Source organism: Amycolatopsis orientalis (assembly GCF_000943515.2).
Taxonomy (GTDB): domain Bacteria; phylum Actinomycetota; class Actinomycetes; order Mycobacteriales; family Pseudonocardiaceae; genus Amycolatopsis; species Amycolatopsis orientalis.
In genome coordinates this window covers 6834101-6949443 of the sequence record NZ_CP016174.1, presented here as the reverse complement: position 1 = coordinate 6949443, position 115343 = coordinate 6834101, and the positions used below count along the sequence as shown (strand labels likewise).

The 115343-nt window shown below is 69.1% G+C and carries 108 protein-coding genes, 1 pseudogene and 1 riboswitch (2 of these 110 running past the window's edge); of the genes and pseudogenes, 64 read left to right on the top strand and 45 right to left on the bottom strand.

What is annotated here, in order from left to right; genetic code table 11:
- A protein-coding gene (locus tag SD37_RS30120; protein WP_236725145.1) for an AfsR/SARP family transcriptional regulator crosses the window boundary here: on the top strand, positions 1-2269 show its 3' portion. 449 nt of this gene lie to the left of the window's left edge; only the last 2269 of its 2718 coding nucleotides appear in the window; its start codon lies off the left edge, out of view; its stop codon occupies positions 2267-2269.
- Between the two features lie 102 nt (positions 2270-2371).
- On the opposite strand, the gene SD37_RS30115 is transcribed toward SD37_RS30120, so the two are convergent.
- From SD37_RS30115 to cofC, 3 genes are read right to left on the bottom strand one after another with little or no spacing between them, the layout of a single operon-like run.
- Positions 2372-3307: an NUDIX hydrolase gene (locus SD37_RS30115; RefSeq protein WP_044855492.1), complete on the bottom strand. Its 936-nt coding sequence runs from the start codon at positions 3305-3307 to the stop codon at positions 2372-2374.
- Positions 3304-5622, bottom strand: coding sequence for an RNA degradosome polyphosphate kinase (locus SD37_RS30110; RefSeq protein WP_173426397.1), 2319 nt, complete (start codon positions 5620-5622; stop codon positions 3304-3306). Before SD37_RS30110 ends, SD37_RS30115 begins: the two co-directional genes overlap by 4 nt.
- A gap of 58 nt (positions 5623-5680) precedes the next feature.
- The gene (cofC, locus tag SD37_RS30105; RefSeq protein ID WP_044855491.1) at positions 5681-6310 is read right to left on the bottom strand and encodes a 2-phospho-L-lactate guanylyltransferase; all 630 of its coding nucleotides are present in this window, start codon (positions 6308-6310) and stop codon (positions 5681-5683) included.
- A gap of 96 nt (positions 6311-6406) precedes the next feature.
- Between cofC and SD37_RS30100 the strand changes: the two genes are divergently transcribed.
- The 3 genes from SD37_RS30100 (at position 6407) to SD37_RS30090 (ending at position 8878) form a co-directional block, all read left to right on the top strand.
- Complete coding sequence (locus tag SD37_RS30100; protein WP_044855490.1) at positions 6407-7111, top strand: lysophospholipid acyltransferase family protein; 705 nt, start codon at positions 6407-6409, stop codon at positions 7109-7111.
- Complete coding sequence (locus SD37_RS30095; protein ID WP_083255119.1) at positions 7111-8124, top strand: NAD(P)H-dependent glycerol-3-phosphate dehydrogenase; 1014 nt, start codon at positions 7111-7113, stop codon at positions 8122-8124. Before SD37_RS30100 ends, SD37_RS30095 begins: the two co-directional genes overlap by 1 nt.
- A gap of 274 nt (positions 8125-8398) precedes the next feature.
- On the top strand, positions 8399-8878 hold the full coding sequence (locus tag SD37_RS30090) for a cysteine dioxygenase (RefSeq protein ID WP_044855488.1): 480 nt from the start codon (positions 8399-8401) through the stop codon (positions 8876-8878).
- 19 nt (positions 8879-8897) lie between these two features.
- Here the strand turns inward: SD37_RS30090 and SD37_RS30085 are convergent, their stop codons facing one another.
- The 6 genes from SD37_RS30085 to SD37_RS30060 all read right to left on the bottom strand — a co-directional run bounded on the left by SD37_RS30085 (position 8898) and on the right by SD37_RS30060 (position 13791).
- Positions 8898-9911, bottom strand: a complete 1014-nt coding sequence (locus SD37_RS30085; RefSeq protein WP_044855487.1) for an asparaginase — start codon at positions 9909-9911, stop codon at positions 8898-8900.
- 101 nt (positions 9912-10012) lie between these two features.
- Positions 10013-10837 (bottom strand): class I SAM-dependent methyltransferase, encoded by an 825-nt coding sequence (locus tag SD37_RS30080; protein WP_044855486.1) that lies wholly within the window; start codon positions 10835-10837, stop codon positions 10013-10015.
- Positions 10834-11214 carry a VOC family protein gene (locus tag SD37_RS30075; RefSeq protein ID WP_044855485.1) on the bottom strand — a complete coding sequence of 127 codons (381 nt, stop codon included), beginning with the start codon at positions 11212-11214 and terminating at the stop codon, positions 10834-10836. Before SD37_RS30075 ends, SD37_RS30080 begins: the two co-directional genes overlap by 4 nt.
- 43 nt (positions 11215-11257) lie before the next feature.
- Positions 11258-11995 carry an FAD:protein FMN transferase gene (locus SD37_RS30070; RefSeq protein ID WP_044855484.1) on the bottom strand — a complete coding sequence of 246 codons (738 nt, stop codon included), beginning with the start codon at positions 11993-11995 and terminating at the stop codon, positions 11258-11260.
- Positions 11992-12426 (bottom strand): FMN-binding protein, encoded by a 435-nt coding sequence (locus tag SD37_RS30065; protein WP_044855483.1) that lies wholly within the window; start codon positions 12424-12426, stop codon positions 11992-11994. Before SD37_RS30065 ends, SD37_RS30070 begins: the two co-directional genes overlap by 4 nt.
- Positions 12427-12444: 18 nt before the next feature.
- On the bottom strand, positions 12445-13791 hold the full coding sequence (locus SD37_RS30060; RefSeq protein ID WP_044855601.1) for a ferredoxin reductase family protein: 1347 nt from the start codon (positions 13789-13791) through the stop codon (positions 12445-12447).
- A gap of 146 nt (positions 13792-13937) precedes the next feature.
- Here SD37_RS30060 and SD37_RS30055 point away from each other — a divergent pair, with 146 nt between their 5' ends.
- Both SD37_RS30055 and SD37_RS30050 read left to right on the top strand, forming a co-directional pair.
- On the top strand, positions 13938-14636 hold the full coding sequence (locus SD37_RS30055) for a response regulator transcription factor (protein WP_044855600.1): 699 nt from the start codon (positions 13938-13940) through the stop codon (positions 14634-14636).
- Positions 14633-16069: a sensor histidine kinase gene (locus tag SD37_RS30050; RefSeq protein ID WP_044855482.1), complete on the top strand. Its 1437-nt coding sequence runs from the start codon at positions 14633-14635 to the stop codon at positions 16067-16069. Before SD37_RS30055 ends, SD37_RS30050 begins: the two co-directional genes overlap by 4 nt.
- A 392-nt stretch (positions 16070-16461) precedes the next feature.
- On the opposite strand, the gene SD37_RS30045 is transcribed toward SD37_RS30050, so the two are convergent.
- On the bottom strand, positions 16462-17115 hold the full coding sequence (locus SD37_RS30045; RefSeq protein ID WP_044855481.1) for a pyridoxamine 5'-phosphate oxidase family protein: 654 nt from the start codon (positions 17113-17115) through the stop codon (positions 16462-16464).
- A 91-nt stretch (positions 17116-17206) separates the two neighbouring features.
- On the opposite strand from SD37_RS30045, the gene pdxR reads away from it, so the two are divergent.
- Together pdxR and SD37_RS30035 are read left to right on the top strand one after the other, a co-directional pair.
- Positions 17207-18568 carry a MocR-like pyridoxine biosynthesis transcription factor PdxR gene (gene pdxR, locus SD37_RS30040; RefSeq protein ID WP_044855480.1) on the top strand — a complete coding sequence of 454 codons (1362 nt, stop codon included), beginning with the start codon at positions 17207-17209 and terminating at the stop codon, positions 18566-18568.
- 40 nt (positions 18569-18608) lie between these two features.
- Positions 18609-19577: a zinc-binding dehydrogenase gene (locus SD37_RS30035; RefSeq protein WP_065913014.1), complete on the top strand. Its 969-nt coding sequence runs from the start codon at positions 18609-18611 to the stop codon at positions 19575-19577.
- Here SD37_RS30035 and SD37_RS30030 read toward each other — a convergent pair whose 3' ends face one another.
- Positions 19578-20120, bottom strand: a complete 543-nt coding sequence (locus tag SD37_RS30030) for a DUF3515 domain-containing protein (protein WP_044855478.1) — start codon at positions 20118-20120, stop codon at positions 19578-19580. It abuts the gene before it with no gap.
- A 19-nt stretch (positions 20121-20139) separates the two neighbouring features.
- The gene (locus SD37_RS30025; RefSeq protein WP_005160289.1) at positions 20140-20373 is read right to left on the bottom strand and encodes an Lrp/AsnC ligand binding domain-containing protein; all 234 of its coding nucleotides are present in this window, start codon (positions 20371-20373) and stop codon (positions 20140-20142) included.
- A 133-nt stretch (positions 20374-20506) separates the two neighbouring features.
- On the opposite strand from SD37_RS30025, the gene SD37_RS30020 reads away from it, so the two are divergent.
- The gene (locus SD37_RS30020) at positions 20507-21463 is read left to right on the top strand and encodes a thiamine-phosphate kinase (RefSeq protein WP_044855477.1); all 957 of its coding nucleotides are present in this window, start codon (positions 20507-20509) and stop codon (positions 21461-21463) included.
- A gap of 10 nt (positions 21464-21473) precedes the next feature.
- Here the strand turns inward: SD37_RS30020 and SD37_RS30015 are convergent, their stop codons facing one another.
- Positions 21474-22226: a GNAT family N-acetyltransferase gene (locus SD37_RS30015; RefSeq protein ID WP_044855476.1), complete on the bottom strand. Its 753-nt coding sequence runs from the start codon at positions 22224-22226 to the stop codon at positions 21474-21476.
- A gap of 58 nt (positions 22227-22284) precedes the next feature.
- Here SD37_RS30015 and SD37_RS30010 point away from each other — a divergent pair, with 58 nt between their 5' ends.
- Genes SD37_RS30010 through SD37_RS30000 form a run of 3 tightly spaced genes read left to right on the top strand, consistent with a single transcriptional unit; the run spans position 22285 to position 23983 of the window.
- A complete protein-coding gene (locus tag SD37_RS30010; protein WP_044855475.1) occupies positions 22285-22755 on the top strand; it encodes a GNAT family N-acetyltransferase in 471 nt (156 codons plus the stop codon).
- 8 nt (positions 22756-22763) lie between these two features.
- Positions 22764-23285 carry a gamma carbonic anhydrase family protein gene (locus SD37_RS30005; protein WP_044855474.1) on the top strand — a complete coding sequence of 174 codons (522 nt, stop codon included), beginning with the start codon at positions 22764-22766 and terminating at the stop codon, positions 23283-23285.
- 20 nt (positions 23286-23305) lie between these two features.
- A complete protein-coding gene (locus SD37_RS30000) occupies positions 23306-23983 on the top strand; it encodes a uracil-DNA glycosylase (protein ID WP_037313025.1) in 678 nt (225 codons plus the stop codon).
- A 127-nt stretch (positions 23984-24110) separates the two neighbouring features.
- Here SD37_RS30000 and rpmB read toward each other — a convergent pair whose 3' ends face one another.
- A complete protein-coding gene (gene rpmB / locus SD37_RS29995; RefSeq protein ID WP_007031450.1) occupies positions 24111-24302 on the bottom strand; it encodes a 50S ribosomal protein L28 in 192 nt (63 codons plus the stop codon).
- A gap of 132 nt (positions 24303-24434) precedes the next feature.
- On the opposite strand from rpmB, the gene SD37_RS29990 reads away from it, so the two are divergent.
- The 4 genes from SD37_RS29990 (at position 24435) to SD37_RS29975 (ending at position 30733) form a co-directional block, all read left to right on the top strand.
- Positions 24435-26018, top strand: a complete 1584-nt coding sequence (locus SD37_RS29990; protein ID WP_065913013.1) for a DAK2 domain-containing protein — start codon at positions 24435-24437, stop codon at positions 26016-26018.
- Between the two features lie 4 nt (positions 26019-26022).
- On the top strand, positions 26023-28176 hold the full coding sequence (recG, locus tag SD37_RS29985) for an ATP-dependent DNA helicase RecG (RefSeq protein ID WP_044855472.1): 2154 nt from the start codon (positions 26023-26025) through the stop codon (positions 28174-28176).
- Between the two features lie 83 nt (positions 28177-28259).
- Positions 28260-28640: a hypothetical protein gene (locus SD37_RS29980; RefSeq protein ID WP_044855471.1), complete on the top strand. Its 381-nt coding sequence runs from the start codon at positions 28260-28262 to the stop codon at positions 28638-28640.
- Positions 28637-30733, top strand: a complete 2097-nt coding sequence (locus tag SD37_RS29975; protein WP_052675127.1) for a caspase family protein — start codon at positions 28637-28639, stop codon at positions 30731-30733. The genes SD37_RS29980 and SD37_RS29975 overlap by 4 nt, the downstream gene beginning before the upstream one ends.
- Before the next feature lie 62 nt (positions 30734-30795).
- On the opposite strand, the gene SD37_RS29970 is transcribed toward SD37_RS29975, so the two are convergent.
- The 4 genes and pseudogenes from SD37_RS29970 to SD37_RS29955 form a co-directional block, all read right to left on the bottom strand.
- Positions 30796-31203, bottom strand: coding sequence for a hypothetical protein (locus tag SD37_RS29970; RefSeq protein WP_044855470.1), 408 nt, complete (start codon positions 31201-31203; stop codon positions 30796-30798).
- A 92-nt stretch (positions 31204-31295) separates the two neighbouring features.
- The gene (locus tag SD37_RS29965; protein ID WP_236725144.1) at positions 31296-31862 is read right to left on the bottom strand and encodes a YdcF family protein; all 567 of its coding nucleotides are present in this window, start codon (positions 31860-31862) and stop codon (positions 31296-31298) included.
- Positions 31863-32026: 164 nt separating this feature from the next.
- Positions 32027-33285: pseudogene (locus SD37_RS29960) on the bottom strand (HNH endonuclease signature motif containing protein).
- A 380-nt stretch (positions 33286-33665) separates the two neighbouring features.
- Positions 33666-34271 carry a TetR/AcrR family transcriptional regulator gene (locus tag SD37_RS29955; RefSeq protein WP_044855468.1) on the bottom strand — a complete coding sequence of 202 codons (606 nt, stop codon included), beginning with the start codon at positions 34269-34271 and terminating at the stop codon, positions 33666-33668.
- Between the two features lie 31 nt (positions 34272-34302).
- Between SD37_RS29955 and SD37_RS29950 the strand changes: the two genes are divergently transcribed.
- The 6 genes from SD37_RS29950 to SD37_RS29925 all read left to right on the top strand — a co-directional run bounded on the left by SD37_RS29950 (position 34303) and on the right by SD37_RS29925 (position 42913).
- Entirely contained in the window at positions 34303-35460 is a 1158-nt protein-coding gene (locus tag SD37_RS29950; RefSeq protein WP_044855598.1) for an erythromycin esterase family protein, read from the top strand.
- A gap of 69 nt (positions 35461-35529) precedes the next feature.
- Complete coding sequence (locus SD37_RS29945) at positions 35530-36429, top strand: S8 family peptidase (RefSeq protein ID WP_044855597.1); 900 nt, start codon at positions 35530-35532, stop codon at positions 36427-36429.
- A gap of 88 nt (positions 36430-36517) precedes the next feature.
- Positions 36518-39895, top strand: coding sequence for a pyruvate carboxylase (locus SD37_RS29940; RefSeq protein ID WP_044855467.1), 3378 nt, complete (start codon positions 36518-36520; stop codon positions 39893-39895).
- A 100-nt stretch (positions 39896-39995) separates the two neighbouring features.
- On the top strand, positions 39996-40790 hold the full coding sequence (locus SD37_RS29935; protein ID WP_044855466.1) for an arginase family protein: 795 nt from the start codon (positions 39996-39998) through the stop codon (positions 40788-40790).
- Positions 40791-41021: 231 nt separating this feature from the next.
- On the top strand, positions 41022-42305 hold the full coding sequence (locus SD37_RS29930; RefSeq protein ID WP_044855465.1) for a PucR family transcriptional regulator: 1284 nt from the start codon (positions 41022-41024) through the stop codon (positions 42303-42305).
- Between the two features lie 44 nt (positions 42306-42349).
- Entirely contained in the window at positions 42350-42913 is a 564-nt protein-coding gene (locus tag SD37_RS29925) for a P-loop nucleotide/nucleoside kinase family protein (RefSeq protein WP_052675126.1), read from the top strand.
- A gap of 38 nt (positions 42914-42951) precedes the next feature.
- On the opposite strand, the gene SD37_RS29920 is transcribed toward SD37_RS29925, so the two are convergent.
- Positions 42952-44328: a DUF6801 domain-containing protein gene (locus SD37_RS29920; protein ID WP_044855464.1), complete on the bottom strand. Its 1377-nt coding sequence runs from the start codon at positions 44326-44328 to the stop codon at positions 42952-42954.
- Positions 44329-44398: 70 nt separating this feature from the next.
- On the bottom strand, positions 44399-45025 hold the full coding sequence (locus tag SD37_RS29915; protein WP_044855463.1) for a DUF6801 domain-containing protein: 627 nt from the start codon (positions 45023-45025) through the stop codon (positions 44399-44401).
- Positions 45026-45371: 346 nt separating this feature from the next.
- On the opposite strand from SD37_RS29915, the gene SD37_RS29910 reads away from it, so the two are divergent.
- The gene (locus SD37_RS29910; protein ID WP_044855462.1) at positions 45372-46292 is read left to right on the top strand and encodes an RCC1 domain-containing protein; all 921 of its coding nucleotides are present in this window, start codon (positions 45372-45374) and stop codon (positions 46290-46292) included.
- A 72-nt stretch (positions 46293-46364) separates the two neighbouring features.
- Here the strand turns inward: SD37_RS29910 and SD37_RS29905 are convergent, their stop codons facing one another.
- From SD37_RS29905 to SD37_RS29850, 12 genes are all read right to left on the bottom strand, one after another.
- A complete protein-coding gene (locus SD37_RS29905; RefSeq protein WP_044855461.1) occupies positions 46365-47021 on the bottom strand; it encodes a hypothetical protein in 657 nt (218 codons plus the stop codon).
- 62 nt (positions 47022-47083) lie between these two features.
- Complete coding sequence (locus SD37_RS29900) at positions 47084-47704, bottom strand: hypothetical protein (RefSeq protein ID WP_044855460.1); 621 nt, start codon at positions 47702-47704, stop codon at positions 47084-47086.
- On the bottom strand, positions 47701-48204 hold the full coding sequence (locus SD37_RS29895; RefSeq protein ID WP_044855459.1) for a hypothetical protein: 504 nt from the start codon (positions 48202-48204) through the stop codon (positions 47701-47703). Before SD37_RS29895 ends, SD37_RS29900 begins: the two co-directional genes overlap by 4 nt.
- Positions 48189-49382, bottom strand: coding sequence for an MCE family protein (locus SD37_RS29890; RefSeq protein WP_044855458.1), 1194 nt, complete (start codon positions 49380-49382; stop codon positions 48189-48191). The genes SD37_RS29895 and SD37_RS29890 overlap by 16 nt, the downstream gene beginning before the upstream one ends.
- Positions 49382-50437, bottom strand: a complete 1056-nt coding sequence (locus tag SD37_RS29885) for an MCE family protein (protein ID WP_044855457.1) — start codon at positions 50435-50437, stop codon at positions 49382-49384. The genes SD37_RS29890 and SD37_RS29885 overlap by 1 nt, the downstream gene beginning before the upstream one ends.
- Positions 50437-51429 carry an MCE family protein gene (locus SD37_RS29880; protein WP_044855456.1) on the bottom strand — a complete coding sequence of 331 codons (993 nt, stop codon included), beginning with the start codon at positions 51427-51429 and terminating at the stop codon, positions 50437-50439. The genes SD37_RS29885 and SD37_RS29880 overlap by 1 nt, the downstream gene beginning before the upstream one ends.
- A complete protein-coding gene (locus SD37_RS29875; RefSeq protein WP_044855595.1) occupies positions 51426-52415 on the bottom strand; it encodes an MCE family protein in 990 nt (329 codons plus the stop codon). Before SD37_RS29875 ends, SD37_RS29880 begins: the two co-directional genes overlap by 4 nt.
- A complete protein-coding gene (locus tag SD37_RS29870) occupies positions 52412-53419 on the bottom strand; it encodes an MCE family protein (protein ID WP_044855455.1) in 1008 nt (335 codons plus the stop codon). Before SD37_RS29870 ends, SD37_RS29875 begins: the two co-directional genes overlap by 4 nt.
- Positions 53416-54675: an MCE family protein gene (locus tag SD37_RS29865; RefSeq protein ID WP_044855454.1), complete on the bottom strand. Its 1260-nt coding sequence runs from the start codon at positions 54673-54675 to the stop codon at positions 53416-53418. The genes SD37_RS29870 and SD37_RS29865 overlap by 4 nt, the downstream gene beginning before the upstream one ends.
- Positions 54672-55526 (bottom strand): MlaE family ABC transporter permease, encoded by an 855-nt coding sequence (locus tag SD37_RS29860; RefSeq protein ID WP_037311434.1) that lies wholly within the window; start codon positions 55524-55526, stop codon positions 54672-54674. The genes SD37_RS29865 and SD37_RS29860 overlap by 4 nt, the downstream gene beginning before the upstream one ends.
- Positions 55526-56320, bottom strand: a complete 795-nt coding sequence (locus SD37_RS29855; RefSeq protein ID WP_037311541.1) for an MlaE family ABC transporter permease — start codon at positions 56318-56320, stop codon at positions 55526-55528. The genes SD37_RS29860 and SD37_RS29855 overlap by 1 nt, the downstream gene beginning before the upstream one ends.
- 422 nt (positions 56321-56742) lie before the next feature.
- Positions 56743-57738 carry an LLM class flavin-dependent oxidoreductase gene (locus SD37_RS29850; protein WP_174567921.1) on the bottom strand — a complete coding sequence of 332 codons (996 nt, stop codon included), beginning with the start codon at positions 57736-57738 and terminating at the stop codon, positions 56743-56745.
- A gap of 189 nt (positions 57739-57927) precedes the next feature.
- Here SD37_RS29850 and SD37_RS29845 point away from each other — a divergent pair, with 189 nt between their 5' ends.
- Positions 57928-61743 (top strand): nSTAND1 domain-containing NTPase, encoded by a 3816-nt coding sequence (locus SD37_RS29845; protein ID WP_472239391.1) that lies wholly within the window; start codon positions 57928-57930, stop codon positions 61741-61743.
- A gap of 281 nt (positions 61744-62024) precedes the next feature.
- On the opposite strand, the gene SD37_RS29840 is transcribed toward SD37_RS29845, so the two are convergent.
- On the bottom strand, positions 62025-64139 hold the full coding sequence (locus SD37_RS29840) for a HelD family protein (RefSeq protein ID WP_044855452.1): 2115 nt from the start codon (positions 64137-64139) through the stop codon (positions 62025-62027).
- A 122-nt stretch (positions 64140-64261) separates the two neighbouring features.
- On the opposite strand from SD37_RS29840, the gene rsmD reads away from it, so the two are divergent.
- The 13 genes from rsmD (at position 64262) to SD37_RS29775 (ending at position 73384) form a co-directional block, all read left to right on the top strand.
- A complete protein-coding gene (rsmD, locus tag SD37_RS29835) occupies positions 64262-64816 on the top strand; it encodes a 16S rRNA (guanine(966)-N(2))-methyltransferase RsmD (protein ID WP_037311444.1) in 555 nt (184 codons plus the stop codon).
- 53 nt (positions 64817-64869) lie between these two features.
- Positions 64870-65352, top strand: coding sequence for a pantetheine-phosphate adenylyltransferase (gene coaD / locus SD37_RS29830; RefSeq protein WP_037311447.1), 483 nt, complete (start codon positions 64870-64872; stop codon positions 65350-65352).
- A 99-nt stretch (positions 65353-65451) separates the two neighbouring features.
- Positions 65452-66156, top strand: a complete 705-nt coding sequence (locus SD37_RS29825; RefSeq protein ID WP_044855451.1) for a ribonuclease domain-containing protein — start codon at positions 65452-65454, stop codon at positions 66154-66156.
- A 67-nt stretch (positions 66157-66223) separates the two neighbouring features.
- On the top strand, positions 66224-66748 hold the full coding sequence (locus SD37_RS29820) for a SigE family RNA polymerase sigma factor (protein ID WP_044855450.1): 525 nt from the start codon (positions 66224-66226) through the stop codon (positions 66746-66748).
- On the top strand, positions 66748-67542 hold the full coding sequence (locus SD37_RS29815) for a hypothetical protein (protein ID WP_044855449.1): 795 nt from the start codon (positions 66748-66750) through the stop codon (positions 67540-67542). Before SD37_RS29820 ends, SD37_RS29815 begins: the two co-directional genes overlap by 1 nt.
- Positions 67543-67662: 120 nt before the next feature.
- On the top strand, positions 67663-68388 hold the full coding sequence (locus SD37_RS29810) for a DivIVA domain-containing protein (RefSeq protein WP_044855448.1): 726 nt from the start codon (positions 67663-67665) through the stop codon (positions 68386-68388).
- Between the two features lie 161 nt (positions 68389-68549).
- Positions 68550-69167, top strand: a complete 618-nt coding sequence (locus SD37_RS29805) for a YceD family protein (protein WP_044855447.1) — start codon at positions 68550-68552, stop codon at positions 69165-69167.
- 72 nt (positions 69168-69239) lie between these two features.
- The gene (gene rpmF / locus SD37_RS29800; RefSeq protein ID WP_005160412.1) at positions 69240-69422 is read left to right on the top strand and encodes a 50S ribosomal protein L32; all 183 of its coding nucleotides are present in this window, start codon (positions 69240-69242) and stop codon (positions 69420-69422) included.
- A gap of 15 nt (positions 69423-69437) precedes the next feature.
- Entirely contained in the window at positions 69438-70184 is a 747-nt protein-coding gene (gene rnc, locus SD37_RS29795; protein WP_161780873.1) for a ribonuclease III, read from the top strand.
- Positions 70185-70270: 86 nt separating this feature from the next.
- Entirely contained in the window at positions 70271-71131 is an 861-nt protein-coding gene (gene mutM / locus SD37_RS29790) for a bifunctional DNA-formamidopyrimidine glycosylase/DNA-(apurinic or apyrimidinic site) lyase (RefSeq protein ID WP_044855446.1), read from the top strand.
- Between the two features lie 67 nt (positions 71132-71198).
- On the top strand, positions 71199-71639 hold the full coding sequence (locus SD37_RS29785; RefSeq protein WP_037311474.1) for a helix-turn-helix domain-containing protein: 441 nt from the start codon (positions 71199-71201) through the stop codon (positions 71637-71639).
- Positions 71640-72203, top strand: coding sequence for a hypothetical protein (locus SD37_RS29780; protein ID WP_044855445.1), 564 nt, complete (start codon positions 71640-71642; stop codon positions 72201-72203). It abuts the gene before it with no gap.
- The gene (locus SD37_RS29775) at positions 72200-73384 is read left to right on the top strand and encodes an MAB_1171c family putative transporter (protein WP_044855444.1); all 1185 of its coding nucleotides are present in this window, start codon (positions 72200-72202) and stop codon (positions 73382-73384) included. The genes SD37_RS29780 and SD37_RS29775 overlap by 4 nt, the downstream gene beginning before the upstream one ends.
- Here SD37_RS29775 and SD37_RS29770 read toward each other — a convergent pair.
- The 4 genes from SD37_RS29770 to SD37_RS29755 are packed head-to-tail and all read right to left on the bottom strand — an operon-like array spanning position 73381 to position 75720.
- Positions 73381-73734: a DoxX family protein gene (locus SD37_RS29770; protein ID WP_044855443.1), complete on the bottom strand. Its 354-nt coding sequence runs from the start codon at positions 73732-73734 to the stop codon at positions 73381-73383. The genes SD37_RS29775 and SD37_RS29770 overlap by 4 nt on opposite strands.
- A 38-nt stretch (positions 73735-73772) precedes the next feature.
- Positions 73773-74462, bottom strand: coding sequence for a hypothetical protein (locus SD37_RS29765; RefSeq protein WP_044855442.1), 690 nt, complete (start codon positions 74460-74462; stop codon positions 73773-73775).
- Positions 74459-75346, bottom strand: a complete 888-nt coding sequence (locus tag SD37_RS29760) for an ABC transporter ATP-binding protein (RefSeq protein WP_044855441.1) — start codon at positions 75344-75346, stop codon at positions 74459-74461. The genes SD37_RS29765 and SD37_RS29760 overlap by 4 nt, the downstream gene beginning before the upstream one ends.
- Complete coding sequence (locus tag SD37_RS29755; protein WP_037311493.1) at positions 75343-75720, bottom strand: GntR family transcriptional regulator; 378 nt, start codon at positions 75718-75720, stop codon at positions 75343-75345. Before SD37_RS29755 ends, SD37_RS29760 begins: the two co-directional genes overlap by 4 nt.
- Positions 75721-75883: 163 nt before the next feature.
- Between SD37_RS29755 and SD37_RS29750 the strand changes: the two genes are divergently transcribed.
- The 3 genes from SD37_RS29750 (at position 75884) to SD37_RS29740 (ending at position 78566) form a co-directional block, all read left to right on the top strand.
- Complete coding sequence (locus tag SD37_RS29750) at positions 75884-76207, top strand: PadR family transcriptional regulator (RefSeq protein WP_037311497.1); 324 nt, start codon at positions 75884-75886, stop codon at positions 76205-76207.
- Positions 76204-77460, top strand: coding sequence for a DUF1700 domain-containing protein (locus SD37_RS29745; protein WP_044855440.1), 1257 nt, complete (start codon positions 76204-76206; stop codon positions 77458-77460). Before SD37_RS29750 ends, SD37_RS29745 begins: the two co-directional genes overlap by 4 nt.
- 137 nt (positions 77461-77597) lie before the next feature.
- Entirely contained in the window at positions 77598-78566 is a 969-nt protein-coding gene (locus SD37_RS29740; protein WP_044855593.1) for an alpha/beta fold hydrolase, read from the top strand.
- A gap of 415 nt (positions 78567-78981) precedes the next feature.
- Here the strand turns inward: SD37_RS29740 and SD37_RS29735 are convergent, their stop codons facing one another.
- Positions 78982-79506, bottom strand: coding sequence for a YflT domain-containing protein (locus SD37_RS29735; protein ID WP_044855439.1), 525 nt, complete (start codon positions 79504-79506; stop codon positions 78982-78984).
- A 228-nt stretch (positions 79507-79734) separates the two neighbouring features.
- On the opposite strand from SD37_RS29735, the gene SD37_RS29730 reads away from it, so the two are divergent.
- The 13 genes from SD37_RS29730 to SD37_RS29670 all read left to right on the top strand — a co-directional run bounded on the left by SD37_RS29730 (position 79735) and on the right by SD37_RS29670 (position 95916).
- Positions 79735-81099, top strand: a complete 1365-nt coding sequence (locus tag SD37_RS29730; protein WP_083255118.1) for a glutamine synthetase family protein — start codon at positions 79735-79737, stop codon at positions 81097-81099.
- Positions 81080-81793: a gamma-glutamyl-gamma-aminobutyrate hydrolase family protein gene (locus SD37_RS29725; protein WP_044855438.1), complete on the top strand. Its 714-nt coding sequence runs from the start codon at positions 81080-81082 to the stop codon at positions 81791-81793. Before SD37_RS29730 ends, SD37_RS29725 begins: the two co-directional genes overlap by 20 nt.
- Positions 81790-83154, top strand: a complete 1365-nt coding sequence (locus SD37_RS29720; protein ID WP_044855437.1) for an aldehyde dehydrogenase family protein — start codon at positions 81790-81792, stop codon at positions 83152-83154. The genes SD37_RS29725 and SD37_RS29720 overlap by 4 nt, the downstream gene beginning before the upstream one ends.
- Positions 83154-83921 carry a 3-oxoacyl-ACP reductase gene (locus SD37_RS29715; RefSeq protein ID WP_044855436.1) on the top strand — a complete coding sequence of 256 codons (768 nt, stop codon included), beginning with the start codon at positions 83154-83156 and terminating at the stop codon, positions 83919-83921. Before SD37_RS29720 ends, SD37_RS29715 begins: the two co-directional genes overlap by 1 nt.
- A gap of 468 nt (positions 83922-84389) precedes the next feature.
- Positions 84390-84752 carry a four-helix bundle copper-binding protein gene (locus SD37_RS29710; RefSeq protein ID WP_236725143.1) on the top strand — a complete coding sequence of 121 codons (363 nt, stop codon included), beginning with the start codon at positions 84390-84392 and terminating at the stop codon, positions 84750-84752.
- Positions 84753-84876: 124 nt separating this feature from the next.
- Positions 84877-84970: riboswitch (glycine riboswitch) on the top strand.
- 141 nt (positions 84971-85111) lie between these two features.
- On the top strand, positions 85112-87946 hold the full coding sequence (gcvP, locus tag SD37_RS29705) for an aminomethyl-transferring glycine dehydrogenase (protein WP_083255117.1): 2835 nt from the start codon (positions 85112-85114) through the stop codon (positions 87944-87946).
- A gap of 8 nt (positions 87947-87954) precedes the next feature.
- On the top strand, positions 87955-89046 hold the full coding sequence (gcvT, locus tag SD37_RS29700) for a glycine cleavage system aminomethyltransferase GcvT (RefSeq protein ID WP_044855434.1): 1092 nt from the start codon (positions 87955-87957) through the stop codon (positions 89044-89046).
- A gap of 17 nt (positions 89047-89063) precedes the next feature.
- Entirely contained in the window at positions 89064-89441 is a 378-nt protein-coding gene (gene gcvH, locus SD37_RS29695; protein WP_044855433.1) for a glycine cleavage system protein GcvH, read from the top strand.
- A 1-nt stretch (position 89442) separates the two neighbouring features.
- Positions 89443-90726 (top strand): serine hydroxymethyltransferase, encoded by a 1284-nt coding sequence (gene glyA / locus SD37_RS29690; protein ID WP_044855432.1) that lies wholly within the window; start codon positions 89443-89445, stop codon positions 90724-90726.
- Positions 90723-91724 (top strand): lipoyl synthase, encoded by a 1002-nt coding sequence (gene lipA, locus SD37_RS29685; protein ID WP_044855431.1) that lies wholly within the window; start codon positions 90723-90725, stop codon positions 91722-91724. The genes glyA and lipA overlap by 4 nt, the downstream gene beginning before the upstream one ends.
- 16 nt (positions 91725-91740) lie before the next feature.
- Positions 91741-93123 carry an L-serine ammonia-lyase gene (locus tag SD37_RS29680; protein WP_044855430.1) on the top strand — a complete coding sequence of 461 codons (1383 nt, stop codon included), beginning with the start codon at positions 91741-91743 and terminating at the stop codon, positions 93121-93123.
- Between the two features lie 88 nt (positions 93124-93211).
- Positions 93212-93934, top strand: coding sequence for a FadR/GntR family transcriptional regulator (locus SD37_RS29675; protein WP_037303662.1), 723 nt, complete (start codon positions 93212-93214; stop codon positions 93932-93934).
- 86 nt (positions 93935-94020) lie between these two features.
- Positions 94021-95916 (top strand): transglycosylase domain-containing protein, encoded by a 1896-nt coding sequence (locus SD37_RS29670; RefSeq protein WP_044855429.1) that lies wholly within the window; start codon positions 94021-94023, stop codon positions 95914-95916.
- A 368-nt stretch (positions 95917-96284) separates the two neighbouring features.
- Here the strand turns inward: SD37_RS29670 and SD37_RS29665 are convergent, their stop codons facing one another.
- On the bottom strand, positions 96285-96941 hold the full coding sequence (locus tag SD37_RS29665) for an O-methyltransferase (RefSeq protein ID WP_044855428.1): 657 nt from the start codon (positions 96939-96941) through the stop codon (positions 96285-96287).
- 32 nt (positions 96942-96973) lie between these two features.
- Complete coding sequence (locus SD37_RS29660) at positions 96974-97801, bottom strand: ABC transporter ATP-binding protein (protein ID WP_037303657.1); 828 nt, start codon at positions 97799-97801, stop codon at positions 96974-96976.
- Positions 97802-97888: 87 nt separating this feature from the next.
- Between SD37_RS29660 and SD37_RS29655 the strand changes: the two genes are divergently transcribed.
- On the top strand, positions 97889-99217 hold the full coding sequence (locus SD37_RS29655) for an aminotransferase-like domain-containing protein (protein WP_044855427.1): 1329 nt from the start codon (positions 97889-97891) through the stop codon (positions 99215-99217).
- Positions 99218-99248: 31 nt separating this feature from the next.
- Here the strand turns inward: SD37_RS29655 and SD37_RS29650 are convergent, their stop codons facing one another.
- The 3 genes from SD37_RS29650 to SD37_RS29640 all read right to left on the bottom strand — a co-directional run bounded on the left by SD37_RS29650 (position 99249) and on the right by SD37_RS29640 (position 103428).
- Positions 99249-101066, bottom strand: a complete 1818-nt coding sequence (locus SD37_RS29650) for a hypothetical protein (protein WP_044855426.1) — start codon at positions 101064-101066, stop codon at positions 99249-99251.
- Positions 101067-101177: 111 nt separating this feature from the next.
- Positions 101178-103151, bottom strand: a complete 1974-nt coding sequence (locus SD37_RS29645; RefSeq protein WP_044855425.1) for an SDR family oxidoreductase — start codon at positions 103149-103151, stop codon at positions 101178-101180.
- A 58-nt stretch (positions 103152-103209) separates the two neighbouring features.
- Complete coding sequence (locus SD37_RS29640) at positions 103210-103428, bottom strand: hypothetical protein (RefSeq protein ID WP_037303652.1); 219 nt, start codon at positions 103426-103428, stop codon at positions 103210-103212.
- A gap of 217 nt (positions 103429-103645) precedes the next feature.
- Here SD37_RS29640 and SD37_RS29635 point away from each other — a divergent pair, with 217 nt between their 5' ends.
- The gene (locus SD37_RS29635; protein WP_044855423.1) at positions 103646-104869 is read left to right on the top strand and encodes an NAD(P)/FAD-dependent oxidoreductase; all 1224 of its coding nucleotides are present in this window, start codon (positions 103646-103648) and stop codon (positions 104867-104869) included.
- Between the two features lie 86 nt (positions 104870-104955).
- Here the strand turns inward: SD37_RS29635 and SD37_RS29630 are convergent, their stop codons facing one another.
- Positions 104956-106197, bottom strand: coding sequence for a Bcr/CflA family multidrug efflux MFS transporter (locus tag SD37_RS29630; RefSeq protein WP_044855422.1), 1242 nt, complete (start codon positions 106195-106197; stop codon positions 104956-104958).
- 229 nt (positions 106198-106426) lie between these two features.
- Between SD37_RS29630 and SD37_RS29625 the strand changes: the two genes are divergently transcribed.
- From SD37_RS29625 to SD37_RS29600, 6 genes are read left to right on the top strand one after another with little or no spacing between them, the layout of a single operon-like run.
- On the top strand, positions 106427-107287 hold the full coding sequence (locus SD37_RS29625; RefSeq protein WP_044855421.1) for a fumarylacetoacetate hydrolase family protein: 861 nt from the start codon (positions 106427-106429) through the stop codon (positions 107285-107287).
- Positions 107287-108591, top strand: coding sequence for an enolase C-terminal domain-like protein (locus SD37_RS29620; RefSeq protein ID WP_044855420.1), 1305 nt, complete (start codon positions 107287-107289; stop codon positions 108589-108591). Before SD37_RS29625 ends, SD37_RS29620 begins: the two co-directional genes overlap by 1 nt.
- The gene (locus SD37_RS29615; RefSeq protein WP_044855419.1) at positions 108584-109342 is read left to right on the top strand and encodes an SDR family NAD(P)-dependent oxidoreductase; all 759 of its coding nucleotides are present in this window, start codon (positions 108584-108586) and stop codon (positions 109340-109342) included. Before SD37_RS29620 ends, SD37_RS29615 begins: the two co-directional genes overlap by 8 nt.
- 50 nt (positions 109343-109392) lie before the next feature.
- Positions 109393-110424, top strand: a complete 1032-nt coding sequence (locus SD37_RS29610) for a sugar ABC transporter substrate-binding protein (RefSeq protein WP_145926984.1) — start codon at positions 109393-109395, stop codon at positions 110422-110424.
- On the top strand, positions 110421-111947 hold the full coding sequence (locus SD37_RS29605; protein ID WP_044855417.1) for a sugar ABC transporter ATP-binding protein: 1527 nt from the start codon (positions 110421-110423) through the stop codon (positions 111945-111947). Before SD37_RS29610 ends, SD37_RS29605 begins: the two co-directional genes overlap by 4 nt.
- On the top strand, positions 111940-112959 hold the full coding sequence (locus tag SD37_RS29600) for an ABC transporter permease (protein ID WP_044855416.1): 1020 nt from the start codon (positions 111940-111942) through the stop codon (positions 112957-112959). The genes SD37_RS29605 and SD37_RS29600 overlap by 8 nt, the downstream gene beginning before the upstream one ends.
- A 109-nt stretch (positions 112960-113068) precedes the next feature.
- Here SD37_RS29600 and SD37_RS29595 read toward each other — a convergent pair whose 3' ends face one another.
- Positions 113069-113779, bottom strand: a complete 711-nt coding sequence (locus tag SD37_RS29595; protein WP_044855415.1) for a FadR/GntR family transcriptional regulator — start codon at positions 113777-113779, stop codon at positions 113069-113071.
- 106 nt (positions 113780-113885) lie between these two features.
- On the opposite strand from SD37_RS29595, the gene SD37_RS29590 reads away from it, so the two are divergent.
- The 3 genes in view from SD37_RS29590 to SD37_RS29580 are tightly spaced (each overlapping or abutting the next) and all read left to right on the top strand, a layout consistent with a single transcriptional unit that may run on beyond the window.
- Positions 113886-114188: an L-rhamnose mutarotase gene (locus SD37_RS29590; RefSeq protein ID WP_044855414.1), complete on the top strand. Its 303-nt coding sequence runs from the start codon at positions 113886-113888 to the stop codon at positions 114186-114188.
- Positions 114185-115156 (top strand): aldo/keto reductase, encoded by a 972-nt coding sequence (locus SD37_RS29585; protein WP_044855413.1) that lies wholly within the window; start codon positions 114185-114187, stop codon positions 115154-115156. Before SD37_RS29590 ends, SD37_RS29585 begins: the two co-directional genes overlap by 4 nt.
- Positions 115153-115343, top strand: partial view of an amidohydrolase family protein gene (locus SD37_RS29580; RefSeq protein WP_044855412.1) — the start only. The gene runs 646 nt beyond the window's last position; only the first 191 of its 837 coding nucleotides appear in the window; its start codon is at positions 115153-115155; its stop codon lies off the right edge, out of view. Before SD37_RS29585 ends, SD37_RS29580 begins: the two co-directional genes overlap by 4 nt.

The following is a 115343-nucleotide window of genomic DNA, read 5'->3' as shown; positions in this document are numbered from 1 at the left end:
CGGCGTGGCCGCCGACGCGGAACTCGTCGCCGAATTGACCGAGCTGGTCGCGCGGCACCCGCTCCGGGAATCGTTGTGGGAAAGACTCGTGCGGATTCTCGCGCGCTCCGGCCGAAGGGCCGAAGCGCTGGCCGGATACGCCCGGCTGCGGTCGCTGCTCGCCGAGGAACTGGGTGTCGAACCGGGCGCGGAACTGCGGCGGCTGCACGCCGAACTGCTCGCCGCCGACGTGCGCGCGGAGCCGATCGCCCCGGTACCGGTGGTACCGCCGGTACCGCGTCAGCTTCCCTTCGACGTCACGGGTTTCACCGGACGCGAGACCGAACTGGCCCAGCTGGACGGGTTCCTCGACCGGGGCGGGCCGACACGGATCGTGGTCATCGAAGGGACGGCGGGGGTCGGGAAGACCGCGCTGGCCGTCCATTGGTCGCATCGGCTCCGGGAAAGATTCCCCGACGGACAACTCTTCGTAGAACTGCGCGGGCATTCCGCGGGTACGCCGGTCACCCCGATGGACGCACTGTCCGGGTTCCTCCAGGCGGTGGGCGTGCCAGCCGACGCGCTGCCCTCCACAGTGGAGCAACGGTCGGCCGCGCTGCGCGGCAGGCTGGCCGGGACCAGGATGCTGGTACTGCTGGACAACGCCCGCGACGCGGACCAGATCCGGCCGCTGCTGCCCGGATCGGGCAATCTGGTGGTGGTCACCAGCCGGAACCAGTTGCGGGGCCTGGTCGCCAGGGAAGGGGCGCGGCGGATGCCGTTGCGCTCCTTGGACGAGCACGCGGCCAAGGCGCTGCTCGCCGGAAGCGTCGGCCACGCCCGGCTCGACGCCGAACCCGGCGCGGTGGCGGATCTCACCCTGCTGTGCGGCGGATTGCCGCTGGCACTGGCGCTGGCCGGGGAACGGGCGTCCCGGTTCCCGGGCACCTCACTGGCGTGGATCGTCGACGAGCTACGGGATCAGCGGATCCGGCTCGACACCCTGCGGGATCCGCAGGACGCGGGTACCGATCTGCGTGCGGCGTTTTCGTGGTCCTACAACGCGTTGCGCCCGGAGGCGGCCCGGCTGTTCCGGTTGCTGGGGCTGTTCCCCGGCGTGCCGATCCGGGTCACGACCGCGGCCGTCGCGGCGGGGACCGGGATTCTCGAGGCCAGGGAACTGATCGATCAGCTGGCCTCGGCGCATCTGCTGAACCAGCCGAGCACCGACCGGTACCGGTTCCACGACCTGTTGCGGGTCTACGCCGCGGAACTCGCGGCGGACGACGACCCGGCCGAACGCGACGCGGCGCTGCTGCGCCTGATCGACTGGTACCTCGCCGCCGTCGCCGCGGCGGACGAACTCGTCCGGCCGGACCTGCTCACTTCGGACGTCGTGCTCGAACCGGCCGAGGGTCCGCCGCCCGGTTTCGCCGACCGCGAGGAGGCGACGGCTTGGTACGTCGAGGAACGCCCCGCGCTCGCCGCGCTGGTCCGGATCGCCGCCGACCGCGGCTGGCCGGACCGCGCCTGGAAACTCGCGTGGCTGCTCCGCTCCTTCTACTCCGAACGGCACGATCAGGAGGACTGGTTCAGCACCGGCGAGGCCGCCGTCGAGGCCACGAGGGCCGCGTCCGATCCGCTGGGCCTGCAGTACGCGGCCAACAACCTCGGATCGGCCTACCTGCGGGCGACTCGCCCCGACGAGGCACTGGAGATGCTGGAAGAGGCGAGGAAGGCGTCCGTGGAGACCGGCGGCTCCGAGGTCACGGTCGCGATCTTGTCGAATCTGTCGGGGGCTTACCATCTCCGCTCCGAATTCGAGAAGAGCGAACAGGTCGCCGCCGAGGCCGCGCGCCTCGCCGCCGACAACGGTCAGCGCACCTTCGTCCCGCACGCGCTCCTCAACATCAGCGCGAGCCGGATCGGCCGGGGCGCCTACGACGAGGCCGCCGAAGCCGCGCTCGAAGCGAGACGGTCCTTCGCCGAACTCGGTGACCGGTACCACGCGGCACTCGCCCTCTCCAACACCGGCGAGGCGCTCGCGGGCGCGCGACGGTACGAGGAGGCGGAGGAGAAGTGTTCCGGCGCGCTCGCCGAACTCCACGAGCTCGGCGCGGAATACGGCACCATCGACGTGCTCATCACGCTCGTGAAGATCATGCGCGGCCTGGGACGGGAAGACCAGGCCGTCGCTTACGGAGCCGAGGCGCTGGCCGTATGCCAGCGCCTCGGTGATCCCCGTGCCGACGAAGTACGGACGATGCTGTCCGTTCCACCCCCAGGCTGAACGGCGAGTACCGCGGGATGTCCATCACGACCCCCCACAAGGACACGGGGGCAGTAAACCAAGCGGCGCTGTCAGTTCGCTGTCACGAGGCGGCGCGTGCGGTCAGGGGCGGGCGGGCGCGGGGGTGGGCAGGGGCGACGCGAAGTAGTCCGCGGCCACCAGCACCGGCCCGTCCTCCTCGGTCGGCGCCCGGAACGACAGCACCCAGAACGAGCCCTTCTTCGACGGCACCACACCGCCGCGCGCGGCGGGCAGGTCGACACCGTCGCGGTCGGCCAGCGCGCTGACGACGTCCGGGATCACGCCGCCCTGGCTGGAGACCACCGGCGTCCCGCCGTCGCCCGCGATGGCCAGCAGCCGGGCGACGCCGAGCACCGGATCGGGCCAGTAGCCCTCTTCCGACAGCAGCGGCTCGTGCCGGATCTCGACGTCGAGATCCTCGGCGAGCCCGTTCACCGTCTGGACGCACCGGAGCCGCGGCGCCGAGAGCACCCTGCTCGGCGCGTAGTGCCGCAGCAGCGAACGCAGTGCTTCGGCCTGACGCTGTCCCGCGTCCGAAAGCGGCCGCAGGTCGTCGTCGCCGTTCCACTCGTCGCGTTTACCCGCTTTGGCGTGCCGCACCAGGATCACCGTGGTGAGGTCGGGCGGCAGCGCGGAGAACTCGCGCAGTACCCGCACGTCCCCTGGCCGCGTCAGCAGTTTCTCCGCCGTCTCGGCGTCGAGCCAGCGCAGTTCGTCGACCTCCTCGTTCGGCGCGAACGCGCCGGAAGCCGCGCGCGCGGAGAAGTAGTCGACGGTCTTCGGCTCCCCGGCCACGGTGTACTCGGTCCGGAACAGGTACCGGCCGAGCACCGCCTCGAACCCGGTCTCCTCCCCGATCTCGCGGACCGCGGCCTCCGCGATGGTCTCGCCCGGATCCAGCTTCCCCTTCGGCAGCGACCAGTCGTCGTAGCGCGGCCGGTGGACCAGCGCGACCTCGACGCGGTCCCCGGCACGTCGCCAGAGGACCGCACCGGCCGCCCGCACGACCCCGCTCATCCGGCGGCTCCGTGCCGCTTCGCGAGTTCGACCTGGTGATCGCGGACGTCGTCGCCGGACGCCGGGAACGGGGCCCACTCGCCGGTCGAGTTCAGTACCCAGCACCGCGTCGACGGATGCAGCGCGGACTCGAAGATGTAGTCCAGCTGAGCCGTCAGCTTCGGATCCTTGACCCGCACCAGTGCCTCGATGCGGCGGTCGAGGTTGCGGTGCATCATGTCCGCGCTGCCGATCCACTGCGTCCCGCCCGCGCGGAAGTTGAAGATGCGCGAGTGCTCCAGGAACCGGCCGAGGATCGACCGCACGTGGATGTTCTCGCTGAGCCCTTCGACACCCGGCTTCAGCGCGCAGATCCCGCGCACCACGATGTCGACCGGCACTCCGGCCTGCGACGCGTGGTACAGCGCGTCGATCACCTGCTCGTCGACGAGCGAGTTGCACTTGATCCGGATCCCGGCGGTCTGGCCGGCCCGCGCGAGTTCGATCTCCTCACCGATCGCGCGCACGATGCCGCGGCGGATCCCGTGCGGCGAGGTGAGGATGTTGCGGTAGGTGTCCTGCCGGGAGTAGCCGGTGAGCACGTTGAACAGATCCGTCAGGTCCGCGCCGATCGTGGGGTCGGCGGTCAGGAGGCCGAGATCCTCGTAGAGACGCGCTGTCTTCGGGTTGTAGTTGCCGGTGCCGATATGGCAGTACCGGCGGATGGTCGAACCCTCCTGGCGCACCACCATCGACACCTTGCAGTGCGTCTTCAGCCCGACCAGCCCGTAGACCACGTGCACGCCGGCGCGTTCCAGCGTGCGCGCCCAGGTGATGTTGGCCTGCTCGTCGAACCGCGCCTTGATCTCGACCAGCGCGACGACCTGCTTGCCAGCCTCGGCGGCGTCGATCAGCGCGTCGACGATCGGGGAGTCACCGGAGGTGCGGTACAGCGTCTGCTTGATCGCCAGCACCTTGTCGTCCGCGGCGGCCTGTTCGATGAACCGCTGGACGCTGGTGGAGAAGGAGTCGTACGGGTGATGCACGAGGACGTCGCCCTCGCGCAGCGTCGCGAACACCGACTTCGGCGTCTCGCGCTCGCCGAACGCCGGATGGGTGGCCGGCACGAAAGGGCGGTCCTTGAGTTCCTTCCGGTCCACTCCGGACAGCTGGTGCAGGCAGGTCAGGTCCAGCAGGCCGGGGACCTCGACGACGTCGCGCGGGTCGACCTCCAGCTCCCGCAGCAGCAGTTCGAGCATGTGCTCGCTCATGTCCTGCGCGACTTCGAGCCGCACCGGCGGGCCGAACCGGCGCTGGGCCAGCTCGCGCTCCAGCGCCTGGAGGAGGTCCTCGTCCCGGTCTTCTTCGACCTCGAAGTCCGCGTTGCGGGTGACGCGGAACGCGTGGTGCTCGGTGACCTCCATCCCGGTGAACAGCTCGCCGAGATGGGCGGCGATCAGTTCCTCCAGCGGCAGGAACGTCGCGGTGCGGACCTCACGGGGCTGCTGCTCGATGCGCATCAGGCGCGGCACGTTGCTCGGCACCTTGACGCGGGCGAACCGCTCCGTGCCCGCCTCGGGGTCGCGGACGGTGATGGCCAGGTTGAGCGAAAGGCCCGAAATATAGGGGAACGGATGCGCGGGATCCACGGCCAGCGGTGTGAGCACCGGGAAGATCTGCTCGCTGAAGTAGTTGGACAGCCGGAGCTGGTCGGCGCCGGTCAGGTCGTTCCAGCCGACGATGTGGATGTCTTCCTCGGCCAGCCGGGGCCGCAGGTGCAGTTCGAAGGCGTTGGTGTGCCGCTCGACCAGGTCCTGGTTGCGTTTGGCGATGTAGGCCAGCTGCTCGCGCGGGGTGAGCCCGTCCGCGCTGCGGACCGGGAGGCCCGTCTCGTCGCGGCGCTTCAGCCCGGCGACCCGCACCATGTAGAACTCGTCCAAATTGGACGCGAAGATCGCCAGGAACTTGGCGCGTTCGAGCAGCGGCTGCGATTCGTCCTCGGCCAGCGCGAGCACGCGGGCGTTGAAGTCCTGCCACGACAGCTCGCGGTTGAAGTACCGGTCGTCGGGCAGCGTCTCGACCGCGGTGGGGGCCGACGTCACCGCCGGGGGCGCGGCGGGCAGCGCGCGGAACTCCTGGGCGGGACGGCTCGCCGAACCGCCCCGGGTCGCGCGGATGGCCGCTCTCGGGGTGCTGTTCGTCTTCACCGCGGGACTGGTCTTGCGCGCCCTGGCGGGTTTGGCCGCGCCGTTGTCCGGTTCCGGTTTCGCGGCGGAGGTCTTCCGCTTCCTTGCCGAGTTCGGGGTGCCGCCGTCGTTTGTGCTCACGGGCTTCATTGTTCACCACTCGGCGCGATTATGTGCGCCGCGCGCGGGTCGCCGGGGTGAACTCTCGTCACATCACCACGCAGGGTGTTCCCAGCAGCGTTGAAGTGCGCTTTCCGACACCCAGGGTGCGGACGTGAGCGAGATCATCCGCGGTGTCCACGTCACCGCGCAGCGATTCGGCGGCGATCGTGAGCGGCGTCGCACCGGAGGCGGCGTGCGCCCGCGCGGAACCCTCGCCGAACCGGGGTTCGAGGGCCCGGCCCGCTCCGGCGAGCAACAGGGTCGTGCCCGTTCCCTGCCGGTCCGCGACGAAGGCCCGCTCGCCCGCGGCCTCGGCGAGCGCGGCGGTGAGGTCTTCGGTCCGCAACGCGGGCAGGTCGGCCTGCAGGGCGCCGACGAGACCGGACGGGGTGTCCCGGCGCAGCAGTTCCGCGCCGTGACGCAGGGCGGCGTTCAATCCGCCTCGCGAAGGTTCGGCGACGATTTCCACGCCCAGCTCGGCGAGATCCGCCACCGAAGCCGGGTCCGCGGCGACCACCAGTACCCGGCGGACGCCGTCCGCCGAGGTCGCCGCGGCCAGCGTGTCGTACGCCAGCGCCAGCACCAGTTCGGCGTGCCGCTCGGGCACGACCGCGCCGCGAAGGCGCGACTTGCCCTGCGCCGGGCGTTTCATCGGCACGATCAGGTCCACGTCCACATCTGCATTCTTACCCGACCCTCCCTGGACCCCGCTCGTACGCGGGCGGCAGGATCAGGGGTCTGGGACGGCACGTGCGACTTCGAGGAGGACGAATTGGCCCGGCGTGAGAAGGGCGGCTTCTGGGTTGGCGTCGCCGCCGCACTGTTCTATCCGGCGACGGCCATCGCCAGGCGCGTCTACCGCGGTGAGGAGAAGATCCCCCGCGAAGGCGGCGCGCTGCTGCTGCTCAACCACGTGTCCCACATGGACCCGGCGGTGGACGCGGTGTTCGTGCACCGGCAGAAGCGGGTGCCGCGGTTCCTCGGCAAGGAGAGCCTGACCAGGACGCCGGTCTTCGGCAAGATCTTCGTCGGCGCGGGCCAGATCCCGGTCTCGCGCGGTTCGGCCGCCGCCGGCGACAGCCTCAAGGCCGCCCACCAGGCGTTGCGTGACGGCAAGGTCGTCGTCATCTATCCGGAGGGGACGATCAGCAAGGATCCGGACGGCTGGCCGAAGAAGCCGTTCACCGGCGCGGCGCGGCTCGCGCTGGAGACCGACGTGCCGGTGATCCCGATCGCCCGCTGGGGCACGAACCACATCTTCAACGGGTACACGAAGAAGTTCACGCCGTTCCCGCGCAAGACGATCACGCATCTGGTCGGGGAGCCGATGGACCTGTCCGCCTACAAGGACGGGTCCACGCGCAGCGCGTCCAAGCTGCGCGAGGTCACCGAGCTGATGATGACCGAGATCACCACCCTGCTCGCGGAGATCCGCCAGGAGGAACCGCCCGCGAAGAAGCCGGAGGACGACGCCTGATGGCCGAGGTCCAGCGGGTGACCGTACTCGGCGCCGGATCGTGGGGCACGGCGTTCGCCAAGGTGCTCGGCGACGCCGGCCGCGACGTGACCATCTGGGCCCGGCGGCCCGAGGTCGCGGCGGAGATCCGGGACCAGCACCGGAATTCGTCCTATTTGCCCGATATCGAGTTGCCCGCGCGGATCACCGCGACCGCGGATCCGGCCGAGGCGCTCGACGGTGCGCAGGCCGTGGTCCTCGCGGTACCGAGCCAGACGCTGCGGACCAATCTGTCGGAGTGGTCCGGTCTGCTGCCCTCCGACGCGATCCTGGTGAGTCTTGCGAAGGGTGTCGAACTCGGCACGCTCAAGCGGATGAGCGAGGTCATCGCCGAGATCGCTCGCGTCGAGGACGGCCGGATCGTGGTCGTTTCCGGGCCGAACCTGGCGAAGGAGATCGCGCTCGGGCAGCCGTCGGCCGCGGTCGTCGCGTGCACGGACCACGACAACGCCAAGGCGATCCAGCAGGCTAGCTTCAACCAGTACTTCCGGCCGTACACCAACACCGACGTCGTCGGCTGCGAACTGGGCGGCGCGTGCAAGAACGTCATCGCGCTGAGCTGCGGGATGGCGGCCGGGCTGGGGCTCGGCACCAACACGATGGCGACGCTGATCACCCGCGGGCTGGCCGAGATGGCGCGGCTCGGCGCGAAACTCGGCGCCGACCCGCTCACCTTCGCCGGGCTCGCCGGCGTCGGCGACCTGGTGGCGACGTGTTCCTCGCCGCTGTCGCGCAACCGGACCTTCGGTGAGCGGCTGGGCAGGGGAGAGACCCTGCAGCAGGCGCTGGACGCCGCGGGCGGGCAGGTGGCCGAGGGCGTCAAGTCGTGCACGTCGATCCGGGAACTCGCGCTCAGCCACGGCGTCGACATGCCCATCACCGACGCGATGCACCGCGTGTGCCACGAAGGGGTCGACCCGCGGCGGGCGGGAGCCGAACTGCTGGGGCGGTCACAGAAGCACGAGTGGTCCTGAGGCGCGAGGCAAGCAAGACCGCACGATCGCGACAGACCGGGCCGGATTCGTGCTGCCAGCATGGTCGGTACGTGCGGAACTCATGGTCCACGGTGTGAGATCTGTTGACCGCCGGGCTCCGTACTGGTTCGCTGAGGGCATGTTCGCACGTGGGATGACTGTGTCGCGGGGCCTCTCGGGTCTTGGCGCCGTCGCGTGCGTGTCGTGTCGCTGTTGTCGGTGAACCCCGCCCCGGCCCAGTTCGACACCCTCTTCCTTCTGCGAGGACACCTTCATGTTCGCCGTACCGGACAACACGCTCGTCATTCCCGAAAACCCAGCCCTGCGCCACCCGGTGCGCGTCGCGCTCGAGTTCGCCGCGGACCGTGACCGCTGGCGGCATCTGCTGCGCTACGACCCGGAGGAGCGGTTCTCCGCGCTCGTCGACAGCGACGAACTCCAGGAGATCTGGCTGATGAGCTGGCTTCCCGGCCAGCACACCGACCTGCACGACCACGAGTTCGCCGCGGGCGCGTTCACCGTGGTCAGCGGGCAGCTGAACGAGACAGTCGCGCGACGCGCCGTCGACGGCCGGGCCGTGACGGAGCTGCATTCGCTGTCGGCGGGCCAGTCACGCGTCTTCGGTCCCGGTTACATCCACGAGGTGCGCAACGAGGGGCCGGACCCCGCCGTCAGCGTGCACGTCTACCGGCACGGGCCGCGCGCCATGCGTCCCTACCACCTGGACCCCATCTCCGGCCCGATCCGGGACTAGCGAAACGCTGGACGAAACGCTAGGTGTCGAGGTCGCCGCGCAGCCGGAATTCGGCCTCGATACGGTCCCTGGACGCGCCGGTCGCGAGCAGGGTGTGCAGCAGGAGCCGGGATTTGCGCGGGTCGAGCCAGCCTGCCATGGTCGCGCCCATCGCGATCAGGTCCGACTCCGAACCGCGGAAGCCATAGGTACTCCGGAACGTCGGCCCGGCTCCGGTGCGGCCGGCGATCACGATCGGCACCTCCGGCAGCGCACGCTCGATCACGTCCGCGGCCCCCGCCGAGACGTGCCCGGCGCCGTTCGCCGCGATCACCACCCCCTTGACCCCGGCCTTGACCAGCGTCTCCAGGAGTTCCCCGGTGTCCTCGACGCCGCTCTCGACGATCGGTACCAGCCCGGAGAAGTCCGCGTTCCCCACCGGCAACGCCGCCGGACGGGCGGCGACCGGGTGGAAGTAGTGCACCGCGCCTTCCGCGAGCAGCCCGAGCGGCCCGGCGGGATTCGACGAAAACGCCTCGACGTGGCTCGAATGCGCCTTGCGGACCCAGCGCGCGAGGTGGACGTCGTCGTTGAACGCGACCAGCGAACCGCGGCCGCGGCTGCGAGGATCGGCTGCGACGGTCAGCGCGGCGACCAGGTTCGCCGCGCCGTCGGCGCTGGGCAGACTGGGATTGCGCATGGCGCCGGTGATGATGATCGGCGCCTCGGAAGCCCAAGTCAGCTCGAAGAAGTACGCGGTCTCTTCGAGCGTGTCCGTGCCCTGGACCACGACGACGCCTTGGGCGCCTTCGTCGACGGCCTGCGCGGCCCAGTCCCGGGTCTTGATCAGCGTGGCGAAGTCCATCGACGCGCTGGAGATACCCGCGAGTGTCTCCGCGCGGATGTCCATCGCCAGGTCGTCGACGAGGCCGCCGAGCAGATCCTTGGCGCTGAGCCGGGGGACCGCGTGGTCCTCGCCGTCGCCGGGGACCATGGAGATGGTGCCGCCCAAGGCGGCGACGGCGACCAGCGGCCGTCGGGATTCGCTCGACATACCGTCCATTCTTCAAACCCGGCCGGTCGGTGGGCAAGCGTTCGTGACGGAGCGTTCGCCGCGCGTTTGGTCCTCTGGACGCGCAGCCCGCGTTTAGTCCTCTAGACGCGTTTCACGGCCTCGATCGTGTAACTCGCCGCCAGCCGCTGAGGGTCCTTCGTCAGCCGCCATTCCTCCGTCGCGGGGTCCACGGTCATGAAGCCGGGCAGCGCGTTCCACGGCACGCTGTCGTGCTCCACCAGCCGCGTCAGCGTCAGCCCCGCGTCGAGCAGCGACATGACGATCTCGCCCAGCCCGTGGTTCCACTCGTGCGTCCGGTTGTGCTGGAACGACACGTCGGTGTCCACATAGGTCCCCGGCACCTCGAAGACCAGCGGTTCGGTCTGCTCGAAGTACGGGTACCGCGGCGTGATCACCGGCTGCGTCTCGTCGAGGGTGCCCAGCATCGGGTGCATGTCCCGGATGAACAGCCGCCCGCCCGGCCGCAGCAGCGCGCCGGCCGTCCGTCCCCAGCGGGCGATGTCGGGAAGCCAGCAGAGCGCGCCGATTCCCGTGTAGACCAGGTCGAATTCCCCGGCGCCCAGCACGTCGGCGGCACTGTACACATCGGACTCGTGGTAGTCGATCTCCGCGCCGGTCTCGGCGGCCAGCCGTCGCGCGATCTCCAGCGACGGCGGGGAAAAGTCGAGTCCGGTCATCCGCGCACCGAGGCGGGACAGGGAAAGCGTGTCCGTGCCGATATGGCACTGCAGGTGCACGCCACGCGCACCGGAGATGTCACCGAGCAGCGGCCGGTCGAACCGGACGACGCCGCTGAGATGCGCGGGGTCCTTGACGAACCGGTCGTAGCCGTAGTCCGCCGACGCCGCGTGCGCCGGGGCGCGTTCGTCCCAGTTCGCGCGGTTGAGGGTGAGGTAGTCGTTCACGAAGCCACGGCCTTTTCGGCGGCGCTGCGCAGCACGCAGAACTCGTTGCCCTCGGGGTCGCCGAGGACGGCCCAGCCGGTGCCGTCCGGGTTGCGCCGGTCGTGCAGGAGGGTCGCGCCGAGCTTCAGCAGGCGTTCCACCTCCTCGTCGCGCGGGATGTCGGGTTCGAGGCAGAGATGGATGCGGTTCTTCACCGTCTTCGGCTCCGGGACCTGCCCGAAGTACAGCGTGACCCCGTTGTCCATCATGATGATCGCCTCGGGATCGCCGGGCCGGTCGTCGTCGGCCATCGGCTTGCCGACGACGCCGCTCCAGAAACGCCCTAGCTCGTAAGCGTCGGCACAGTCGAAAAAGAAGTTCTGTACGACAGAGGTCATGACGCCGCAGTCTGCCCGAGCCCGGGAGACCCGGCCAACGGATTTAACCGAGCCGCAGCCCCGGCGACCGGTGCACCTGGCGCTCCGCGTCGATGATCAGGACCTGGCAACCGGGTTGCGAAGCGACCCAGGCGATTCCCTCGGTCCCCAGCGCGAAAGCGGCCGTGGCCAGCGAATCCGCCGTGACGAGGTCGTCGGCGGCGACGGTGACGCTCAGCAGCCCGGTGGCCGGGCGCCCCGTCCGCCCGTCGAGGATATGGGCTCCGCGTTCGTATTCCCCCGACGTCGCGACGGCGCCGCCGGAGGACTCCACCACGGCGCAGAGCGAGTCCGGCCGTTCGGGATGCCGGATGCCGACCCGCCAGGGGCGGCCGGGTTCCGGTTCGCCGGAGGTGACGACGTCGCCGCCGGCGTTGATACAGAAGACGTCCAGGCCCTCGGCCAGCAGCAGTCCCGCCGCCCGCTGCACGGCCCAGCCCTTGACGACCGCGTTCGGGTCGAGCCGCCGTCCGGGGAGCCGGGCGGTGAACGCCCCGCCGGACAGCCGTTCGTAGTGGTCGCACAACGAAAGCACTTCGAGCAGGTCGTCGCTCAGTTCCGACGGGGCGAGTTCGCCGCGGTCGTAGCGGCAGACCTCGCTTCCGGCCTTGAACGGGCTGAACCGGTCGTCGACCTCGCGCAGCCAGCCGAAGACACCGTCGACGGCGTGCTCGACGAGTTCGCCGCCCGCCCGGACGTCGACCGAGACCGGCAGCCCCATCACCTGCTCGACGCGGTTCATCTGGCGTCCAGCGCCGCCTGCAGCGACTTGACGTACGACTCGCTCGTCGACGTCGCCCCGGAGACGGTGTCGATGTCGGCGCTCTGCGCGGTCAGCGTCTCCGCCTGCAGGACCGGGATCGCGTCGACCCCGCGGCCGCTGGTCGGCCGTCGCAGCAGCTGGACCTCGGAGATCCTGTCCTCGGCGGAGATCACCAGTCGCACTTGGACGGTGCCGTACCGGTTGCTCTCCACCGAGCCGTCGATGGTGCGCTCCGCACCTTCGGAGGCGCCACCGTCCGAAGAGGACTCAGTGGACTCAGTGGACGAGGACGGGGCGGGCGCGGCGACGGCCACGGTCTCCGAACCGAGCGGACCCGGTTCGTACAGCCAGACACCGAGGAACCCGGCGGCCGAAAGGGCGACCGTGGCGGCGACGATGGTCTTCTTCATGATCGGGGACTCCCTGGCTCAGGCGGCGAGACTGAAACGTTCGGCGTGGACCTGCTGGTTCGGCACGCCCAGTTCACGCAGGCTGCGCAACGTCGCCGAGGTCATCCCGGGCGGCCCGCAGACGAAGACGTCCCGCTCCGTCACGTCCGGCACCAGCCGCAGAAGGTTGTGCGCGCCGAGTACCGGACCGTGCGGACCGGCCTGATCGGACGGTCCACTGAGGACTCGCACGACCGCGCCGCGTGCCCGCGCCAGCCCCGTCAGTTCCGGCAGCAGGACGGCGTCGCGTTCGTCGCGGACGCGGTAGAGCACCACGACGTGCCCGGAGATCTCCTCCAGCAGCGCGCGGATCGGCGTGATCCCGACACCGCCCGCCACCAGCAGCGCGTCCGGTTTCCGTTGGTGCATCGTGGTGAACGCGCCGTACGGTCCTTCGGCGAACACCCGTGTGCCGACCTTCAGCGAACGCAACGACGCGCTGCCGTCACCGGCGGCCTTCGCGGTCAGCCGCAGGGTGCGGCCGTCGGGCGCGGCCGACAGCGAGAACGGATTCGCCTGCCACCAGCGATCCCGGGTCATGAAGCGCCACAGGAAGAATTGCCCGGCCTTCGCGGGCATCTTGTCGAGGTCCTTGCCGGAGATGTACACGGAGACGACGTCGTGGGATTCGGGGACCACGGCGACCACCCGCAAGCGGTGCCGCAGGTTCCGCGCGAGCGGCAGCCCGACCCGGCCGGCGACCACCGAGCCGAGAGCGACACCCCACACCGCCCACCAGTAGGCCTGTGCGCCCGGCGAGGAAGCGAACGACCCGCCCAGCGCGATCTGATGGGTGAACGCCAGCACGACCGCGGCGTAGGTGTACAGATGGATGAAGTGCCAGGTCTCGTAGGCCAGCCGCCGTCGTGCGAAACGCGCGGAAACGGCGCCGACCAGCAGGATGAGCGCGAACGCGACGACCGCGCGCAGGATCCCCTCCAGTTTGGTCACCATCGTGACGAACTCGTCCACCACGCCGTTGTCCTCGACCTGCGCGTAGCCGAAGACGATGAAGACGAAGTGGGCGAGCAGCGTCCACAGGAGGCTGAACCCGGTCCAGCGGTGCCAGACGGTGAGCCGGTCCATGCCGAGACGGCGGTCCAGCCACGGCAACCGGGCGACCAGCAGCAGCTGGAACGCCATCGCCAGCGCCCCGTACAGCCCGGCCAGCCTGCCGATGCTGATGAGGACGTTGTCCGACGGCCCGGCGGCGAAGAAGAGCATGGTCACGGCGGCCACGTTGGCCCCGAGGAAGGTGAAGAGCCCGGCGCGTGCGGCGATCCTGGGACGGATCGCCGGGCGCGGTTTCACGGCGGTCTGCGTCATGGTGGTCACACGTGGTCCCTTCCGGTCCGGTTCAAGTACCGAGCCTGCGGTGCCAACCTGTGACCTTTCTGGGCGGAAGCTGTCGGCTTCCTGTCGTGTGCGCTCCCGCCTCGCCCTCGCGCGCGCGGTCACGGAGGATGGGGTTCGTGCACACCGAGAACCCCGTTCGCCTGCTCGTGGTGGACGACGAGCCGCATATCGCGGATCTGGTCGCCACCGTCGCCCGCTACGAGGGCTGGCAGGCGGTCACCGCCGGATCGGGCGAGGCCGCCCTCGAACGGGCGGCCGAATTCGTACCCGACATCGTCGTGCTCGACCTGATGCTGCCCGGGATCGACGGGTTCACCGTGCTGGACAAGCTCCGCGAGTCCGGGACGGCCGTGCCCGTCGTCTTCCTCACCGCGAAGGACGCGACGGCGGATCGCGTCGCCGGGCTCACCCGCGGCGGGGACGACTACCTCGTCAAGCCGTTCTCCGTCGAGGAGCTGATGGCGCGGCTGCGCGCGGTCCTGCGCCGCAGCAGCAAGCAGGCCAGGACGGCGGCCGTGCTGAGGGTCGGCGATCTGACCCTGAACGAGGACACCCGCGAGGTCGCGCGCGACGGCGAACCCGCCGAGCTGACGCCGACCGAGTACGAACTGCTGCGGTATCTCATGCGGCGTTCGCCCTCGGTGCTGACGAAGGCGCAGATCCTCGACCACGTCTGGGAGTACGACTTCGGCGGGCGGTCCAATGTGGTCGAACTCGTCATCTCGCATCTGCGCCGCAAACTCGACGCCGGCCGCGAACCGCTGATCCACACCGTGCGCGGAGTGGGCTACGTGGTCCGGCAGGCGGCGAGATGACCATGCTGCGCCGGTGGCTCGACGCCTGGCGCCGATCAAGGCTCGGCACCCGGCTGGCGCTCGGGCTCGGTGCGCTGGCGCTGGTCGTGTTCGCCGTCGTCGGCACCGTGATGGTCGGCATCATGAAGGGCTACCTGAACGACCGGCTCGACGAACAGCTCGCCAAGACCCAGATCAGCCAGGTCCCGTCGCTGCGCACCACGCACGGCGGGAAACCCCAGCAGTCCTACGGCTGGTTCTCCGCGGTCTTCGCGGTGCGGGACGGCGACGCGCTGCCGCAGTCGGGCGGTTCGCTGCCGCCGGACACGAAGGCGCTCGAAAAGGTCGCCGAGGACGCGACGCAAACCGAGGTCCTGCGCACCGTCTACATCGAGGACAAGGGCACCTACCGTGTCCGGGCCTGCCCGATCGAGCCCAGCCAGAACATCGTGCTGGTGAGCGCCGCGCCGCAGGCGGATCTGGACCGGACGGTGAGCCAGCTGATCATGGTCGAGGTCGTCGCGTTCCTGCTGGCGCTGGCGGTGCTGGTGATCGCCGGACGGCTGGTGCTGCGGCGCGGGCTGCGGCCGCTGAGCGACATGGCCGGGACCGCGCACGACATCGCGTCGCACGACCTCACCACGAACGCCGATCTCCCGGTGCGGGCACCGGCGAACGGCGGCGGCGCCGAGGTCGAGGAGCTGCGGACGGCGTTCAACGTGATGCTGGCGCACCTCGATTCCTCACTGGTCGCGCGCCGCGAGGCGAACGAACGGCTGCGGCGCTTCATCGCCGACGCCTCGCACGAACTCCGCACGCCGCTGACGTCGATCCGGGGCTACGCCGAGCTTTTCCGCTACGCGGCGGCGAACGAACCCGCCGAACGCGAGGCGCATCTGTCGAAGATCCGTGAAGAGACCGAGCGGATGAGCGTGCTCGTCGACGACCTCCTGCTCCTCGCGCGCCTCGACGCGCCGGAGACCGAAGCGCCGCTGCGCCTGGTCGACGTCGACCTCGCCGAGCTGGTCACCGACGCGGGGGAGGCCTTCGCCGCCGGGCGCCCCGAGCATCCGCTGAGCGTCGGACCGCTGCCGGAAGGTGTTGTCCTGCAAGCGGATCCGGTGCGCCTGCGGCAGGTTCTGGACAACCTGCTCGCCAACGCCGCGGTGCACACGCCGCCCGGGACGGCGGTCACGCTGTCGGCTTCGGCGTCGGACGCGGAATGCGTCCTGCGGGTGAGCGACACCGGCCCCGGCATCCCGCCGGACGCGCGGGACCGGATCTTCGACCGGTTCTACCGGGTCGACACCGCCCGCACCCGCGGCAACGGCGGGACCGGGCTGGGCCTCTCGGTGGTGCTCTCGCTGGTGTCGGCGCACGGCGGGACGATCGAGGTGGAGAGCGAGCCTGGGTCGACGACCTTCACTGTGCGGCTGCCACGCCACCGCCCGTAACCCCCCCAGTGTTCGCTATGAAAGGACCTTTCCTTGCAAAATTTGCAAGGAAAGGTCCTTTCATAGCGACTTTTCCATCCGGGGGTTCCGGGGTGGGGGATGTGACCCTGCTCCCTCGCGACCTGATCAAGGCCCGTCCGCCTTGCCGAAGGGGCGACACCACCACCCGGAACCTGGCGTCGGGCGGGAGCGGGCTGAAGGGCCCCTTCCCCTCATCTCACGCGGCGAAGGGCGCTTTCCCCGCATGCGATGCGGGGAAAGCGCCCTTCAGCCCCGAGCCACAACCAGGTTGGAAAAGGCTCCTCCGGACCCGAGGACGAAAAAGATGTTATGAACGGGACTTTCATAACAAAATTTGTTATGAAAGTCCCGTTCATAACATCCGCGACGGCCTACCCGACCCGTCGCTTCACATGGTCCGGCACCGTCCACTCACTCACCAGGTCGGCCGACGGCTCCGGCTCCCCGAACACGGTCCGCACCGGTAGCACCCCCGCCCACGCGAGATCGGCCGCGACCTCGTCCTCGGGATCGTCGGGACCCTCGCCGCGCATCTTCACCGACGCCTCGGTGAGGTCCAGTTCCAGCACCGAAACCGACGCGAACTCCTTCGCGTTGATGTCCCGCGCGTGTTCCCAGGAACCGGGCGCGAGGTGATCGGTCAGCACGCGAAGGCCGTGCATCTTCCGCTCGGCGTCGGTGACCGCGGTGGCCTTGCCCAGGATCACCGCGCTGCGGTAGTTCATCGAATGGTTGTTGACCGAACGCGCGTAGACGATGCCGTCGAGCAGGGTCACCGTGACGCAGACCTCGACGCCGTCGGAATCGCGCATACTCCGCGCGCCGGTGGATCCGTGCAGGTAGAGCGTGTTCCCGTCGCGGCCGTAGCCGGTCGGGATGACCAGCGGGACGCCGTCGCGCACGACACCGAGGTGGCAGACGAGGGCTTCGTCGAGCACGGCGTACAGCGCCGATCGGTCAGTGAGCGCGCGGTTCTTCTTGCGGCCGAGGGTGGTCCGGCCGGTGGGGGAGAGCGGGGTGGACATGCGAGTAGTCTCACCCACGAGAGTGGCCTGTAATAACGTCCAATTCTCCTATACTTGAGAAGGCCACTTCCTCAGGAGCGCGGAGTACAGCATGTCCGACACCGCCCTGCCGGTCAGTCTCGACCGCGATTCGCTCGTCCCCCTCGCGGTCCAGCTGGCCGACGCCCTGCGCACGGCCGCGGGCGACGGGCATCTGCGCGGTGGCGACAGGCTGCCCTCGACCAGGGCGCTCGCGCACCGGCTCGGCGTCAGCCGCACCGTGACGTCGGCGGCGTACGAGCAGCTTCACGCGGAGGGCTGGATCGCCGGACGTCACGGCTCCGGCACGTACGTCACCACGACACCGCCCGCGGACAGGCCGTCGAAAGGTCCCGTGCCCGGCACCCCCGCCACGCCGCCCACACTGGTCGACCTCACCCCCGGCGTGCCATGGGCCGACGGACTCGAGAAGGCGGCCTGGCGCCGCGCGTGGCGGGCGGCCGCCGACCCGCGCCCGACCTATCGCGAGGACAGGGTCGGTTTGCCCGCGTACCGCGACGCGGTGTCCGAGCATCTGCTGCGGCACCGCGGCCTCGCCGCCGGGACCGTGCTGGCCACCGGCGGCACCACGGCGGCGGTGATCGAACTCGCGGGCGCGGTGCTCTCGCGCGGCGACCGGGTCGCGATCGAGGAGCCGGGTTATCAGCGCGCGGTGCAGGCGTTCCGGCGCGCGGGGCTGGAGGTCGTCGCGGCCGAAGTCGACGAAGAGGGCCTGCGCCCGGACGCCATCCCGGCAGGCGTGCGCGCCGTGTACTGCTCGCCCGCGCATCAGTATCCGCTCGGCAGCCGGATGAGCGCCTCCCGCCGTGTCGAGCTGGTCGAACTCGCCCGCGCCGAGGGCATGCTGGTGATCGAGGACGACTACGACGGCGAGCTGCGGTTCGACGTCGCGCCGCTGCCGTTGCTGGCGGCGCTCGCTCCGGACGTCGTCGCGCATCTCGGGACCACGAGCAAGATCCTGACCCCGGCGCTGGGCGCGGGCTGGATGGTCGCGCCGCCGCAGGTCGCGGCCGCGGTGCTGGAATACCGGGAGGCGACCGGCACCCGTCCGTCGCCGGCCGGGCAGCGGGTGCTCGTCGAACTGGCACGGCACGGAGATCTGGGGCGGCATCTGCGGAAGCTCCGGCGGGAACTGTCGGAGCGCCGGTCGCTGGTTTCGGCCGCGCTGACGTCGGCGGGGATCCCGGTGCTCGGCGACGACGCGGGGGCGCATCTGGTCGTCCCTTGTGGATCGGCGCAAGAGGAGGCGGCGCGGATGGCGGCGGCGGAACGCGCCGGGATCCGGCTCGACGGGCTCGCCCGGCACTTCGCCGGGACACCGACGGTGTTCGGGAACCTCATCGGGTACGCGGGTTGTTCGCGAGAAGCCCTCCAAGCCGCCCTCAAGCCCCTGCTTTCCGTGCTCGGCGGCTGAATCTTGACCTCCAGCAAGGTGGAGGTCATAGCTTCTGGTCATGCATGTGATCAGAGTGTCCCGCTTCGGCGATCCCGGCGTTCTCGAACCGATCGAGCTGCCCACTCCGGACCCCGACGCGGGTGAGCTCCGCGTCGCGGTGACGGCGGCCGGGGTCGGCTGGCTCGACGCCCTCATCCGCCGTGGCGAAGGCCCCGACGTGTTCGCGGTCGAGCCGCCGTACGTGCCGGGCGGCGCGGTGGCGGGCATCGTCGAGGCGGTGGGCGCCGGAGTCGACGAGACCTGGCTGGGCAAGCCCGTCATCACCCACGCGGCCGGCGGATACGGCGGTGGCTACGCGGACACGGTCATCGCGCGGCCCGACGACACCTTCCCGATCCCCGAAGGCCTCGACCCCCAGCACGCGGTGGCGCTGTTCGACGACGGCAGCACTGCGCTGGCCCTGCTGGAGAAGACCCCGGTCGTGGCCGGGGAGCGGATCCTGGTGGCACCGGGCGTCGGCGGTCTCGGCAGCCTGCTGGTGCAGCTCGCCCGTGCGGCGGGTGCCACCGTCATCGCGGCGGTCCGCGGCGCGGAAAAGGCCGCCATCGCCCGAAAACTGGGGGCCGAGCCGGTCGACTACGCGACGCCCGACTGGACCGGCGAGGTCCTCGCCCGCACCGGAGGGCGACGGCTGGACGTGGTGTTCGACGGCGTCGGCGGCGAACTGGGCGCGGCCTCGCTCGCGCTGCTGGAGAACGGCGGCCGGGTCTCCGGCTACGGCATGTCCAGCGGCGCGGAGACCGTGATCGGCGACGCGGACCGGGCCCGGCTGACCATTGTGGACATGGCGCAGCTGGTCGGTTTCTGGCCGGAGACGCCGCGGCGGGTGCGGGAAGTGCTGCGGCTGGCCGCCGACGGCGCGCTGACGCCGGTCATCGGCCGGACGTACCCGCTGGCGGAGGCGTCCGCCGCGCATTCGGACATCGAGGCGCGGCGGTACACCGGCAAGAGCCTGCTCCTGCCCTGATCAGAAGCGCAGCGGTACCGCGGGGAGATTGGCGCCGATGACGTCCGAAACGGTCTGGAGCGGCCCGGTCCCCGCGGTGCCCGGCACGGTGAGCGCCGTGTAGACGGGACGGTCCACCACGAACCACGTGGCGGAGCCCTCGCCCTCGACCTGCAGCCACTGGACGCCGTTGATCGTCCGCAGCTGCGAGGTCGGGGTCAGCTCCGGCGGTTTGCCGAGCCCGCACCGCAGGACCACCGGGTCGCCGGTGCCCCAGCCGACCGTCGCCTCGGGGGCGGGGTCGGCCAGTTTCCGCCGGACCAGGGTGTTCCCGGACGAGGTGAGCTCGTGCGGCAGCGCGCCGATCAGCTTCGCGCAGTCCGGCGAACCCGACTGCGGCGCCGGGACCGGCACGAGCGGGAGAGGACCGTCGGCGGCCGGGGCGTCGGAATCCGCACCGCGGGTCAGCCCGAAGACAGCCACCCCCGCGAGGAGCAGGATCGCCAGGCAGGCGGCCGCGATCAGCAGTGGTTTCGGGGGAGCGCCGGTGTCCGTGTCAGCCACCGGACCACTACACCACCTCTTACAGATGCACGACCGGGCAGGTCAGTGTCCGAGTGATGCCTTCCACGTTCTGCACCTTGGCGACGACGAGCTGGCCGAGCTGGTCGACGGTGTCGGCGGCGGCCTTGACGATGACGTCGTAGGGGCCGGTGACATCCTCCGAACTGGTGACACCGGAGATGGTGGAGATCTCCGCGGCGACCGCGGCGGCTTTGCCGACCTCGGTCTGGATGAGGATGTATGCGTGGACCACGGCGCGCCCCTTCGTAAAAGTCGGCTCAAGGTAGGAACGTTGTAGCAACGTATCGCCAGCCCCGGGAAAAACCTAGGGCATCCGACTATCGGTGATCGACATTTGTCCGGACAAGGGAAAGTGGAGGTGACGGGTGTCACCGAATGACGGCACGGTCGCCGGGACCGGTGAATTCCGGCTGATCGAAGCGGTGACGGCCGGCCGGAAACAGCCGGAGACGACGCTGCTCGGACCGGGGGACGACGCGGCCGTCGTGGCCACTCCGGACGGCCGGACGGTGGCCTCCACCGACGTCCTCGTGCAGGGCGTGCACTTCCGCCTCGACTGGTCCAGCGCCGATCAGGTGGGGCGCAAGGCGGTCGCGGTGAACCTCACCGACATCGCCGCCATGGGCGCCCGCCCGACGGCCGTCCTCGTGGGATTCGCCTGCCCGCCGGACACCGAGACGGCGCTCGTCACCGAACTCACCCAGGGCATGTGGACCGAAGCCGAACGCGCCGGCGTCGGGATCGTCGGCGGCGACATGGTGGGCGCCGACCAGATCGTGATCAGTGTCACCGCGCTGGGTGACCTCGGTGGCCGGGAACCGGTGACCCGGTCCGGCGCCCGGCCCGGCGACGTCGTCGCGGTGTGCGGACGGCTCGGCTGGGCGGCCGCCGGGCTCGCCGTGCTCGGGCGGGGCTTCCGCTCACCGGTCAGCGTGGTCAACGCGCAGCGCTGCCCCGAACCGGATTACGAGGCGGGTATCCGCGCGGCCGACGGCGGCGCGACGTCGATGATCGATGTATCCGACGGACTGCTGTCCGACCTCGGCCACATCGCCGTCGCCTCCGGCGTGGGGATCGACGTGCGGACGGCCGACCTCGACATCCCGAGCAGGCTGACCGAGGTCGGCACCGCGCTCGGCGCCGACCCGCTGAAATGGGTGCTCACCGGCGGCGAGGACCACGCGTTCGCGGCCACCTTCCCCGCCTTCGCCGATCTGCCGGAGGGCTGGACGGAGATCGGCGTGGTGACCATGCCGGATTCGGGGGTCACGGTGGACGGGAAGCCCTACGGACACGACAGCGGCTGGGCGCACTGGCGCTGATCTCACCGGCTCAGCGGGTGGCCCACCAGGTCGATTCGCCGGCGACGGTGAACCCGAGGGATTCGTACAGCGGCCTGCCCAGCCGGGAAGAGGTGAGCGTGACCGGCATCCCGGCCAGCGGAGCGAGGGAGCCGAGCATGACGGCGCGGCCGACGCCACGAGAGCGGAAGGCGTCCGGGGTGCCGACCCAGTAGTGGCTGCCGAAGCCGTCCTCGACGGCGGTGACGCACGCTCCGGCGACCTCGCCGTCGAGCCGCGCCACGAACACCTCGACCCCGGCCTCCCGGAGCAAGGCCATGGGGAACAGCTCGCCCGCGCGGTAGGGCTCGAAGCGGGCGAGTTCGAAGCCCGCGATCACGGCTCGTTCGGCCGCGCGCAGGTCGTCCTCCCCGGTTACCCGCGACACCTCCATCGAAGGTTCGGCGACGGGGGCGGGCGGCCACAGCATGACGGGCATCTGCCAGCTGCGCATGTCCCCGAGGTGGTTGAGATCGGTGGCGCTGAAGGGATCCTCGGCGTCCACCGGGCCGGTCGCCCGCCCGGTGAGGTCGGTGATCTCGGCCACCTCGTCGGCAGTGAGATCGGGTTCCTGGATCAGGACACGCAGGCCCGCGCGCTCGTCACCGGCGACGGCGAGGAAGCCGCGGCGGCGGATCACCTCATGACCGCGGGCGCGGCCGGTCGCGGCCCAGAACGCGGCGGAGTTACGGGCCTGGCGCGAGGGTGCCTCGGCGAGACCGGTGAGGGGGGCTTCGATCGACATGAGCAGAACCTAGCGCTCGGCACCCCCCGCGATCCGGCTTCTCGCTAATCTCGCGTCCATGGACCTTCGCGTGCTGCCCTACGACCACCCCGACGCGGTGAAACTGCTGGCCGAAGCCCAGCTCGAGCTGGCCGCCCGGTACGGCAGCGAAGACGAGACGCCGATGGACGCGGCGCAGTTCGCCCCGCCGAGGGGCTTGTTCCTGGCCGCCTACCTCGACGACGTCCCGGTCGCGTGTGGAGCGTGGCGGTCGCACGAAGGACCGGACCCGCTGGTGCCCGGTGACGCCGAGATCAAGCGCATGTACGTGACGGCTTCGGCGCGGGGCCGGGGGCTCGCGCGGGCGATCCTCGCCGACCTGGAGCGGACGGCCACCGAGGCCGGGCGGCTGCGCATGGTGCTGGAAACCGGGCACAAGCAGCCGGAAGCCATCGCGCTGTACCGGTCGGCGGGTTATCGGGAGATGCCGGGCTTCGGGTACTACAAGGACGAGCCGGAAAGCATCTGTTTCGGCAAGCCACTGGTCTAGGAGAACGCATGCCGATCTACGCACTGGGCGACCTCGAACCCTCGATCCACCCGGACGCCTACGTCCATCCCGACGCGACGGTGATCGGCGACGTCCGGATCGGGGCGTTCGCGTCGGTCTGGCCGCAGACGGTGCTGCGCGGCGACCACGGCCGCATCGAGATCGGCGAGCGGTCCAACGTCCAGGACGGCTGCGTCCTGCACTGCACCCGGCAGGACCCGACGGTGATCGGGAAGTCGTCCGCCGTCGGGCATTCCGTGCACATCGAGGGCGCGCGGATCGGCGAGGGCTGCCTGATCGCGTCGGGATCGGTGGTGCTGAACGGAACCGTCGTCGAGGACGGCGGGATGGTCGGCGCGGGCGCGGTTCTCTCCTATGGGTCCCATGTGGACAGTGGGCAGATCGCGCTCGGCGTCCCGGCGAAGACGCGGCCGAACACGTCGTTCGGGCCGGACATGATCAAGCTCGTGGTCGACGGCTATGTCGAGCGTGCGGCCCGGTTCAGGGTCGAACTCCGCCGTATCGGGTGACGTGAGTAAGCTCGCACGCCGTGACCGCACGACCGCTGCAGGACATCGTCGAAGCAGGCTGGGCGCAGGCCCTCGAACCGGTGGCGCCGCAGGTCGCCGCGATGGGGGAATTCCTCCGCGCGGAGATCGCCGCGGGCCGGACCTATCTCCCGGCGGGTGAGCATGTGCTGCGGGCCTTCCAGCAGCCGTTCCACGACGTACGGGTGCTGATCGTCGGCCAGGACCCGTATCCCACGCCGGGGCACGCCGTCGGCCTGAGCTTCTCGGTGGCGCCGGACGTCCGGCCGATCCCGAAGAGCCTGATCAACATCTACAAGGAATATTGCGAGGATCTCGGGCACCCGTTGCCGTCGAACGGCGATCTGACGCCGTGGGCGGACCAGGGTGTGCTGCTGCTCAACAGGTCGCTGACGGTGCAGCCCGGGAAGTCGAACTCGCACCAGGGCAAAGGCTGGGAAGCGGTCACCGAGCAGGCCATCAAGGCCCTCGCCGCGCGGGACGAGCCGATGGTGGCGATCCTGTGGGGCCGCAACGCGCGGAACCTGAAGCCGATGCTGGGGAAGGTGCCGTGCATCGAGTCGGCCCACCCGAGCCCGCTCTCGGCGCACGCCGGTTTCTTCGGCTCGCGTCCCTTCAGCCGGGCGAACCAGCTGCTGGAGCAGCAAGGCTCCGCCCCCGTTGACTGGAAGCTCCCCTAGCCTTTTCTCGCGTTTAGTCCTCTGGATGCGGTCCTTTGCATGCACAAGTACCGCATCCAGAGGACTGAACGCGCATAAAAAATGGCGGGTGCTCCGAAGAGCACCCGCCATTCCCCAAAAACCCGGCTCAGCCGCGAACGACCTTGCCCGCCTTGATGCACGAGGTGCAGGCGTTCAGGCGCTTGCGCTGGGACAGACCGATCTTGGCGTGAACAGTCTGGATGTTCGGGTTCCACCGGCGGTTGGTACGCCGGTGGGAGTGCGAGACCGACTTGCCAAAGCCCGGTCCCTTGCCACAGACGTCGCACACGGCAGCCACGTCGAACTCCTCTGGATCTGGGACAAAGAATGACGCGCCCAGCATGCTGGGCAACTCGACCATAGTAACCAGTGGCTCAGAGACCTCCGGCACCGGGTCGATACCCTCGCTGGAACAGCTAGGAGGTTACAGGTGCGGGTGCTGGACGTGGCGGCGGTGTCGGCCTGGTCGGCGGCCTGTGTGCACAGCCTGTCGGTGCTGCGGCCGGCGATCGACGGCATCAACGTCTACCCGGTCGCCGACTCCGACACCGGCTCCAACCTGCTGTTCACCATGACCGCCGCTCGCGACGCGCTGGCCGGGGCCGAGCCGGAGGACACCGCCGAGGCGCTGTCGGCCTTCGCCAAGGGCGCGGTCGCGGCGGCCAAGGGCAACTCCGGCGTGATCATGTCGCAGGTCATCCGCGGGATCGCCGAATCGGCGGCGACCAGGGACCTCGACGGGCCAGGGCTCGCGGAGGCGCTCGGGCTCGCCGACCAGGCCGCCACGGGTGCGGTGAGCCGTCCGGTCGCCGGGACCATTTTGACCGTCCTCCACACCGTCGCCGCGGCCGTCCGCGGCGCGACCGGGTCACTCGAAGAGGTGGCCGCGACAGCGGCGAGCGTCGCCGCCGAGGCCCTGGAAGAGACCCCGAAACAGCTTCCCGTCCTGGCCGTGGCCGGGGTGGTCGACGCGGGCGCCCGCGGCCTCGTCGCGGTCCTCGACGCCCTTTCCGGCGTGATCTCCGGCGGCGCCACCGAACCGGAACATCCGCTCGAGGTGCACCACAACCACGCGACCGAGACACCGACGGCCTGGGAGGTCATGTACCTCCTCGACGGCGTCGACGAGGAACGCCTCCCCGGCCTCCGCAAGACCCTCAGCGGGCTCGGCGACAGCGTCACCGTGGCCGGTGACGGCGCGGGCGGCTTCGCCGTCCACGTGCATTGCGCGGACATCGGCGCGGCGCTGGAGGCCGGGATCGAGCTGGGCCGTCCCCGGAAAGTCCGGGTCGAGCCGCTGATCACCCCCACCCCGGTCGAGGTCGGCGGCGGCATCGACCGTTCGGTGGTCGCCGTGGTCCACGGCGGGCCGCTGGCCGAACTGCTGCGGGCCGAGGGGGGCGCGGTGCTCTCCGTGCCGCCGGGGGTTTCGCCGACGGTCGAGGAGATGCTGGGCCTGATCAACGAGGCCGCCGGTCACCACGTCACCGTCCTTCCCGGTGGCAAACGGCTGACCGAGGCGGCCGACGCGGCGGCGGGCCACGCGATGGCCGCGGACCGGGACGTCGTCGTCATCCCGTGCGTCTCGCCGGTCCAGGTGCTGGCCGCGCTGGCCGTGCACGACCCGGACCGCCGCACCAACGACGACGTGGTCGCGATGGCCGAAGCGGCGGCCGCGACCAGGCGTGGCGAACTGCGGATCGCGCAGGAGGAGTCGCTAACCTGGGTGGGCCGGGCGCAGGCCGGTGACGTCGTCGGCCTCGTCGACGGCGAGGTCGTGCTGATCGAGCCCGCGCCCGCCTCGGAGACGAACCTGGTCGCGGCGGCGGTCAGCGTGCTGAACCGGATGCTGGCCCTCGGCGGCGAGCTGGTCACCGTGCTGACCGGCGTCGACGCGCCGGTCCGGCTGCCCGGCGAACTCGCCGATCAGCTCCGCCTGGAACATCCCGAGATCGAGCTGACGAGTTACGCCGGCGGCCAGTCCGACGCCGTGCTGCTGATGGGGGTGGAGTGACCGCATGACGAACCTGCGCGCGGACCTCAAACTGGTCGTGGGCGCGTCGACGGCGAAGGCACTCGCCAACGGCCTCAAGATCGAGACGGTCAGCGACCTGCTGCGCCACTATCCCCGACGCTACGCCGAACGCGGCCAGCTCACCGACATCGCCGGACTCGAACTCGGTGAGCACGCGACCGTGATGGCGCGGATCGAACGCGTCAACAAGCGCCGGATGAAGTCCCGCAGCGGCACCTTGCTCGAAATGGTGATCACCGACGGCAAACGCCGTCTGCAATGCACGTTCTTCAACCAGGCCTGGCGCGAAAAGGAACTCGTCCCCGGCAAGAACGGGCTCTTCGCGGGCAAGGTCACCGCCTTCCGCGACGTCCTCCAGCTGGCGAACCCCGAATACGAACTGTTCGACGCCGAACGGCAAGCGGAGGCGATGGACGACTTCCTCGCCGAGATCATCCCGGTCTATCCGGCGGCGCAGGGCATCCCGACGTGGGTGATCGCCAAGGCCGTCCGGCAGGTGCTGGACGTGCTGGAGGTCGACGAGGACCCGATGCCGACGGAACTGCTCGCCCGGTACGGCCTGCCCGGCCTGGAAAGCGCGCTGCGCGGCATCCACCGCCCGTCGAGCTGGGAGGCGCTGAACTCCGCGCGCCGCAGGCTCAAATGGGACGAGGCCATGGCGGTGCAGCTGATCTTCGCGCAGCGCAGGCATTCCCTGGTCTCCCGGCCCGCGAAAGCCTGCCCGCACACCGACGGCGGCATCCTCGACGCCTTCGACAAACGGCTCCCGTTCGAGCTGACGTCGGGCCAGCGTGAGATCGGTGACGAGATCTCCCGCGACCTCTCGACCGAGCATCCGATGAACCGGCTGCTGCAGGGCGAGGTCGGCAGTGGCAAGACCGTGGTCGCGCTGCGCGCGATGCTGCAGGTCGTCGATTCCGGGCGGCAGGCGGCGCTGCTGGCGCCGACGGAGGTGCTCGCCGCGCAGCACGCCCGCTCCCTGCGCGAGATGCTCGGCGAGCTGGGGCAGGCGGGCGAACTCGGCGCCGCGGAGAACGCGACGAAGGTGACCCTGCTCACCGGCTCGATGGGCGCCAAGGAACGCAAGAAGGCGTTGCTGGAGACGGTCAGCGGCGAGGCCGGAATCGTCGTCGGCACGCACGCGCTGATCCAGGACACGGTGTCCTTCGCGGACCTCGGCCTGGCCGTGGTCGACGAACAGCATCGCTTCGGGGTGGAGCAGCGGGACGCGCTGCGCTCCCGCGGCGCCGACGACACCAGCCCGCATGTCCTCGTCATGACGGCGACGCCCATCCCGCGCACGGTCGCGATGACCGTCTACGGCGATCTGGAGATCTCCGCGCTGCGGGTGATGCCGGTGGGCCGGTCGCCGATCAAGACGTCGGTGGTGCCGGTCGCGGAACGGCCCGCGTGGCTCGACCGCGCGTGGCAGCGGGTCCGCGAGGAATGCGGCAAGGGACACCAGGCCTACATCGTCTGCCCGCGAATCGGCGACGAACCGGCGTCGGACAAGGGCGACAAGCGACCGGCGCTCGCTGTCCTCGACGTCGCGCCCGAGCTGGCCGAAGGACCGTTGAAGGGGCTGAAGATCGGGGTCCTGCACGGCCGGATGCCCGCCGACGACAAGGACGCCGTGATGCGGGCGTTCTCCCGGGGTGACCTGGACGTGCTCGTCGCGACCACCGTGATCGAGGTCGGCGTCAACGTGCCCAACGCGACCGCGATGGTGATCATGGACGCGGACCGGTTCGGCATCAGCCAGCTGCACCAGCTGCGCGGCCGGGTCGGCCGGGGCAGCGTGCCGGGGCTGTGCCTGCTGGTCACCGAAACCCTGGACGGGACGACGACCCGGGAGCGGCTGGCCGCCGTCGAGTCCACGACGGACGGTTTCGAACTGTCCAGAATGGACCTCGAACTCCGCCGCGAGGGCGACATCCTCGGCGCCGCGCAGTCGGGGAAGAAGTCGACGCTGAAACTGCTTTCGCTGCTGCAGGACGAGGACGTCATCGCCGAGGCGAGGGCCCGCGCGTTGGAAATCGTCGAACAGGACCCGGCTTTGGGGAATTACCTGGGACTCGCGCATATGATCGCCGACGTCGTCGACGAAGATCGCGTGGAGTACTTGGAAAAAAGCTGACGTGAAGATCTCTGCCCGATCGGACCTTGCCGCCGGACGGGCCGGGAGGTTTCCTCGATCCGTACGGGTGAGGGAGGCCGGTTATGACGTCAGCGGTGCGGGTCCAGCTGGGTGAGGACGGGGCCGACGCCGAGCGGGTCGACCAGCTCGCCGGGTACCTCCGAGGGGAACTGATCGAACGCGGGCTCCCCGACGTCAAGGCGCTGCCCGCCGGCGCGGCGCCACCCGGCTCGCGCGGATTCGACGTGGCGACCGCGGGCGGTCTCCTGGTCACGCTGGGGAAGTCCGCCGACGGCCTGCGTTCGGTGGTGACGGCCGTGCGGGAGTGGCTTTCGCGCGGCGGACGGGTGAAGCGGACGGTACGGCTGGAGATCGACGGCGACGTGCTGGAGCTGTCCGAAGCGAGTCTCAGCGACCAGGACAAGCTCATCGATCTCTTCGTGAGCAGGCATTCGGCGTCATGACCGGCGAGCGGCGTGCCCTGATCATCGCCAACGGGGAATACGACAACCCCGGGCTGAGCGCGCTGCGGTCCCCGGCGGCCGACGCCGAGGCGCTCGCCGAGGTCCTCGCCGACCGCACGATCAGCGATTTCGACGTCCAGGTCGTCCGCGACGAGACGGCGCACGTGATCGCGGGCCGGGTCGAGGATCTCTTCGCCGACAGCGCGCCGGACGACGTCCTGCTGGTGCATTTCTCTTGCCACGGCTTGAAAAGCGAGTCGGGTGAGCTGTTCTTCGCCGCCCGCAACACCCGGCCGGAACGGCTGGCGTCGAGTGCGGTGCCCGCCGATTTCGTCCAGCGCTGCATGCGGATGAGCCGCTCGCGCAGCATCGTGCTGCTGCTGGACTGCTGCTACGGCGGCGCTTTCAGCCAAGGGGTCGCGGTGCGCGCCTCCGGTGAGGTCAACGTCCTCGACGCCTTCCCCGGCGGCGGTTTCGGCGGCCGCGGCCGTGCGGTGATCACCGCGTCGAACTCCATCGAGTACGCCTTCGAGGGCGACAACCTCGCCGACGACCACGCGCGGCCGTCGGTGTTCACCTCGGCGCTGGTCGACGGGCTCCGGACGGGGGACGCGGATCGCGACGAAGACGGCTGGATCGCGCTCAGCGAGCTTTACGACTACCTGTTCGACAGCGTCCGCGAGCGGAACCCGAACCAGACGCCCAGCCGCGACATCGAAATGCAGGGCGAGCTGTACCTGGCCAGGAGCAGGCGCCGCCGGATCAAACCGTCGCCCGTGCCCGCCGATCTGCGCGCGGCGAGCGAGGATCCGAACATGTTCACCCGCCTCGGCGCGGTGACGGAACTCCAGCGACGGCTGGCGAGCGACAACCTCTCCGTCGCGATCGGAGCCCACGAAGTCCTCACCACGATGGCGCAGACCGACATCCAGCACATCGCCGACGCGGCGGACCTGGCCCGGCAGGAAGCGAGGGTGCGCACCGAGCCCGACGTGGTGCGGTTCGGCGAGGTCGTCCGTGGTGCGCGGCCGGTGGCGCGGATCCGGCCGGCCGGGCCGCCGATCGCGCGGGCCTGCCGGTTCGCGTCGTCGGATCCCTGGCTGCGGGTGACCGAAGTCGCCGACGGGGCCGAGATCTTCCTGGAGCAGGCGGAGATCGGGGCGTTCGAAGGGCGGGTCACGGTGACCGGGCCGACGGGCGAGGTCGTGGTGCGGGTCGAGGGCCGGATCATCCAGGAACCGGAGACGCGCCCGGAGCCAGAACCTGAACCTGTGCCTGTCGCGGAGCCAGAACCTGCGCCGGTGCGTGTCGCGGCACCGGAACCTGTGCCGGAACCGACGTTCGCACCGCCATACCGAGCCATGGCGCCGCGGCCGAAGCTCGGCATGATGGCCGGTGTCGCCGGTGTGCTGGCACTCGTGGCCGCGCTGTACCTGCTGGTCGTGATCTTCACGCTCAGCGACAGTGTCGAGGAGTTCTTCGAGGACGGCGGCTGGATCGCCCTGCCGCTCATCGCTTTCGTGACCGGTGCCGGAGTCGCGATGCTGAGGGTGAAGACGAGCCGCGCGGTGGGCCCGGGGATGCTGTGCGGGCTGGCGCTGCTCTCGTCGATCCCGTTCGGCCCCGTGCCCTTCGTCCTCGCCGACGGATGCGTGCTCCTCGCGGCCGTTTGCGCGGTGGTGGCGATGTGGCGTGACCCGGGTTTCCGGCTCGGGATGGGCAAACCCCGCGACCGTTTCGCCGTGGCGGCCATCCTGCTCGGCGTCGTCGGCACGACCGGGCTGATCGTGGAGGCCGCCGAGCTTTTCGACTACTCGTCGAGCCGGGCCGACGAGGGCGCGCTCTACCTCGTCGTCGCGGCGCTCTTCCTGATCGGGACGGTCCTCGGCGCCCTGCTGCGCCCGGATGCCTTCGGAGTCGCCCTGCTCGCCGGTGTGGCCGGTGGCGGCATCGTCATGGTCTGCGCGCTGTACTTCGCGCTCCCGAGCAGTTCGTCGGTGACCGGGGCGGGCTGGGGCATCGGGCTGGGCGCCACCCTCGCCCTCGCCGTCCTCGCTGTCCTGGCCGCCCGCAAGGTGACGGCGGAGCACTGACGATGGCCACGATCCGGGCCGCCTGTGGGCAGCGGACGAGCGCGCCCAGCGGTTCGCCCTGGTCAGCGGGTGAACCAGGCGCGTTCCTCGGGTTTGTTGAGCGTGACGATGATGCCGATCGCGATGCCCATCCCGATGAGCTGGGTGATCGGCCCGCCGGTGAACAGCCCGATCGCCGCGATGACGACGGTCAGCCCCTCCACGACGATGACCGCCGTCCGTACCCAGGGCGCCCCACGGGAAATCCGCACCGCGCTCGCGATCAGCACCGCGGCGACCACGAACCCGAGCAGCGCAAGCACCAGTGGCAGACCGGCTTCTTCGTTGCCGTGGTCGAGTTCGTTGATCGCGAGGGAGGTCACGAGCGCGCTGACGAGGATGTTGAGGACGGCTTGAAGCCAGAGGAAGCCACGGACGAATTTGAGCTGACGCGGCATTTCCTGCGGCCGGTTGCGGACTTGTTCGGTCATGACGGCTCCCTCTCTGGACGCGAAGGGAACAGTGTGGGGCCTGAAGTCGTTGCCGTTGACGGCAAAACTGCCGGTGATGCCGTGGCGGCCGGCTAGAGCGAGACCTTCCGTTCGTCGTCTTTGAGGCGGCGGAGCGTCCACAGTCCGTACAGCGCCAGCAGCGGTTTGACGATCAGCCACTCGCCGGGATGGTAGTCATCCGCGAGCACGAGCCTTTCGGCGAGATCAGGGCGCTGCCGCCGCAAGTACGCGCGGGCTTTGAGCGCGTGAGCCGGCTGGGAGGCGATCTTGATGCGGTCGACGTCCTCAAGCAGCGGGATCACGTTCGTGACGTTCTCCCATGTCGTTCTACTTTTGTCTTCGAGGAACACTGTGCCGTCGAACCTGAGCACGGACTTCGCGTAGTCAGCCATCAACTGGGCCTCCGCGGCGCCGGTGCCGGTCGCGCCGCCGCTGAAAATCACGCGCGTTTCCCGCCCGTTGGCGGCGATAGAGCGAAGGCCGGCACGCACTCGCCAGCGGTTGATGAAGTTCGCCGTCGGTTGGGGGTTGCGGTACCCCAGCACGACCACCGCCTCGGAGACGCCCCCGCTGTGCCCCACAAGAGTTCGAGACCAACGCCAGCTCAACCATTCGCCCCAGCCCAGGGCTACTGCCACGGCTACCGTCAATCCTGTCCGCCGTCTCATGCGGCGACTCTAGGGCCCCGGTATTGAGCGGCTAAGACAACGCACGCGTCGGCTGGCTGCGGTTTGAGGGTGTAGGCAGGCCGAGGGGCCCGTCGCCGGTGTGGCTGGCGCGGGCTCCTCGGGTGATGCAGGGGTCAGGCGGCGGCGCGGTGGAGGGTGTTGCGCCGGGTTTGTCGTAGCGGGTCCAGATATTGGGGTGGAATGAACTCGGGTAGCCCGTCGGCGGCCATGCGGACTTGCCAGTCGCCGTGGTGGATCAGCCGGTGGTGGAACCCGCACAGCAACGTGAGATTCCGCAGGTCAGTAGGTCCGCCGTCTGCCCAGTGGTGAATGTGGTGGGCGTGGCAGTTCTTCGGCGGCCGATGACAGCCCGGGAACGCGCAGCCCCCGTCGCGGATGTTCAACGCCCGTCGCTGGCCGGGAGTGACGAACCGTCTCAGACGCCCCACATCCAGCGGCTCACCGGCGGCGTTCAGCACCACCGGCAGCATCAGGCAGTCGCAGGCCGCCATCCGGGCCTCGCGGGCGGTCATCGTCCGACGTAGTCCACACAGGCGGTGCCGAGACCCGACTTCAACTCATCCAGGCCGATGGTGACGTGCACCAGCGTCCGGTAGCCGGAAGTGCCCGGCTGGTCCGGGCAGGCGATCGCCAGGTCGACCAGGTCCACCCACGCATCACCCAGGCGTTCGGGTTTGGTCCGCAGATCGGCTTGGCCGAATTCGTCGACCGGGCGCGGTGACGCATACGCCTCCAAGGCAGCGGCGGTGCGGGCACCGGCTTCGTCGTCGAGGAGGCCGTTCAGTTTCCAGAAGCCGTCTTTGCGGCGTTCCAACGTCAACTCGCGGCGGGGCTGTTTCGGTTCGGGCTCTTTCGGCTCGGCGCCGTCGGGGTCGAGCCAGCCGAGTAGGTTCTGTTCGGCTTCGGCCAGTTGCCGGGGACCGGCGTGCCGGGCCAGCTCGGCTAGGGTCTTATCAGCGTGCTCCCGGTCCTCCACCGATGTATCGAGAGGGAGGTTCGCCAGGAAGGTCAGGATCTGATCGATCCGCTCGTCCCCGACCGCCCCCTCAGCGGCCGCAGCCGCGGTAGCAGGTGCCAAGGGCGGAAGCTCGGTCCCATCCAAACCACGCGTAGGATTCAACGCGATCGCCCGATTCACCACCGGCCGCGCCTCACCAAAGGAAAGCCCCGCCACATCAGCGAACCATGTGGCCGTCGAACCATACCCATACAAGTCTTTCGCGCCCCGAGACTCGATCTCCGCCAAATACCGCCCCAGCCCGGCGGTAGCGACCCTGATCAGCCGCAGAAACTGTTGCACGCCATGGGCAAGCTCCAGCTTGCCAGCGCGCCATAACTCCTGCGGCAACTCGGGAAGGATCGTCTCGGACACGACTCCATAATACCGCAAATAGTCGAACACGTGTTCGTAATTTTGCGTAACCATGAAACGGCATCCATAACACCGATGGATGGCGCATCGACTAGGTTCAATACGGTGCGAAACAATGCATTTAGGGGTCCTAACGGAATGATCGTGGGTATGGTTTGATGTCGTGTCTCGATCGTTGTGTGAGGGGTGGGCTGGTGGGGCAGCGGCGGAGCGTCGGCATCGCGCCGGTGCGGGGGCGGCCCCGGTCACCGCGAAGACATCCACAAAGGCTTCCTCACCCTCGGCTGCGCCATCATCTGCTGGCGCCGACTCAAAGCCACTCATTGCATTTAGTCGACTAAATGCGGAAGTCATCCCCGCGAGAGATCGCGTTTAGCCGGCTAAACGCGACCCACGAAAGCGCCCTCCCGGACAGCGACAGCCACCGCCCGTGCCGTGACCCGCGCGTCCGCGACCGTCACGCCTTCCCGCGACAAGAAAAGCCGGTAGAACACCGGCCCGCACACCGCCCGCACCACCTCGGCCCCATCGGTCCCGGCGGGGGCCTCGCCCCGCGCGACGGCCCGCTCCATGATCGGCGTCATCCGTTCGTGCCGGTCCTGATAGAACCCGTGCAGTGCCTCGGCCGCCTGCGGGGACTGGAACGCCGCCAGTACCGACGCCGTCGGCAGTTCCTTCAGTGTCGGTTCGGTGAAGTAGCGCACGACCTCCGCCGCGATCTCGTACAGGTCGTCTTCGAGCGATCCGGTGTCGGGCGCCTTCCAGTCGTCCTCCGCGCCCATCTGCAGTGCGGCGGCGACGAGGCCGTCCGGTGACGACCAGCGCCGGTACACCGTCGTCTTGTGCACGCCGGATCGTTCGGCGACCGCGTCCACGGTCAGTGCGCTGAACCCGCGTTCGGCCAGCAGGTCGAGGGTGGCGTGCAGGACGGCTTGGCGGGTCCGCTCGGTGCGGCCGCCGGGCCGCTGGGTGCCGGAGGTTGCCAATTGCGACTCCTGTTGCGTTAGGGTGCTCAGTATGTCAGACGTCGCACAGCTCGCCGAACTCGTCGGGGACGCGAAGATCGTCGCCATCGGCGAGAACAACCACCACATCCACGAGTTCGGGGACCTGCGCAATCGTTTGCTCCGCCACCTCGTCGAGGAGCGCGGCTTCCGCGTGGTCGCCTTCGAATCCGGCTTCGCCGAGGGGAAGCTCGTCGACGACTGGCTGCGGGGCGCTCCCGGAGACGTCGCCGACATCGGCCGCGACGGCTTCACCTTCTCGCTCGGCGAGTCGCCCGAAGCGCACGAAATGCTGACGTGGCTTCGCGAACGCGGTGACGTTCGCTACTTCGGCCTCGACTTGCCGAGTTCCGCGGGCTCGCCCGTGCCGTCGCTCGACGCGGTCCGCGCCTACCTGTCCACTGTGGACCAGAACGCCGTGCACCTCGTCGACGCCGCCATCGAGGCGACGAAGGGTTACGCGTCGGTCAGCAGCGCGGACGCGCCGGGCAAGTACGCCGCCCTCGACGCCGCCGCCAGGGACAAGGCGACCGCGGCGCTCACGCGGCTCAAGACGCACCTCGCCTCGCTGCGTCCTGTCTACGGGAACACGGCCGTCGCGGAGCACCATGCCGAAGGAGCGCTGCGCCTCGACGCCTACCTCGCCGAGGTGGCCGCGATGATGGCAGGTGACGCTCCCGCCCTGCAGAGCGGTTCGCGCGACGCGTACATGGCCGAAACCGTCCGCCTGATCCGGCGGCTCCACGGCGACACGAAGATCGTCGTGATGCTCCACAACGGACACCTCCAGCGCGTGCCGTTCTCGCCGTTCCCCGGGCTCACTGCGCCCTCGGCGGGAACGCATCTGGCAGCCGAGTACGGCGACGACTACTTCGCGCTGGCGCTCACCGCGGTCAAGGGCAAGACCACCGGGCTCAAGCCGGATCCGGCCGCACGCCTCGGTTTCACCGTGTACGAACAGGACTTGGACGATCCGGCGGAGGGAAGCGTCGAAGCCGAAGGCACCGGCCTCGTGGATCTCCGCGCGCGACGCGGAACCACGGGGCCCCAGAGCATCCGCCACGCGCATATGTTCAACCCCGTCGACGTCGTCGATGCCTTCGACGCGCTGGTCTGCTTCCCGGAATCGACGGTCAGTGGCCATATCCGGCAAGACCAGTCGAACGGGTGACACTCCGGGGTTGCCACGTCCGGGGGACAGGCGTAGAGCCAAGGCATGATCATTCGACTGGTACGGGTCATGGCCGCGCTGGCCCTCACGGTGTTCCTGGCGCAGCCCGCCTCCGCGACGGAAGTCCAGCAGAACCCGCCGAACTGGGGACTGGACCGGATCGACCAGCGAACCGGTCTCGACCAGCTCTACCACTACGAGACCGACGCCAAGGACGTCACGGTCTACGTGATCGACAGCGGCGTCGACGCGGCGCATCCGGACTTCGGCGGCCGGGTGAAGCCCGGTAAGGACTTCCTCAACGGCGGCACCGACACCTCCGACACCAACGGCCACGGCACCTACCTGGCCGGGGTCGCCGCGTCGAAGACCTTCGGCGTCGCGAAGGGCGCCCAGATCGTCCCGGTGCGGGTGATCGACGCCCAGGGCGGCGGCGCGACGGACAAGATCATCGCGGGGATCGACTGGGTGACGCAGAACGCGCAGCAGCCCGCCGTCGCCGTCCTCGGCATCGGCGGCGCGGCCAACGACCAGCTCGACGCCGCCGTCCGCGCGCTCGCGGCGGTCGTCCCGGTCGCCCTCCCGGCGGGCGGCGAGGCCACCGACGCGGGACAGTTCTCACCCGGCCGGGTGACCGAAGCGCTCACTGTCGGATCGACCGACGCGAGCGACCAGGTCGGGCCGACGTCGAACTACGGCGAGGTCGTCGACCTCTTCGCCCCCGGCGTGGACGTGCCGGGACCCAACGCCGGAGGCAGCGGCGGCAGGGTGCTGAGCGGGACGTCGTCGGCCGCCGCGCACGTCGCCGGGGTGGCCGCGCTGTACCGGTCCCTGCACCCCGCGGCCCCGGCGGCGGACGTCGCGAAGGCGCTCGTGGACCTCGCCGCGGCCGACGTGCTGACCGGGGTCCACGAGGGCACCGCGAACCGATTGCTGCAGAGTCCGGGTACGCAACTCAGGCGGGGATGACGTCCATCACCTGGACAACGGCTCCCGCCCTCCGGGAGCGAACAGGTAACGTGCCTCACCTACCGATCCGATGATGGGAAGGACCGGCATGTTCCGCAAGGTACTGGTCGCCAACCGGGGTGAGATCGCCATCCGCGCGTTCCGCGCCGGATTCGAGCTCGGCGCGGGCACGGTGGCTGTGTTCCCGCACGAAGACCGCAATTCGCTCCACCGGCTGAAGGCCGACGAGGCCTACGAGATCGGCGAACCCGGTCATCCGGTGCGGGCCTATCTGTCGGTCGAGGAGATCGTGGCGGCCGCCAAGAAGGCGGGAGCGGACGCCGTTTACCCCGGCTACGGCTTCCTCTCCGAGAACCCCGACCTCGCGCGCGCGTGCGAGGAAGAAGGCATCACCTTCGTCGGGCCGAGCGCCGACATCCTCGAGCTGACCGGCAACAAGGCCCGCGCGGTCAAGGCCGCCCGCGAGGCCGGGGTGCCGGTGCTGGGCTCCTCCGAACCGTCCTCCGACGTCGACGCGCTGGTGGCCGCGGCCGAGGAGATCGGCTTCCCGGTCTTCGTGAAGGCCGTCGCCGGCGGTGGCGGGCGAGGGATGCGCCGCGTCGGCGATCCCGCGCAGCTGCGCGAGTCCATCGAGGCCGCCGCACGCGAGGCCGAGTCGGCCTTCGGCGACCCGACGGTGTTCATCGAGAAGGCCGTCGTCGAGCCGCGCCACATCGAGGTCCAGATCCTCGCCGACGGCCAGGGCAACGTGATCCACCTCTACGAGCGCGACTGCTCGGTCCAGCGGCGCCACCAGAAGGTCATCGAGCTGGCCCCGGCGCCGAACCTGCCGTCGGAGCTGCGCGACCGGATCTGCGCCGACGCGGTGAAGTTCGCCCGCCAGATCGGCTACCGCAACGCCGGCACCGTCGAGTTCCTGCTCGACAAGGACGGCAACCACGTCTTCATCGAGATGAACCCGCGGATCCAGGTCGAGCACACGGTGACCGAGGAGGTCACCGACGTCGACCTCGTCCAGTCGCAGCTGCGCATCGCCTCCGGCGAGACACTCGACGACCTCGGGCTGTCGCAGGACAAGGTGTACCTGCGCGGCGCCGCCCTGCAGTGCCGCATCACCACCGAGGATCCCGCCAACGGGTTCCGCCCGGACACCGGCATGATCAGCGCGTACCGCTCGCCCGGCGGTTCCGGGATCCGTCTCGACGGCGGGACGGCGTTCGCCGGCACCGAGATCAGCGCGCACTTCGACTCGCTGCTGGTGAAGCTCAGCTGCCGCGGCCGCGACTTCAAGACCGCCGTCGGTCGCGCCCGCCGCGCCGTCGCCGAGTTCCGGATCCGCGGGGTGGCCACGAACATCCCGTTCCTGCAGGCCGTCCTCGACGACCCGGACTTCCGCGAAGGCCGCGTCACGACGTCGTTCATCGAGGAGCGCCCGCATCTGCTCACCGCGCGCCATTCGGCCGACCGCGGGACCAGGCTGCTGACCTACCTCGCCGACAAGACGGTCAACAAGCCGCACGGCGAGCGTCCGCGCACCCTCGACCCTCAGGTCAAACTGCCGAAGCTGCCCAAGGACCTCGAACCGGCGCCCGGCTCGAAGCAGAAGCTCACCGAACTCGGTCCGGAGGGCTTCGCCCGCTGGCTGCGGGAGTCGCCGACCATCGGGGTCACCGACACCACGTTCCGCGACGCGCACCAGTCGCTGCTCGCCACCCGCGTGCGGACCAAGGACCTGCTCGCCGTCGCGCCGGTCGTCGCCCGGACCACGCCGCAACTGCTTTCGCTGGAGTGCTGGGGCGGCGCGACCTACGACGTCGCACTGCGGTTCCTCGCCGAGGACCCGTGGGAGCGGCTGGCGAAACTGCGGGAAGCGGTGCCGAACATCTGCCTGCAGATGCTGCTGCGCGGCCGCAACACCGTCGGCTACACGCCGTATCCCACCGAGGTGACCCACGCCTTCGTCGAGGAGGCGACGGCGACCGGCATCGACATCTTCCGGATCTTCGACGCCCTCAACGACGTCGAGCAGATGCGCCCGGCGATCGAGGCCGTCCGCGAGACCGGATCCGCCGTCGCCGAGGTCGCGCTCTGCTACACCTCGGATCTGTCGGATCCGGCCGAGAAGCTGTACACCCTGGACTACTACCTCAAGCTGGCGGAGCAGATCGTCGGCGCGGGGGCACACGTCCTGGCCATCAAGGATATGGCGGGCCTGCTGCGGGCACCGGCGGCGGCGCGGCTGGTTTCCGCGCTGCGCAAGGAATTCGACCTTCCGGTGCATATCCACACCCATGACACGGCCGGTGGCCAGCTGGCCACCTACCTCGCCGCGATCCAGGCGGGCGCGGACGCCGTGGACGGTGCCGTGGCGTCCATGGCGGGGACGACGTCGCAGCCGTCGCTGTCGGCGCTCGTCGCCGCCACCGACCACTCGGAGCGGCCGACCGGACTGGATCTGCAGGCCATCGGCGACCTGGAGCCGTACTGGGAGAGCGTGCGCAAGATCTACGCGCCGTTCGAGGCGGGACTCGCCTCGCCGACCGGGCGCGTGTACCACCACGAGATCCCGGGCGGCCAGCTGTCGAACCTGCGCACGCAGGCGATCGCGCTCGGCCTCGGCGAGCGGTTCGAGGACATCGAGGCGATGTACGCGGCCGCGGACCGGATCCTCGGTCACCTGGTGAAGGTCACGCCTTCGTCCAAAGTGGTCGGTGACCTCGCGCTGCACCTTGTCGGCGCGGGTGTTTCGCCGGAGGACTTCGAGGCGGAGCCGAACAAGTTCGACATCCCGGATTCGGTGATCGGCTTCCTGCGGGGCGAGCTGGGCGACCCGCCCGGCGGCTGGCCGGAGCCGTTCCGCACCAAGGCCCTCGAAGGCCGCGCGGAGCCGAAGCCGGTGCAGGAACTGTCCGAAGAGGACCGCAAGGGGCTGGCCGAGAACCGGCGCGCCACGCTGAACCGGCTGCTGTTCCCCGGGCCCACGAAGGACTTCGAGGCGCACCGCGAGCAGTACGGCGACACCTCGGTGCTGCCGTCGAAGGACTTCTTCTACGGGCTGCGCCCGGGCGAGGAGTACTCGGTCGACCTGGAACAGGGTGTCCGGCTGCTGATCGAGCTGGAGGCCATCGGCGAGGCCGACGAGCGCGGCGTGCGCACGGTGATGTCCACGCTCAACGGCCAGCTGCGCCCGATCCAGGTCCGCGACACCTCCATCGCGTCCGACATCCCGGCGACGGAGAAGGCCGACAAGTCCGACGCCCGGCAGATCGCCGCGCCGTTCGCCGGCGTGGTCACGCTGCAGGTGTCCGAGGGCGACGAGGTCGAGGCCGGGGCGACGGTCGCGACCATCGAGGCGATGAAGATGGAGGCGTCGATCACCGCGTCCGTGGGCGGCAAGGTGTCCCGGCGCGCGATCAACGCCGTCCAGCAGGTGGAAGGCGGGGACCTGCTGCTGGTCCTGGAGTGACGTGAGCTGAAAGGGCCCTTCACCGCATGCCACGCGGTGAAGGGCCCTTTCGTCGCGTCTTATGCGGGGAAAGGGCCCTTCAGCCGCTAGCCTGGACCGGGTGCTGATCAACGCCGTACCCCAGTTTCAGGGCGCGCTGACCGAGCGCGCGCCGGAGTTGCCCGAAGGCTGCGTCGCGCTCGCCGAACTGGCCGGTCACGTGCTGGGCGTGCCGGTGCACTACATCCTGCAAACCCGCGAGACCTCGCCCGTGGCCGACGGGATCGCCAACCGCGAGGTGCTCACCGGCCCGAACCGCGCCGCCCAGCTCGCCGCGCTGGAGGCGCCGGGCGGGCCGGTGCTCACCATCGGCGGGGACTGCGGTGTCGAACTCGTGCCGATCGGGGTCGCGCGCTACCGGTTCGGCCCCGGGCTCGGCGTCGCCTGGTTCGACGCGCACCCGGATCTCAACACCGCGGAGACGTCGCCCTCCGGGGCCTTCCACGGCATGGTGCTGCGGTCACTGCTCGGCGAGGGCGACCCGGAGTTCGCCGCGGACCCGCCGGTCGAACCCGGCCGTGTGGTCCTCGCCGGGGCCAGGGCCTTCGACGAGGCCGAGCGCGCGGCGGTCGATCGCGGGCTGGTCGTCGAAACCGCAGACGTCGCGGCCGGACTGTCCGGATCGGACAAGATCTACGTCCACCTCGACCTCGACGTCCTCGATCCCGGCGAGTTCGACGGGCTGAACTGTCCGGAGCCCGGCGGCTTGACGATCGAGCGTCTGGTGGCGACGCTTCGCGGGCTGAGCGGCTTCGAGGTCGTCGGCGCGGGAATCACCGAATGCGTGGGCACGCGGGTCCGCGTGCTGGAGCCCGTGCTCGAAGTACTCGGGGAATTGCTCACCGGAAAGCAGTGACGCTCCGTCACCGTCGCATCCCCTTCGGCCGTTCGTACGTACCGCGCGAGGCGATTGCCGGGCATTTGTCATCAAAATTCAGGGGTGACCCGTGATTTTGTCACGATGATGACAAGAAAACGGTTTCTTCTGCGGAAGGTGACACATTCACGAGCGGCTCCGCGATGTGTTCGTTGTCACCTCACGACGATCGTGGGATGTCAGGACGCTGGGCGGAGCAAAGGAGCTGCGATGTCGGTGGAGCGCGGAATCGAACACGCTGCGCAGCCTCCCGCAGCACTGCCGCGCAAGCTGGCCGACATTTTGCGACCGGAACTGGGCAGTCTCGCCAACGAGATCGTCGACGAGATCCGGGCGACCATTCCCGCGTACGCGCGCCCGCTCGACGGGCCCTACGGCAAGTCGATCCGCGCGGGCGTCGAATACGCGATCACGCTGTTCGTCGCCCAGATCGCGGACCCCAGCGTCTCGAAGGAACAGTCCCACGAGGTCCATCACCGGCTCGGGCAGAACGAGATGCGGGAAGGCCGCAGTCTCGACACCCTCCAGTCGGCCTACCGGGTCGGTGCCCGCGTCTCGTGGCGGCGCATCATGCGCGTCGGCCGCCGCAGCGGGCTCTCGTCCGCGGTGATGTCGCAACTGGCCGACGCGATGCTCGCGTTCATGGACGAACTCGCGTCCGTCGCGCTGGACGGCTACCTCGAAGCGAAGGCGCGCACCGCGGGAGCCTTGGACACCTGGCGCCGGAAACTGCTGCACCTGGTGCTGGAAACCCCGCCCGCGCCGTCGAAGGCGATCGCGGAACTCGCGCAGCTGACCGGCTGGACGGTGCCCGAACGCGCGACGCCGGTCATGCTGCACCCGCTCAACGCCACGGTCAGACCCCGGCGGCACAACGCGGTGGATTCGGACGTCCTGGCCGAACTCGACTGCGCGGAGCCGCGTCTGCTCGTTCCCGGCGAGATCTCCGGTGCCCGCCTGGCCACCCTGCAGGCCGCGCTCCCGGACTACCGGCTGTCGATCGGCCCGTGCCGTCAGCTGGACTCCGTCGCCGATTCCCTCCGCTGGGCGCGCGACGCCCTGCGTCTCTCCGAACGCGGGATCATCGAGGCCCGCCGCGTGATCCGCGCGGAAGAACACCTCGCCACCCTGCTCGTGAACGGCGACACCGCGCTGACCTGCCAGCTGCGCGACCGCCTGTTCGCCCCGCTCGCCGGGATGACCGGGAAACAGCAAGAGCGGCTCCTCGAGACCCTGCGGGCCTGGCTCGACAGTCAGGGCAACGTCGTCGACATCGCCGAGCGGCTCCAGGTCCATCCGCAGACTGTGCGCTACCGCATGCGGCAGCTGCAGGCCACGTTCGGCGAGTATCTGCGTGATCCGGGAGCCCGGTTCGAGATGGAACTCGCGCTGCGGGCGGGCGCCCCGCCCGCCGGGTCACCAGAGGGATACACGCTGCCGGAGGTGCTGCCGTCACCGCGTAAGAGTCCACAGTGGACGCCGAGCGGGTCTTAGTCGCACAGGTGAACCTTGTGTGGCCGGCGATGTAGGGTCACGTCATGGCCCGTCTGATCCACCTCAATGGTCCCTCAGGCGTGGGAAAGTCGACTCTTGCCCGCCGCTACGCCGACGAGAACCCGGGAACGCTCGCGCTCGATCTGGATGCACTGGCGGGGTTCATCGGCGGGTGGAGGCAGGACTTCTTCGCGGCCTTGGAGATGGCCCGGGGCCACGGCCGGGAGTTGGTCGTGCGGCACCTGCGCCAGGGACACGACGTGATACTTCCGCAACTGGTGACCGTCGACGACCGCGATCCGGATCCGGCCTTCGAGAATGCGGCCCTCGGGGCCGGGGCCACGTACCTCGAAGTGGCCCTCCTCATCGACGCCCGCGAGCATCGTCGACGGCTACGTGGCAAGCGGCCGGCCAATGATGTCGAGGCACAGCTCCAGGCGATGCTGGAAGATTCCGAATCCGACCTGGTCGCCAGGATCCGCGGTCACCTTGACGAGTATCTGGCCAGGCGTCCGCACGCGATCCGGCTCGACACGACCGGTGTCGGGGAGGACGAGTCGTACGTGCTCCTCCTGAAAGCACTCGACGCGGCGCAGACTCGCGAGTAGTCGACTACTCGCGAGGTCACGGCCCTCCGCCGAGACGTTCAGCGGCGTGCCACCGGCGGATCCACGTTGGGGCACTTGCGTTCGGCGTCCCAGGGCAGGCCGACCTGGTTGATCCCGACACAGGCCTGGTTCCCCGGCCCGGACGCCATTCCGCTCAGCAGCGAGTCGAGGTCTTCCTTCACGCCACAGCCGGAGAGCGGGGGCAGGGTGAACTCCCGGTAGGCGGGGTCCGGCCACTTCGGATCGGTGCGCACGACGCCGCCGGTGAACATCCCGTACTTCTCCCCGCGAAGGTTGATCTTGATCGGCTCGGCGGTGAAGCAGTGGTCGCCGACATCGAGGCTGACGCCGTTGACGGTGACCTCGCTCAACTTCCCGTAGACCTTGAGCGGGGTGAGGACGGTCGAGCTGCCCTCCGGCTCCGGGATCGACACACCGTCGACGTCGATGATGTGGTTGCCGGTCGCGTAGTCCTCCGGCAACAGCTCCATGGTCGCGCTGACCGGGACGAAGCCGAACCCGAGGAAGGTCATCCGGCTCGGCGGCATGATGACGGTGCCGGTGATCTTGCCCGGCCCCTCGGTGTTCTCCAGGTCCACATGCCACACCGCGTTGACCATGAACGCCGGCTTCAGCCGGGCGAACGCGCCGAGCTTGCTGACCGTCGAGGTGCCCTGCAGTTCGAACGGCTGCAGCGCGATCGGGAACAGATCCCCGTCTTCAGGGCTCTCCGCGGCCCGGGCCTCGGCGCCGGGCTTCTTCTGCTCACCCGGTTTGCCGGACTGCGGTTTTGGTTTCCCGAGCGGCAGCAAGGCGACGCTGCCGAGCAGTGTGTCCTGATCCGGGTCCTGGGTGCAGGTGATCGGCGCGAGCGGGGTTTCGGCGGCGGTCAGCGCGAGCGAGGGCACGCCGGTGCTCAGCCGAAGTTCACCCGGCACCTTGAGCTGGATCTCGGGGACCTTGCCCGTCGCGACCAATTTCAGTTCGCCGGTGGCGGGCACCTTGGTCGCCGGGATCGTCATCGTCACGGGGATCGGGGTCTTCTTGTCCCCGTTCGCGGCCGTGAGCTCGACGGTCGCGCCACCCGCGACCTCGGTGACGGCGCCGAGTGTTCCTTCGCCGATGGTAAAGGTGAGCGAAAAGTCCTTGACCTGTACCGGTTTTCCGGTTTGGACGACCTTCGGCAAGGTGGCCTTGGTGTCCACTGTGACCGGTCGACGGCCTGCCGGATCGGGGAAGACGCAGGTGTTCGCGAGACTCAGGTGCGCGGCCGAGGCGCCCTGCGACGGCGCCGGTGGCGGGGTGGCCGGATCGGTCGCCGCCGAAGAGGACAGTGTGCCGCTGACCCCGGCCAGCAGGATCACCCCCGCCAGAACGGGAAGTCTCCCGAGTGCCCGGCGAACCTGCTGCGTCATACGGTGTCCTCTCGAGTCCTGCGGTGGAGACCGTGCGGGGCGGGCGTCCCCGCCCCGCACGGGTGGTTCATCAGGTGATCGGGATCGCCGGGCTGAACGCGCGGTTCTGCGCCGGGTTGGTGTTCTTCACGGTGCAGTTGAAGTTCCACGTGGTCCAGCTGCCGTCCTTCTTGTGGAAGTCCAGCGGCGCGTTGATCGTGGTGCCGAGCGAGGCGGTCGCCGAGCCGGGTGCGCCGGCGGTGAACGTCGGAACGCCGGTGCCCGCGTCCTGGACGATGTTGAACGTCCTCGGCCCCGGCACGTACGGGTTGATCTGGGTCGGAACGTTGAGGTTGGTCACCGTCGCCGAAGCAGGAGTGGCGTTGGTGACCGTGACCGGCATGTTCGCCTTGCCGCGGACGCCGTCGTAGTTGGCGGCGTTGAGCAGGGCGTTGATGGTGGCGTTGATGGTGGCGGTGCCGGCGACGGACGCCGGGGTGAAGGTGCCGCCGGAAGTGACCGAGTCCGGTCCGGTGAAGTTCGCCTTCACGTCCAGCTGCTGCTGGCCGATGCCAGGGAAGTTGCACATGTAAGCGACGGAGCCGGTGGCGTAGTTGGTCGCGGCCGCGGCCGTGCCGGCGGTGAGCACGGCGACCGCGCCCATCACGATTCCGGTGGTGGCGACGCCTGCTGACAACTTGCCGAGTCTGCGGGACATACCTGTCATCTCCTTTGATCCAGTTTACGTCTCGGACGGCTTTCCCCATGCGCCTTTCGGCGGATTTTTCTGATCAAATATGCTCGACTTGAGCGGGTTATCTCGGTGGTGGGGTAAACCGATGTTACCCGCGAGTTATGTACGTAACAAGTATTCATGTCGACATGTTTCGGGGTGGGTGAGGAACCCGTTCTTTCTTGTCAATGGGCGCTGAATTCGATTATGAAGTTTGTCGGTGGATGACAAAGAAGCCGCCGATCGGCGGAACCGGGTTAACATTTCCCGCATGGCTTCTGTCAATCGACGATCCACGACGCGGAGCGTGACCGCCACCGCGATTGCCGTAATGATCGCCACGGTTTCCCTTTCCGGTACCGCCCACGCCGCGTCAACCGGCGAACCGCGGCCGTGGGGAAGCAACGACTACGGGCAGGGGCAGGGCGGGGTGCCCGTTACGGCACTCGGCGCCAGCGCGGTCTCCGCGGGCGCGCTCACCCATCTGGCCCTCAAGGACGGAGGCGTGATCGCCTGGGGCAACAACAGTTACCAGCAGGCCGACGTCCCGGCCGCGGCCACTTCCGGGGTTTCGGCCATCGCCGCGGGCTGGGCGCATGAACTGGCGCTCAAGAACGGCGGCGTGATCGCCTGGGGCAACGGTTTCTACGGCCAGAACGTCGTCCCGGCCGCCGCGACCTCGGGTGTCACCGCGATCTCCACCAGCGCTTACTTCAACCTGGCGCTCAAAACGAACGGCAGCGTGCTGAGCTGGGGTTCGCGCACCGCCGTCCCCTCGACGGTTTCGTCCGGCGTCTCCGCGATCTCGGCGGGCGGCGACCACGGGCTCGCGCTCAAGAACGGCGGCGTGATCGCCTGGGGCAGCAACGGAAAGGGCCAGATCACGGTGCCCGCGGCGGCCACTTCCGGGGTCTCGGCGATCTCCGCCGGGTTCCGGCACAGCATCGCGCTGAAGAACGGCGGCGTCATCGCGTGGGGTGACAACTTCTACGGCCAGGCGACGGTTCCGCCGGAAGCGCAGTCCGGCGTCGTCGCCATCGACGCCGGCTTCAACCACAACGTCGCGCTGAAGTCCGACGGAAGCGTCTTCGCCTGGGGCTCCAACGTGAAGCAGGAAAGCCGGGACACCAGCACGGAACCGCCGACGGACTTCTGGAAGTTCTCCGGCGTCTGCACCCCGGTCTACGCGGTTTCCGCAGGTGACAGCACCGGGGTCGCTCTGGTGGACCCGAACGCGCCGTACTTCTGCTGAGGCGTCGAGGTCGGTCTCGTGAGTGGTAATGACGGTTCTAACCGTCATTACCACTCACGAGACTGGGCAGCGTCAGAGGTTGGACTTCAGGCTCAGGTTGATCGTGTTGTCCGGACCGGAGATCAGCGACCCGAGCGCGAGGTCGTTGATGAAGCAGTCCTTGAACGCCGGGATGGTGAAGGTCCCCGACGACGGGATGGTCGGCGCGAACAGGTCGACGTTCTTCGACACCAGGGTCAGGTCCAGCGGGGTGACCGTCTTGCAGGCGTTCGGCACCGTCGGCAGCGGGATGACCGGCCAGAACAGGCCGACCACGATGTTGTCGATCAGCATGTTCGCCTGCGAACGGGTGGTCAGGTCGCCGTTGGCCAGCGTGCCGGTGACCGGGCCGGTCGGCTCGATCCGGACCCTGGCCTTGATCTTGAAGACACCCGAGACCAGCGAGATGTTCGCGGTCGAGGGCGGCAGGGACAGATTGCCCCGGATGCCGACGTTGTCACCGTCGATGACGAGGGCGCCGTCGAGCTGGCCGGGGCCGAGGTCGAGGGTGCCGCCGGTCTTCTTCACCGTGGTCTTCCCGGTGACGGTGTAGGACACCGGGATCTCCACCGGGTCGTCCGCGAGGGCGGGGGTGGCGGCGAGGCTGCCGGCCATGGCGAGCGCCGACGTGAGTGCGACAACGGTACCGAGACGGCGTCGGGCGGTTTTCGGGCGCGTTCGACCGAACATGGGTTTCTCCTCGTTTTCTCTCCTGTTTTGTACCGCGGACTAAATGAGGAACGACCGGTTTGTCACCGGGGAATGAGGTCGGTGATGACCCAGCTGTCGCCTTCGCGTTCGGCGGTGACCGAAAGCTGCGCGGCGGCCGTCGTCGAAGAATTGTTGTCGGCCCGCGTCGCCGCTTGATCGAGGAATACCAGCAGCCGGGCTTTACCGTCGCCGAGTTCCTGGACGGCGGATGAGGAGACGCGGGTGGTGAGGACCAGTTTCTGCGCTGGAGCCTTTTCCCTGACTTGGGCGAACAGCTGGTTGTACGACTCCAGCGCCTTACCTCTCAGCGCCGAAGCGGCCGCCTTTTCGGTGTTGTCGGTCCGGTCATAGGAATAGGAGAAGATCTTGTTGAGCGCCACCGTCACCGCGGAGTTCACCTCGGCTGTCGCGCCGACGTCGGTGAGCGCGGTGTTGGCCGCCGACGGCGCCGCCGAGATCGACCTCGCCTCCAGGGTGAACCACACTCCCGCCGCCACCAGCACCGCCGCCGCGACCAGCAGGATCAGCGGCGGCTTCGGCCGCCGGGACGGCTTCCCGGTGGTCTCTTCGGCGGTCTCGTCGGGGGTGGGTTCGGATTCGGCCGTGACCTCCGGCTCGGTCGCGGGTTCGGCATGGGCGTCGGTGTCGGCCGTGGCGGTCATCGCGCACCCACCGGGAGCTGGTCGAGCGCGCTGAGCCGCCAGCCTTCGGCGGTCCTGGTCAGCCCGGCGGCGAACCGGTTGCGCTTGGTCGTCGGCGCGGCGCCTTCCCGGGCCAGGGTGATCTCGACCGAGGCCAGCATCTTGGCCGTTCCCGCGTGGTCGTCCAGTTCACTGATCGCCGCGTCGAGCACCTTGCCGGTCGACACCGTCGCGTCCTTGGTCAGCGCCTGCTTCGTCGCATCGTCGGTCTTGCCCAGCTGATCACGCAGCGGGCCGGTCGACGCGGCGAGCCAGTCGGCGATGCCCTGGTCGATCCGGTGGTGGTCGAGGCTGGTCAGCCGGGCGACGAGTTCACGCCCGGACTTCAGTGCCTCGTCGCGTGAGTTCCCATAGGTCACGGCCTCGGAGTTCGTCGCGGTGAACCAGGTGTACCCGGCCCAGCCGGCGAACGCGCAGGCCGCGGCGAACACGGCGATCGCGATCTTCAGTTGCGCAGCCACAACATCTCCTCGAGGCTGGTGGACGTCGGCTGGCCGTCGGCGCCGAACCCGCCGGGAACGGCGGCGGGCGGGACGCCGCCCTTCGGCGCGTTCTGCGAGCCGCGGACCGAACTCGGGTTGCCCTTTTCGAGCGTGCACGCGGCGCCGGTGTTGAACGACAGTGGTGCGAGTTCCCTGCTGCTGCGGATGTCCGTGCCTTCGTAGCCCTTGGTGCACGGCATCGGATCGAAGAAGGTCAGTGCCAGGCCGATCTTCCCGGATTCGCCGTCGATCGCCGCGTCGACCGCGGACACCGCCTTCGGGGTGTTGATCAGCAACTGCTGGAGGCCGTCGGTGCGCGCGGAGAACACGTGTGATGTGGTGAGCAGGTTCGCCAGCAGGATCGGCAGTCCCGGCTCGTTGTCCCGCAGCAGCCCGGAAAGCTGGGTCGCCGCGCCGGGCGCGGTCGCGATCAGCTTGCGGAGGTCACCGTCCGAACGCGACAGTTGTTCGGCGAACTGCTTGGCGTTGTCGCTGAACTGCCGCCACGCCTGCGACGAGTCCACCTGTGTCTTCAGCACGGTCGAACCGTCCGTGAGCAGTTTCTCCGTCTGCGGCAGGTGGTTCGCCGCCTGTTTGGTGAAGTCGGTGGTGGTGTCGAGCAGCACCTGGAGGTTCGCGCCGGAACCACGCAGGGCGTTGTCGAGTTCGTCGACCACGGTCCGCAGATCCTCGGTCGGCACGGACGCGGTCAGCGAGTCCAGATCGGTCAGCAGATGCTGCACCGGAAGCGGAACGGTCGTCGCCTCCCGCGGGATGACCGAACCGTCGGCGAGGAACGGCCCGTCGCCGGTACGCGGCTGCAGGTCGACGAACTGCTCGCCGACCGCCGACCGGTTCGCCACGACCGCGCGGGAGTTGGCCGGGATCGGTGGCGCGTCGTCGTCGATCAGCAGATCCGCCTCCATCCCGCGGTCGGTGAGCCGCAGTTCCCCGACCCGGCCGACGGCGACGCCGCGATAGGTCACCTCGCCGTTGGTGAACAGGCCCCCGCCGTCGGTCAGCGCGAGTTTCACGGTGTACCCGGTGGCCCCGAAGAGCCGGTCGAGTCCCGCGTAGTTGGCGCCGACGAACGCCGTCGTGGCCAGCGCGATGATGACGAACGCGAGCACCTGGATCCGGACACGGGTGGTGAGCATCAGCTACCTCCGGACGACGGTAGCGGCAAGGTCGGGAGTCCCGGCGGGACACCTTCGCCCGGGGGAGGAAGCTCGACGCCCGGACCGGGGATGAGCGTGGCGTAGACGTTCAGGTAGTCGCCTTTGATCCCGTCGAGGACGGCGTCGGTGAACGGGAACGTCGGCAGGATCTCCAGCGACCGCGGCAGGCTCTCGCCGGCGTCGGCCAGCCGTTTGAGGATCGGCGCGAGCGCGGTCAGATCGGCGACGAGGTCGTCCCGGCTCTTCTTGATCACGTCGACGCCGACACCGGAAAGCCGGTCCAGTGCCTGGAGCATCGAGACCAGCTGGGTGCGCTGCTCCGAAAGGCTCTTGAGGCCCGGGGTGAGGTCGGTGAGCGCGCCTTCGACCTGCTTCTTCCGGTTGGCCAGCGTCGCCGACAGCCGGTTGAGCCCGTCGAGCGCCGAGGTGATTTCGGACCGGTGCGAGTCCAGGCTGGACACCAGCTTCTCCACAGTGGACAGGAACGAGCGGATCTCCTCCTCGTTGCCGTCCATCACCTTCGACAGTTCGCGGTTGATGGTCTGCAGCTGGCCGATCCCGCCGCCGTTGAGCAGCAGGGAAAGCGCGCCGAAGACCTCTTCGAACTCCGGGTTGCGGTTCGTGCTCGAGACGGGGATCACCGCGCCGTCACCGAGCCTGCCTTCCGCCTTCGCCGCGCTCGGCGCCAGCTCGATGAACTTCTCGCCGAGCAGGCTGGATTGCCTCAGCCGTGCGAGGGCGTTGGCGGGCAGGTGGACGTCGCCGTTGACCGCCAGGACCGTTTCGGCCGTCCAGCCGTCGTCGCCGAGCCGGATCGTCTCGACCCGGCCGACCGGGACATCGCCGACCTTCACCGCGGCCTGCGGGACCAGATCGAGGACGTCGGCGAACTGCACGGTCACCCGGTACGGATGGTCGCCGATGTCCGCGCCGCCCGGAAGCGGCAGGTCGTAGACGCCCTTGAAATCGGAGGAGCAGCCGGTGAGCGCGAGGCAGCACACGGAGAACACGGCGATCGCCCGTTTCGCGGCCATCAGCGCCCCCCGGTGTAGGTGTCGCCGGCGACCGGCAGCGGAAGCGGCGCGTAGTCGAGCAGGTTGCCGCGCCCCTGCAGCTTCCCGGTCTTCGGGTCGATGGCTTCGAGCACGTTCGTCACCGCCAGCGGAAGGGTGTCGAGGGTCTCCGCCAGCGCGGCACGCTTGTCGACCAGCGTCCCGGTCGTCACCCTGAGCTTGTCCACATTGGACTTGATCAGCGCCCGGTTGTCCCGGATGAACTGCTGGATCTCCGCCAGCGCGCCGCCGAGGCCGTTGAGCGCGCGGGAGAGCTCCTCCTTGTTGCTCGCCAGCGTGCCGGTCACCGAGGCGAGCTGCCGGTTGATCTCGCTGACGTTCCGGTCGTTGGTCGCCAGCATCGAGGTGAACCGCTGCAGTTCGTCGACGGTGGCGAACAGGTTCTCCGAGTTCCCGGACAGGGTCCTGGCGAGTTCGGCGAAGTTGCGCACGGACTCGTTGAACGGCTTGCCGTTGCCCTGCAGGTTCTTCGCGCCGGTGCGCAGCAGTTCGGAGAGCGCGCCGTCGGCGTTCGCGCCCTGGGGGCCGAGCGCCTTGGCGAGGGTGTCGAGGCTGGAGTAGAGCTGGTCGAGTTCCACCGGCGTCCCGGTGCGCTCGACCGGGATCACCGCGCCGTCGTCCAGCCGGTTCCCGGTGCGGGTGAGCTTGGTGAACTGGACGTACCGGTCGGCCACCACACTCGGGGCGACGACGAGGACGTTCGTGTCGGCCGCGATCGGCGTCGAACCGTCGACGGTCAGCACGACCTCGACCTGTTCCCCGCGCGGGTTCACCGATTCGACCTGGCCGACCCGGACGCCGAGCACCCGCACGTCCGATCCACTGTAGACACCGACGGCGCGCGAGAAGTACACCGTGACGCGGTCGAGCCCGCTGCCGGAGAAGATCCACCAGAGGCCGCCGACGACGGCCAGCGCGAGTACCAGTGCCAGGGTGAGGAATCTGCTGGTCATCGACGACCTCCCGGCATCGGCGGGGTGCAGGGATCCCGGTTCTCCGGGATGAGCCCGCACAGGTAGCTGTCCACCCAGCGCCCGTTGCCGACGGTGTTGTTCACCACGCGGAAGTACGGCGCGGCGAGGTCGAGGCTCTTGGCGAGGTTGTCGTTCTGCCGCTGAAGGATGTCGGTCACCTCTCCGAGCTGGCTGAGGACGCCGCCGAGCTGGTCCTTGTTGTCCTTCACCAGGCCGGAAAGCTGCTTGGCGAGTTCCTGCGAGCCGGTGAGCAGGTCGTGGATCGCCTGCCGCCGGTTGTCCAGTTCGGTCAGCAGGAGGTTGCCGTCCGAGAGGAGCTTGGCGAAGTCTTCGTTCGAGTTCGCGAGTGTCGTCGTGAGACCGTGTGCGTTGGACAGCAGGCTGGCGAGTTCGTTGTCCCTGGAGGACACGGTCTTCGACAGCGACGTGAGCCCGTCGAGTGCCTTGCGGATGTGCTCGGGCGAGTTCTTGAACGTGTCGCTGAGCGTGGTGAAGCTTTCCGCGAGCTGGTCGGTGTCGATCGCGCCCGCGGTGTCGGCCAGTCCGTTGAACGCCTCGGTGACGTCGTAGGGCGTCACGGTGCGGGTGCGGGGGATGACCTGCTTCGGGTTCTGCACGGCCTCGCCGGTCGGGCGCAGCGCCAGGAACTTCCTGCCCAGCAGGGTCTTGATCTTGATCTCGGCGGCGGTCCGGTCACCGACCCACGCGTCCTTGACCCGGAAGCTGACCACCACGTGGTCTTCGGCCAGCGCGACGTCGCTCACCTCGCCGACCTTGATCCCGGCGATGCGGACCTCGTCGTCGGCCTGCAACCCGGCCGCTTCGGAGAATTCGGCCTGGTAGGTGGTTCCGGAGCCGATGATCGGCAGGTTCTCGTAGTTGAGCGTCGCGACCAGCAGCCCGGCCGCGACGGCGCTGCCGACGAGACCGATGACGATCGGGTTCCGCTCCTTGAAGGGTTTCACGACGTGCACCTCTCCGCCGTCGCCGGGACCCCGCGGGGAGGGTCGCTCCGGAGGATGGCCGAGCACAGGTAGAAGTTCATCCACGATCCATAGGAGCTGATCCGCCCCAATTCGTTCAGCTTCCCCGGGAGCACGGTGAGGAACTGCTCGACCTCGGCCTTCCCGCTTTCGGTGGTCAGCTGGCCGGACAGCAGGCCGAGTCCGTGGATGCTGTCCTTGAGCGGCTTCCTGCCCTGTTCCAGCAGTCCGGCCGTGGCGGTGGTGAGGCCCGCGAGCCCGGAGACCGCCTCGCCGATCTCGGCGCGGTCACCGGCCAGGCCGGAGACCAGTTCGCGCAGGGTGGAGACCAAAGTGGACAGTGCGTCACCCTTGCCGTTGATGGTCTTCAGCACCGTGTCCAGGTTCGTGATCACGTCGCCGATCACCTTGTCGCGGCCCGCGAGCGTGGTGGTCAGCGAACCCGTGTGCGCCAGCAGGCTTTCCACCGTACCGCCCTCGCCCTGCAGCACCTGGACGATCTCGCCGGAAAGCTGGTTGACGTCCTTGGGGGACAAGGCCTGGAACAGCGGTTTGAACCCGTTGAAGAGTTCCGTGAGGTCCAGCGCGGGAGTCGTGCGCTCCAGCGGGATCTCCGCCCCGGGCTCCAGCACCCCGGCGGCGCCCTTGCCGCGTTCCAGCGCGATGTAGCGCTGGCCCACCATGTTGCGGTACTTGATCACCGCGGTCACGTCGGCGGGCAGCCGTCGCTGGGAGTCGAGGGTGAACCTGACCCTGGCCAGGCTGTGGTCGGCGATCTCCAGTTCCTCGATCTGGCCGACCCGCACCCCGGAGATCCGTACGTCGTCGCCGACGTTCAGCGACGTCGCGTCGAGGAACTTGGCGCTGTAGGTCCTGGTGTCGCCGAGGCCGGTGTTGGTGATGGACACCGCCAGCAGCACCGTCGCCAGTGTCGTGACGACGACGAAGATCAGCCCCTTGATCAGCGGGCTCACGAAGTTCCTCATCGCAGGGTCACCTCCGTACCCCGGTAGAGCGGGCCGACGAGCACGCTGCCCCAGGCGGGGACCTGTGCGGCCGGGACGCCGATCGACGGAGCCACCAGCGTGGAGATCAGTTCCCGTTCCTGTGGCGAGTTCGCCGGGCCGAGGTCGCCGTCCGCGACCGGTTTCGCGCCGTCGCCGCTCACTTCGATCCCCGGGTTCATCAGGCCGTTCGCCGGGTAGCAGCGCGGCTCGCCGGTGGCGTTGTAGACCGGGTCGTCCTTGCCCGGCACGTACTTGCCGCGGGGCTGGGTGACGGTGATCTCCACATGCAGGCCGGGTTCGTCGGTGCCCGCCCCCAGCACCTTGTCCATCTGTGGTTTCAGCTTGGCCAGCGCGTCCAGCGTGCAGGCGAAACTCGGCGAGTACTTCGCGGCGACTTCGAGCGGGGCCCGGCTGTCGGCCGCGAGCGCGATGATGTTGGCGCGGTTGTTCGCGAGGAACGTCGTGACGTGCTGGGAGGACGACGTCACCTGCTGGTACACGGTCGCCAGCTCGGCGCGTTTCTCGTGAAGGGTGTCGAGGGTGACCGCCGAGGCGCTGAGCGCGTCCAGCAGATCCGGCGCGATGTCGCCGTACAGCCGCGAAACCGTCGCGAGGTCACGGATGTTGTCGTTCAGCGCCGGGAGGTTCGGGTTGAAGTCCTTCAGATACGCGGCCGCGGTGGCCAGGGTGTCGCCGATCTGGTCGCCGCGGCCCTCCAGCGCGGTGGCGACCGTGGTCAAGGTGGTGGCGAGCTTCTGCGGCTGCACCGCCTTGAGCAGCGGCAACAGATTGTCGAAGACGCGTTCCAGTTCGATCGCGTTGGCCGACCGGTCCTGGGTGATCACGTCGCCCGAGGCCAGCGGCGCCGCCGCCGATCCGTCCGGAATGGACAGTTGCACGTACCGCTCGCCGAACAGCGTCTTCGGCACGAGCAGCGCGGACACGTTCTTCGGCAGCTGGGAGACCTTGCCGGGCTCCATCGCCAGGTCGATCTCCGCGCCGCCCGGAGTCGCGCGGACGTCGCGGATCTCGCCGACCACCACACCGCGCGCCTTGACCTGACCGCCCGTGCGCAACTGGTTGCCGACCCGGTCCGCCTGCAGCGTCACCGGCACGGATTCGACGAAATCCTTGCGGTAGATCTTGATCGACAGCAGCACGAGCGCGGACATCACCACGAGGAACAGCACCCCCGCTGTCCTGACCCCGGCCTTGCGCAGCCCGCGCCGGCTCATCCGGCCACCTGCACCGTCGTGGTCGCGCCCCAGATCGCGAGGCTGAGGAAGAAGTCCAGCACGCTGACCGCCACGATCGCCGTCCGCACCCCGCGTCCGACGGCGACCCCGACCCCCGCCGGGCCGCCGCTCGCGCGGAAACCGTAGTAGCAGTGGGCGAGCACGATCACGACGCTGAACACCAGCACCTTGCCGAACGACCAGAGCACGTCGCCGGGTGGCAGGAACAGCAGGAAGTAGTGGTCGTAGGTGCCCGCGGACTGGCCGTAGAACCAGACGGTGATCTGGCGCGACGCGAGATACGAGGTCAGCAGGCCGATCGCGTACAACGGGATGACCGCGAGGAAGCCCGCGATGATCCGGGTGGTCACCAGGTACGGGACGCTGGGGATGCCCATCACTTCGAGCGCGTCGATCTCCTCGGAGATCCGCATCGCCCCCAGCTGCGCGGTGAAGCCGCAGCCGACGGTGGCGGAAAGCGCCAGTCCCGCGACGAGCGGGGCGATTTCGCGCGTGTTGAAGTACGCGGACACGAATCCGGCGAACGCCGACGTGCCGACCTGGTTGAGCGCCGAGTAACCCTGGAGCCCGACGACCGTGCCGGTGAACACGGTCATCCCGATCATCACGCCGATCGTGCCGCCGATGACCGCGAGCGCCCCGCTGCCGAAGCTGACTTCGGCCAGCAAGCGGGTGATCTCGCGGAGGTAGCGGTGGAGCGCGCGGGGGACCCAGGCGAGCGCCTTGAGGAAGAAGAGGATCTGGTCGCCGAGCGTGTCCAGGAAGCCGAACCGGCGGTCCACGGCTTCGCGGACCCGTGCCGTCCGCGTCGGTGAAGTCGTCGTGACCATCAGCTGCCCTTCGCCGGGACGAGCTGCAGGTAAAGCGTCGTCAGCACCAGGTTCAACAGGAACAAGAGGAGGAACGTGATCACCACGGATTGGTTCACCGCGTCACCGACGCCTTTCGGGCCGCCTTTCGGATTGAGCCCGCGATAGGAAGCGACGATCGCCGCGACGAAACCGAAGATGACCGCCTTGATCTCGCTGATCCAGAGGTCCGGCAGTTGCGCGAGCGCGGAGAAACTGGCCAGATACGCACCCGGTGTCCCATTCTGCATGATGACGTTGAAAAAATAACCGCCGAGGACGCCGACCACACTGACCATTCCATTGAGGAATGCGGCGACCCCCATCGCGGCGAGCACCCTCGGCACGATCAGGCGCTGGATCGGGGAGACCCCGAGCACCTCCATCGCGTCGATCTCCTCGCGGATCGTGCGGGAGCCGAGGTCCGCGCACATCGCCGACCCGCCCGCCCCCGCGATCAGCAGCGCGGTCACGATCGGGCTGGCCTGCTGGATGATCGCGAGCACACTGGCCGCGCCGGTGAAGGACTGCGCGCCGATCTGCGCGGTCAGCGACCCGATGTGCAGCGCGATCACCGCGCCGAACGGGATCGCGACCAGCGCCGTCGGCAGGATCGAGACACTCGCGATGAACCAGAACTGCTGGATCAGCTCGCGGGCCTGGAACGGCCGCCGGAAAGTCAGGCGGACGACGTCGAGGCCGAGTGAGTAGAGCCTGCCGGTCTCCCGGAGCGCACCCGCGCCGGGAAATGAGGGTGCGTTAGTCCGGACGCCCACGCCGACCCTCCAGTTTTCCGGGCACGGCGAATACACCCCAGGTTGCGCAATTCCTTTGCTCCGAATGGCGGAACGGAATCGTTGAATAGGGTCAACGGGGTGTTACCGTGCGGTTTCCTACTGGTCGGTACGCTAATCACGCGCCTGCTTGGTGACAAGAACTTCGGTGTGATCAAGACATCACGTCCTGGTAACCGGTGAATTCTTGTCCCTTTATGACAAAGGCGGACCGGGATCTTGTCCGTTCTTTCGTGTTCGGCGTCGACTGGTCCGTTCGGGGCGCGCCCGGCGGTGTCGCGCGGTGTGGTCGCGCGGAGCTGAAGGGGCCTTTCCTCTCATAAGACGCGGCGAAGGGCGCTTTCCTCGCATGAGATGCGGTGAAAGCGCCCTTCAGCTCCCTTGGTGGCGCGACGGAGCAGGGGTCAGCGCGCCAGGTCGGCGACCAGTTCGTAGGACCGCACCCGGTCCGCCTGGTCGTGCACCATGGTCGTGATCATCAGCTCGTTCGCGTCCGTGTCGGCCAGCAGCGTCTCCAGTCCCTTGTGGACGGTCTCGGGTGAACCGATGACGCTGCTCGAAGCCCGGTCCTCGATGAACACGCGCTCGATGTCGGTGTACGGGTAGGCCGCGGCCTCTTCCGGCGTCGGCAGCGGGATGGGGCGGCCCTTGCGCAGGCTGAGGAAGGTCAGGCTGCTGGGCCCGGCCAGGTACTGGGCCCGTTCGTCGGTCTCGGCGGCTATCACGGACACGCCGAGCATCACGTACGGCTCGTCCAGGACATCCGACGGTTTGAACGAGTCGCGGTAGAGCGCCACCGCGGGAAGCGTGTTCTCGGCGCTGAAGTGGTGCGCGAACGAGAACGGCAGGCCCAGCTCGCCCGCCATCCGCGCGCTGAAGCCGCTCGACCCGAGCAGCCACACCGGCGGCTTGTTGCCCTCGGCGGTCACGGCGTTGACGGCGCGCTGGTCGGAGTGCTCGAAGTAGGCCAGCAGTTCCGCGAACTGCTGCGGGAAGTTCTCCGCGGTGAGCCCGCCGGGTCCCCGCAGCGCCAGTGCGGTCCGCTGGTCGGTGCCGGGGGCGCGGCCGATGCCGAGGTCGATCCGGCCGGGGTGGAACGCCTCCAGGGTGCCGAACTGCTCGGCCACCACCAGTGGCGCGTGATTCGGCAGCATGACCCCGCCGGAGCCGACCCGGATGCGTTCGGTGGCGGCGGCGACCTGGCCGATCATCACGGCGGTCGCGGAGCTGGCGATCCCGGGCATGTTGTGGTGCTCGGCGAGCCAGTAGCGGTGATAGCCGAGCGCCTCGGTGCGGCGGGCGAGGTCGAGGGTGTTGCGCAGCGAGTCGCCAACGCCGCCCCCGGCCACGACGGGCGAGAGGTCGAGCACGGACAGCGGGATGTCAGGCAAGGAGGTCACGCACCGGTACAACGCGGCCGCCGCCCGATCCCTTCCCGGTCCGGGGCGGCGCTCCTCACAGTTGCCGGTCAAGCGATCGAAATTAACGGACACGATGGACCCGGTACCTCGCGAACTTCGTCCGTTTCCACGGTACGGTTGCCCCTCGAATGGGACCGTGGGAAAACCACTGAAAAGAAAGGATTGAGGGTGCCGCGTCCGGAGCGACCTTTGGACCCCGGGGACGATCCGTTGCTGGAGTTCGCCGCCGATCTCCGGCGATTGCGGGAGAAAGCCGGAAATCCGACCTACCGCGAGCTGGGCAGGCGTGCCCACTACTCCGCGGGCACCCTGTCCGAAGCCGCCGGCGGGAAGAAGATGCCCAGCTTGGCGGTGACCTTGGCCTATGTCCGGGCGTGCGACGGGCCCGAGGCCGAGTGGGAGGCCCGATGGCACGACGTGACCGAGCGGACGCGCCCCGGAGTCAACGATTCACCGGTTGCCCCGGTCAATGGGGAATCGCCCCCTTATATCGGCCTGACCGCATTCGGGCCTGCCGACGCGAGCCGATTCTTCGGTCGCGAACGACTTGTCCAAAAACTGGTCACGAGGCTTTCGGGACAACGCTTTCTGGCGGTTCTGGGCGCCTCCGGTTCCGGTAAGTCGTCGTTGCTCCGGGCCGGGCTGTTGCCCGCCATCGGAGAGAATTCCGTCACGCTGCTGATGACCCCCGGCTCGCGTCCGCTGCAGGAGTGCGCGGTCCAGTTCGGCGCGGCGCTCGGGCTCGCACCCGGCGGCCTGCTCGACGAGTTCACCGGGCATCCGCGCAACCTCGGCCTCGCCGCCCGTCAGCTGGTCGCCGACCGCGAGGGCGACGTCGTCCTGGTCGTCGACCAGTTCGAAGAGGTCTTCACGCTCTGCCAGGACGCCGACGAGCGGGCCGCCTTCCTGTCCGCGCTCGTCACCGCGACGACGGAACCGGAGAGCCGGACCAGGGTCGTCCTCGGCATCCGCACCGACTTCTACACGCACTGCGCCCGGCATCCCGAGCTGGTCGAGGCCATGCAGGACGCGCAGATCCTCGTCGGCCCGATGAGCACCGAGGAGCTGCGGCAGGCCATCTCGCGGCCGGCCATCGACGCCGGGTACCGCGTCGAGAACGCGCTGGTCTCCCGCCTCGTCGCCGACGCGACCGGGCAGCCCGGCGTGCTGCCGCTGCTCTCGCACGCGCTGCTGGAGACCTGGCGCCGCCGCCACGGCAACACCCTCACCCTCACCGGCTACGAATCCACCGGCGGGATCGAACGCTCGGTCGCGCAGACCTCCGAGCACACCTTCACCGCGCTGAGCGAGCGTCAGCAGCGGCTCGCGAACCAGATCTTCCTGCGGATGACCGCGCTCGGTGAGGGCACCGAGGACACCAAACGCCGCATCACCCGCGACGAGGTGGACGCCGACGATCCGGACGTGGCCGTCGTGCTGGACAGGCTGGCGTCGTCGCGGCTGGTCACCCTCGACGACAACGGCATCGAGATCGCGCACGAAGCGCTGATCCGCGGCTGGCCGCGGCTGCGCGAGTGGCTCGCCGAAGACCGCGAAGGCCTGCGGGTACACCGTCAGCTCACCGAGGCGACCGACGCGTGGGAATCCGTCGACCGCGACGACGGCTGGCTCTACCGCGGTGCGCGGCTCGCCATCGCCATGGAATGGGCGGGGGAGCACGACAGCGCGCTCTCCCAGCGTGAACGCCGGTTCCTCGACGCGAGTGTCGCCATCGAGAAGCGCGAGCAGGCCATCGCGCGGCGCCGCACCCGGCGGCTGCGTCAGCTGGTCGCGCTCCTGGCCGTGCTGCTGGTGCTGGCGACCGCCGCGATGGTGTACGCCGTCCGCGCCGAGCAGACCGCGACCAGCCAGCGCAACAGCGCGCTCGCGCAGAAGGTCGCCGGGCAGGCCGCCGCGATGCGGGCGACGAATCCGGCACTGGCCGCGCAGCTCGCGCTGGCGGCGTACCGGGTCGATCCGGGGACGGAGACCCGAAGCAGCGTGCTCGGGATGGTCGCGTCGCCGTATTCGACCCGGGTCCCCGGGCACGCCAACCGGGTCAACTCGGCCGCCCTGCGCGGCGACGGCCGGGTGATGGTGACCGGCAGCTGGGACCAGACGGCGAAGCTGTGGGACGTCAAGGATCCCTATCACCCCAGCGAACTGGCCACGCTGTCCGGGCACACCGCCAACGTCAACTCGGTGGCGTTCAGCGCCGACGGCGGCGCGGTCGCGACGGCGGGCTGGGACAAGACCGCGCGGCTGTGGAACGTCGCCGATCCCGCGAAGCCCGGGCCGGGTGTGGTGGTCGGGGAGCATCCGAGCCGGGTCAACGCGGTCGCGTTCAGCCCGAAGGCGCCGGTGCTCGCCACCTCGGACGGCGACGGCACGATCCGCCTGTTCGACGTCCGCGACCTCGCGAAACCGGTGCTCGTGGCCACGCTCACCGGGCACACCGGCAACGTCAACGGTCTCGCCTACGCGCCCGACGGCCGGACGCTCGTTTCGGCGGGCGCGGACAAGACCGTGCGGCTGTGGGACGTCGCCGATCCGCTCAAGACCAGGCCGCTGGGCGTGGCGAACGGGCACACCGCCGGCGTCCACGCCGCGGCGTTCAGCCCGGACGGCCGGACGCTCGCCACCGCGAGCATCGACCAGAGCGTGCGCCTGTGGGACGTCACCGACCCGATGACGCCGTCGCCGCTGACGACGATGGCGTCGCACAAGACCATCGTGCGCTCCGTGGCGTTCAGCCCCGACGGGACGAGGCTGGCCTCGACCGGTTTCGACCGCAACGCGCGGCTGTGGGACATCACCGATCCGAGGAAACCGCGCGAGGAGCTGCCGCTCGCCGGGCACACCGCGGCGGTGGTCTGGTCGGTGTTCTTCCCGGACGGCCGCACGCTGGTGACCGCGAGCGACGATCAGACGGTGCGGTTGTGGGAGCTGCCCGGCCCCGTGGTCAGCGGTCCCTCGAGGTCGGCCTGCCGGGCGGTCTTCAGCGCCGACGGGAAAGCGATGGCCACCGGGAGCCTGGACGGGGTGGTGCGGCTGAACGACGTCGCCGATCCGCGGAGCCCGCGTGAACTGGGCAGGATCACCGGCTTCGGCGGCGGCGCCTGCGGTCTCGCGTTCAGCCCGGACGGCCGGACGCTCGCCATCGGTTCGTGGGACCACACGATGCGGCTGGTCGACGTGACCGATCCGCGCAAGCCGGTCGACGCCGGTGTCTTCAGCCGGCCCTCGGAGGACATCGACGCGGTCGCGTTCAGCCCGGACGGCCGGACCCTCGCCACCGCGGGCGCGGGGCACACCGTCAAGTTGTGGGATGTCGCCGACATCCGGAAACCCGTCGAACTCGCGACGCTGACCGGGCACGACGACGACGTCCATTCGATCGCGTTCTCCCCGGACGGCCGCACGCTGCTGACCGGGGGCTGGGATCACACGGCGCGGCTGTGGGACGTCTCCATGGTGAAGGCGCCGAAGCAGCTTTCGGTGCTGAAGGGACACACCGACACCGTGTTCTCCGTCGCGTTCAGCCCCGACGGCAGACTCGCCGCGACCGGCGGCGCCGACCGCACCGCACGGATCTGGGACGTGTCGAATCCGGCGGCCGCGAGGGAGTCCGCGCTGGTCGCCGGGCACACCGACATCGTGATCTCGGTGGCGTTCAGCGGAGACGGGAAGACCTTCGCGACCGGCAGCTACGACCGGACCGTGCGACTATGGGATGTCTCCGATCCCGGGACGGTCCGCGAATCGGCGACGCTGGCCGAGGATGTCGACAGGGTCAACGCGGTGGCGTTCGCCCCTGACGGGCACACGCTCGCGGCCTCCGTCGCGGACGGCAGCGTGCGGTTGTGGGAGACGAACGCCGAACGCGCCGCCGAGCGGGTCTGCGCGACCGTGGCCCCGCGGATCACGGAGGCGGAGTGGGAACAACGCCTGCCGGGGCTCGATTACCGGCCTCCGTGCCCGTGACCACCACCGATTCGTTGTTCGGCGTTGTTGTTCGGTGAAAGCGCCGTGACACCGAACAACGAAGAGGCAGTAGAAATACCCCTGGACGTGCGATGCGTCCCCACATCGTTCACTCACCGGGGGTCTGAAGGGCTCCTTCAGGACATTCACCAGTGCCCTGAAGGAGCCCTTCAGCTTTTTCGCTCCCGCCCCGTCACGCGTTTCGTCCTCTGGACGCGGTACTTGCACGCGCAACTACCGCGTCCAGAGGACGAAACGCGCGGGGTGAGGCCGGCGCGGGGTCAGGCAGCCGGGATCCAGTCGGGGTTCGAGGCGAGGACCGTCAGCTGCTGGGTCGCCCGGGTCAGGGCCACGTACAGCACCCGGCGGCCGGTGGTCGACTCCGTGATGAGGTCGTTCGGCTCCACCAGGACGACGGCGTCGTACTCGAGGCCCTTGGAGTCGAGACTGCCGACGACCTTGAGCCGCTCGTCCGACAGCTCGGCGAGCCAGCCCTCGACCTCGGGCACCCGGTCCATGGCGGTGATCACGCCGACGGTGCCTTCGACGGCCCCCATCAGCTCCTTCACCGCGGCCTGCGTCGCCGCCTCCAGCCCGGCGGCCTCGACCGGCCGGACCTCCGGCGTGATGCCGGTCTGCCGCACCGCGCGCGGGAGCTCGTCGGCCTCGGCGTGCCCGGCGACGACCTTCGCGGCCAGGTCGAAGATCTCCGCCGAGTTCCGGTAGTTGGTGCGGAGGGTGAACCGGCGCCGCGTGGTCTTGAGCCCGAAGGCCTGGTCACGCGCCATCGCCGCCTCGCCCGGATCCGGCCACGAACTCTGCACCGGGTCGCCGACCACGGTCCAGCTCGCGTACTTGCCGCGCCGCCCGACCATCCGCCACTGCATCGGCGAAAGGTCCTGCGACTCGTCGACGACCACGTGCGAGTACTCGTCGTAGTGCTCCGGCCGGGTCGGGGCGCCGCCGCGTTCCGGGTTGACCTCGATGCTCTGCCTGCCGCGGCGGCTCTTGGGCGGCTGCCCGATCAGGACGCGCAGTTCGTCGAGGAGCGCGACGTCCGCGATGGTCCAGCCGCGCGAGCGGTCGGCGAAGTCGGCGGCGAGCATGGTGATCTCGGCGCGGTTGAGCAGGCCCTTCGCCGCGGCGGCGAGCCGCTTCTCGGTGCCGAGCCAGCGCAGGATCTGCGCCGGGTACAGGATCGGCCACCAGACCACCAGGAACCGGTGGAACTCGATGCGCTCGCCGAGTTCGGTGATCAGCTCGGCCTTGTCGATCTGACGGCCGTCGTCCTTCGCGTGCTGCTCCGCCTTCGCGGCGAGCGCGTCGAGCAGCAGCTCGGCGGCGCGGATCCGCGACCGGTTCGGCGGCCCGCCCGCGGTGTGGACCTTGCGGCGCACCTTGTCGAGCTCGCGCGCGTTCAGCCGCAGCACCTCACCGCGGTAGACGATCTTCATGTCCTCGGGCGCGTCTTCCGGTGTGTCCCGCAGCGCCCGCAGCAGGATCTTGCGCATCCGCAGCGATCCCTTGATCGCCGCCAGCGGCGCCGCGTCCTGACGGGTGGCTTCGAGGCCGTCGAGGACCTCGCCGAGCGCGCGCAGTTCGACGTTCGTCTCACCCATCGACGGCAGCACCCGCGAGATGTAGCTGGTGAACACCCCGGACGGGCCGATCACCAGCACGCCCGCGCCGCCGAGCTGGCGGCGGTGGCGGTAGAGCAGGTACGCCGCGCGGTGCAGCGCGACCGCGGTCTTGCCGGTGCCGGGGCCGCCGGTGATCTCGGTGACCCCGCGCCACGGCGCCCGGATGACCTCGTCCTGCTCCTTCTGGATGGTCGCGACGATGTCCCGCATCTTCTCGCCGCGCGACCGCCCGAGTGCGGCCATCAGCGCGCCCTCGCCGACGATCTGCATGTTCTCGGGGACGGCGTCGGCGATCAGGACGTCGTCGTCGACATCGAGCACGTTCTGCCCGGAGCACCGGATCACCCGGCGCCGGACGACGTCCATGGGCTCTTCGGCGGTCGCCTGGTAGAACGCCGCCGCCGCGGGCGCGCGCCAGTCGGTGACGAGGTTGTCGAACTCGGCGTCGCGGATGCCGAGACGGCCGACGTAGATGTGGTCGTTGTCGAGGTGGTCGAGCCTGCCGAACACCAGGCCCTCGTACTCCGCGTCGAGGGTCTGGAGGGTCTGGTTGGCGTGATAGACCATCATGTCGCGCTCGAACAGCATCGACGCCTGTTCGAAGATGGCTTCACGACCCGCGCCATGGCCGATTTCATAGCCCTTGGTACGCATGGCCTCAGCCTGGGCACGCAATTCGGCGAGCCGGGTGTAGACCCTGTCCACATGGGCTTGCTCGATGGCGATCTCGGCCCGTCTGACCCGAGGTTCGGACACGCAACGCTCCTAAACGCTTCTATCGCCTCCGAGGGCGAAGGACGACTCTACGCGAGGTGAGCGGCGGCATCACCAAGTCCCGTCCTACGTCACGGTGGATGTCGTTGAGGCACGATGCTCCAATGACCAGGATCGTGGCGGGGACCGCGGGCGGCAGGCGGTTGAAGGTCCCTCCGAAGGGCACGAGGCCCACCTCGGAACGCGTGCGCGAAGCGCTGTTCAACGCGCTGGAGGTAGCCGGCGAACTGCAGGGAGCCCAGGTCCTCGACCTCTACGCCGGTTCGGGCGCTCTCGGCCTGGAGGCGCTGTCCCGCGGGGCGGCGGGCGCGCTGTTCGTCGAGTCGGACAGGCGTGCGGCCGAAGTGCTCAAGGGGAACGTCGCCGCGCTGGGGCTGGGCGGGACGGTCCGGGCGGGCGCCGTCGAGGCCGTCGTCGCCGCTCCGGCGCCGGAAACGTTCGACATCGTCCTCGCGGACCCGCCGTACGCTGTGGATTCCACCCGGCTGGGGGAGGTCATGGCCGCGCTCGCGGCGAACCGCTGGGTCGCCGACGGCGCGCTGGTGGTGATCGAACGGGCCGCGCGGGACGGCGAACCGGACTGGGCGGCGGGTTTCGAGCCGATGCGGACCAAGCGCTACGGCGACACCGCGCTGTACTGGGCGGAATATCAGGTGTGAGACGGCGCACGGATGAACGCGCAAGGGTCCCTTCTCCTTGGTAGCGTCCGCGCATGCGGCGTGCGGTCTGTTCCGGGTCCTACGACCCGGCCACCAATGGACATCTCGACATCATCGAACGGGCGGCCAAACTGTTCGACGAGGTCGTCGTCGCGGTGGGGGTGAACAAGAGCAAGAAGGGCCTGTTCACCGTCGAGGAACGGATGGACATGCTGCGCGAGATCACCGCGAAGCTGCCGAACGTGCGCGTCGACTCCTGGCAGGGGCTCCTGGTCGACTACTGCCGCGAGAACGACATCGTCGCCGTCGCGAAGGGGCTGCGCTCGGTCAGCGACTTCGACTACGAGCTCCAGATGGCGCAGATGAACCGCGAGCTGACCGGGCTCGAGACGCTGCTGATGGCGAACAACCCGGCGTACGGTTTCGTTTCCAGTTCGCTGGTCAAGGAGGTCGCCGCGCTCGGTGGCGACATCGAGCATCTGGTCCCGCCGATAGTGTTCAAACGGCTCATGGAGAAGTACTCCGAACGAGGTTGACCCGAACGGCCGAAGCCGTTGGTCGGCTTGTGGTGAGTGGCGAGGGAGAGTTCACCTTCACGCCTTCTGGTGAACACACGATCGGGTTACGGTCCGAAAATGACCAACAAACGATCGCGGATCGCCGCCGCGCTGCTCGTTCTGCTAGTCACCTTCTTCGGCGGGATCGGTGCCGCGCAGGCCACGGCCGCGAACACGCCCGTCTCCGTCCAGCAGAACCCTTGTGGGGATCTCACCGGATTCAAGCACTCGGCGCTCTCGTCGCTGCCCGCCGAGGCCACCACGACGTACAACCTGATCAAGAAGGGCGGCCCGTTCCCGTATCCGGACAAGGACGGAACGGTCTTCTCGAACCGGGAGAACATCCTCCCGAAGTGCGCTTCGGGCTACTACCACGAGTACACCGTCCTGACCCCGGGCTCGCCCGACCGTGGCGCGCGCCGCATCGTCACCGGGAGCGGCGGGGAGTTCTTCTACACGGGCGACCACTACGCGACGTTTTCCGTGATCGACGTCGACGGCACGCCTTCGCCGACGCCGGCCTGCGGTGACACCTCGAAACTGGCGAAGGTCGGTTACTCGACGCTCTCCGCCGCGGCGAAGTCCGTGGTGGACAAGGCGCGCGGCGGCGCGACCGGCACGGTCTACGAGAACCGCGAAGCCGTGCTGCCGTCGTGCGCCGCCGGCTACTACCAGCTGTTCCCGGTCGGCACGAGCGACCGCGTGATCTCCGGCAAGGGCGGCGAGATCGTCTACACGCCGGACCGCTACGCGACCTTCAAGCTGGTGAATCTCGCCGGCTGACCCGCCCGTGCAACATTTCGTGCCTCCTCGTCCGTGAGATACACCGGAACACTGACGAGGAGGCACGATGCGGTCTGGGGACGATGCGAGCTTCAGGGAGTTCGCCAGGGAGAAAGCGCTACCGCTGAGACGGACGGCGTACTTGCTCTGCGGCGACTGGCATCTCGCGGAGGATCTGGTCCAAACCGCGCTCATCAAGCTCTACCGGGTCTGGCCGAAGGTCCGCCGGAAAGGGCCCGTCGACAACTACACGAGGCAGATCCTGATGCGCTGCTGGCTCGACGAGCGGCGACGACCATGGCGGAGCAGAGAGAACCGCGACGGTGTCGTCCCCGAAGAGTCAGTGGCCCCGGCCGGCAGTGCTGATGCCGGGATTTCGGATTCGCTGCTTCGCGCCCTCGCTGAGGTTCCACCGAAACAGCGCGCCGCCGTCGTGCTGCGCTACTGCGCCGATCTGCCGGTCGCGGAGGTCGCCGTCGCGCTGCGCTGTTCGGAAGGGACGGTCAGGAGCCAGGCCGCGCGGGGACTCGACGTCCTGCGCGCGGCACTGAAGAGACAGCACGACGAGGCTGTCTCCGGGAGGAGCGCGTGATGGACGAACTCGAAAACAGGCTACGCGGGATCAAACTGGCCGAGCCCCCGCTCGGCTTCGACCCGGACGAGGTCGCCGGGACCGCGGCGAAGAAGCTGCGGAACCGGCGGGGGGTCGTCGCGACCGGGGTCGCGACACTCGCGGTGATCGCGGCGGCGGTGGTGTTCGTGGCACCGGGGGACGGGCCGGCGAAGGTGTCGCCCGCCGCCCCCACCTCCTCGGCGCTCCCGCCTCAGGTGAGGCCGGACGAGCACACGCCCTTGGTGGATCTCACCGCGCAGAAGGCGCGGAACCTCGAACATCTGCGGAAGACGGTCATGAATCTGCTGCCCGGCGCGACCGGGTTCGAGTTCGGCGAGTTCGAACAGGACTACTACCCGGCCGAGTGGGACGTGATGACCGCGAGCGTGCGCTATCGGGACGCCTCCGACGTGGAACGCGGGTTCAACGTGACGCTCGCCGGCGTGGTCTCGACCAAGAAGATGTATTCCGACCGGGCGGCCTGCCCCGGAGGTCCCGTGGTCACGTTGCCGGACGGGAAACCCCTGCGGTGCGAGGTGCTGCCCCAGCCGGGCGGGACGCGGGTCGTGATCATGGAGAAGGGCAACCCCGGAGCGGATCTGAAGGGGAGCACCGTCGAATCGGTCAGCGGCCGCGACGCGATCGCGTTCCTGGCCGACGGCACCGCGGTCACCGTGACGGACCTCGGGGCGCTGAGCGGCCCCCGCGGGCCGTCGCTGAACGACCAGCAGTTGCTGAGGCTCGTCCTCGATCCGGAGCTGACCCTTCGGTGATCATGGCGCGCGGTACCGGGCGGGACACGCCCGGTACCGCGCGCTTTCACCCCTTACGGCGGCGATGAGGGCAAACTGATCTCAGGGAATGTGGGGATCGCTGTAGGTAGGGAGTGGGCCGTGTACCGGGTTTTCGAGGCGCTCGACGAGCTCGTCACCATCGTGGAGGAAGCCCGCGGCGTGCCGATGACCTCCAGTTGCGTCGTACCGCGGGGGGACACCCTCGAACTGCTCGACGACATCCGCGACGCCCTCCCGGGCGAGGTGGACGACGCGCAGGACGTCCTCGACAAACGTGACCAGCTGATCCAGACCGCCCGTACCGAGGCGGCGGAGACGATCTCCACGGCGAACACCGAGGCGGACCGCACGGTCGCCGAAGCGCAGGCCGAAGCCGAGCGCATCCTCGCCGACGCCCGCGCCCGCGCCGAGCAGATGATGGGCGACGCGCACAGCGAGGCCGAGCGCATGGTCGCCGCCGGGCAGGCCGAGTTCCAGAACCTCACCGACCGTTCGCGGGCCGAGTCGGAGCGGATGATCCAGGCGGGGCGTGACGCCTACGAGCGCGCCATCGAGGACGGCCGCGCCGAGCAGGCCCGGCTCGTCTCGCAGACCGAGGTCGTCCAGGCCGCGCACGGCGAGGCAGCGCGTATCGTCGACGAGGCGCATGTCGAGGCCGACAAGCAGCGGAGCGACTGCGACGCCTACGTCGACGGCAAGCTCGCCGAGTTCTCCGAACTGCTGGCCACCACGCTGCGGACGGTCGATTCCGGCCGCAACCACCTGCGGTCCCCGGTCAACCTGCCGGGCAACAGCCGGACCTCCCTGTACGACTACCAGTCCTAGCCGCTGCCGCGCGCAACCAAGCGCAGTCCGTGAAGGCCTCCTTGAGGGACTCTGGGTCCCTCAAGGAGGCCTTCACGGACTCGCACCGCGTCCCCTGCACCGCAGGCCTTCACAGACCGTGCCCGTAAACCGGTGGCGGTACCTGCGTACCCTGGTCACCGATGTCTGAGAACAAGTCGCCGCAGGCCAGGCCCGCGCAATTGGACGACCGGAACCCGTGGGTGCTCGACACCCGTGAACTCGGCCGTCACGCCGGCCTGAGCAAGGCCGTCCACCGCGCCATCCCCGTCGCCACCGCGCTCGGTGTGCCCGACGTCATCACCATCGACGCCGGCTCCAGCCTGGAACTCGACCTGATGCTCGAGTCCGTCGTGGAGGGCGTCCTCGTCAGCGGTACGGCCTCCGCCGTCGCGACGGGCCACTGCGCGCGATGCCTCGACCCGATCACCGAGGACGTCGAGGTCGACTTGACCGAGCTCTTCGCTTACCCCGGCTCCGCGACCGAGGAGACCACCGACGAGGACGAGATCCCCCGCCTGGTGGACGACCGGATCGATCTCGAGCCGACGGTCCGCGACGCGGTCGTGCTCGCGCTGCCGCTGGCCCCGCTGTGCACCGAGGACTGCCAGGGTCTGTGCATCGAATGCGGCGTCAAGTGGGCCGATCTCGAGCCCGGTCACGGGCATGAGAAGATAGACCCTCGGTGGGCCGCGCTGGTCGATCGTTTCGAGGACGAAACGGGCGATGACCAGGCCGATGGCCCCGGAAAGCAAGCCTGACGAGCACCAGCTCGTTCCGGAGAAGCAAGTTCGCTCGCGACCGCGGGCAGACCGTCTGAAGGAGATCTACTCGTGGCCGTCCCGAAGCGGAAGATGTCGCGATCCAACACCCGCGCGCGCCGCAGCCAGTGGAAGGCGGCTCCGGTTCAGCTGGTGCCCTGCTCCAACCGCGCCTGCAAGCAGCCGAAGCTCCAGCACATCGCGTGCCCGGCCTGCGGCCAGCACAACGGTCGCCAGGTCGTCGAGCCCGCCTGATCGGCGGCTGACGACATGGGGGGCAAGTCGGCCGGTGGACCGCCCGCCGACCCCGCACCATTGCTCGAAGCGCTCGGGATCACCATCGAGCCCGAGCTGCTGAAGCTGTCGCTGACCCACCGTTCTTATGCCTATGAGAACGGTGGGTTACCGCCGAACGAGCGTCTGGAATTCCTCGGTGACGCGGTGCTGGGGATGGTCGTCACCGACCATCTCTACAACACCCATCCCGACTTGGCCGAGGGGCAGCTCGCGAAGCTCCGTGCCAGCGTGGTCAACATGCACGCGCTGGCCCGGGTCGCGCGCGGCCTCGGTGAAGGCGGGCTGGGCAAGCACCTGTTGCTGGGCAAGGGCGAAGAGCTCACCGGCGGCCGGGACAAGGCGAGCATCCTCGCCGACGGTCTCGAAGCCGTCATCGGCGCCGCGTACCAGCAGCACGGCATCGACATCGCGCGTCAGCTCGTGCACCACCTGTTCGACGGCCTGCTCGCCGAAGCGCCGCTGCGCGGTGCCGGTCTGGACTGGAAGACCAGTCTCCAGGAGCTGACCGCGTCGGCAGGGCTCGGTGTACCCGAGTACAAGGTCGAGGACACCGGTCCCGACCACCGTAAGGAGTTCAGCGCCACCGTGCTCGTCGGCGGGCGTGAACTCGGCTACGGCTCGGGGACGACCAAGAAGGAAGCCGAACAGAAGGCCGCCGAGACAGCCTGGCGCCAGCTTTCGGCCGAACTCGACGTCGAGCAGCCGCCGAAGACCACCTGAGGTACCTCTCCACTGCCCCTCGTGAGTGGTAATGACGGTTCTGACCGCGATTACCACTCACGAGGGTCAATGGGAGAATCGGGACCATGCCCGAACTCCCCGAGGTCGAGGTGGTCCGCGCCGGGCTGGAAGCGCATGCCTCCGGCCGGACGATCACCGAGGTCGAAGTCCTGCACGCCCGCGCGATCCGCCGCCACGAACTCGGCGCCGAGGACTTCACCGGACGGCTTTCCGGAACCAAGATCACCGCGGCACGCCGTCGCGGCAAGTATCTGTGGCTGGAGCTGTCGGACGGCCAGGCCATGCTCGCCCATCTCGGCATGAGCGGCCAGATGCTCGTCCAACCTCAAGACGCGCCTGACGAGAAGCACCTTCGCGTGCGGTTCCGCTTCGCCGACGACGGCCCGGAGCTGCGCTTCGTCGACCAGCGGACCTTCGGCGGACTCGCACTCGCGGAACTCACCGAAGTCGACGGGACCGCCCTGCCGAGCACCATCGCGCATATCGCCCGCGACCCGATGGATCCGCGGTTCGACCTCGACCAGGCCGTCCGTGCCCTGCGGTCGAGGCGGACCGAGATCAAACGCGCCCTGCTCGACCAGACCCTCGTCTCCGGTATCGGCAACATCTACGCGGACGAAGCACTCTGGCGGTCCAAACTTCACTGGGCCCGCCCGACCGACAGGCTCACCGCGGCGCAGGGCCGGACAGTCCTCACCGCCGCCAGCGAGGTCATGGCCGCCGCACTCGTCGCGGGTGGGACGTCGTTCGACGCGCTGTACGTCAACATCAACGGCGAGTCCGGGTATTTCGACCGTTCTCTCGACGCCTACGGCCAGGAAGGCCTGCCGTGCGGTCGATGCGGGACGCCGATCCGGCGCGATCCCTTCATGAACCGTTCGTCCTTTTCGTGCCCGCGTTGCCAGCCGCGGCCTCGTATGAGGTGAAAACTGTCGTGTACGGCGCGGGTGTCGCGTCAACTAGCATGAACGGGCACGACATGTAGGGAGTGGGATGGTGGCCGCGACCGAGCCCGGCAAGACGACGCTCGCCGAAAAGATCGACAAGCTGTTCCAGATCGTGCTGAGACCCGATCGCGAGCCGTACAGTCACGAAGAAGTCGCCAAGGCCTGCCGAGAGGCCACCGGCGAGAGCTTCTCGACGACCTACCTGTGGCAGTTGCGCACCGGTCGCCGCGACAATCCCACGAAACGCCATCTCGAAGCGCTCGCCCAGTTCTTCGGTGTCTCGCCCGCGTACTTCTTCGACGACGAGCAGAGTGCCAAGATCGCCGAGGAACTCGCGCTCCTCGGCGCCCTCCGCGACGCCGGTGTCCGCGACGTCGCGCTGCGGGCGGTAACACTTTCCCCCGATGGACTCGACACCATCAGCGACATGATCGACGCGATCGCCCGCAGGGAATCCGGACGGGGCGGCACGAAGAGGGAGGCGTGAGTGGACCGCCACCGCAAGGAGTTGTGGCGCCGCTGCCGGAGTCTCGCCGACGGCGTCAGTCTTCCCGAACCCTTCGACGCCGGTGCCTTCATCGCCGAACTGGCCGCCGAACGCGGCCGCCCGATCGAGTTGATGCAGGTCAACGTTCCGTCCAGCGGCCCGTGCGGGCTCTTGATGAGCACCGAACGCGCGGACTACATCCTGTACCCGACCAACACCACCGCCCTCCACCGGCGGCATATCCTGCTGCACGAGGTCGGTCACCTGCTGTGCGGCCACGTCGGCTCCGACACGGGCACCGACGGCATCGCGCTCGACGCCGCCGCCAGCAAGACCCTCATGCCGAACCTGTCGCCCGAACTCGTCCGCCGTGTCCTCGGCCGCACGAGCTACAGCGCCGTCGAGGAGCAGGAGGCCGAACTGCTCGCCAGTCTGCTCGCGCAGCGCGTCGCCAGGACGGCGGTGCGCGGCGTGGTCCACACCGACGAGACCGGCAGCGATCTCGCCGGTGGGATGGCCAGGGTCGACAACCTCTTCGGCAGCCGGAAGCGACGCCTGCCATGATCGAGACCATCGCGTACTTCTGCTGCGTGGTGGCCTTCGCGGGCTTCGGTTACAAGCTGATCCAGGCCCGCCACACCCAGCCGTTGCGGCGGATGTGGTTCCTCAGCGGCTTCGGCATGTGCATCGCCGGCGGCATCATGCTGCTCACCCCGGCCATGGAGAACGCCGTCGGCATCGAAGAACCCATCGGCAGTCTTCTCAACCTGGCCGCCGATCTGCTCAAGATCGGCGCGATGGCGTTCGCGGTTGCGTTCGCGCATTCGCTGAAACTGGGTGAGAGCAAGCGGATCGGCTGGCACGCGATGCTTTCCTGGACGGTGGTGGCCGCCGAGATCGCGCTCTTCTTCCTGTCCGGCAGCTACCGCGTCGGCGAGCACACCGCCGCCGGGCCGGGCAGGCTCGGCTGGTTCGTCGCGTACAACGTCCTCTTCCTCGTCTACGGGCTGATCAGCCTGCTCACCTTCTCGGTCGTCTTTGCCCGCTTCGCGCGTCACGCCGCCCCCGGCCCGCTCCGCACCGGGCTGTGGCTGCTCGTCGGCGGCGGGGTCGCCGCGCTGGGCTGGACCTTCTGGGACGTCGACGACATCTACATCCTCGCCACCACCGGCGCGGTCGACGCCGGTGAGGACACGCTGTCGTCGATCTTGGCGGCGCTGAGCGTCGGGCTCGCCGGGGCGGGCGCGACGCTCAGCGTGTGGGGCCCGGCGCTGGCGACCCCGTTCCGCCTGCTCGGCACGTACCGGACCTACCGCCGGATCGAGCCGTTGTGGACGGCGATGCGGGAAGCCGTCCCGGGAATCGCGCTGGACCCGGGCCCCGGTATGCCGGGCGGGGTCGAATTCGCCTTGTACCGCAGGGTGATCGAGATCCGGGACGGCCATCTCGCGCTGCGCCCGTATTTCGATCCGGACGTGCCGCCGGTCGCGGAAGCCGAGGCTCGCCGGGCGAAGATCCCCGAAGCCCGTGTCCCCGCGACGATCGAGGCGGCCGCGTTGGCCGCCGCGCTCGTCGCCTCCGAGGCCGGCCGCCGGTTCGCCCCCGACGACGTTCCGGCGACCTACCTCGACGAGCCCGACATCGCCACCGAAGCGGCATGGCTGGTCGAAGTCACGCATGCCTGGCGGCGGTCGACCGTGGTCGGACGCATCCGGGACAGAGCACGCGAAACCCTTGCCGCTTAAGGTGAAACGATCGTGATCACGGCGGTGGCCGCCGCGATCAGCGCGAGCCACAGCGGCGGGACGACGTCCTTGCCCCCGTCGCCGGCCCGCAGATGCGCGACGGCCGCCCCGATCAGCAAGGCCACCAGGCCGATCGCCGCGGCGATCCCGAGTGGCGGCCAGAACAGCCCGGCCACCAGTCCGGCCGCCCCCGCGACCTCCAGCGCGCCGATCCCCTGGATCGCCCGGACCCCGAAACCGAGTCTCTCGGTCCGGGCGACCAACGACGGCTGACGCAGGACCTTCGCCACCCCCAGTACGGCGAAGATCGCGGCGAGCAGCGACGACAGCACCACCTGAGCCACGGCCATAGCAGAACTCCTTGGTGTGGAAGGGTTTTCCGGCCGGATCAGACGGTGACGCGGCGCATGGTGGCGAAGCCGCCGGCACCCGCGACGCAGACCAGCAGCGCGAGCACCCCGGTCATCCCGCCCACGGTCAGTGAGCTGAAGAACGTGCCGAGCTTCGACCAGGAATCGGTCCAGCTGAGCACCAGCACCCCGCCCAGCACCACCAGTACCTGCGCGGCGGAGAACAGGACGACGCCCACGACCGCCGCGCGGCGGTAGATCAGGCCGTACCACATGCCGTAGACGAACATCAGCGTCAGCAACACGAACGACGTGAGCAGCGTCAGATACCAGGAACCGTCGAGCAGCCAGGGGACCCGGAAGTAGTGGAGGCCGAGCCCCCAGCCGCCGGTGCCCTCCTCGATCGCCTGGAACACGGCGATCCCCACCGAGTACAGCGCGGACAACCCGGTGATCAGCAGGATGGTGCCCAGGTAGTACGACCGCCTCGACACGCCCAGCGCGAGCCCGAACGGCAGAGATTTCGTCATGCTCAACGCGCCGCAGACGAGCATGAACACGTACATCGTCGCCAGGCCACCCGAGTAGTTCTCTTCGGGAGTTCCGGGCAGCAGCGAGAAAATGGCGAGGTTGACGAAGAACGCGAAGAACGTGACACCGATCGGAAGGACCATGAACTGGATCCGGTCCACCAGGTGGTAACGCGCGACGTTGATCAGGGTGTTCATGCGGACGCCTCCTCTGCGGTCTGTCCGTTGGAGGTGTGCACCATCAATTGCTGCAGGGACAACGGTTCCAGCTTCAGGTGCAGGGCCTGGGCCCGTGCCTTGGCCGCGGCGTCGAGCGCGTCGGCGACGGTGACCGAAGCCCGCGAACCGATCTTGCGGCGGTGCAGTACCCGCCGTCCGGCGACGAAGGTCTCCACCGCCGTGGCCGGCCCGCTGACCGTGGCGGCCGCGCCGCGCAGGTCGTCGGCGGGCGCATCGAGGACGACGCGGCCCTTGTCGATCATCACGACGTGCTCCAGCAGATCGGCCACCTCGTCGATCAGGTGCGTGGAGAGCAGCACCGTGCGCGGATGAGCCGAGTAGTCGTCGAGCAAGCGGTCGTAGAACAGCTGCCGCGCGACGGCGTCGAGGCCCGCGTACGGCTCGTCGAGCAGCGTGAGTTCCGCGCGTGCCGCCAGCCCGATGGTGATCGACAGTGCTGAGCGCATACCTCGCGACAGCTTCTTGATCGGCCGCTTCGTCGGCAGATCGAAGTCGCGGAGCAGGGTGTCGGCCAGTTCGGCGTCCCAGTTCGGGTAGAACCACGACGCCGCCGCGAGGGCGTGGCGCACCTTGAAGTCCGGGAACTGCTGATCCTCGCGGACGAGCACCAGGCGCTGGAGCACCCGTTCGTTCTCCACCGGGCTTTCCCCGAACACGCGGACGGTGCCCGCGCTGGCGAACTCCTGCGCGGTGATGATGCGCAGGAAGGTGCTCTTGCCCGCGCCGTTGCGGCCCAGCAGGCCGGTGATCTTGCCTTCTTCGATATCGACCGTCACGTCGCCGAGCGCGAGGTGGTCGCCGTAGCGCCGGGTCAGGCCGGTGGTCGAAATGGTCGGCGTCATGCGGCCGGTCCTCCGTTCTGGTGTCCGTTCCCGCGAATGAGCGAGATCAGGGCTTCGTCGTCGATGCCGAGGCGCCTCGCTTCGACGAGCATCGGGTCGAGGTATTGCTCGGCGAACCGTTTCCGCCGGTCGGTGAGCAGCTTCTCCCGCGCTCCGGCGGCGACGAACATCCCGATGCCGCGCCGCTTTTCGAGCAGGCCGTCGTCGGCGAGCACGTTGATTCCCTTGGCCGCCGTCGCCGGATTGATCCGGTAGAAGGCGGCGAGTTCGTTGGTTGACGGCACGCGTTCCCCCTCGGCCAGGCTTCCCTCGGCGATGTCGTCGGCGATCTGTTCGGCGATCTGCACGAACAGGGGTGTTCCTTCGTCGAGCACGACACCTCCGTCCCCAGTCTTCGTGCACCTCGGTCAGGTGCGGTGGTTCATTACTGGACTAAGTAACCCATGAACCCCCTGTCGGCGCAAGTCGCCTCCGCCGTGCGCACTACTGTGCAATGCGTGGTACCTTCTCTTGCGTAAGACTGGGAGGGACGCGACTGTGGAGATCAGTCAGCTGCTTAAAGGCGTGTTGGACCTCGCCGTGCTCGCGGTGCTTCGCGGAGAGGACGGCTACGGCTACGACGTGCTCCGAAGACTCCGGGTCGCGGGGTTGCAGGAGGTGGGCGACGCATCGGTGTACGGGACGCTTCGGCGGCTGTACAAGGCAGGCCTGCTGACGTCGTACGTGGTGCCGAGTGAAGAAGGCCCGCATCGCAAGTACTACAGCCTCAACGAGCCGGGTCGCCGTCGCCTCGAAGAATCGGCGCAGACCTGGCGGACTTTCGCTTCGACGATGACCAGCCTGTTGGGAGAGGCAGCATGAGCACGCAGAATCCGACCGCCGTGCGGGTGTATCTGGCGAGGGTCAGGAGCGCGCTCGCCGACCTGCCCGAGAGTGAAGTCGAGGAGATCCTCGAAGACGTCCGTCCCCATCTCGCCGAGATGGAGGCGGAACTGGGGGAGGCCGCCAAGGTCGACGCGCTGATCGAGCGGCTCGGCACCCCCGAGAGCTACGCCGCCGAATTGCGGGCGTCCGGCGGCTATCCGCCGCGTCCGGCCGACGCGGGTGGCGAAACCGCAGTGCTGAAGGCGAAAACCGGGATCGGCGGAGCACGCTTCGCGTTCTGGGGATTGGTCTTCTCGGTGGGCGGTTTCGCGCTCTTCGGCTTCGCGGCCGCGGTGTGGGTCCGGGTGGAACCGTTGCTGGGCCTGCTTTTCGTGGCGCCCGTGTTCGCGATCAGCGTCGCTTACGTGGTCCGGAAGGGGGTCGCCCCGGTCGCGGAACTGCCCGAGGTCGTCAAGCTCTGCGAGATCGGGACGTCGTTCCGGTCCACTAGGGACGGTAAGGGGCTGGCCTTCCTTCGCTCGCTCAAGCCGGCGTGGTGGGTGCTGTGCGCGGTGGTGCTGGTCGTCTTCGGTCTCCTGCTGGTGCTGCGCGAAGCCGAGGCGGTGCTGTTGCTGCCGTTGCTGCTCGTCGCGGCGGCCGCGGTGGTGTGGGCGGGGCCGAAGGTGCCGGGGGACAGGCGGCTGCTGTGGCTGGCCGTGCCGGTCTCGGCGTTCGTCATCGGCAGCATGCTCGGCGGGGTGGGCGCGGCGGTCGATCTGATCGCGAAACGCTCTTACGGCGGTGGTTCCTACAACAGCGGCTACTCGCCGAACTACAGCGACGGTTACGGCAACCCGCAATTGATGTACGGCAGCCAGGACGTGGAGAACATCTACGCGTTCGACGCCGAAGGCAAGCCGCTGACCGAGATCTACCTCTACGACGAGGACGGCCGTCCGCTCAGCACGACGCGGTACGCCTGCGAGAGGAGCACGGGGGAGAAGCGGAAGGTCGGCGACGACAACCGCTATCCGCGGCCGCGGGTCGAGCGGGGAGTGCAGGACGAGCAGGGGAACCTCAACGGCTACAACGGTTCCCGCGGTTACTGCCAGGAGCGGACCGACGTCCCGTTCAGCGCGGCGATCCCGAAGGGCGCGCCGATGCCGCCCGCTTCGTCCGCTCCGCCGTCGTCCCCGGCTGCGCCGCCGTCCTCCGCGCCGCCGTCGAACTCCACCCAGCCGACCCGCTAGGTGGCCCGGGTGGAGGCGACCGTCGGGGGCGCCTCCACCCGATTCTCGAACCGGTACGTGTAACGAGAATCGAACCGGCCGGAAACCTGGCCCGAATATCGCGGTGTTCCACTGGCCGGGTGACCGTGCTGACCGGTATGGAGGTGGACGACCTCGCGCCGCGCAAAAAGGTCGTCCACGGCTACGAACGCGCTTATCGAATGGCCGGACGCGGGCCCGCCGTGTTGTTCGTCCACGGGATCGGCGACGATTCTTCGACCTGGCTCGATGTGCTGGCCGCGCTGTCCGGGGAATTCACCGTCATCGCCCCGGATCTCCTCGGGCACGGGGAATCGGCCAAACCGAGGGCGGACTATTCGGTCGCCGCGTACGCGTGCGGAATGCGCGACCTGCTTTCCGTGCTCGGCGTCGACAAAGTCACCGTCGTCGGGCATTCGCTCGGCGGCGGGGTCGCGATGCAATTCGCCTACCAGTTTCCGGAGCGGTGCGAACGGCTGGTGCTGGTCGGCTCCGGCGGGATCGGTCCGGGGGTCCATCCGCTGCTGCGGCTGGCGGCCGCGCCGGGCGCGGGTTTCCTGCTTCCGGTGGTCGGTTCCGCGCCGGTCCGGCTCGGCCTTCGCGCCTTTCGCGGGCTGCTGCGGCAGGCGGGCGGCTTCGGGCTGGGCGAGGATCTCGACTACGTGCTCGGCAAGTACGTGCGGTTGGTGGAGGCGACCACGCGGCAGGCGTTCCTGCGCACGCTCCGGTCGGTCGTCGACTGGCGTGGCCAGGTGGTCAACCTGCTCGACCGGTGCTACCTCAGCGCGGGCATCCCGGTGATGCTCGTCTGGGGCACCGAAGACCATGTCGTGCCGAGCGAGCACGCCGCCGTCGCGCATTCGGCCATGCCGGGCAGCAAGCTGGTGATCTTCGAGGGGGCGGGTCACTTCCCGTACTTGACGGACCCCGTGCGCTTTCTGGCCGAGCTGCGGGAGTTCCTCACCGCGACCGAGCCGGCGAGTTACGATTCCGGGCAGTGGCGCAAGCTGTTGCGGACGGGGAGCGCGTCCCCGGATCTTCCGGACCGCACGGAACTGGACCGTTCGGCGATCCCCAGCGGAACGTGAGCCACCGGGTCGTGAGTGGTAATGACGGTTATAGAGGGGTAAGGCAAACGTGGCGTGATCGGGTCGCTGCCGTGAAGGTCCCCCTTGTCTGCCCTCACGGTAGCGAAGGAGGCCTTCACTACCGTGTGCCCGGCGAGGGGGTCCCCGAGGAGGCGGGGCGCGCCTCCTGACTGTCCATAAAGGACAATTTCCAGCGACTCGGTGTCCGATTGATGTCGATCTGTGCGGTCCTGTGCGGGGTCGTGAGTGGCAATGAGGGTTAGAACCCTATTTGCCACTCACGACCACCTCGCGAGACCGGGCAAACTGCTCAAGTCGGACATTGATCGCCGGGAAGGTGTCCCTTGTGGACACCCGTGGTCACGGCCCGGCTTCTGTCAGCAGAACCGTCATCACCACTCACGACCGTTACGGGTCAGTGGGTGAACGCGCTCCTGGCGGCCAGGTCGGCCAGCAGGGCCCGGCCCTTCTCGGCGTTGCGCGGCTGAGCCAGGACGTCGTAGCGCCGGGCGACCAGCTGGCTCTGGGAGAAGAACCCGCGCTTGTTCTTCGACGACGCGTACCCCAATGCGCCGAACAGCAGGTTGAACCCCACACCGCCGACCAGGCCGACGATGATCGGCACCAATCCGGCGGCCGGGTTCAGCAGGCTCAGCACGAGGCCGAGGACCATACCGAACATCGCGCCCGACAGTGCCGAGCTGGTCAGTATCTTGCTCCAGCTCATCCGCCCGGCGACCCGCTCGACCAGAATCGGTTCGACACCGACGATGGTGACGTCGGTGATCGGGAAGTCCGTTCCCGCGAGGTGGTCGACGGCACGCTGCGCTTCGGAGTACGACTCGTACGAGCCGATCGGCCACCCGCTGGGCAGCGTCGGGAGCTGAGCCCGTCCCTGGGGCTCGGTGAACGTGGTCTGCTGCGTGAATGCCTGTGTCATTCCTTCTCACCTCTCTTGATCCGTACAACGTTCCGGATGCGCGGATCTCCTCCCGATGCGGCGGGATTCACAGCATCTTCTCAGCCGGGCATCACAGACAATCCGCCCAGGGATCAACTACAGTCCGCAATGGATAACGAAATAGACCATTGGTCGAGTTGACCTGCCCGGGCTGACCCGGTAGGAAGAAGCCGCAAAGGTACCGCTTCGAACCTTTAGGTGAGGCTGATGGCGAACAGGCGCGGCATGCTCACGCTGGATCGGCTCCGGGAACTGGTCGAGGACGGCACCGTCGACACGGTGCTGGTGGCGATCACCGACATGCAGGGCAGGCTGCAGGGCAAACGCTGCGCCGCCGAGTACTTCCTCAACGAGGTCGTCGCGCACGCCACCGAAGCGTGCAACTACCTGCTCGCGGTGGACGTCGACATGAACACCGTCGACGGCTACGCGATGTCGTCGTGGGAGACCGGTTACGGCGACTTCGTCATGCGCCCGGACTTCGACACGCTGCGCCTGCTCCCGTGGCAGGAGGGCACCGCGCTCGTCCTCGCCGACCTCGAACGGGTGCAGGGCGGCGCGGTGGCCCCGTCGCCCCGCCAGATCCTGCGTGGCCAACTCGACCGGCTGGCCGCGCTCGGTCTCGGCGCCTACGTCGGCACCGAACTGGAGTTCATCGTCTTCGAGGACACCTTCGAGTCGGCGTGGGACAAGCGGTACCAGGGGCTTCGCCCGGCCAATCAGTACAACGTCGACTACTCGATGCTCGGCACCTCGCGGATCGAGCCGCTGCTGCGCCGGATCCGCAACGACATGGGCGGCGCGGGGCTCTACGTCGAGTCGGCCAAGGGCGAGTGCAACCCCGGCCAGCACGAGATCGCCTTCCGCTACGCCGACGCGCTGACCACCTGCGACAACCATAGCGTCTACAAGACCGGGTCCAAGGAGATCGCCGCGCAGGAGGGCAAGAGCCTCACCTTCATGGCGAAGTACAACGAACGTGAGGGCAACTCCTGCCATATCCACATCAGCCTGCGCTCGGCCGAGGGCGAGGCCGTGCTCGCCGGGGACGGCCCCGGCGGGTTCTCCCCGCTGATGGAGCACTTCCTCGCCGGTCAGCTCGCCGGGCTGCGTGAGCTGACCTACTTCCTCGCGCCGAACATCAACTCCTATAAGCGTTTCGTCCCGGGCAGTTTCGCGCCGACGGCCGTCGCGTGGGGTACCGACAACCGCACCTGCGCGCTCCGCGTCGTCGGGCACGGGGAGTCGCTGCGGACCGAGAACCGGGTGCCGGGCGGCGACGTGAACCCGTACCTCGCGGTGGCCGCGCTGATCGCGGCCGGTCTGCACGGTATCGAGAACGAACTGGAGCTGGAGCCGGAGTTCCACGGCAACGCCTATGGCTCCGGCAAGCCGACCGTGCCGACGACCCTGCGGGAGGCCGCGGAGCTGCTGGACCGGAGCGCGCTCGCCAGGACCGCGTTCGGGGACGAGGTCGTCGACCACTATCTGAACGCGGCGAAGGTCGAACTCACCGCCTACGCCGCCGCCGTCACCGACTGGGAGAGGATCCGTGGCTTCGAACGGCTCTGAGCCCGTCATCGGCCTCACCTCCTATCTGGAACCCGCGAAGTTCCTGGTGTGGGAGACCGAGGCCGCGCTGCTGCACCGCGTCTACGTCGACGGGATCGTCGCGGCGGGCGGGATCCCGGTCCTGCTGCCGCCGGTGAGCGACGCGCACGAGCGGCTGGTGTCCGCTGTGGACGGTCTCGTGCTGGTCGGCGGCGCCGACGTCGATCCGGCGCGTTACGGCCAGGAGCAGCACGCGACGACGTACACGAGGCCGAACCGGGACGCCTTCGAGTTCGGCCTGCTGCGGTCCGCCTTGGCCGCCCGCAAGCCGGTACTCGGCGTCTGCCGCGGGCTCCAGGTGCTCAGCGTCGCGCTGGGCGGGACGCTCACCCAGCATCTCCCGGACACTTTGGACAGTAAGGATCACCAGCCCGCGCCGGGGACCTTCGGAACCACTACGGTGACCCTTGCCGAGGGCAGCCGGGCCGCGTCGATCTTCGGCGCCGAGACCAAGGTGCCGTGTTATCACCACCAGGCCATCGACAGGCTCGGCGACGGGCTGGTCCCGGTCGGCTGGGCCGCCGACGGCACCATCGAGGCGGCGGAACTGCCCGGCGACGGGTTCGTGCTCGGCGTCCAATGGCATCCGGAACAGAACCCCGGCGACATCAGGCTTTTCGAGGCCCTCATAGCAGCGGCGAAGGAGACGAAGTGACCACCTTCGAGGTCATCAACCCCGCCACCGAAGAGGTGGTGAGGTCGGTCGGGCTGACCTCGGCCGAGGAGACCGACGCGGCGATCGCCCGCGCCCACGCGGCGTACCCCGGCTGGCGTGCGGTGGCCCCCGGCGACCGGGCGCGGCTGCTGCGCCGGTTCGCCGACGCCGTCGACGCCGACATCGAGAACCTCGCCCAGCTGGAAGTCGCCAACGCGGGGCACACGATCGGCAACGCCCGCTGGGAGGCGGGGAACGTCCGCGACGTGCTGACCTACTACTCGGCGTCGCCGGAACGGTTGAGCGGCAAGCAGATCCCGGTCCCCGGCGGCGTGAACATGACGTTCCACGAGCCACTTGGCGTGGTCGGGGTGATCGTGCCGTGGAACTTCCCGATGCCCATCGCGGGCTGGGGTTTCGCGCCGGCCCTCGCCGCCGGGAACACCGTCGTGCTCAAACCGGCGGAGCTCACCCCGCTGACCGCGATCCGGCTCGGTGAACTCGCCCGCGAGGCGGGTATCCCCGAGGACGTCTTCCAGGTGCTCCCCGGCAAGGGATCCGTGGTGGGACAGCGTTTCGTGGACCATCCCGCGGTACGCAAGGTCGTCTTCACCGGCTCCACCGAGGTCGGCAAGCAGATCATGGCGGGCTGCGCCGCCCAGGTGAAGCGGGTGACGCTGGAACTCGGCGGCAAGAACGCGAACATCGTGTTCGCCGACGCCGACCTGGAGAAGGCCGCGGCCACGGCGCCGTACGGGGTGTTCGACAACGCCGGGCAGGACTGCTGCGCGCGGTCGCTGATCCTCGTGCAGGCGAGTGTGTACGAGAAGTTCATGGAACTGCTGGAGCCCGCCGTGAACGGCGTGGTCGTCGGGGATCCGCGGCTGGAGATGACCGAGATGGGGCCGCTGATCTCGGCCGGGCACCACGCGAAGGTGTCGTCCTATGTGGACGATGACGCGCCGGTGGCCTTTCGGGGAAGCGCCCCGCTGGGGCCGGGCTACTGGTTCCCGCCGACCGTCGTCACCCCGCCGGACCTGCGGCATCCGCTGGCCTCGGACGAGATCTTCGGTCCCGTCGTGGCGGTCGTCCCGTTCGCGGAGGAGGCGGACGCGGTCACCATGGCCAACCACACCGAGTACGGCCTGTCCGGCTCGATCTGGACCCGCGACGTCGGCCGCGCCTTCCGTGTCGCGCGCGGCGTCGAAGCCGGGAACCTTTCGGTCAACTCGCATTCGTCCGTCCGGTACTGGACACCGTTCGGCGGCTTCAAGCAGTCCGGGCTCGGCCGGGAACTCGGCCCGGACGCGCTCGACGCCTTCACCGAGACCAAAAACGTTTTTATCAGCACGGAGGAATGATGGTTCAGCGTTTCGAGGACCGCGTCGCGGTCATCACCGGCGGCAGCAGCGGCATCGGTCTCGCCACCGCCCGCAGGCTGGCGAGCGAGGGCGCGAAGGTCGTCATCGGCGACATCTCGGCGGAGCAGGGCAAGGCGGCGGCCGACGAGGTCGGCGGCCTGTTCGTGCAGGCCGACGTCACCGACGCCGAGCAGGTCGAGGCCCTGTTCCAGACCACTGTGGACACTTTCGGCTCGGTCGACGTCGCGTTCAACAACGCCGGCATCTCCCCGCCCGAGGACGATTCGATCCTCACGACGGGTATCGACGCGTGGGAGAAGGTGCAGAAGGTCAACCTGACCTCGGTGTACCTGTGCTGCAAGGCCGTGCTGCCGCATATGCAACGGCAGGGCAAGGGCTCGATCATCAACACGGCGTCGTTCGTCGCGGTGATGGGCGCGGCGACGTCGCAGATCTCCTACACCGCGTCCAAGGGCGGGGTGCTGGCGATGAGCCGTGAGCTGGGCGTGCAGTTCGCGCGGGAGAACATCCGGGTCAACGCGCTGTGCCCGGGGCCGGTGAACACGCCGCTGCTGAAGGAGCTCTTCGCGAAGGACCCCGAGCGGGCCGCCCGGCGGCTCGTGCACGTGCCGGTCGGCCGGTTCGCCGAACCGGAGGAGATCGCGGGGGCGGTCGCGTTCCTGGCCAGCGACGACGCCTCGTTCATCACGGCGTCCCAGTTCCTGGTGGACGGGGGGATCTCGGGCGCCTACGTCACGCCGCTGTGATCCCGCGTTCAGTCCTCTGAATGCGTCACCGCCCGAACCGCGACGGTCCGTGAAGGCCTCCTTCCCTACTCTCAAGGTCAGGGTCCCGGCAAAGTCGCAGAGTTGCTGATCGGCGCTGCTCTTGATGGTCCGGATGTGACATCACTGGTGCCTGCGAGGTTCGAGTGTGGAGGATTTGGGACGGTGAACGTCCCAAATCCTCCACACTCGGGGGTGCGCCGGGTTCCGGGGCATGTCCTGATCCCGTGTTGATCAAGCCATGCGACCGGGCGCGAACCCCGCCTCCATGGAGGAGGGACACTCAACGCCCTGTCGGGGTGTCGGCATGGGCCGCGTTTAGTCCTCTGGATGCGTCACTCGTCCCGGTGGCCGGGATGGCGGGCCGCTGACCTGCGCTGTAGGTCTGGGATCGCGGAGCCGTCCGGCTCCCGAGCCCTGGAACAGCGGAGGCCAAGGATGACCCGGCAGATGAGCACCGCCATGCGTGACTGCATCGACCTGTGCAACGAGTGTCACGTCAGGTGCGAGGAGACGATGACGCGCTGCATGGAGGTCGGCGGCGCCAAGGTCGGGATGATGATGGTGACCTGCGCGGACATGTCCCGCATGTGCGCCGACATGATGATGCGCTGTTCGGCCATGGTCGCCGACCTCGAAATGATGCGCATGTGCGCGAAGATGTGCGGCCTGGCCTCCCAGATGATGCGAATGTGCGCCCAGGAGTGCGCCAAGACCGGCGACGCCGAACTCGCCGACGCCGCCGACATGATGACGCGCTGCGCGGAGCTGTGCGGCACCATCACCGCCGAGATGATGATGGAGAACGCCTGATCGCCGAGACGCGCCCGGGCACGTCGGGTGTCCGGGCGAACGGCACAAGTGACGTGCCCGGCCAGAAGTAGACGTGCGCCGAACACGCCAGGTACGGTGTGCGCACAACTACAGACAGGGCCGTTGAGCTGGAGCGGGAGAGCCCTCACGAACGTGGTGGGGCACCGAAGGAGCAAACTCCCCGGAATCTCTCAGGTATCCACTACCGCTTCCGCGAGGCCACTCTGGAAAGCAGGCGCGCAAGTGCGTCTCACCCAAGGTGAAAGCCGCATTACCGTGCGGTGAAACTCTCAGGTGCCATGACAGAGGGGGAGTTCCCAGCGCACCGGTCTATCCGGCGCCTGACCCAAGGAGCTCCCTTGACCAGTACGTCCTTCGACGACCGGCACATCGGCCCCTCGGAGTCCGAGCAGGCCAAGATGCTCGCCGAGGTCGGCTACGGCAGTCTCGATGCCCTGGTGCAGGCCGCCGTGCCGTCCGCGATCCGGGTCACCCGTGACCTCGAACTTCCCCCCGCCGCGTCCGAAGAGGATGCCATCGCCGAACTTCGCGCGCTCGCCGCGCTCAACAAGCCGATGACGCAGATGATCGGCCTCGGCTTCCACGACACGGTCACCCCGGCGGTCATCCGCCGCAACGTGCTGGAGAACCCGGCCTGGTACACGGCGTACACGCCGTATCAGCCGGAGATCTCGCAGGGCCGTCTCGAAGCCCTCCTCAACTTCCAGACCATGGTCTCCGAGCTGGCCGGGCTCGCCACCGCGAACGCCTCGCTGCTCGACGAGTCCACCGCCGTCGCCGAGGCCGTCATGCTGATGCGCCGCGTGTCGAAGGCGAAGTCGAACAAGGTCGTCCTCGACGCCGAGTGCCTGCCGCAGACCATCGCGGTCGTCCGCACCCGCGCCGAGGCGATGGGGGTCGAGGTCGAGGTCCGCGACCTGCTCACCGGCCTTCCCGAGGAGTTCTTCGGCGTCGTCGTCCAGTACCCGGGTGCCTCCGGTGTGCTGCGCGGCGCGGGCTTCTACTCCGCCATCTCCGAGACCGCGAAGGCCGCCGGCGCGCTGTACACCGTCGCCGCCGACCTGCTCGCCCTGACGCTGATCACCGCGCCGGGTGAGTTCGGCGCCGACATCGCCGCCGGATCCACCCAGCGCTTCGGTGTCCCGCTCGGCTACGGCGGCCCGCACGCCGGGTACATGGCCGTCCGCGCCGGGCTGGAGCGGTCGCTGCCGGGCCGTCTCGTCGGGGTTTCGGTCGACGCCGACGGCAACCCCGCGTACCGCCTCGCCCTGCAGACCCGTGAGCAGCACATCCGCCGCGAGAAGGCGACGTCGAACATCTGCACCGCGCAGGTCCTGCCCGCGGTGCTGGCCGCGATGTACGCGGTCTACCACGGTCCCGACGGCCTCAAGCGCATCGCGACGCGCGTCCACGAACTCGCCGCCGGCCTCGCGGACGCGCTCCGCACCGGGGGCGTCGAAGTCGTCCACGAGGGCTTCTTCGACACGGTCCTCGCTCGCATGCCCGGCCAGGCCGAAGCGGTCGTCGCCGTCGCGCGTGAGAACGGCATCAACCTCGGCCCGGTCGACGCCGACCACGTGCGCATCGCCGTCGACGAGGTCACCACGCCCGCGATCATCGCCAAGGTGCTCAACGCCTTCGGTATCGACGCCGCCGACACCGCGGCCGCCGGAGCGCTGCCCGCCGGTCTCGACCGCGAGAGCGAGTACCTCACCCACGAGGTGTTCCACTCGCACCGCTCCGAGACCGCGATGCTGCGCTACCTGCGCAGCCTGTCCGACCTCGACTACGCGCTCGACCGCGGCATGATCCCGCTCGGCTCGTGCACGATGAAGCTCAACGCCACCACCGAGATGGAGCCGATCAGCTGGCGCGAGTTCGCGGGGATCCACCCGTTCGCGCCCGCGGACCAGGCCGAGGGCTACCACGTGCTGGTCGAGCAGCTCGCGGGCTGGCTGGCCGAGGTCACCGGCTACGACAAGGTGTCGCTGCAGCCGAACGCGGGCAGCCAGGGCGAACTCGCCGGTCTGCTCGCGATCCGCGCGTACCACCACGCGAACGGCCAGGCCGAACGTGAGGTCTGCCTCATCCCGTCGTCCGCGCACGGCACGAACGCCGCCTCCGCGGTCATGGCCGGCATGCGCGTCGTCGTGGTCAAGTGCACCGATGAGGGCAACGTCGACCTCGACGACCTGCGCGCCAAGGTGGACGCCCACCGCGACACGCTGTCCGCGATCATGGTCACCTACCCGTCCACCCACGGCGTGTACGAGCACGGCATCGACGAGCTGGCCAAGATCGTCCACGACGCGGGCGGCCAGGTCTACGTCGACGGCGCGAACCTCAACGCCCTGCTGGGCCTGGCGAAGCCGGGTGAGTTCGGCGGCGACGTCTCGCATCTGAACCTGCACAAGACCTTCTGCATCCCGCACGGTGGCGGCGGCCCCGGTGTCGGCCCGGTCGCGGTGCGCGCGCACCTCGCGCCGTACCTGCCGAACCACCCGCTGCTGGAGAAGGCCGGTCCGGAGACCGGGGTCGGCCCGATCAGCGCCGCCCCGTTCGGCTCGGCGTCGATCCTGCCGATCTCGTGGGCGTACGTCCGCATGATGGGCGCCGGCGGGCTCACCGCCGCGACGCAGGTCGCGGTCCTCGCGGCGAACTACGTGGCCAAGCGCCTCAACCAGCACTACCCGGTGCTCTACACCGGCCAGGACGGCCTGGTCGCGCACGAGTGCATCCTCGACCTGCGCGGGCTCACCAAGGAGACCGGCGTCAGCGTGGACGACGTCGCGAAGCGCCTGATCGACTACGGCTTCCACGCCCCGACCATGTCGTTCCCGGTCGCGGGCACGCTGATGGTCGAGCCGACCGAATCAGAGGACCTCGGCGAGATCGACCGTTTCTGCGACGCGATGATCGCCATCCGCGCCGAGATCGACGCCGTCGCGCAGGGCCGCTGGTCCGCGGACAACAGCCCGCTGCGCAACGCCCCGCACACCGCCGAGACCCTGGTCGGCGACTGGGACCTGCCGTACGACCGCGAACTGGCGGTGTACCCCGCCGGGGTGAACCGCAAGGCGAAGTACTGGCCCCCGGTGCGTCGCATCGACGGCGCGCGCGGGGACCGTAACCTCGTCTGCTCCTGCCCGCCGCTCAACGCCTACGAGAACTGAGGCACTTGATGTCGAAAGAGACGTCTCTGCACGGAGTCCACAAAGGACTGGGTGCGCTGTTCACCGACTTCGCGGGCTGGTCGATGCCGATCCGCTATTCCAGCGAACTGGCGGAGCACAAGGCGGTCCGCGAGGCCGCGGGCCTGTTCGACCTGTCCCATATGGCCGAGATCGAGGTGACCGGACCGCAGGCGGCCGAGACCCTCGACTACGCGCTGGTCGGCAACCTGTCCGGCGTCAAGCCGGGCCGGGCGCGTTACACGATGATCTGTGACGCCAGCGGCGGCGTGCTGGACGACCTGGTCGTCTACCGGCTCGCCGACGAGAAGTTCCTGGTCGTGGCCAACGCCGGCAACGCCGACGTGGTCGCCGGGGCGCTGGCCGAGCGGGTCTCCGGTTTCGACGCGGTCGTCGAGAACAAATCCGAGGACGTCGCGCTGATCGCCGTCCAGGGTCCGAAGGCCGTCGAGATCCTGGGCGCGGTCACCGACGCCGACCTGGGCGCGCTCAAGTACTACGCGAGTGTCCCGGCCGTCGTGAAGGGTCACGACGTCCTGCTCGCCCGCACCGGCTACACCGGCGAGGACGGCTTCGAGCTGTACGTCCCGGCCGGTGAGGCCCCCGCCGTCTGGCGCATCCTGACCGACGCGGGCGAGCCGCACGGTCTGCTCCCCGCCGGGCTCGCCTGCCGCGACACGCTGCGCCTGGAAGCCGGGATGCCGTTGTACGGCAACGAACTCAGCCTCCAGCTGAGCCCGTTCGAGGCCGGTCTCGGCCGCGTCGTCAAGTTCGAGAAGCCCGGCGACTTCGTCGGTAAGGCGGCCCTCGAGGAACTGTCCAAGAAGGACGTTCCGCGCGTGCGTGTCGGGCTCAAGGGGGCCGGTCGTCGCGCCCCGCGTCACGGCTACACGGTCCTGTCCGGCGAGACCGAGATCGGCGAGGTCACCAGTGGTGCCCTTTCGCCGACCTTGGGTTACCCGATCGCCATGGCCTATGTGGACCGGGAGTACAGCGAACCCGGCACCGAGCTCTCCGTCGACATCCGGGGTCGTATCGAACCCGTCGAGGTCGTCGCCCTGCCCTTCTACTCCCGCGCCTGAAAGGCCCTTGAATCACCATGAGCATCCCCCAGGACCTGAAGTACACGAAGGAACACGAGTGGCTGCGCGTCGAGGACGGCGTCGCCACCGTGGGCATCACCGCCTTCGCCGCCGAGTCGCTCGGTGACATCGTGTTCGTCCAGCTTCCTTCGGTCGGTGACACGGTCACCGCCGGCGAGGTGTTCGGCGAGGTCGAGTCGACCAAATCCGTCAGCGAGCTGTACGCACCCGTGGACGGCGAGGTCGTCGAGGTGAACGAGGCCACAACGGACACCCCCGAGGTCATCAACTCGGATCCGTACGCCGAAGGATGGCTCCTGAAGGTGCGTCTGTCCGGCGACGTGCCCGCACTGCTCGACGCCCAGGCCTACGCCGTGCTCACCCAGGAGAGCTGAAATGGGAGACGCTTCTTTGTTCAACGCAGCCCTGTCCGAAGTGGACCCCGAGGTCGCCGCGGCCGTCGCCGCCGAACTCGACCGTCAGCAGTCGACCCTGGAGATGATCGCGTCGGAGAACTTCGCCCCGGTGGGCGTGCTCGAGGCGCAGGGTTCGGTGCTGACCAACAAGTACGCCGAGGGCTACCCCGGCCGTCGCTACTACGGCGGTTGTGAGCACGTCGACGTCATCGAGCAGCTGGCGATCGACCGCGCGAAGGCCCTGTTCGGCGCCGAGCACGCCAACGTCCAGCCGCATTCGGGCGCGCAGGCCAACGCCGCCGCCATGGTCGCGGTGCTCAACCCCGGCGACACCATCCTCGGGCTCGACCTCGCCCACGGTGGTCACCTGACCCATGGGATGAAGATCAACTTCTCCGGCAAGCTCTACAACGTCGTCGCCTACCACGTCGACAAGGAGACCGGGATCGTCGACGTCGAGGAGATCGAGCGCCTCGCCAAGGAACACAAGCCGAAGCTGATCATCGCCGGCTGGTCGGCGTACCCGCGTCAGCTCGACTTCGCAGAGTTCCGCCGCATCGCCGACGAGGTCGGCGCGAAGGTCATGGTCGACATGGCGCACTTCGCCGGTCTCGTCGCCGCCGGGCTGCACCCGAGCCCCGTGCCGTACGCGGACATCGTCACCACGACCACGCACAAGACCCTCGGCGGTCCGCGTGGCGGCATCATCCTGTGCCGCCAGGAACTCGCCAAGAAGATCAACTCGGCGGTGTTCCCCGGTCAGCAGGGTGGCCCGCTGGAGCACGTCATCGCCGCCAAGGCCGTCGCGCTGAAGGTCGCCGCGAGCGAGGAGTTCCGCGAGCGTCAGCAGCGCGTGCTCGAAGGCGCGAAGATCCTGGCCGACCGCCTTTCGCGCACGGACTGCGCCGAAGCGGGCGTCCGCGTGCTGACCGGCGGCACCGACGTGCACCTGGTGCTCGTCGATCTGGTCAACTCCACTTTGGACGGTCAGCAGGCCGAGGACCGGCTGCACTCGGTCGGTATCACGGTCAACCGCAACGCCGTCCCGTTCGACCCGCGCCCGCCGATGGTCACCTCGGGCCTGCGGATCGGTACCCCGGCGCTCGCGACCCGCGGCTTCGGTGCCGAGGACTTCGCCGAGGTCGGCGACATCATCGCCGAGGCGCTGCGTCCCGACTTCGACGAAGATCTGCGCCAGTCGCTCTCCGCCCGTGTCGAACTTCTGGCCAAGAAGCACCCGCTGTACGCGGACCTCAACCGATGAGCGCGGTCCCCGAGGGGCGCAAACTTCTCCGGCTCGAAGTCCGCAACGCGCAGACCCCGATCGAGAAGAAGCCGTCGTGGATCAAGACGCGCGCGCGGATGGGCCCGGAGTTCACCGAGCTGAAAGGTCTGGTGCGCCGCGAAGGCCTCCACACCGTGTGTGAAGAAGCGGGTTGTCCCAACATTTACGAGTGCTGGGAAGACCGTGAGGCCACCTTCCTGATCGGTGGGGATCAGTGCACGCGGCGGTGTGACTTCTGTCAGATCGACACGGGTAAGCCCGCTGCCCTGGACCGGACTGAGCCGCGCAAGGTCGCCGAGAGCGTGCAGGCGATGGGGTTGCGCTATTCGACGGTGACCGGTGTCGCCCGTGACGATCTGGAAGACGGTGGTGCGTGGCTGTACGCCGAGACCGTGCGTCAGATCCACGCGCTCAACCCGGGTACCGGTGTGGAGTTGTTGATCCCGGACTTCAACGCCGATCCCGACCAGTTGGCGGAGGTGTTCGGGTCCCGGCCGGAGGTGCTGGCGCACAATGTGGAGACGGTGCCGCGGATTTTCAAGCGGATCCGTCCCGGTTTCCGGTATGCGCGGTCGCTGGAGGTCATCACGAAGGCTCGTGAGGCTGGTCTGGTGACGAAGTCGAACCTGATCCTCGGCATGGGTGAGACTCCGGAGGAGGTGGTTCCGGCGATGCGGGATCTGGTCGACGCGGGCTGCGAGATCCTGACGATCACCCAGTATTTGCGGCCGTCGCCGCGGCATCATCCGGTGGACCGGTGGGTGAAGCCGGAGGAGTTCGTCGAGCACTCCAACGCCGCCGAGGCGATGGGTTTCGCCGGTGTCATGGCCGGGCCGCTGGTGCGGTCGTCGTACCGGGCGGGGCGGTTGTTCGCGCAGACGAAGGCACACCGCGGCGAAGCGCTGTCGGAGAATCTGGCACACCTCGCCGCCGAAGGACCAGCCGCTCAGGAAGCCAGCTCCTTGCTGGCCAGATAGGAAGGAGGGCGGATCAATGGCGATCAGCGTCTTCGACCTGTTTTCGATCGGTATCGGTCCCTCCAGCTCCCATACGGTGGGCCCGATGCGGGCGGCGCTGACCTTTGTGGACGGTCTGGCCGCCGACGGTGACCTCGCCGCCACGACGCGTGTCCAGAGCGAGCTTTTCGGTTCGCTCGGCGCGACCGGGTTCGGGCACGGCAGCGACAAGGCCGTGCTGCTCGGGCTGTCCGGGGAGCGTCCGGAGGAGATCGACACCGACACGGTGCCCGGCAAGATCGCCGGAATCCGGGAATCGGGCAGGCTGCGGGTGCGGGGCGAGCACGAGATCGTGTTCGTCGAGGACACCGACCTCACCATGCACCGGCGGAAGTCACTTCCCGCGCATCCGAACGGGATGATCTTCCGCGCGTTCGACGCCGACGGGAAGGTGCTGCGCGAGCGCACCTACTACTCCGTCGGCGGCGGGTTCGTGCGCGACGAGTCCTACGAGACCGACGCCGATCACGCTCCAGTAGTCGAGGACTCGACGCGGCTGGAGTTCCCGTTCCGCACCGGCGCGGACCTGCTGAAGCACTGCGCGGACACCGGGCTGCCGATCAGCGAGATCATGCTGCGCAACGAACTCTCCTGGCGTACGCGAGAGGAGGTCCGTGAAGGCCTGCTGGAGATCTGGCAGGTCATGGTGGAATGCGTGCGCAACGGCTGCGAGCACGAAGGCGTCCTGCCCGGTGGGCTGAAGGTGCCGCGCCGGGCGAAGGCGTTGCACGAGAAGCTGCTCGCCGAAGACGGCGTCGGCGATCCGCTGTACGCGATGGACTGGGTGAGCCTGTACGCGCTGGCGGTCAACGAGGAGAACGCCGCGGGCGGCCGGGTCGTCACCGCGCCGACCAACGGCGCCGCCGGGATCATCCCCGCCGTCCTGCACTACTACCAGCGGTTCATCCGCGGGTCTTCGGACGACGGCATCGTGACGTTCATGCTCACCGCGGGCGCGATCGGCTCGATCCTCAAGCAGACGGGTTCGATCTCCGGCGCCGAGGTCGGCTGCCAGGGTGAGGTCGGTTCGGCCAGCGCGATGGCCGCCGCCGGGCTCACCGAGGTCCTCGGTGGTTCACCCGCACAGGTGGAGAACGCCGCCGAGATCGGCGTCGAGCACCATCTGGGGCTGACCTGCGACCCGGTCGGCGGGCTGGTGCAGATCCCGTGCATCGAGCGCAACGCCGTCGGCGCGTCGAAGGCGATCCACGCCGCGCGGATGGCGATGCGCGGCGACGGTTCGCACGTCGTGACGCTGGACAAGGCGATCAAGACCATGCGCGAGACCGGTGCCGACATGAGCGTGAAGTACAAGGAAACCGCACGCGGCGGCCTGGCCGTCAACGTCATCGAGTGCTGACGCCTCGCAGTTAGTCTTCTGGATGCGGTCCATGCGCGTGCAACTACCGCATCCAGAGGACGAAACGCGGGCGGCCTAAACTCGAAGGGTGGAGTCGAGCACGGTCGTGAACGCGGGTGACGCGCTGTTCCGCCCGGTGCGCGCGGGCAACGCCTTCGAGGAGACCGTCGAAAGGCTGCTTCAGGCGATCCGGCTCGGCGTGGTGGGCGCGGGGGAGCGGCTGCCTTCGGAGCGGGAACTCGCCGAGCGGCTCGGGGTCAGCCGGGTGACGCTGCGCGAGGCGATCCGCGCCCTGGCCGACGCCGGATACGTCGAGTCGCGCCGCGGGCGTTACGGCGGCACGTTCGTCAACGACGCCCTGCCCGATCCGCCCGCCGCCGAGGGGCGGAAGGTCGACAACGCCACCCTCGAAGACGCTCTCGGCCTGCGGCACGTCTTGGAGACCGGCGCCGCCGAGATGGCGGCGTCGCGTTCCCTCACCCCGGCCGACCGGCAGCATCTGACCAGCACGCTCGCCGAGGCCGCCGCGGCCGACCTCGGCGACTACCGGCGCAAGGATTCGCGGCTGCACCTGGCGATCGCCGAGGTCACCGCGTCCGGCTCGCTGACCACCGCGATGGCCGACGCGCGGATGCGGGTCAACCAGCTGCTGGACATGATCCCGCTGCTCGAACCGAACCTCGAGCACTCCAACGCCCAGCACGAGGCGATCGTCGACGCGATCCTCGCCGGGGACCCCGAGGCGGCCCGCCGGGCGATGACCGAGCACGTCGAGGGCACCGCTTCCCTGCTTCGCGCCTTCCTGGCCTGACATCGCGCCAGGCGCGCAAGCAGGAAAATGACACGATTCGGTGATTTTCCCACAACCTTTTCCCTCATTCGGCCGTCTTAGCCGACGTGGAAAACCCGGATGACGAAACCGCACCCGAGTCGGAAACCACGGCCACCCCGCCGCCGGAGGGGAAGAAGCGCAGGTGGCGCCGGATCGCCGCCTGGACGTTCGGCCTCCTGATCGGCATCCCGGTGGTCGCGTTCGGGATCGCGTACGTCCTGCTCGACGTCCGAAGCCCGCAGGAGGTACTCGCCGGCCTCGACAAGACCGTCGTCCTGCAGAACGCGGACGGTTCCGAACTGCTCAAGGTCGTCCCGCCGGGCGGCGACCGGCTGTTCGTGCCCTACGACGCGATCCCGCCGAAACTGCGCGACGCGATCGTCGCGACCGAGGACCCGACCTTCTGGGACAACGAGGGCTTTGACCTCACCGGTCTCGGCCGGGCGCTGGTGACCGGCGTCGGCGGCGGTTCGGGGATCACCCAGCAGTACATCAAGAAGTCCACCGGCAACGAGGACGCCACCCTCACCCGCAAATTCTCCGAACTGGTGCTGGCCACGAAGATCACCCAGCAGCAGACCAAGAAGGAGATCTTCGAGAGCTACATCAACATCATCTCGTTCGGCCGCGGCACCTACGGCCCGGCATCGGCGATGAACGCCTACTTCGGCCGCAAGCTCGACAACTCGATGACGTGGAGCGAGGCCGCCTTCCTCGCCGGGATGATCCAGTCGCCTTCGGTGCACGATCCGTACGCCTCGACCCACGAGCACGCGATGAAGCGCTGGTCCTACGTGATGAACAAGCTGGTCGCGCGGGACTATCTCAGTCAGGCCGAAGCGGTCACGATGACCTATCCGGAGGACGCGATCCAGGCGCCGTCGGAAACCCGCGCCGGCCGCGTCAGCTACGAGAAGTACCACATCAAGCAGCAGGTCCTCGCCGAACTGGAGCAGGTGGGCTTCCCGCTGGACCGGCTCCGCGGCGGCGCGATGAAGGTCGAGACGACCATCGATCCGCGTGCCCAGGCCGCGGCCGAGAAGGTGGTCAAAGAGCGGTTGCAGGGGCAGCCGGAGCATTTCCGGGCCTCGCTGGTCGCCGTCGAGCCGGGGACCGGCGCCATCCGCGCCTACAACGGCGGCGGCTGGAGCGTGCACGACTACGCCGGCACCCCGTACGGCACCGGCTCGGCGTTCCATCCCTTCACCCTCGCCGCCGGGCTCAAGCAGGGCGTCAACGTGGACGAACCGCTGAAACCGCCGTCCGAGGTCGACTTCCTCGGCGAGACCTTCAAGTTCCAGGACCAGTGCGGGGAAGCCGGGAAGTGCACGCTGCGCGAAGCTCTCGGACGGGACGCGCAAGGGCCGTTCGTCGACCTGGCGAAGCGGCTCGGCGCGGAAGCGGTCCGGAACGGCGCCCGGGCGGCGGGCATCCCCGAGACCGTCGACGGCGGGGTGACCTTGCGCGAGAAGGACGGGTTCCTGATCGGCCCGGGGATCGCGGTCGGCCGGTATCCCTTACGGCCCAGCGACATGGCCGGTGCCTACGCGACGTTCGCCGCGGAGGGCGTCCGCGCCACCCCGCATCTGGTTTCGAAGATCCGGGACGAGCACGGCGAAATCGTGTGGGAGCGGCCTTCGGACCAGGCGCCCGCGTTCGACGACGACGAAGAGCTGAGCCGCCGGATCGCGGGCACGATCAGCCGCGTGCTGACCACCGGGCTCAAGGACCGTCCGGCGGCGCTGAAGACCGGTGACTTCGAGTTCAACGAAACCGGGGACAACGCCGGCGGCTGGGCGGTCGGCTACACGCCGCGGCTTTCGACGGCGGTCTGGGTCGGTTCCGACGAGCCGCGCCGGATGCGCGACGCCGCCGGGGAGAAGCTGACCGGCAAGACGATCCCGGCCGAGATGTGGCGGCGCTTCATGGGCGACTTCCACCAAGGACTGCCGACCCGGTGACCGGATGGCTCGTGAGTGGTGATGACGGTTATTGAGTGGTAAGGCAAACATGTCGTGTCTCAGGACAGGCCCGGACTGGCCGACGGAAGCAGGGGCATGACCAGGGATGTCCACAAAGGACATTGTTCCAGTCATGATGTCTGACTTGAGCGGTTTGCGCGGTCTCGCGAGGTGGTCGTGAGTGGCAAATAGCGTTCTAACCCTCATTGCCACTCACGACCCCCTTCGAGACCGTACATATAGGCATCAATCGGACATCGATTCACTGAAGACTGTCCCTTATGGACAGTCACGGGATGCGCCCAGCCTCCTGGGGAAGCCCTTGCCTGTCGCCAGCCACTCACGAGCCGACCTGGCAGAGTGCCTCGTCAGGACTTCACGAGCGCGATGGTCAGCCCGTCGTAGCCCTTCGTGCCGACGGTCTGGAACGCCGTCGCGTCGACCCGCGGTTCGGCGGAGATCAGCTCGTGCAGCCGCCGGATCCCCTGGACGTTCGGGTCGTCGCTGGCGGCGTTGGCCACCGCGCCGCCGCGGACGACGTTGTCGACCACGATCACGCCACCGGGCCTGACGAGTTTCAGCGACGCTTCGAAGTAGGCCGGGTTGTTGACCTTGTCGGCGTCGATGAACGCCAGATCGACCGGGCCGTCGACCGACGGCAGCAGGTCCAGCGCCTTGCCGACCCGGACGTCGACCAGCCCGCCGAGCCCGGCCGCGTCGATGTTGGCGCGGGCGACGGCGGCGTGCTTCGGATCGAACTCGAGGGTGACGAGCCTGCCTTGCGGCGGCAGGGCGCGCGCGAGCCAGATCGTGCTGTAGCCGCCGAGCGTGCCGATCTCCAGGATCGAGTGCGCGCCGATCATCCTGGCCAGCAGGTTGAGCAGCTTCCCCTGGTTCGGTGCGACGGCGATCGAGGGCAGCCCGGCCTCGTCCGAGGCCCGTAGCGCGGCTTCGAGGGCGGGGTCGGACGGGACGAGCACTCCGGACAGGTATTCGTCCACTTCGGACCACAGTTGCTGTGACATGGCACCTCCGTCGCCAACCTACTCCCGAACGCTCAGGCGGCGCGGCGCCCGGCCTTCGGGATCACCAGTGGGGTCCCGGTTTCCGGGCACGGCATGACCCGGCAGGGCAGCTCGAAGATCTTCTCGACGTTATCGGCGGTCACGACCTCTTCGGGGGCGCCTGTCGCCAGGACCTCACCGTCGCGCATCGCGATCATGTGCGTGGCGTAGCGGGCCGCGTGGTTGAGGTCGTGCAGCACCGCGACCAGGGTGCGGCCCTGCTCCTGATGCAGCTGCGCGCACAGGTCGAGGATGTCCATCTGATGTGCGATGTCCAGATAGGTCGTCGGCTCGTCGAGCAGCAGCAGGTCGGTCTCTTGCGCGAGCGCCATCGCCATCCACACGCGCTGCCGCTGACCGCCCGACAGCTCGTCGACCAGCCGCTCGGCGAGATCGTCGACACCGGTGGCACGCATGGACTCCGTGACCACGGTGGCGTCCTCACGGGACCACTGGCGCAGCAGGCGCTGATGCGGGTACCGGCCGCGCGCGACGAGGTCGGCGACGGTGATGCCGTCGGGCGCGACCGAACTCTGCGGCAGCAGGCCGAGCCGCCGCGCGACCTCTTTGGCGGGGAAGGAGCTGATCACCTGGCCGTCGAGGAACACCGAACCCCGGCGGGGTTTGAGCATCCGCGCGAGCGCGCGCAGCAGCGTCGTCTTCCCGCAGGCGTTCGGGCCGACGATGACGGTGAACGACCGGTCGGGGATGACCACCCCGAGGTCTTCGGCCACGGTCCTGCCGTCGTAGGCGAGCGTCAGTGCGTCCGCGTGCAGGCGGGACGTCGTGCTCTGCTCGGTGAGGGTATCCACGGTCTCCACGCAGGTTAGGCTAACCTAGGCGTCCGCCTTTGTGGTGTTCCGTAGGTCGCAGTCGGCTCACATCAGCCTCCGATGACATCATGAGGCGTGGAGGACTACCGGATAGTCGCGGACGAGATCTCCGCCGACGTCGAGGCCGGCAGGCTTCGTCCGGGCGACCGCCTGCCCCCGCAGCGCAGGTTCGCCCGCGAACGTGGAATCGCCAACTCGACCGCCGCCCGGGTGTACGGCGAACTCGTGCGGAGGGGTGTCGTGGTCGGCGAGGTCGGCCGCGGCACGTTCGTCCGCGCGGCGAAGCCACCGCTGGAGACCGCGCTCGCCGAACCGGGCGGCGCGACGATCGACCTCGAACTCAACTTCGCCGTCCTCCCGGAGCAATCCGCGCTGGTCGGGAAGGCACTGGAGCCGCTCCTGCGTGACGACGTCCTGACAGCGGCGCTGCGGCCAGGAAGCGTCACCGGCTCGAAGCAGGCCCGTGACGCCGTCGCCGGATTGTTCGCGAAGGACGGCTGGCGGCCCGAGATCCTCTTCGCCGGAAGCGGCCGCGAGGCCATCGCGGCCGCCATCGCCGCCTTCGTGCCGATGGGGGAACGGCTCGCCGTCGAGGCCATCACCTATCCCGTGGTCAAAGCGCTCGCCGGACGGCTCGGCGTCCAGTTGGTGCCCATCGAGACCGACGACGGGGGCCTGGTCCCCGAGGCGCTGGAAGCCGCGCACGCCGCCGCACCCGTCCGCGCGCTCTACGTCCAGCCGACGTTGCACAATCCGCTCGGGTCCACAATGGACGAAGGGCGGCGGGTCGCGCTGGCGGAAACCGTGCGCCGGATGGACATCCCGGTGATCGAGGACGGCATCTACACCTTCCTCCGGCCCGAGGTCGCCCCGTTCGCGACGTACGCGCCGGAACGCACGGTGTTCACCGACAGTATGTCCAAACGGCTCGCCCCCGGGCTGACCACCGGTTTCCTCGCCGTCCCGGCGGAATGGACGGAGCGGCTGGCCGCGGCGGTGCGCTCGGGCGGCTGGGTCGCGCCGCGGTTCGCGCTCGAAGCGGCCACGCGGTGGATCACCGGCGGCACCCTGGAAACCGTCGAACGGGCCAAACGGCTCGACGCCGCCGAACGTCAGCGGCTGACGGCGACCCGGCTGGCCGGGTTCACGCTGCGCGCTGATCCGCGCGCTTATCACTGCTGGTGGGAACTTCCCGAGCACTGGCGTGCCGAGACCTTCGTCGCCGCGGCCGCGCGGCGCGGCATCGCGGTCACCCCGGCGGCCGCGTTCGCGGTCGTCCCTGGCCACGCGCCGAACGCGGTGCGGCTCGCGGTGTCGTCGCCGCCTCTCGACACCCTGGCGGCGGCACTGGACGTCCTCGCCGGACTCGCCGCCGGACGCCCCGAGGACGCCGGCGTCGACTGACACGCGCGCCCGACTCAGGACACCTTCAGCGTCAGGGGCGGGGGACCCACTTGCCGATGAAGCTGCCGCAGGTGACGGTCTGCCCGGTGAGCCGCGTCCGCAGCGCGTTCTCCATCCCGAGGTAGTCGAAGATCGGCGCGTCACCCGCGACCTCGGCGGGCACCGGGCCGCCCTTGGTCAGGGTCGGCATGCTCACGGTCTGGAACAGCACCAGGTAGTCGCCGTCGCGGTTGAGCTCGTCGGCGGTCGCGAGCATCCGTTGTGGAGCGTCGGCGACGATCTCCAGCGGCAGCGGCCATTCCAGCGGGAACGGGTTGCGCAGGCCGAAGGCGGGGTAGGCGAACGGGTTGTCGGGCAGGACCGCCGTGCGCGCGGCGGGGAACCGGGTGACGCAGTCCTGGATCTGGGCTATGTAGGCGAAGGTGCCCGGGTTCGTCCGGATCCCGCGCATCGACGGCGTCACCGTGCCCAGGTCCTCGGTCAGCTTCTCGTGCGCCATGTCGAGATACGCGGCTTCGTCGTGATGCGCGACCACCGCCCAGCCCGACGCCAGCACGGCGACCAGGCCCATCGCCGTCGCCCCGGCCAGGCCGATCCGGCGAGACGGCGCGGGCAACGGCGGCAGCGCGTCCGCCAGCAGCAGGATCGCCGTCAGCGCCAGCGTTCCGGTGAACAACGTCGGGGTGTCGTTCCCCCAGGACAGGCTGGTCATGAAGCCGGTCGCGAAGACCAGCGCGCCCATGCGCGGGAACCGCCGCGTCGCCGCCCAGTTCACCAGCAGCGCGACCCCGAGGATCCACCAGAGGACGTCGGCCCAGCGCGACGCGCCGGTGAAGTGTCCATCCACGACGGTGCCGACCACCACCGCGACCCCGGCCAGGAGGAGCAGCCGCGCGGCGATCGCTCCGGCCGTTCCGGCGCGGTCACGGAAGATCCCGAGCAGCGCCAGAAGCACCCCCGCGATCGCGAAGAGGGGCAATCCCCGCACCGGTGGCCGCGTCAGGGTCTCGGGATTTTCCAGCCACAGCCCGAGAAGTCGTTCGCCGTACGCGGGGACGCCACCGGTGAGCTGCTCGGCCATCGCGCCGAGGCCGCCGTCGACCAGGACGATTCCGAGGTAGAGGATCAGAAAGGCGCCGAGCGCCAGCAGATCCCAGGCCAGGCGTGCCCACCAGCGGCCGGTGCGGAACGCGCCGTCCCGCGTCGAAGGGTGCAGCAGCAACCAGAACAGCGCGATCAGCGGCACCGGCGCGAAACTCTGCTTGACGAAGACCGCGGTGCCCAGCAGCACCAGGCCGAGCCGTCGCGGCCACGCCTTGCCCTCCCGCAGCCCGCGGTCGAGTGCCCAGGCACCGCAGGCGGTCAGGAAGATCCCGTCGATCGTGTGCCAGGCCATCAGCGGGAACGCGTTGAGGTTCAGCAGCGACGCGGCCGCCGTCAGCCCGGTGAGGCCCGGGCCCCAGTCCCGGACCCGGCGACGGGTGACGAGCACGGTGAACGCGATGGTCGCCAGGATGATCTCCAGCATGCTGAGCACGCTGGAGACGAAGAACAGCGGACCCGGCAGGACGAAGTCGACGATGTGCAGGTACGCCGAACCGAGCGGGCGGGCGGAGATGATGTCGGAGTGCGGGACCTCGCCGTGCAGCACCCGCCACGCCTGGGCCAGGATGAAACCCTGGTCCGACGGATGGAAACCGAAGCGTCCCACCCGGAGTTCGGTGAGGATCGCGAGCGCGAGGATCCAGGCCGCGTGCAGGGAAAGCCGCAGCACTGTCCTGGACGGACGTACCGCTGACGTCCCTGTCGCGTCCGGTCCGGTCGACAGCGGGGGACTGGCGACGTCCACACTGCCCCTTCCCGGTCGTCCCTGCCTCGGCTCGTGCCCGCCGACCCCGGCGTATCGGAAACCGATGGTAGCGGCCCGGGGCGTCCCCCGATCGAGCCCGGCGCGCGGACGTCAGGGGCGGCGGCGCCAGACCAGCCTCGTGACCGCGCCCGCCACGGAGGCCAGCGGGGCCTTCCTGGGCAGGCCACGGGTTTCCGGAGCCGACTCGGGCATCGCGCGGTAGACGAGGTGGGCGACGAACCGCGCCGTCCTGGGTGCGACCAGTGTCACCAATTCGGCGGCCGTGCCTTCGGGCAGGTTCAGGATTTCCGGTCGTTTCTCGAGCGCCTTCACCACGAGGGCGGCCGCGCGTTCGGGAGAACTCGACGGCATCCCGCGATAGGACCCGGTCGGCGCGATCATGTCGGTGCGCACCAGCGGCATCCGGACCGAGGTGAAGGTGACGCCGTCGGAAAGCGTTTCCCGGCCGGCGGTCAGCCCGAACTCCTCCAGTGCGGCCTTCGAAGCCAGGTAAGCGGAAAACCGCGGTGTGTCGGTCTGCAGTCCTTGGGTGGTCACATTGACGACGTGCCCGAACCCGCGTGCGGTCATCGACGGCAGCAGGCCGAGGGTCAGCCGCACGGGGCCGAAGTAGTTGATCGCCATCGTGCGCTCGAAGTCGTGGAACCGTTCCGTGGACAGCGAAAGCGAACGCCGGATCGAGCGGCCCGCGTTGTTGACCAGCATGTCGACGGCGCCGTGCGCGGCGAGTACGTCCTTGACGAGAGCGTCGACCGCGTCGCCGTCGGTGAGGTCGCACGGGTACGCGGAGGCCTTCCCGCCCGCCGCGACGATCTGTTCGCGGACCTCTTCGAGTTCGTCGGCCCGCCTGGCCACGAGGATCACCTCGCCGCCCTTCGCGGCCACGGCCAGCGCGGACGCGCGCCCGATGCCCGACGAAGCACCGGTGATCAGCACCTTGCGGCCGGCGAGCGGTTCCGGTCCCGGACGGCGGCGGCCGCGGTCGGGGTCCAGATGCGCCAGCCAGTACCGGTAGAGCGGACCGGCGTACTCCTCCAACGGTGGCAAGGTGATCCCGCTGCCTTCGAGGGCGGCGGTGGTCGCGCTCGTGTCGAAGTCGACTTCCATGCTCAGATGGGGCAGGACTTCGAGCGGGATGCCCAGTTCCTTCAGCACCGCCGCGCGCGCCGAACGTCCGCCCGGAACGCGGTCGAACCCGGCCGCCGCGGACTTCGCCAAGCGGGTCCCGGCGCGCTTCAACGCTCCGGAAGGGCGTGACGGGAGGACGGCGGAGATCTTCGGCGCGCCCGCGGCCCGCGCGAAGGCGTTGTAGACCTCGTGCAGCGGCTGGGGCCGCGGCGACGCGAGGTGATACGTGCTGCCACTGGGCGCGTCGATGTGCATGAGGTGCTCGATCGCTTCGACGACGTAGTCGACCGGCACGATGTTCGTGGCGCCGAGATCCGGGGCGGCCAAAGGAAGACGGCGGGGCAGCGCGGCGAGGCGCGAGATCGCCGGGAGGAAGTAGTACGGGCCGTCGATCTTGTCCATCTCGCCGGTGCGCGAATCGCCGGCCACGGCGGACGGCCGGTACACGCGGAACGGCGTCTTCCCGTGCCGCCGCACGAGTTTCTCGGCCTCGAACTTCGTCGCATGATACGGCGACGCGAAGCTCTGGCCGAGGTCGAAGTCGGTTTCGGTGAAGCGTCCGGCGTACTGTCCCGCGACCGCGATCGAGGAGACGTGGTGGAAGAGCCCGGCGTTCGCGGCGGCGGCGAACTCCAGGACGTTGCGGGTGCCCTCGACGTTGGCCGCGCGGTTGGCCGCTTCGTCGGCGGTGAGGTCGTAGATCGCGCCGAGATGCACGACGTGGTCGAAGGGCCCCGTTTTCGCCGGATCGACGCCCAGCAGGGGTTCGGTCAGATCGCCGGTGACGGGAACGAGCTTCTCGTGGCTCGGGAGCTTCCCGCGTGAGGTCTCCCTCACGAGAACGTGGACGGCTGCGGTCCCAGGACGCCGCAGTAGGTGCGCGACCAGGCGTTTGCCCAGGAAACCCGTCGCGCCCGTCACGAAGTAGGTGGTCATGGCCTGCTCCTTCCGAACGGAGCCGACTCTACCTACTCAGAAGTAGGAACGGTAGTTGTCATTCGTGGTGGTCCGGATGTTCCGCCACCGCGACCACGGCGTCGCGGAGCGCGGCGCGCAGGCGCCCCACGTCCAGCGGCCCGAGTACGGCGGCCTCTCCCGGCGGTGCCACGAGCACGATCTTGTCGGCGCTCACGAACACCGTCACGTCCCTGCGCCTGCCTGCCAGATCCCGGCAGCCGACCGACCATTCGTCGCGGGGTGCCAAGGTCCTCATCCTCCCGTTTCCCATGATCTCCCTTTCTCGTCCGAGGCTGGGACGAGGCGATCCGAAGGCCGTGACGCGGATTACCCGACGTTCCTACTGATGGGTTAACCGCCCACGCGGTTCGTGATCATTTCCCCGGATCACTAGGCCGGACGGGCAGCGGTGTCTGGGCGGGGGGACCCGATCGGGAGTAGCGTCCGCGAGGGAGCCTGCTCGGGAGGTCTTGATGTCCGAACCCAGGAAGATCGTCATCGTCGGTGCCGGCCTCGCGGGAGCGACGGCCGCCGGGACCCTGCGAGAACGTGGCTACGCGGGCGAGATCCTGCTGCTGGGCACGGATACGCATCGCCCGTACGAACTTCCGCCGTTGTCCAAAGGACTTCTGCTGGGCACCACCGAGGAACCCGATTGGGTGCACGGCGAGGGCTTCTACGAAGAGAAGGACATCACGCGCAGGAGCGGGGTGACCGCGACCAGGATCGAACTCGGCGCGCGGATGGTGCTCGACGACGCCGGCGGCGAGCACCGGTTCGACAGGCTCGTGCTGGCGACCGGATCCCGCCCCCGGACGTTGCCGGTCCCCGGCGGCGATCTGCCCGGACTGCTGACTTTGCGCACGCTCGACGACGCCCTGGCCTTGCGTTCGGCGTTCAAGGACGCCCGGCGGGTCGTGATCGTCGGCGCCGGATGGATCGGGACCGAGGCCGCGGCCGCCGCCCGGGAACACGGTGCCGAGGTGACGGTGGTCGACCAGGTCGGTTCGCCGCTGCTCGCGGTGCTGGGCGAGCAGGTGTCCGCGGTCTTCAAGGATCTGCATACCGAACACGGCGTGAACTGGCGGCTGGGTGAGGGCATCGCCGGGTTCGCCGGCGGTCCGGACGGGGCGACCGGTGTCCGGCTGAAGAGCGGCGAGGAGCTGCCCGCGGACGTCGTCCTGGTGGCCGTCGGCGCCGCGCCGCGGGTCGACCTCGCGCACGCCGCCGGGCTGGAACTGTCCGACGACGGCGGTGTCTGCGCCGACGCGGGCCTGCGGACCGCCGCCCCGGACGTCTACGCGATCGGCGACATCGCCGCGCATTTCCATCCCCGCTACGGGAAACGCGTCCGCGTCGAGCATTGGTCGAACGCGAAGTGGCAGGGCGAGCACGTCGCCGGGAACCTGCTCGGGGAGAACGAGCCGTATCTGAAGAGCCCGTACTTCTTCTCGGATCAGTACGACCTGGGCTGCGAATACCGTGGCCTCGCCGATCCCGAAACCGACGAACTCGTGGTGCGGGGCGACCTCGCGGCGCGGGACTTCACGGCGTTCTGGCTACGCGACGGCCGGGTGGCCGCCGCGATGAACGTCAATCAGTGGGACGACGGGGACGCGCTGAAGGCGCTCGTCGAGGGGCGCGCGTCGGTGACGGCGGCGGAGCTGAAGGCGGCCGATCTCAAGACCTTGGCGTGATCCGGCGTGTTATGAACGGGACTTTCATCACAAAATTTGTAATGAAAGTCCCGTTCATAACACGCGCGGAGCGCGAATTCGGTCCGTTAAACCTCTTGAGCGACCAAGACCCGCGGAGACCGGGTCATGGTCCCGAAGGCCAGCAGCGCGAGCACGCCGAACCCCGCCATCGCGATCCCCATCGGGACCGCGGTGCCCGGCCCGCCGAGCCCGACCAGCGGCGTCGCCAGGCCACCGACGACGAACTGCAGCACCCCCAGCAGCGCCGACGCCGAACCGGCGGACCGCGCTTGCTCGGCCAGCGCCAGCGAACTCGCGTTCGGCGCCACCATGCCGATGCTCGACACCAGGATGAACAGCGGGATCAGCAGCCCGATCAGGCTCAGGTCCAGCACCACCGCGATCAGCACGCCGAAACCGGCCAGTGCCGCGACGACGAGGCCGACGGTCAGCAGCGTCCGTTCCGGGAAGCGCCCGACGATGCGGCCGTTCAGCTGACCGACGAGCACGATGCCGATGCCGTTGAGCCCGAACACCAGGCTGTATGCCTGCGGGCTCAGGCCGTAGACGCCCTGCAGCGCGAAGGACGAGCCGGAGATGTAGGCGAACAGGCTGCCGAACATCAGCCCGGAGGCCAGCGCGTAACCGAGGAAGCCCCGGTCGCCGAGGAGGCTCGCGTACTTCCGCATCACCGAGCCGAACCGCGCGGGCGTCCGCCGTTCCTCGGGGAGGGGTTCCGGCAGGAGGAAGAAGACGACGGCGAGCAGGATCGCGCCGAACGCGCTCAGGCAGACGAACACCCCGCGCCACGAGGTCCAGGTCAGGATCTGGCCGCCGATGATCGGCGCCAGGATCGGGGCGAGCCCGTTGACCAGCATGAGCAGCGAGAAGAACTTCGTCATCGCGGTGCCGGAGTATAGGTCGCGCACGGTCGCCCTGGCGATGACGATGCCGGCCGCGGCGCCGAAGGCCTGGACGGCGCGGGCCGCGATGAGCAGGTCGGCGCTCGGTGCGAAGGCGCACAGCACCGATCCGACGATGTAGAGCGCGAGGCCCGCCACGAGCGGCTTGCGGCGTCCGATCGCGTCGGACAGCGGTCCGAGGATCAGCTGGCCGAGGGCGAGGCCGATGATGAACGCGCTCAGCGTGAGCTGAACGGTCGCGTCCGCCGCGCGCAGTTCGCCCGCCATCTGCGGCAAGGCGGGCAGGTACATGTCGATCGACAGGGGCCCGAAGGCGGACAGGCCGCCGAGGATCAGGACGAACCGGGCGCGTCCGGTCGTCGGTCGCGCGAGGGGTTCCGCCACTCGCTCGGGCGCGATGGTCATGCTCTTCCTTTCCCCAGTCTTCGTTCCGCGAGGAACAACTTGCTTAGAGTAGGTAACTATTCCACGTGTGACTCACGGCACTGGGGTGACGGATGACTGATCGGATCAATTTTCGAACAAATCCGAACGACCTCTAGATCTCCTCGGAGGTCGTCGGGTATACATCGGATGTCTGTTCGTTGCTGTTGGAGCCGTTGATTGTTGACGGTTCGGCCGGAAGGGAAAATCCGTGCAGCTGTTGCGTCTCGGGGAGCCGGGAAGTGAGCGTCCGTTCGTACGTGCCGGGGACGGCACTCTGCGCGACCTCACGGGTCTGACCACCGACATCGATGGCAGCTTCTTCGCGAGCGACGGAGTCGCCAGGGTCGCGGCCGCGCTGGCCGCCGGTGAGCTGCCCGAAGCCGGCGCCGAAGCCGCGCGGGCCAGGGTCGCCACGCCGATCGCCCGCCCCGGCAAGGTCATCTGTGTCGGGCTCAACTACCGGCAGCACGCCGAGGAGTCCGGCGCCGCCGTCCCGGACGAGCCGGTCGTCTTCATGAAGGCGTCCGACGTCGTCGTCGGCCCGGACGACGACGTACTCGTACCGCGCGGCTCGACCAAGACCGACTGGGAGGTCGAGCTGGGCGTCGTCATCGGCAAGACCGCGCGCTACCTCGACAGCGTCGAAGAAGCCCTCGATCACGTCGCCGGGTACACCGTCTCGAACGACGTGTCCGAGCGTGAGTTCCAGCTCGAACGCGGCGGCACCTGGGACAAGGGCAAGTCGTGCGAGAACTTCAACCCGCTCGGTCCGTGGCTGGTCACCGCCGACGAGGTGCCCGACCCGCAGGCACTCGGCCTGCGGCTGTGGGTCAACGGCGAGAAGAAACAGGACTCGTCCACCAAGGACATGATCTTCACGGTCGCCGAGATCGTGCATTACCTGAGCCGGTTCATGGTGCTGCGCCCTGGCGACCTCATCAACACCGGCACTCCGCAGGGGGTCGCGCTCGGTCAGCCGGACCCCAAGCCGTACCTGCGCGAAGGCGACGTCATCGAGCTGGAGATCGACGGCCTAGGCCGCCAGCGCCAGACCGTGAGGCAGGCGTGATGGCGAAGATCGTGGGCATGGAGGTGCTCGACGTCCGGTTCCCCACCTCGCGGGAACTGGACGGCTCGGACGCGATGAACCCGGACCCGGACTACTCGGCCGCGTACGTCGTGCTGCACACCGATGGCGGTCCCGACGGATACGGGCTCGCCTTCACCATCGGCCGCGGCAACGACGTCCAGGCCGCGGCGATCCGCGCGCTGGAACACCACGTCGTCGGCCGCGCCGTGCCGACCGACGCCGCCGCGCTCGGTGACCTGTCGCGTGCCCTGGTCGGCGATTCGCAACTGCGGTGGCTCGGCCCGGAAAAGGGCGTCGCGCATATGGCGATCGGCGCGGTGGTCAACGCCGCCTGGGACCTCGCCGCGCGGATCGCCGGGCTCCCGGTCTGGCGGTTCGCCGCCGGGATGTCGCCCGAGGACCTGGTCTCGCTCGTCGACTTCCGCTACCTGTCCGACGCGCTGACCGAACAGGAGGCGCTGGACATCCTCCGCGCCGCCGAACCCGGCCGCGCCGAGCGGATCGCCCGGATCGAGCGCGACGGCTACCGCGCGTACAGCACGTCTCCCGGCTGGCTCGGCTACTCGGACGCGAAACTCGTCCGCCTCGCCGAACAGGCGGTCGCGGACGGTTTCGAGATGATCAAGCTGAAGGTCGGCGGCAACCTCGAAGACGACGTCCGCCGGATGAAGCTCGCCCGCGAGACGGTCGGCGCCGAAATCCGCGTCGCCGTCGATGCGAACCAGCGCTGGGACGTTTCGACCGCGATCACCTGGATGACCGCGCTGGCGCCCTACGACCCGTACTGGATCGAGGAGCCGACCTCGCCGGACGACGTGCTCGGGCACGCGGCGATCGCCAAGGCACTCGCCCCGATCCGGGTGGCCACCGGCGAGCACGTCCAGAACCGCGTGGTGTTCAAGCAACTCCTGCAGGCCGAAGCGATCTCGGTACTGCAGCTGGACGCCGCCAGGGTCGGCGGGTTCAACGAGAACCTGGCGATCCTGTTGCTGGCGGCCAAGTTCGGCATCCCGGTCTGCCCGCACGCCGGCGGGGTCGGGCTGTGCGAACTCGTGCGGCACCTGTCGATGTTCGACTTCGTGGCGGTGTCCGGCTCCGACACCGACCGGTCGATCGAATGGGTCGACCACCTCCACGAGCATTTCACCGATCCGGCCGTCGTGGCCGACGGGCGATATCTCGCCCCGTCCGCGCCGGGGTTCTCCGCGCGGATGCACGACGCGACGCTGCGCCGGTTCACCTTCCCCGACGGTCCAGAATGGACGGAGACTGCCAGTGAGTGAGTTCGAAGGCCTCGTCGCCGCCGTCACCGGTGGGGCGTCCGGGATCGGCCGGGCCACCGCCGATCTGCTCGCCTCCCGTGGCGCGACGGTCGCGGTGCTCGACCTGAATCCCGGCGACCTTCCCGGGGGACTCACCGGATTCCGCTGTGACGTCGGCTCCGGCGAGGAGGTCCGGTCGGCGATCGACGCGGTCGCGGACCGGTTCGGGCGGCTCGACGTCCTGGTCAACAACGCCGGGATCGGCGCACAGGGCGACGTCACCGCCAACGACGACGACGAATGGCACCGGGTGCTCGACATCAACGTCGTCGGCATGGTGCGGCTGGCGCGGGCGGCGTTGCCACATCTGAAGAACTCCCCGTCGGCCGCGATCGTCAACACCTGCTCGATCGCCGCGTGGGCCGGCCTGCCCAACCGCGCGCTGTACTCGGCCAGCAAGGGCGCGGTGCTCTCGCTGACCCTGGCGATGGCGACCGATCACCTGGCCGACGGGATCCGGGTCAACTGCGTCTGTCCCGGCACCGCGGACACCCCGTGGGTCGGCAGGCTGCTCGACTCCGCGGCCGACCCGGAGGCCGAACGGGCCGCGCTGGCCGCCCGCCAGCCGATGGGCAGGCTGGTGACCGCGGACGAGGTCGCGAACGCGATCGTGTACCTGGCCAGTCCGCTTTCGGCCTCGACCACCGGCACGGCGCTCGCCGTCGACGGTGGGATGTACGGGCTGCGTCCGCGCGGCCCGGTCCGGCAATAGCTCCATACTTGGTTTCCGCTGTCATCAAGGAGGATGCGGTGCGTACGAGGGTGATCAAGGTGGCCGCCGCGGCCACCGCGCTCGGGCTGGCGCTGTCGGCCTGTGGGTCCACCAAGGACAACACGGCCGCGCCGGGAGCGGGCGGGGCGCAGGGTGGCAAGGTCGGTGCGACGATCCCGTTGCTGACCTCGCCGTTTTGGCAGGCCTACAACAACTACGTGCCGCAGAAGGCCAAAGAGCAGGGCGTCGACGCGCTGCCGACGGTCAACGCGGACAGCGATCCGGCTAAACAGATCACCGACATCAACACCCTGCTCAACCAGGGCATCAAGGGTCTCGTCGTGACGCCGCTCGACTCCGCCGCCGTCGTCGCCGGGCTGAAGGCCGCGGAGAACAAGGGCGTCCCGGTGGTGGCCGTCGACGTCGCGCCGGAGGGCGGCAAGGTGGCGATGGTGGTGCGCGCCGACAACAAGGCGTATGGCACCAAGGCCTGCGAGGCCATCGGCGCGAAGGTCAGTTCGGGCAAGGTCGTTCAGGTCATGGGCGACCTCGCCTCGGTCAACGGCCGCGACCGTTCCGAGGCGTTCCGGGAGTGCATGAAGGCGAAGTTCCCCGGCGTCCAGGTGCTGGAGATCTCCGCCGAGTGGAAGGCGGACAAGGCCTCGTCCGGTCTGGACAGCCTGCTGACCGCCAACCCGGACATCAAGGCCGTGTACATGCAGGCGGGCGGCGTCTACCTGGCGCCGACGCAGCAGGCGCTCAAGCGCAAGAACCTGTACTTCCCGGTCGGGGACCCGAAGCACGTCGTGCTGGTCAGCAATGACGGGATCCCGCAGGAACTGGCCGCGATCCGCGCGGGCGAACTCGACGCGACCGTCTCCCAGCCCGCCGACGACTACGCCAAGTACGGCATGTACTGGATCAGGAAGGCGATGGCGGGGGAGACCTTCAAGGCCGGGCCGACCGACCACGGCAGCACCGTCGTCGAGGTCCGGCGGGGGATCCTGGAGGACCAGCTGCCCGCACCCGTGGTCACCAAGGACAACGTGGACGACAAGGCCCTCTGGGGGAACAACCTGTGAGCGCGCTGCCCGCCGGCTCCGCCGCCGTACCGGTGGTCAGCGCACTGGGCGTCGGGAAACGCTACGGACCGACCGTGGCGCTTTCCGACGTCAGCATCACCGTGAACCCCGGCGAGTCGCACGCACTCGTCGGCCGCAACGGCGCGGGGAAGTCGACGCTGGTCTCCATCCTCACCGGACTGTCCAAAACGGACACCGGGCGAGTCGAGTTCGGTGGCGTTCCCGCCCCTGCACTGTCCAAACAGGACGACTGGAAACGCGCGGTCGCCTGTGTGTACCAGCACGCGATGGTCGTCCCGCAGCTCACCGTCGCGGAGAACCTCTTCCTGAACCGCCAGTCCGGGAAGGGTTTCGCGATCGGCTGGCAGCGCCTGCGCCGCCAGGCGAGGGAGCTGCTCGACTCCTGGGACGTCCACGTCGACGTCGACACCCCGGCCGGTGAGCTTTCGGTCGAGGACCGGCAGTTCGTCGAGATCGCGAGGGCGCTTTCCTACGGTGCCCGGTTCATCGTGCTCGACGAACCGACAGCGCAGCTGGACAGCCAGGCGATCGAGCGGCTCTTCGAGCGGATGCGCCAGATGCAGGCCAACGGGGTGACGTTCCTGTTCATCTCGCACCATCTCCACGAGGTGTACGAGGTCTGCCAGGCGGTCACCGTGCTGCGCGACGCCAGGCACATCCTCACCGCGCCGGTCTCGGAGGTCGGCCGGGCCGAGCTGATCGACGCGATGACCGGGGAACAGGGCGGCCTTTCCGTCCGTGACGCCTCCACCCGTGAGGCGCTGGCCCCGGACGCGGACGAGGTGCTGACCGTCGACGGGCTCTCCGGTGACGGCTTCGCCGACGTGACGCTCCGGATCCATCGCGGTGAGGTGATCGGGCTCGCGGGCAGCAACGCCAGCGGCAAGCACCAGTTCGCCGAAACCGTCTACGGCCTGCGTTCGGCGTCCTCTGGCGTGCTCAAGGTCGAGGGCAAACCCCTGAAGCCGGGAGACATCCCGGCCGCGATCCGCGCCGGGATCGGCTGTGTGCCGCGCGACCGCCACCACGAAGGACTGGTCCTCGACCACTCGATCATGGACAACACCACACTGTCCATTTTGGACCGCATGGGCAGGGGTGGCCTCGCGTCACCGGCGGCCCGGTACGGGCGGGCGTCGAAGGCGCTGAAGGACTACGGCATCGTCGCGGCGGGCGCCGACCAGCCGGTGTCCGACCTTTCCGGCGGCAACCAGCAGAAGGTCGTCCTGGCCCGCGCGCTCGCCGGGGATCCCCGCCTGGTCGTGCTGATCAACCCGACCGCGGGCGTGGACGTGAAATCGAAGGAGGCCCTGCTCGCGGTCGTCGACCGGGTGCGGGCCGAGGGGAAGGCGGTACTGATCGTCAGCGACGAGCTGGACGATCTGCGCCTGAGCGACCGGGTGCTGGTGCTGCGCGCCGGTGCCGTGGTCGCCGAACACCGGGCGGGCTGGTCCGACGGCGACCTGGTGGCCGACATCGAAGGAGTCGAGCGCGGTGCATGACGTGATGACCGATCCGAAGACGTCGTCGCTCACGACGGCGCCGCCGAAACGCCGGAAGTTCCGCTGGCTGCGGGAACTCGCCCTGGTGCCGGCGCTCATCGTGGTGCTGATCATCGGAGGACTGATCAGTGACACCTTCCTGACCTTCGGCAGCATCGTCGGCATCCTGTCCGCCTCGGCGGCGTTGTCGATGGTGGTGCTGGGCGAATCGCTGGTCCTGCTCACCGGGAAGTTCGACCTGTCGCTGGAATCCACCATGGGCATGGCGCCCGCGCTGGGCGCGATGCTGGTGATCCCGGTGGCGTCTTCGGGCTTCGGCACCGAATTCCCCGGTTTCGCGGGCATCCTCGCCGTACTGGTGGCCGGGGCCGCCGTCGGTTTCGTGAACGGGTTCCTGATCGTCAAACTGAAGCTGAACGCCTTCATCGTCACGCTGGCGATGCTGACGGTGCTGCGCGGTACGCAGATCGGGTCGACGCACGGGAAGACGCTGTTCGACCAGCTGGACGTGTTCACCGCGATGGCGACGACCACGTTCATCGGGCTGCCGATGTCGGTGTGGCTGGCCGCGGCGCTGTTCGCCGTCTTCGGGCTGGGACTGCGGTATCACCGGATCGGCCGGTCGCTGTACGCCATCGGGGGCAACCGGGCGGCGGCGCGGGCCGCGGGTATCCGCGTCGACCGGATTTCGTGGGGTGTCTTCGTGGTGGCCGGGGTGCTGGCCGCGCTCGGCGGCCTCGCGTACACGGGCTACGTCGGCGCGCTCGGCGCGGATCAGGGCGACGGGCTGATCCTGCAGGTGTTCGCGGCTGCGGTGATCGGCGGTGTCTCTCTGGACGGTGGTAAGGGCACTCTGGTGGGGGCGCTCACCGGGGTCCTGCTCCTCCAGACGGTCACCAACCTGCTGCAAGTGGCACAGGTGCCGCCGGAGTGGCTGAAGGCGATCTACGGCGTGATCATCCTGGTCGCGTTGATCATCTCCCGGTACGCCGGCGGGAAGGCTCAGACGTAGCCCCTCGCCGACGCCATGAAAGGTCCTTTCCTTGCGAAATTCGCCAGGAAAGGACCTTTCCTGGCGCGCCAGAGGCCGGTTCGAGGACGTCAGAGAGGAGAGCGCGGTGTCAGGAAGCTTCGGCGGCCACGGTCGGGTCGTCGGCGGTGCCGAGCGCGTTGCGGAGCCACTGCTCGACCCCGGCCACGTGCACGGTGGCCCACGAACGCGCCAGTTCGGGTTCGCGGGCGGCGATGGCCTCGTAGATCGCCGTGTGCTGCTCGCGGGTCTTCGCGACCGCGCCCTCCTGGGTGAGCCCGCGCCAGATGCGGGCGCGCGCGGTGGGGCCCGACAGGCTGTCCAGCAGCGAGCACAGCACCGGGTTCCCGGAGCCGTCGGCGATCTTGCGGTGGAACTGCAGGTCGTTCGCGACCAGCGCCTCCACCGAGGGCGAGTCGGCCAGTTCGTCGAGCAGGCGGCCTAGTTCCGCGATGTCCTCGTCGCTCATGTGCATCGCGGCCAGCGCCGTCGCCGCCGGTTCGAGGATCCGGCGGACGGCGAGGAAGTCCAGCACGGTGTCGTCGCGGTGGAAGTCCACCACGAACGTCATCGCGTCCAAGAGGAGATTCGGTTCGAGGCTGGTGACGTACGTGCCGTCGCCCTGGCGTACGTCGAGTACGCGGATCAGGCACAGCGCCTTCACCGCTTCGCGCAGTGAGCTGCGGGACAGGCCGAGCCGCTGGGCCAGTTCGGCCTCTTTCGGCAGCCTGTCGCCGGGAGCCAGCTCACCGGAGATGATCATGTCCTTGATCTTGTCGATCGCGACATCGGTGACCGGCATGTTCCACCGCCCTCCCCGAAGACCTCGGATGTTTGTGTGTCAGTTGACAGAGTGCCATGTTTCGAGCTGAGGAGGCGCGGTGACCCACGGTGTCGCACTACAAAGAGTGGCACTCCACACCCGGTTGAAGCCGGGCAAGGAGGCCGAATACGAGTCGGTCCACGCCGTCATCCCGCCCGACCTCGACGCGGCGCTGCGGGCGGCGGGCGTGCGGTCGTGGCGGATCTGGCGGGACGGTCTCGACCTGTTCCACGTGGTGGAGGTCGATGACTACGCGAAGATGCGCGCGATCCTGCGTGATCATCCGGCGAATATCCCCTGGCAGGCGCGGATGTCGGAACTGCTCGACGTCGAAGACGACTACTCGGGCGGCGATTCGGGTCTTGGCCTGGTCTGGGAGCTTCCGTGAAGATCTCCCTGTCCCCACTCGGGCTCGGCTGCGCGCAGCTGGGCAATCTGTACCACGCCATCACCGACGAGACGGCCGAAGCGACCGTCCGGCAGGCGTGGGACGAAGGCATCCGCTATTTCGACACCGCCCCGCACTACGGCCTCGGCCTGTCCGAGAGGCGGCTGGGTGCGGCGCTTTCGGCGTATCCGCGCGCGGATTACGTGGTGTCCACCAAGGTCGGCCGCGTGCTGGAACCCGATCCCGGCGGCGCTTCGCGGACCGACGACCAGGGTTTCGTCGTGCCCGCCGCGTACAAGCGCCGCTGGGATTTCAGTCGCGACGGGATCCTCCGGTCGCTTGAGGACAGTCTCGAACGCCTCGGGCTCGACCGCGTGGACGTCGTCTACGTGCACGATCCGGACGAACATTTCGAAGACACCGTCAACGGCGCTTTCCCCGCGCTGCTCGAATTGCGGGAGCAGGGGGTCGTCGACGCCATCGGCGCCGGGATGAACCAGGCGCCGATGCTCGCGGAATTCGTCCGCCGCTTCGATCTCGACGTGATCCTGCTGGCGGGCCGGTACACGTTGCTCGACCAGCCCGCGCTCGACGATCTTCTGCCGCTGTGCACCGAACGCGGGGTGAGCGTGGTGGCCGGGGGAGCGTTCAACGCGGGGATCCTCGCCACCACGTCGCCGGGCACGATGTACGACTACGCCGAGGCTCCCGCCGAGCTGGTCGACCGGGCCCAGCGGATCGCCGAGGTCTGCGAACGGCACGGCGTCGAACTCCCGCAGGCCGCGCTGGCCCTGCCCGCCGCGCATCCGGCGGTGGTGTCCGTCGTCGTCGGCGCGCACGACCCTGGCCAGGTACGGCTCAACGCCGAACGATTCCGGCGTCCGGTACCGGGCGGGTTGTGGACGGAGCTGATCCGTGCGGGACTGGTGCGGAAGGACATCGTGCTGCGAACGGAAGGAAAACCGTGATCGACGCGCATCACCATCTGTGGGATCCCTCGCGGCGGCGGTACCCGTGGCTGGCGGACGCCGCCCTCGATCCGATCCGCCGTCCGTACACAGTGGACGATCTTCGCGCGGTGACCGGGGCGGCGGGTGTGCGGGAGACCGTGCTGGTGCAGACGATTTCGTCGGACGAGGAGACGCGGGAGTTCCT

Bases quoted from the DNA above. Each gene is read 5' to 3' on its own strand.
- SD37_RS29900 (WP_044855460.1), bottom strand. From the start codon at position 47,704: ATGACCGCCACGGCCGACACCGACGCCCATGCCGAACCCGCGACCGAG.
- SD37_RS30060 (WP_044855601.1), bottom strand. From the start codon at position 13,791: ATGACGCAGACCGCCGTGAAACCGCGCCCGGCGATCCGTCCCAGGATC.
- SD37_RS29635 (WP_044855423.1), top strand. From the start codon at position 103,646: ATGTCCGAACCCAGGAAGATCGTCATCGTCGGTGCCGGCCTCGCGGGA.
- SD37_RS29620 (WP_044855420.1), top strand. From the start codon at position 107,287: ATGGCGAAGATCGTGGGCATGGAGGTGCTCGACGTCCGGTTCCCCACC.
- rsmD (WP_037311444.1), top strand. From the start codon at position 64,262: ATGACCAGGATCGTGGCGGGGACCGCGGGCGGCAGGCGGTTGAAGGTC.
- SD37_RS29640 (WP_037303652.1), bottom strand. From the start codon at position 103,428: ATGAGGACCTTGGCACCCCGCGACGAATGGTCGGTCGGCTGCCGGGAT.
- SD37_RS29870 (WP_044855455.1), bottom strand. From the start codon at position 53,419: ATGAGGAACTTCGTGAGCCCGCTGATCAAGGGGCTGATCTTCGTCGTC.
- SD37_RS29740 (WP_044855593.1), top strand. From the start codon at position 77,598: ATGGAGGTGGACGACCTCGCGCCGCGCAAAAAGGTCGTCCACGGCTAC.
- SD37_RS29820 (WP_044855450.1), top strand. From the start codon at position 66,224: ATGCGGTCTGGGGACGATGCGAGCTTCAGGGAGTTCGCCAGGGAGAAA.
- SD37_RS29950 (WP_044855598.1), top strand. From the start codon at position 34,303: ATGTCAGACGTCGCACAGCTCGCCGAACTCGTCGGGGACGCGAAGATC.
- SD37_RS29665 (WP_044855428.1), bottom strand. From the start codon at position 96,941: ATGTCACAGCAACTGTGGTCCGAAGTGGACGAATACCTGTCCGGAGTG.
- SD37_RS29760 (WP_044855441.1), bottom strand. From the start codon at position 75,346: ATGACGCCGACCATTTCGACCACCGGCCTGACCCGGCGCTACGGCGAC.
- SD37_RS30015 (WP_044855476.1), bottom strand. From the start codon at position 22,226: ATGTCGATCGAAGCCCCCCTCACCGGTCTCGCCGAGGCACCCTCGCGC.
- SD37_RS29805 (WP_044855447.1), top strand. From the start codon at position 68,550: ATGTCTGAGAACAAGTCGCCGCAGGCCAGGCCCGCGCAATTGGACGAC.
- gcvH (WP_044855433.1), top strand. From the start codon at position 89,064: ATGAGCATCCCCCAGGACCTGAAGTACACGAAGGAACACGAGTGGCTG.
- SD37_RS29745 (WP_044855440.1), top strand. From the start codon at position 76,204: ATGAGCACGCAGAATCCGACCGCCGTGCGGGTGTATCTGGCGAGGGTC.
- SD37_RS30070 (WP_044855484.1), bottom strand. From the start codon at position 11,995: ATGAACCGCGTCGAGCAGGTGATGGGGCTGCCGGTCTCGGTCGACGTC.
- SD37_RS29595 (WP_044855415.1), bottom strand. From the start codon at position 113,779: ATGCCGGTCACCGATGTCGCGATCGACAAGATCAAGGACATGATCATC.
- SD37_RS29785 (WP_037311474.1), top strand. From the start codon at position 71,199: ATGGTGGCCGCGACCGAGCCCGGCAAGACGACGCTCGCCGAAAAGATC.
- SD37_RS29945 (WP_044855597.1), top strand. From the start codon at position 35,530: ATGGCCGCGCTGGCCCTCACGGTGTTCCTGGCGCAGCCCGCCTCCGCG.
- SD37_RS29865 (WP_044855454.1), bottom strand. From the start codon at position 54,675: ATGAGCCGGCGCGGGCTGCGCAAGGCCGGGGTCAGGACAGCGGGGGTG.
- SD37_RS29885 (WP_044855457.1), bottom strand. From the start codon at position 50,437: ATGGCCGCGAAACGGGCGATCGCCGTGTTCTCCGTGTGCTGCCTCGCG.
- SD37_RS29940 (WP_044855467.1), top strand. From the start codon at position 36,518: ATGTTCCGCAAGGTACTGGTCGCCAACCGGGGTGAGATCGCCATCCGC.
- SD37_RS29770 (WP_044855443.1), bottom strand. From the start codon at position 73,734: ATGGCCGTGGCTCAGGTGGTGCTGTCGTCGCTGCTCGCCGCGATCTTC.
- SD37_RS29880 (WP_044855456.1), bottom strand. From the start codon at position 51,429: ATGACCAGCAGATTCCTCACCCTGGCACTGGTACTCGCGCTGGCCGTC.
- SD37_RS29860 (WP_037311434.1), bottom strand. From the start codon at position 55,526: ATGGTCACGACGACTTCACCGACGCGGACGGCACGGGTCCGCGAAGCC.
- SD37_RS29915 (WP_044855463.1), bottom strand. From the start codon at position 45,025: ATGTCCCGCAGACTCGGCAAGTTGTCAGCAGGCGTCGCCACCACCGGA.
- SD37_RS29765 (WP_044855442.1), bottom strand. From the start codon at position 74,462: ATGAACACCCTGATCAACGTCGCGCGTTACCACCTGGTGGACCGGATC.
- SD37_RS30035 (WP_065913014.1), top strand. From the start codon at position 18,609: ATGCATGTGATCAGAGTGTCCCGCTTCGGCGATCCCGGCGTTCTCGAA.
- SD37_RS29905 (WP_044855461.1), bottom strand. From the start codon at position 47,021: ATGTTCGGTCGAACGCGCCCGAAAACCGCCCGACGCCGTCTCGGTACC.
- SD37_RS29930 (WP_044855465.1), top strand. From the start codon at position 41,022: ATGTCGGTGGAGCGCGGAATCGAACACGCTGCGCAGCCTCCCGCAGCA.
- SD37_RS29910 (WP_044855462.1), top strand. From the start codon at position 45,372: ATGATCGCCACGGTTTCCCTTTCCGGTACCGCCCACGCCGCGTCAACC.
- gcvT (WP_044855434.1), top strand. From the start codon at position 87,955: ATGTCGAAAGAGACGTCTCTGCACGGAGTCCACAAAGGACTGGGTGCG.
- lipA (WP_044855431.1), top strand. From the start codon at position 90,723: ATGAGCGCGGTCCCCGAGGGGCGCAAACTTCTCCGGCTCGAAGTCCGC.
- SD37_RS30110 (WP_173426397.1), bottom strand. From the start codon at position 5,622: ATGAAGCCCGTGAGCACAAACGACGGCGGCACCCCGAACTCGGCAAGG.
- SD37_RS29645 (WP_044855425.1), bottom strand. From the start codon at position 103,151: ATGACCACCTACTTCGTGACGGGCGCGACGGGTTTCCTGGGCAAACGC.
- SD37_RS29815 (WP_044855449.1), top strand. From the start codon at position 66,748: ATGGACGAACTCGAAAACAGGCTACGCGGGATCAAACTGGCCGAGCCC.
- SD37_RS30095 (WP_083255119.1), top strand. From the start codon at position 7,111: ATGGCCGAGGTCCAGCGGGTGACCGTACTCGGCGCCGGATCGTGGGGC.
- recG (WP_044855472.1), top strand. From the start codon at position 26,023: ATGACGAACCTGCGCGCGGACCTCAAACTGGTCGTGGGCGCGTCGACG.
- rnc (WP_161780873.1), top strand. From the start codon at position 69,438: ATGGGGGGCAAGTCGGCCGGTGGACCGCCCGCCGACCCCGCACCATTG.
- SD37_RS29925 (WP_052675126.1), top strand. From the start codon at position 42,350: ATGGCCCGTCTGATCCACCTCAATGGTCCCTCAGGCGTGGGAAAGTCG.
- SD37_RS30090 (WP_044855488.1), top strand. From the start codon at position 8,399: ATGTTCGCCGTACCGGACAACACGCTCGTCATTCCCGAAAACCCAGCC.
- SD37_RS29920 (WP_044855464.1), bottom strand. From the start codon at position 44,328: ATGACGCAGCAGGTTCGCCGGGCACTCGGGAGACTTCCCGTTCTGGCG.
- SD37_RS29630 (WP_044855422.1), bottom strand. From the start codon at position 106,197: ATGACCATCGCGCCCGAGCGAGTGGCGGAACCCCTCGCGCGACCGACG.
- SD37_RS29715 (WP_044855436.1), top strand. From the start codon at position 83,154: ATGGTTCAGCGTTTCGAGGACCGCGTCGCGGTCATCACCGGCGGCAGC.
- SD37_RS29775 (WP_044855444.1), top strand. From the start codon at position 72,200: ATGATCGAGACCATCGCGTACTTCTGCTGCGTGGTGGCCTTCGCGGGC.
- SD37_RS29890 (WP_044855458.1), bottom strand. From the start codon at position 49,382: ATGCTCACCACCCGTGTCCGGATCCAGGTGCTCGCGTTCGTCATCATC.
- SD37_RS29980 (WP_044855471.1), top strand. From the start codon at position 28,260: ATGACGTCAGCGGTGCGGGTCCAGCTGGGTGAGGACGGGGCCGACGCC.
- pdxR (WP_044855480.1), top strand. From the start codon at position 17,207: ATGTCCGACACCGCCCTGCCGGTCAGTCTCGACCGCGATTCGCTCGTC.
- SD37_RS30050 (WP_044855482.1), top strand. From the start codon at position 14,633: ATGACCATGCTGCGCCGGTGGCTCGACGCCTGGCGCCGATCAAGGCTC.
- SD37_RS30085 (WP_044855487.1), bottom strand. From the start codon at position 9,911: ATGTCGAGCGAATCCCGACGGCCGCTGGTCGCCGTCGCCGCCTTGGGC.
- SD37_RS29975 (WP_052675127.1), top strand. From the start codon at position 28,637: ATGACCGGCGAGCGGCGTGCCCTGATCATCGCCAACGGGGAATACGAC.
- SD37_RS29735 (WP_044855439.1), bottom strand. From the start codon at position 79,506: ATGACACAGGCATTCACGCAGCAGACCACGTTCACCGAGCCCCAGGGA.
- SD37_RS30065 (WP_044855483.1), bottom strand. From the start codon at position 12,426: ATGAAGAAGACCATCGTCGCCGCCACGGTCGCCCTTTCGGCCGCCGGG.
- SD37_RS30115 (WP_044855492.1), bottom strand. From the start codon at position 3,307: ATGAGCGGGGTCGTGCGGGCGGCCGGTGCGGTCCTCTGGCGACGTGCC.
- SD37_RS29730 (WP_083255118.1), top strand. From the start codon at position 79,735: ATGGCGAACAGGCGCGGCATGCTCACGCTGGATCGGCTCCGGGAACTG.
- glyA (WP_044855432.1), top strand. From the start codon at position 89,443: ATGGGAGACGCTTCTTTGTTCAACGCAGCCCTGTCCGAAGTGGACCCC.
- SD37_RS30010 (WP_044855475.1), top strand. From the start codon at position 22,285: ATGGACCTTCGCGTGCTGCCCTACGACCACCCCGACGCGGTGAAACTG.
- SD37_RS30045 (WP_044855481.1), bottom strand. From the start codon at position 17,115: ATGTCCACCCCGCTCTCCCCCACCGGCCGGACCACCCTCGGCCGCAAG.
- coaD (WP_037311447.1), top strand. From the start codon at position 64,870: ATGCGGCGTGCGGTCTGTTCCGGGTCCTACGACCCGGCCACCAATGGA.
- SD37_RS30075 (WP_044855485.1), bottom strand. From the start codon at position 11,214: ATGACCTCTGTCGTACAGAACTTCTTTTTCGACTGTGCCGACGCTTAC.
- mutM (WP_044855446.1), top strand. From the start codon at position 70,271: ATGCCCGAACTCCCCGAGGTCGAGGTGGTCCGCGCCGGGCTGGAAGCG.
- SD37_RS29825 (WP_044855451.1), top strand. From the start codon at position 65,452: ATGACCAACAAACGATCGCGGATCGCCGCCGCGCTGCTCGTTCTGCTA.
- SD37_RS29970 (WP_044855470.1), bottom strand. From the start codon at position 31,203: ATGACCGAACAAGTCCGCAACCGGCCGCAGGAAATGCCGCGTCAGCTC.
- SD37_RS29710 (WP_236725143.1), top strand. From the start codon at position 84,390: ATGAGCACCGCCATGCGTGACTGCATCGACCTGTGCAACGAGTGTCAC.
- SD37_RS30005 (WP_044855474.1), top strand. From the start codon at position 22,764: ATGCCGATCTACGCACTGGGCGACCTCGAACCCTCGATCCACCCGGAC.
- SD37_RS29680 (WP_044855430.1), top strand. From the start codon at position 91,741: ATGGCGATCAGCGTCTTCGACCTGTTTTCGATCGGTATCGGTCCCTCC.